Raw genomic sequence first — 115343 nt, 5'->3', positions numbered from 1 at the left:
TCCTATTCCCAATTGAATACTAACATATCTAGTTTTCTCTTGTAAGTATTGGTATAAGACTTTTGTTTTTTCTATATCATTATCTAAACCTGAAGTTAGCTCATGAATTTTAGATACCATTTGATCAGATAATGCATCTTTGTCTTTATTCAAATCATTAATCCAATATCCAAAGGATTTCCAGCTAGTTAAATCTCCCTTATATCCATCATAATCAAATTGAGCCGGAGCGACATATAAGATGGGAAGATAATTGACTGGGGAAGGCATTAAAGGTTCAGTTTCAAGAATTTCCAAATTTGATAATTCTAAAGCAAACACTTTTGAGTCACCTATGACCTCTTGACTCTTATATACTGGAATACTTGACGAGGCTGAAAAGAATCTAAGATCAATATCTTTTGGGTATTGATAACTTACTGAGGCATGTTGTACTGGTATGTTCGGGAAATTTTGTGGTACCCAAGAATTAATGTAATAGAGATTAGGATATATTACTTCATATTCAAATTCAACAGTATATGGTAATTTGAATTGTTTCAGGTCTAACACCTTCTGTCTATTGTCTTCATAGATTGAAAATGAACTGAAATTACTGAAATCTTGAATATCTGATTTTTTTGATTTCTTTATCTCCTTTCCAAATGGGTCAAAAATTTTACCTGATAAACTTTTAAATAGGATTGATTTACTATAATTCACATCCATTACAGCAAGTTCATTTGCTTCCTGTTTTAAAATCGTATATGCAATCTTAACTTTGAAGGATATTTCCCCTTTTGAATTAACTGTACTAGAATGTTCTGACTTTCTCACTACAGCCGGAGCTTTACTTAACCAATCAGATTGAATTTTACTAATACTGTAATCCTGAGCTAATACAGTGTTTACATTTATTAAAAATGTTAATGAAATAAAGAATAAAACAAACCTCATTATTCAGCAATCCTTTTAAATACAATCATTTGCTTCTGTTTCTCTACTATTAAATCATAGAAATTTTTTAACTCTTTATATTTTTCTGGATTATAAAAAGTTTGATTTACTTGATAGGTAACAATAATTTGAATTTTACCTTCTTGCGGCGTAGAAGACATATAAGAATACTGAATATCCTTATTTTCAAAATAAGCAATAGAAGATTCGGGATATTCTTCAATTTCATATCCCTCTGGAATATCTATCATACATAGAAGGGAAAATTTTGAGCCATAAATAAAATCAATGGGAAATTGTCTTGATTCCAACTTGAATGGGTTCTCGGATAAAAAATTACCCTCGAAAGGATTGAAATAAATATGTGTATTTGTATTTTCCATTCCAACTTCGCCGAGAAGAGTATACTTTTCCGTATATGGCAAATTGCGATTATCTATATTCTCAAAAGTTGGATTATTAATAGACCAATCTTTAAGTTGGCTTGTAAGATCTTCCAAGAAAGTCTCTTCTCCATTTCTAATATAATTTCTTCTTGATTGCGCACCCTTATATCCTACAAGCCTTCTATTTACCTCTGATTTGACTTTGCCATTTTCAAAAGAAATATTCATCATTGCAGTTTCAGTATTATTAACTGAATTTGTAAAATCAATCCAGTGAGAATTTTTATCACTTAAGACAAAGCCTTTAAAGTTTATCGCGTTTAAAGGTGACATTCCAATAGGCAAACCTCTGTCGGTAGCATCTAATATGATTTCCTTACCATCAATCTTAACAGCAGAAGTCACATAATTTAACTTATACATTACTGGATTAGATGGATTCATAAAACCATTATCTCTTGTACTACTAATAATTGGATGAGCATCAAAACCAGCTTCTCTCAAAAAAGCAACCAATAAAAGGTTGATGTCAGCAACATTTCCATTCCCATCTTCCCATATTTTATCTAAAGCCTTAGAAGGATAAATACTCCTTTTACCATTCCAGACTACTTTGGATGACAAATGATCCATTATTAAACTTACTTTCTCTTGATCTTTCTCTATGTTACCAATAAGACTTGGGACTACATTTTTTGCAATTTTTGTTCTATTCAAGTGTCTGCCAAAATCTTCATTTGCTAATAACTCTTCTCCTAGTTTTTCCCAACTTGATGCAATATTCTGCCTAGGAGAATTCGGGAACTGTACCCATTGCAGCTGAAACTCTACTCTAGAACCATAGCTTTTAGGGTTATCCACAAAAGGTTCAACTCTCAAAGCTGGAGCATTTTGAATAGCCCAGTGATAATTTTTATTTATAAAATCAACTGCTTCATTGGTGATATTACCTCTAGTAGCATTGCCTGCATCTACTTTATTATTTGAAACAAAATTAATTCTACCAGGCTTATCCGTTTGCTGATTGATTTTATAATTGAGACTTCCTTGATTGATTTGGGAGTAGGAAAAGTACTCTGGTGTTTCAAGTTTATATTCACTCCATAGAGTTGGAATCTCTTCTTGAAATTCCCACTCCCTCATGTAATTATACAAGTCAGAATTAATTTCATAAGAAACTTCTATTACAGACCCTACTCTAACATCTGGCATTGATATTTTCATCAAATTATATGTGCTGGAGACTTTCTCCTCAAAAATATTCTCTTTACCTAATTTGATTTTATTGATTTTCCCATTTTCACTATTGTAAGTGAATCCTTTAATATTAAAAACACGATCTGTCCTTCCTGAAATACTGTAAAATGGAATGATAATATCAGCATACTCCACTCCATCTTTCTCTAAAACTTTTACAATCTTATGATATTTATAATTGATTATAAATCCAGAATTTGAATTAAAAATAAATGCTGTTTCACCTGAATTGGAAATTACAAGAGCTTCAGCTTCTGGATCATCTTTATAATTAACCATCTCAACATAACTGTCTGGAACTTTACCAAATTTTATATTATCTTGAAAAGAGTAAGAAAAATCAATATTTATAATCTGCAATAAAAAGACGAATAGAATAGAAGTATAATATTTTTTCATAAAATTAATTTTTGATCTTTGAAAAATAAAAATGAAAAACTAAAAATCAAAAATTCAGTAAAAAATATTAACGAATACATTAAATCAAACACAAGAATTACTCGTACCTCAGCGACTCGATCGGATCTAGTTTACTTGCCTTAAAAGCAGGAATATAACCAGAGGCCAATCCAACAAAAATACAAATCATAAAAGAAACCATTATCCATACCCATGGGATCAAAAAGCCTCCTGGACCTATTGAATTAGCAACAATATTACCAATACCAATACCTAATATTACCCCAAATATCCCTCCGATAATACAAATTGTAATTGCTTCAATTAAGAATTGCTGTCTAATACGTAATGGGGTAGCACCTAATGCTTTTCTGATACCAATTTCTCTCGTCCGCTCAGTAACAGACACCAACATAATATTCATTAAGCCAATAGAAGCTCCAACCAAGGTTACAAAACCTATGGTAAAACCACCTATCCTCAAATAACCAGCTACTTCCTCTAAACTCTCTCCTACAGTTTGACTTTTAGTCACTTCAAAGGAGTCTTCCTCCCCTACTCTATCCTGTCTGATTTTTCGCATCATTCCTGTTGCTTGTCCCATATCATATTCCAAACTGACAGGACTCGAAGAACTGGCGGTGATAGTATATCTAAAAGAGCCTCTCCTATCCAATCTGCTGGCATTTTCTACAGGAATAAAAATAGCTCGGTCTGCACTAGGACCACCTCCAACACTGCCTTGCGTCTCCAATACCCCAATAATTGTATACCTATTTCCAAAAAAAGAAACTTGTTGATTCAAAGGATTTTCCTCATTATCAAAAAGAGACTTAACTACATCTACTCCTACCACACAAACATTATTACCATATTGAATTTCAGTAGCACTAAAGTTCCTCCCTTCTTCTATTTTTATACCTTTGATATTAAGATAAAGGTCGTCCACACCTGTCACTCTGACATTCGGATTAGTTTTTTTAGACCCTCTTTTGATTTCTACAGCACCTGAAACAGAAGTAAAAACCGTAGCATTTCCTGTTTTTAAATAATCAGTTTTAAACTCCAGAGCTTCTTTATATTTAATATTCGGATAAGATTTTTCAATCCTCCCTCCTTGAACGGATCTTCCACCAGAGAATCCTCTCGATCTAACATCAAAATTATTTGCCCCCAGTCCCGAAAAACTATCTTCAATTTGAGCTTTTATTGCATCAATCGCTGTCAACATACCCACCAATGAAGTAATTCCAATAGCTATGATGGTCCCTGTCAAAACAGTTCTTAATAAATTTGTTTTAACAGACCGTAAAGCCTCTTTTATATTTTCGATCAGATTCATGAATTGTACGATTTTGAAACAAAAAACTAAATTTTAAGATTCTCAGGGCATTAATATCTTACATTGATGGAAAAAGACAATAATTTTTTAGAATTTTTATGACAAAAAAATCAATGCATTCTATCTCCTCTGATTTCTAGACTATTGAGTACAGAAGCCTCGTAAGCAAGCCACTCCTTCCATCTTTCATTGACTAACTCTTTATCATAAATCTCCCTAGCAAGTTCAATAAAATTCACATAATGACCGGCTTCTGAAATCATCAATTCATAGTAGAACTTCTTCAATTCTCCGTCCTGAATATTATTAGAAAGTAATTTGAACCGCTCACAGCTCCTTGCTTCTATTAAAGCATTCATCAAGAGGTACTCGGAAAGTTGCTGAGCTCTACTTCCACCTTTTTTAACAAATTCCGACAGCTTGATTACGTACTCATCTTTCCTAGGCTTACCCAGTGGATAGCCCCGCTTTTTGAGGTGTTCTAACACGCGTTCAAAATGCCCCCATTCTTCCGCTACAACTGGAGTTAAAACCTCAGTAACCTCTTGGAAATCATAAAAATTCACAATCAAGGAAATACAAGAAGTGGCAGCCTTTTGTTCACAGTAAGCATGATCCACCAAGATATCCTCGATATTCATCTCAGCAATATTCACCCATCTCGGATCTGTGGGCAACTGCAAATGCAACATTTTTTGCTTTGTACTTTCTTCCCAACTCATTTTTATCAACTTAATCAAATAAAGGCCAAGAGATCCCTACGTCTAACAATCCTTTTAGCCCTGTGTAGTCTGGTGTTACAAAATACCCAGGTACTGAAAGTAAGTTGTCATTCACGTGATTGTATCTCAATAATATTCTTGTTCTGTTAATCCTTGCATTTAGGAAAAAATCAAAAACTGGATACCCAGCAACTCCAAATCTTTGCTGCTGCAAATCCTGCAAATAAAACTGTTGCATTGCAGGGCTGTAGGCATCTGCAAAATATTCACTACTATAACGAACATCTATTCCAATTTGGATAAATAGATTTTCATTAAACATTGGACTATCAAAGTAAATCCTGCTATTGGCAAAAATCTCTGGAATTCTAAAATTATCGGAGCCATCACCAGTGATTAAAGTGTAATATGCTTCGGTCTCCCAATACAGCTTACCACCAACATTGAAGCTTGTCTTTACACCTGGGATCAACATAAAAGCGTCACCTGTTGCTTGTGCTGCTTGTTGGTTTTCATCAAAAAAGACAAAATTACTAACCCTATTTATGGTAAGATTTGGCCTGATACTCCATCGTTTGAAATCAGCTTTGATTACACCTTGAACTTGATCTAAGCCAATATTTGAAAATCTATTGCTCCAACGATGATGATTCCCTCTATAAAGCATCTGCATAGCTGTAGGCTTATACAATGCCTTGGTGTATGAAGCTTCCAAGAATGGCGAAATAAATTTACCATTAATCCTAAAGGCACTAGGTATTAAATATTCCCCTTCAGCTTCAAACCTCCAGTTATCGTTGATTTCGCCTCTTAAAGCTCCGCCAATCGAAAGCTCGTCAAAACCAAAAGGATCAACTTGAAAATTACCTCTCATCCTTCCCGTTCTGAACTTTGCAAATGCATTATAATACACAGGTCCAAAATCACCTTTGAATCCCATCTCATTTCTCCATTCAGAAAAATGATTGTAATTGATCGTACTGTCTAGTCTATTGAACCTCTCTGGATTATATAAATCAAAGAAATTACTAGATGGACTGGAAAGTGCTGATTTGAAGGTTACGTCTTGCTTCCTTTTGTCAAAAACATGATAAACTTGCCAGCCTTTTAATAACTCATACTCGTGATAAAGATGATAGTCTTGCCTCAAATCTACCGCACTAGCATCTCTCAGCCAGACCTTTGCATCTTCATAAGTAAAATATAATGATGTACTATCCACAGAAGGAGGGATAATACCCCCTTGCTCTGCTACCACATGTCTAGTCCTCGAAAAATTCGCAAGTAATAAGTACTTATCATTATCTGACTTGTAACTAGTCTGAAAAACATAAGCATTTTTTACCGTCTGATTATCGTCTCTTCGGTTAGGATTGAGTACTTTCCTAGCTCTGATGGTATTAAGTGTAAAGCCTACATTCCATTTAGGAGTGACATTTCTGGCAAACTCCAAGTCCATCATGTTTCTGTTGCCGCCTCCAAAAAACAACTCCATATTTGTAAATGGAGATTTAGTATCGTAATACTTGACACTATCGGGAGATTGGTGGTATAAATCATATGCGTAAAAACCAGATGTAGTACCTATCATCAGAGGAGCTTGATAAAAAATCGATTGGGCGGCTGTCCCAATATTTCCTAAATCTTGGTATTTCCATCCTGACTTAGCCACTGGCTCGTAATAATGAAAATTATTTAATAAAGTATCCAGTTCATGCTTTTTGAGGCGATTCCTTTTGATATCTCTTTCGAAAAAATAAAGAGTGGTTTTCGGTCCAAAGACCATTTGCGTAGAATCATCAATAAGCTTTCTCCTTCCCCCTTGCTGATCTTCACCTTCTTGTCTTGTATTTCGCTCATTTCCAGTCTGCCTTTGATCAGGCTGGACTTCTCTACCAACTTGTGTAACTGGAGGGATACGAGTTGGTCTTTGAGCAAATATATCTCTTGCTGAAAACAGCATTAAGAGCATAAAAACTGAAGAAATTAACCTAAAACTCACTCGCTATATCCTTTTTCTTTGATGACTTGAAGAATCGACTCTTTGATAAAATCGGCATCTTTGATTTCCATATTTATCTCCACCGGCATGGCAAAAATCGGAATTTCTGCCAAATAATCACGAAAGATAGAAGCTTTAAGTTTAACTGCATCTTTTTCGGTAGTTAAAATACCCGACTCCTTTACTTCTTTACACTTACTAACAATCTCTTTTATATGATCAGACTTGTAATGATGGTGGTCTGAGAATGAAAAATGATATGATATTTGATGCTTTTTCTCCGCTTCTTTTCTAAAAAGCTGATCATTAGCTATTCCCGATACCAGCACAAAGTTTGAAGGAACTGATTGACGGTCACCCAATACATTTTGAAGTAGTCCATATTTTAGTCCAACAAAAAATATCTTTGCTTTTTTATTGTATCTTTTGATTTCATTGATGTAAGATTCCTTTGTTCCCGTATCAATTGGATTTGGGCATTTGGTGACGATAATAATTTCAGCTCTGGATGCACCCTTCCTCGCCTCTCTCAATGTGCCCAACGGCACTACATTATCTTCAAAAAAAGGCTTTTGGAATGTCGTCAACATAATATTTATATCCCCTTTTACGTAGCGATGTTGGAAGGCGTCATCTAGCAAAATCACTTCTGTATCAGGTCTTTCTGTAATTATTTGAGGAATTGCCATCACTCTATCCTCCCCAACTGCTACACTAATTTTATTTTTGAACTTCTCATATATCTGAAATGGTTCATCTCCTATTTGGTTTGCATCACTGCCTTCATCAGCGAGAACAAATCCACTGGTCTTACGCCCATAACCTCTACTTAATGTGGCCACTTTAAAATCATCCGCAAGCATTCTTATCAAAAACTCAGTAAATGGAGTTTTCCCAGTACCACCTAGACTCAAATTTCCAACTACTATGGTGGGGATATCAAAGTTGATTGAATTTTTATGACCTATATCGAATAGATGGTTTCTGAAGCGGGTAACCGTATCATAAATGAATGAAAAAGGGAAAAGCAAAGGTTCAAACCAACGCATTGAGTAATTTTGATTAATTTTGATCAACAAATTAATACAAAATCTATGGTTTATACGATTAGAGAAGTTGTTTCTTTTTTAGATAGCATCGCTCCTCCTGCCTATCAGGAATCTTATGACAATGCTCAACTCATCACAGGTGATCCCAGTGCAAGGGTAAATGGAATCCTTTGCTCACTTGATGCAACCGAAGCAGTAGTAGATGAAGCGATTTCTTTAGGATGTAACCTTATAGTCGCACACCACCCGATTGTGTTCAAAGGCCTCAAGAGTTTCACAGGTAAAAATTATGTCGAAAGAACTATCGTCAAAGCGATAAAGAATGACATCGCCATTTTTGCAATTCACACCAATCTAGATCATGTAGCGCATGGAGTCAATAAGAAAATAGCAGATAAAATTGGACTGACAAAAACAAAAATTTTATCACCAAAAAAGGGGATCTTAAATAAGCTGAGCACTTTCGTGCCTTCAGCAGCTATGGAACAAGTCATGACAGCATTGTTTGATGCAGGTGCAGGTAAAATCGGAGAATATAGTGGATGCAGCTTCATCAGCAAAGGATCGGGTACATTCATACCTTCGGAAAATGCGAACCCTACGATTGGAAGAAAAAACAATCCAGAGAAAGTACCAGAAATAAAAATTGAGGTTATGTTTCCCTCTCATTTGGAAAGACAAATCATAACGGCATTAAAAAAAGCCCACCCATATGAAGAAGTGGCTTATTATATCCATCAATTAGAAAACGAGAATCAAGAAGTAGGTGCAGGAATGGTCGGTGAATTATCAAACGCACTAGACGAAAAAGATTTTTTGGCACACCTTAAGTCTAGGATGAACTTACAAGTAATCAAACATACCTCGCTGATCAACAAGCCCATTAAAAAAGTTGCAATTTGCGGTGGATCCGGTATATTCCTATTAAATGCAGCCAAAAAATCAGGGGCTGAAATCTTTATCACATCTGATGTTAAATACCACGAATTCTTTGACGCTGATAATCAAATAGTTATTTGCGACATTGGGCATTATGAAAGCGAAATATTTACAAAAGAATTATTATTGGAGCTTTTGTCACAAAAATTCACTAATATTGCACTCTATTTTACAAAAATAGTTACTAATCCCATAACTTACCTATAGTACATGGAAAGTACCGTTGCACAGAAACTTGAAGCACTACATAACCTTCAAAAGATTGATTCCCGCCTTGATGCCATTGTTAAAGTTAGAGGAGCCCTACCTGAAGAAGTTCAAGATTTAGAAGATGAAATCGCTGGTTATGAAACCAGAATCGATAAATTCAATGCTGATATCCAGTCTCTTGAAGATGATATCAAAAAGCATAAAGAAAACATCAAAGAATCTGAAAAACTGATCAAAAAGTATCAGGAACAACAGATGAACGTCAGAAACAACAGAGAGTATGACGCCATTACTAAAGAATTAGAACTTCAGGATTTAGAAATCCAAGTTTCCAAAAAGAAAATTGGAGAAGCTCAAGCAAAAATCGAGACAAAAAAAGCTGATCTTGAAGAGTTAAAAGAAGTCGTTAAAGACAGAAATAAAGACCTTGACAATAAAAAAGGTGAGCTAGACAATATCGTAGCAGAAAGTGAAGCTGAAGAAGCTAAACTTGGAGCAGATAGAGAAAAAGCTCTTAAGAAAATCGAAGACAGGTTAGTTAAGTCTTACACAAAAATCAGAGCTAACGCTAAAAATGGCCTTGCCGTTGTCCTCGTTAAAAGAGGCGCTTGCGGTGGTTGTTTCAACGTAGTACCTCCACAAAGACAGGCAGACATCAGAGAGCAAAAGAAACTGATAGTATGTGAACACTGTGGTAGAATATTTTCTGGAGTTGAAGATGAAATAGAAGAGGAAGCTCCAAAGAAGAAAAGAGGAACTAAAGCATAAATAATAAAGGCCCGAATAATCGGGTCTTTTTTTTGCTATATTTTTTTTGGATGTTAATCAATACTAAAACCTTTATCTTGACTAATCGGTTTAATTTTCATACATTTCGATTATGAAAAATTTGTTTCTGACAATTTTATGTTTTTACATCTTTACTTCGGTTTTCGCCAAAAATCCGAATGAAAAGACGTTTTTAATCTTATTTGACAAATCAGAATTGAAAATAAATAAAACAAGCCCTGAATATATTGAGCTCAGTTTGATGAATATCTTCCAAACCAAATCCTATTCAGGAAATTCTGATGCAGCCATCCTTGTCAAAACCAGCCATCAACAAATTGACAAGTGTATGATTGGTGATTTCATTATCAGAATCAACCAAGAAAAAATCGCTACTTTGGATGAAGTAGCTTTCCAAATCATAGATCTTGATGAATCTAAAGGGATTTATCAAAAGCTGCTTGCTAATCTTGAAGACAAGAACCAAAAGTCTAAAAAATCGAATAAACTTTTTAAGTCAAATCCATAAGGTGTTCACCTGAATTGTATTTGATAATCTTAAAAACTCCCGCATCATCTAAGTTCAATTCATAGAGACCAAGATTTTGGTGTTTAAATTGATCCATATACCGCAAGTCATAATTCATCAGCAGGCTTAATAATATCCTCATTGCCCTTCCGTGCATACATATCAATATGGTTTTATGATCTTGGTTCAAAATCCGCTCAATTCCATGCTTCAATCTCTTTGCCACAGCATTGGGACTTTCTCCACCAGCAATCGCATAATCCAGATCACCCTTGCTCCATCTCTCCAGCATGTGTAGGTAGTATTTATTCTCTTCATGGGTCATAGGCTGACCTTCATATTTACCCCAACTGATTTCATTCAACTCAGAGATAGATTCATATGGAATCCCAAGGTCTAAAAACTCTTGGACTGACTGTCTTGTACGCTGCAACCCAGTGAAAAATACCTTCTCAAATTTTATATGCTTATATGCTTCAAAAAATGCTTTTGCCTGTTTGATTCCATTGCTATTCAAAGGTGCATCAATACCGCTACCTTGGACCACGCCTTTTAGATTGTAATCTGTTTGTCCATGACGGACTAGATATATTTTTTTACTTAACAAGATTCTCTATTTTTGTTCTGGACTTCAAATAAAAAGCTTTTAATCCAGAATCCATGATCTTTCCTCCAAACCTTAGTCTTGAAACCCTCAATAATTGGGGAATCGATACCATGACAGACTTTTTAGATATTCAATTCACAAAGATTGGAGAAGATTTCCTTGAAGCTACTATGCCAGTAAATTCTAGAACCAAACAGCCCCTAGGTCTGTTACATGGAGGAGCGAATGTAGTCTTAGCAGAGACATTGGGGAGTGTGGCTGCCACCTTGATCGTAGATAAAGAAAAACAATACTGTGTGGGTTTAGAAATCAATGCCAATCACATTAAATCTGTTAGAGACGGTTTGGTCAGAGGGATTACCAAGCCTATTCACTTGGGTAAAAAAACTCAAATTTGGGAGATAAAAATTTTCACAGAATCAGGTGATTTGAGTTGTATAAGTAGAATCACCATGGCTGTCATCGATAAAAAATAAACATGCAGGTTGCATTAGATCAAGATACTATAAGTCTGGAACGCTATCTAGAACAGCTTTTCGCAGAGCTAATTGAAGATGGACATCAGTTTGCCGTTTGGAGAAAACCAAAATCACCATTTTTGCAAATACTCGTTGATAAATCCGGTCAAACCAAGCGCATATCACCACAATTGGAGGAATTGACCACTGGATTTATCATTCACCCTTTTGTAGATCAACATGACAAGAAAGCTTATTATCTTGAGGCTGATGAATACATCAAGCTAGATCTTTCTTTACCCATTGAAACACAACTATCTATATCTAAAACAATGGATCAAGATGGTAAAAAAGCAAAATCAATCCTTAACCAATTTTTCTTAAAAAAATCTTCAACAAAAGAAGCTCTCAATAAAAACTTCGAATGCAGTAAAATAGAGTTCATTAAGCTAGTGGATAAAGGAATTCAAGCTATCAAAGACGGCCATTTAAATAAGATCGTCCCTGCCAAAATGAAAAAGGTAGCTTTACAAGAAAGCTTTGACCTTGTTCAATCATTCAAAAGTCTTTTGAATTCTTATCCCAATGCTTTTATAAACTTTTTCCACCTACCAGAATTGGGAACCTGGATCGGTGCTTCTCCAGAAGTATTGATTCAAACCAAAGGGAACGAATTCTATACCATGTCCTTAGCGGGCACTCAAAAAGCACTTGGCGACAATCCATTGAAAAATGCCGCTTGGACACAAAAAGAAATCGAAGAGCAAGCTTTAGTCTCTAGGTATATTGTTGATTGTTTTAAAAAAATTAGATTAAGAGAATACGAAGAAATCGGCCCTAAAACAGTTTTAGCTGGAAATTTACTTCACCTGAGATCAGATTTCAAGGTAAATATGGCAACCACTAACTTCCCTCAGTTAGGGACGGTTATGCTAGAGCTACTTCATCCTACCTCCGCAGTTTGTGGCATGCCAAGACAAGCTGCTTTTGATTTTTTATCTCAACATGAAAATTTAGACCGATCTCTCTTTGCGGGATTCATTGGGCCTGTAAATGTAGAGGGAGAAACATCCATTTATGTCAATCTCAGAACAGCACAAATTAAAAATGGTGCCGCTTTACTTTATGCTGGAGCAGGCGTTACCGAAGACTCTGATCCTGAAAAAGAATGGGAAGAAACAGAAATGAAATGTGAAATAATCGGCAAACACCTCAACCTCAACAATTAAGCCTTGATCATCCAACCTATCATCGATCTTGTATCTCTTTGTGCTCAAAAAGGCATCAAAAACGCCATCCTGTCACCCGGATCGAGATGCGCACCTATTACCTTGGCTTTTGCCAGACATCCAGAAATCAAGTGTAGAACGGTATCAGATGAAAGAACTGCTGCTTTTATTGCGCTTGGAATGGCTCAACAGTTGGAGAAACCTGTAGCTTTAGTATGTACCTCTGGATCTGCTGCTTATAATTACGCTCCTGCCGTAGCAGAAGCCTACTTCCAGCAAATCCCCCTTCTTGTCATCACAGCTGATAGACCTGCTGAGTGGATTGACCAATGGGATGGTCAGACCATCCGCCAGTCTCAGATTTATGGCAATCATGTCAAAGGATCCTTTGACTTCCCAGATGAATTCAGCCATAAAGACAAGGTGTGGCATGCACAACGCATGGTCAACGAGGCCATTAATTTGGCTAATCAATATCCTGCTGGTCCAGTTCATCTCAATATTCCACTCAGAGAACCTTTTTACCCAGAAGTCGGTGAGCAATTTGAATTCAAGGCAGTTAAAAATATTGAAATTTTTTCTACTGAGTCCATGATTTCTTCAACTCAGGAAACTCAATTGGAGGAAAAACTCAAATCATTTCAAAAAATCCTAATCATTCCTGGCCAACAAAGGCCAAACGCTGAGATACAAGAATCAATTGATTTACTTGCTTCGAGCGGAAAGGCTGTTGTGGTAACGGATACCATTTCCAACTTACAATCAGCACATACTATTTCATTCCATGATCACTTTATTGGCCATACATCGATTCAGCAGCAGCTTCAACCTGACTTGATTATTTCTTTTGGGAAATCAATTATTTCCAAAAGTTTGAAGTTATTCTTAAGAAATACCCAAGCAGCACATTGGCACATTCAAAATGCAGGATATAGTCCAGACACCTATCAATCCTTGACCAATTTTATCCATACTGCTCCTAAGAATTTTCTTGAGTTTTTAAATCTAAAGCTATCAGAAAACCGAGCATATTTCAATCGTTGGAAATCCTTGGATGATATGGTTAAGGAAAATCTTAGCAATGCATTAGATAAAGCTAATTTTGGAGAATACAAAGCCATTTCAAAGGTGCTCAAGGCAACACCTGATCATGCTAAAATCCATTTGGCCAATAGCATGTCAGTGAGATATGTAAACTTTCTTGGACTTCGAAATCAAGAAATTATATGTAACCGAGGGACGAGTGGCATAGATGGAAGTAATAGCACAGCTGTAGGTTGCGCATTTACCACAAAGTCTCCTGTCACTTTGATTACAGGAGACATGGCATTCTTTTATGATAGAAATGCCTTTTGGCATAATTACGCCATGCCAAATCTCCGAATCGTCATTTTAAACAATCATGCGGGGGGAATTTTTAGATTAATTGATGGACCAGCCAAGCAACCTGAACTAGAAGAATTTTTTGAAACCAATCAAGCATTGACAGCAGCAAATCTGGCTAAGGATTTTGGATTTGAATACATCACTGCCCATGACGATGAAAGTCTAGAAATTGGATTGAATGAGTTTTATAACGAATCCATAAATCCAAAAATCCTTGAAATCACCACCGAAAGCCCAAAAAATGCTGAAATCTTGAAAAAGATAAAAGAAATGGTCGCTACATCTCTTTGAGGTATAGCGACCATTTCCATTTTTAGTTTTACTCAACACTCACTTCAATCTTCTCAATATTATGCGACCTTGAGAAAATCAATTTAGACAATTGTTGAGGTAGTACACGACCTTGAATTGACTGACTTTCATCTGAGTCATTATAAATCACATCAATTTTGGCTTTGGAACCCTTTTTATATATAATCGGGACCTGACAATATGTAAAAGCCAAAGATTCTCTACTTACCTCAATTGTATTTAGCTTACCTTGTAAATTGACATATTCAAAATCCTGCTTTTCTGTCAACCATTCATTAGAAGATAAGAAATTCGGATTGAAAGCGATACATCCATCAATCACTTGAGCTCCTAATTCAAACCATCTATTGAGAATATCCTCTTTGACTTGACCTGTCATACCAGGCTGTTGCGCACCTCTGTGAGCTGGGGTATGACTGTAAGGATCTGTAGGAATAGCACCATAAAATTTTGGGCTTTTATTCACCCCGATTCCTGCACGGATTTCATAATAATGATCAACCAATCTCCCTTTAACTTTTGCTTCCAAATCTTGATTTTCGCTTAGAATTTCCCCTACGGCATACAGCAGCTTGGAAACCATGTGCCAATAAATACTACCTAAACCTTCAAAAGCAAAGAATGTCCCTGATCTACCTGTGAATGATTTGTGATTGAAAACCTGCTCGTAGAGTGCTTCAATCTTCACCAAATCATCAGTATTTTTAAATTCCTCCAAGGATTTCCTTAGTGCTTTTACATTGTTAAACTCACTGTTGAAATACACTTGCCCTTGATGATCCTGATGAACGATACGTACGTCTCCTTTATTGATCATATCCTTGAGAAGAGGAATTTCATCTAAGGAGGATTGGGGAATTATACTTTTATGTAGAAATCCTTTCAAATCTCGATTTGGATATAACAAATAGCTGTATTGGTCAGGTCTATATAATTCGCTATTTTTCATCTGATCAAGCAAAGCTAAACTTTCCGCAGGATTCAAATAACCTGATGTCAAGATAGCCACCTGCCCTTCTAGCATTTCATACAAGTAATCAACTGAAATCTCGCCCTCTTTGATATCAATCAGGTTGTACGCATGATAAAGCCCATCACTTCTTTTATTGTTTTGAATGGATTTCTCAAGATACTGTTTGGTCAATTTCAATAGATCCAACAACTGAGATATTTCAATGGAAGTCTTTTCTTCACTGAATCCAGCATAAGCTTGATTTCTATAAGCTTCGGCAGTTAGCCCCAGTTTTTGGACAAATTCAAACCTAGCCTTACTTGAGAATCCTCGACTTAAAGTTTGCTCATATTTGAGCAAAACATCGAACATACCCTGCAACCAATCGGCGACTTCTTGATGCAGTACCACGGACTCGGTCAACTCTTCTTTCAACCATTTTTCTATAAAATCCGTGAATCTGTACATATAATACAGGGTTACCATCGAGGTCCCATTGCCTACTAGGGCATTGTTGGCATCATTCCACTCTGGTCTTTGTGTATTCATCCAGATACCCGCATCAGGAACAAAATTACCCAACTTGGTCAACCAAGGAATCATTAGTTTTTCTAGGAAGTTACTCTTTAAAATGTACTGATCATTGATAAAAAGAAGCTTCCCATCTGCCCCTAGTTTTTGAGCCCTAGATTGAATCTTTTTCTCAAGCTGCTCATCAAAATCAACAGTATCTTGAGCGTCCTTCATTATGGCCTCAAAAGATCTGATTCTATAAGGGACATTAGCATACACAAACCAATCTTGATTAGCTAGATTTTTCAGCGAAATAGCCTGGTGCTTTTTCCCCAACTCCAATAATTTGAGCAGATAAATCAATTGATGATCTCCCCAATAGCCAATATAAGACCATGGGTCTTCTGGTTCTGTCACTTCCCAGTCTACCCCATTCCGAGAGATTCTATAAGGATTATAGCCATCAATGGTAGAAGCATTGAGAAATTTGAACACCATCCCCTCCACAAATTCCGGATAGGATACAGCCAAGGCTTCCCAGTTTTGAAAAATATCTCTCCAATTACCAGCATAAGCTCTTCTCTTACTCCCATCAGGATTCTTTAGATCAATCGAAAACTTATTCCATGGTCTACTTGGGTCACCATGCCTCCGGCTAAAGCTTAAGGGTAAATATTCTTTACAAATTCGAATCAGGTCGCTAGCATTCTCTTTCAGCGCTTTTTGATTCAAGGATTGATAGGTTTCGTATCCTGAAATCTCTTTGAAAAAATATTGGAATTGATCATATACTTCAAGATTGATTGCTTTTACATATTCCAAGAAATCCCTTCCGTCAATCTGATAATCATCTTCAAAAATCCCCCCTCTCATGATGTTAAATAGCACATTGGAAAAATGCCTATTGATGACTGCTGGATCTGCTGTCATTTGAAGACCATCTGCTTTACCTACCAAGGTTTTTAAAATTTTCTTCCCTTGATCCAAGTCAGCTTTCAAGTCCGACAAAACAGTTTTCTTGTCTTTATTCAGTTGATTGATCAGGTTATTGATTTGGGCTGGAGTCTGATAGATATCCATGCAAATGCTCCATTCAATCTGCTGACCTTCATCTAGATTTTCATCAAAACTGATCAAATAGGATGCAGGAGTTCCTTTGATATCATGTTCAGTCCATATCTCTCTGCCTTTACAAAAATTTTCTAGCTGCAAAGAAGACAACAGAACATGTTTAGCTTCTACGCCACTATACCATGCTAAAGTCGCTTTCAAAGCTTCGCTCGGTTCAGCTCGATCTACAATTTGAGAGCTCAACGCAAAAATCCCCAAACCTGACTTAGCGTCAAGTTCGCTTCTTTTATAAGCATTGACCAAATTGCTGCGCTGCAATTGAAGTTGGGAAGAAACGCCGAAAGGCATCAATTCTAGCACACCATCCAAAACTTCGACCTTAGATGGCTTGGCTGTTATATTGTGAAGATGACTCCTTTTGACAAAGCCATATTTTGAAGAAAATTGCCAAGAATAACTAAAAGCTAATCCTAAATCATGGTTAATTTCTTCAAAAATCACTTCATTGCCCCATTGACTTTTATAGAGATTCCTTTCTATCGCATAGATTCCTTTGTAAGTATCAGAAAATGGTTTCCACAGCTTTTGACCATTTTCTATATGAATTCTAATTGTAGTGCTTGAACCAACTTTCCCCTCAGCGGAAAGGATTTTATCATCGGTATAATATGGAAAAAGTGCTTGCTCCTCATTCCTTTTACCTGCAGTCAATGCCCCATTAGACCCGATAAACATCCAGTGTTCATCATGACTCACGATAGACATGAAAAAAGGTGGCATCTGATCTACGTGATTAACCTTATAAAAAAGACCCTCACCCATTTTTACAAATGAACCTGAAACTTCTTCGTTTTGGAATTGTAGTGGTTGATCCGCAATTTTAAAATAACTCTGATTCATTTCTCTATCGCTTTTCGTAGACTCTTACATAGTCTAAAATAAATTCTTGACTTGTCATCTCTGGATCTAGACCTTGAGAACCACCCCAGCCTCCACCAATGGCAAGATTGAGGATGATATTCTGAGGAATGTGAAATGGCCACTCTTTCTCATTCGCATTTTTATCATAAGTATAATAGACCTCATCATTGACAAGCATTTTGATCTCTGTAGGAGTCCACTCTACGGCATAAGTGTGAAATTCGCTAGCCATGTTAGGAATAGCTTTCTGACTTGAAATCTGATTGTTGATTTTGAAATAATACGCAGGAGTATGCACCGTCGCATGGGCAATTCCATCACCAGTTTCATTGTCTACCTCATACCCTACACTTTCTAGAATATCAATTTCTCCACAATATGGCCAGTCTTTTTCATCGACATAGGTATTGCCCAAAGTCCAACCGGCAGCCCAGTTGCCTTTGAGACTAGGAACCTTGGCTTTGAATTCAATCTTTCCATAAAGAAATGCTACTTTACCCCTAGTCGTCAAACGTGCCGAGGTCCATGCTTTATCGAAATCATCCTTTCTCGCTTCGATGATTAGATGGCCATCTTCAATTCTCGCATTCTCACTTCGGCTTGCCGTGTAGTACTGTAGTTCGTTGTTACCCCAACCCCAATCACCAAAATCATATGTCCACTTACTCTCATCTATCGTATCTCCATCAAATTCATCTGACCATACTAAAGTCCATGTCTCACCTGAAGTCGCTTGCTCTAAAATTTTCTCTGAAGCGCTATGCGGCATCATCAAAGTAAAAATCACCTTTTCTATATGGACAGCACCTTCCGATACATGTAATTTCATATTGTGTTTACCTTTGTTAAATGGACTTCCATCTACTCCAGATACTTCAAAAGCATCCCTATTTGAAAAACTTATTTTACCTGTGACATCATAATTTCTGTCATCAGGGTTATCGTAATAGTCCTCTAGCCAAACTAAACTGCTTGATTCAGCAGCATTTTTAGCAACTACTTGAACTTGGTACCTTCCAGCTTCTTCAAAATTTGCCGTTATTGCAATCCAATTCTCCGCATCAATTAATACAGTTTCTTCAGTCTCTGCTTGACCTTTGATAGTGGATGTGGAAGCATCATGGAGATCTTTCGCAAGGACTTCTACTACGTAGTTCTCCTCACTTCCCAGTAATAGTGAAGTCTCCTCCGACTCTGTACTATTTGTACATGCCGAAAATAATAGCGCGATGGCTATCAGTGCACCACTCCATGTATTTCTAACGCTCCCGACTTTCGTATTCATGATCATAAGGTTTGAGTTTTAAATATTACTTTTTAATTAAAATCCCTTCTAGTTCTTCCAATGACTTATTTTTTGTCTCTGGCACCACCATAATTACAAACACTACTCCCACCGCAGCAAATAAGCCATAGATCAAGAAAGTTGTACTGCTTCCGAAAGTATCTAATTGCCATGGGAAAAATTGCTGAACCAAGTAGCTTACCAAAGAATTGATAAAACCAACAAAAGAGATGGCAGCTCCTTTGATATTGATTGGGAAAAGTTCCGAAAATAAGACCCACATCACTGGACCAATGGATATGGCAAAAGAAGCCACAAAGCCCAAAATCCCTATCAAAATAATCATAGGGTTCATTGAGATCGATGCCGTAATAGCTTGGGATTCGTAAACCAAGGCATCTGCCTCACCAAGAGAGGACCTAAGTGCTTGCTTGAACTTCACATCATTATCGAAAACCACTCCAATCATATTCTCTAGCCGAGAAGTATCCAATTGCTCAGGCAACGATATGATACTTTCATCGGTCAATTGATAAGTAGCAGAACCAAATCCATAAGCCAGCAAACTCATACATAAGGCTATCCCTACTAATCCACCTACCAGAAGAGGTTTTCTGCCCAATTTATCAATAAATAAAATTGCCAAAATAGTAAATACCAAATTTGTCAAACCAACCAGAATTGCTTGAATAAAAGATGCATCGGTACCAATACCTGACTGTTCGAAGATCATCGGCGCATAGAAGAATACGGAGTTAATTCCCGTGATTTGTTGAAGAATTGCAACCACTACACCTATCAATAAAACCCATCTATATGCGGGTTTGAAAAATTCAGTCAATTTAACTTTTTCCTTGTCTTTTTCTTCTTCAATACTGTGTGCAGCATCATGTATCTGCTTCTGTGCATCTTCTACATTTGTAAATTGCTTCATGATAAACAGCGCCTGATCTGTCTGACCCTTCATCACCAACCAACGTGGGCTTTTAGGGACAAAATATAATCCAACAAAGTAGAGTAAAGCAGGCAAAAATTCTATCCCTAACATCCATCTCCAATTCCATTTGTCCAAGCCTATAGTTAAAGCCTAATCAGCTCCAGAACCTGCAAATTTTAAGATCAAATAGTTTGAAAAGAACGCTGCAGAAATACCAATAACAATATTAAGTTGATTGAATGACACCAACCTTCCCCGCATATTGGCAGGGGCTATCTCAGCAATGTACATTGGAGCCAATATCAAAGAAGCCCCAACGCCAAATCCGCCAAGCATTCGCGCTATGACCAACAAAAGAAAAGTAGGTGCAAGTGCAGAACCTATCGCACTGACTGCAAATAAAATCGCAGACCACTGCAAAACCTTTCTCCTACCGAACTTATCACTTAAAGGTCCTGCCACCATCATCGCCAAAGTAGCAGTCAGCGTCAGTGAAGCTACAGACCAGCCAAGTTGAAGTTTGGTTAAATTGAATTCAGGCTCTATAAACTTGACGACTCCTGAAATCACTGAAGCATCAAAGCCCATCAAAAATCCGCCAAGTGCTACTATCAGTGCAATCTTGACGGTGTAAGTTTGTGTTTTGGTCATTGTATTATGGGTTAAATTCAATTGATGTTGCTAAACTCATTCCAAGATATTAGCATAACCAAAACAAATCATTACTTGTCGCTAAGGCTAAAAATTGACTACATCAAAAATACATCAATGGTCAAATTAAATTTCACATTGAATTCAACTAGACTTCTTTGAGTCTGAATGTCAAGCATAAAGCAATCATCAACAAGCCAACAAAGACATACAGCATTACCTGCACCCCGAAAAAGGAAGACAAACTCCCCAAGCCTGCAGCAAGTAAGGTGAAAATCCCGATCATAGTATTGGAAAGAGAGACATATAAGGGCCTTTCTTTTTCAGGAGCAAAATCCACAAGGTAGGTCTTTCTACTCAGCCGAGCACCTCCATGGGCCATCACCTGAATCAGGAAAAGGGCTGCAAAAACGTAAATGTTTTGCAAACTATCCGGCCAAAAAGGAAATAAGGCCATCAGCGAAATATTGACCATTCCAAGGACAGAAACCCATACCATCAGCTTGCGGCTGGACTGATCTGCAAATCTGCCCCAAAATGGACTGCTCACGATATTGGCAATACCTGCCGAGATTACCATGATTCCCAGATTATTTACTTCACTTCCCAATTCCTCTTTACCCAAGACCACGAAAAAGGGCTGTGCCAAAGGAATCGCCATCAGTAGCCCCCTGGTAAAAATAAACCGGCGAAGGTTGCTGTCTTTCTTCCAATATTTCCAGGCATTTTTGATCTCATTCACCGGTGACCTCCCTCCTTCTGTGCCCCCCTTTTCTTCTGCAATCAGTGAGAATAGCAAAGCTGAAAGTATCCAAAGTATTGCTCCTCCCATTACCAACCAAAACAAAAGGTTCTGATCCTGTTCCCCCTCCAAATCCTGTAGAATATATACGCCTCCTACCAAAGTCAAAATCCCCCCTATAGTCGATCTCATGGCCAAGAGTTGTCCTCTTTTCCCTTTGGGAATGGTCTTGCCTACCACATCTTTGAAACTGATACTGGCTACACCGCTGGCCAAGCTAAAAATCAACAAAAGGCTTAAAATTAAAACACCTGCAGCACTCCCCTCTGTTCCCAAAACCACAAAAGCCATAGCGACCAAAGCTAAAGCCTGTACCAATGCAGGAATCACCCAAAACCACTTTCGGATGGCATAAGCTCTGATTTTAGCAGATACAAACAACTGCGGCAGCAAGGACCCGGCATCTTTGATGGGTACCAATGCTCCTGTAAAAGCATTGGGCACACCCAAAGCAGACAAGATCCAAGGTAAAGTAGTCCCGGGACTGACCAACTGCTCTGCAAATTTGGAGAGGGCTCCACTGAAGACATTTTTGAAAAAATTCCCCGGAGTTTCCTTACATGCCCTTTCTGAAATAGCCTCACAGGCCCGTTCTTCTCCTTCGTCAGTAATAAGTTCGTATGCTTTGGAAGCTAAAGTTTGCTGCGACATGGTCAAAAATATAAAACCTAACCCTAAATCTAGAAATGAATAGAGATAGGTTTATTTGGATTTAAATTTATAAAATTTAAGTCAATACTCCTTCAATCCGTCTAGGTTCCTTTTGACTAGAATTTGAAAATAATAAATAGATCAACATTAGATCGAATAATGTTAGGAACAATAATCCGACAGTCGCAAAAATAAAAGAAACAAAACAAAAAGCTGTCAAAAGACCTACAATACCAGCTGTAAGGTAAAGAACTCCCATCTGCCTTTGCTGATGTATCAATCCTATTGAAAGCGGGATTAAAGAAATTCCCAAAAACAATACCTTAACGAATCCAAATAATTTATAATCAATAAGAGTTTGACCCAGCAAGATAATATCCAAAGTAATAAGACTTATGTTTACCGTGATTAAAAAAATAGATCCCCACCGAATCCATCCAGATTCAAGTGTTTCTCCAAGCTTAAACCAACCTAAGAAAAAGATGGAAAGAGTCACTCCTACCGCAATTTTCAAAGGAATATAATAGAAAGGAATCTCTGTTGTTGTTCCGAAAAATAAGTTGCTATCCCAATAAAATTCCAAAAATGAAATCAAAAAATAAATGGAACCTAAAATTGCCGATGTTAAAAATATTTTTTTCAATTGAGGAGTGAATAGACTATTTACACTACTTGGGACTTTAGAAAATGAATCTTCCATATCAATACCCAATACCTCCAAAATAGCCTTTACTGTGTAGGACCTCGGCATCACCTCACCTGCTTCTATACGCTGTATGGTTCGCACGTTGATATTACATTTTTCTACCAATTCCTCTTGGGTCATTCCTTTGGCCTTTCTCCACGCTTGGATTTTCTGGCCTAGTTGCGGTTGTTGCATGTTGTGAATATTTTGTTTGACCATGGCAAGTTGGTTGGATTCTTACAAATATAGCCCGAAAAATGGGAGGATTTCACCCGACATTTGGACGGCAATTGATTGAAAGACATTAGATGTGAGACAATAGACACAAGAAAGACCATCTAGAAATTGAAATATGCTTCGCGATATAAAATAGAAATAAGCCTCCGCCGATATACTGGGAGCATGTAAATAATTATTAGAATAAATACCTTGGAATATCTGGATAAGGAAAAAAGAAAGAGATGATTCAACTAATTACTCTCACTTCAACTTTGCGGTCGTTGCGTTAATCGTTGCGCCCATTGCGTGAAACCTAAACCTAATCTCATTAAGAAAACTATCCAATTTGGAACAAACGTTCATACCCCACTACCCTCCTAAGCTTTTTATCCAAAGTCCAAAGCTTCAATTCATTTTTTGCTACCGCATGAAAAATAACGGCATCAATCAAACCAACCCCTTGATTCACCAAGTTTTCTTTTTGTGACAGTAAACCTGACTCAATAATTTGGTAAGGCTCATCCAAACTTGGAATAAGATTGGCCAATTGTATAATGGTCTCCACCTCTCGATTGCCTTTGGCCCCTTGTAATAATTCAGCGAAAATCAACTCTAGCCCAAACACCCGATTATCTTCCAGCAGTTCCTGACATGTCAAAAAAACATCCGGATTACCTCTCAGGTATTCAATCCAGATAGAGGTATCAAAAACGACACCTCTCATCGGCGATTCAAATCTCTCAATTCCTGAGCAGAGTATTTAAACTCAAATGGCTCACTCACAATAGCGGCTCCTATTTGCTTGACCTTTTGAGAACGGATGTAAGAAACTAAGGCCACCTTCAATGTCTCTGTGATCGTATCAGCTTTAGAAAGCTCCATGGCTTCTTCAATCAATTCCTTGGAAATTATAGCTGTAACTTTCATAAAATTAAGTTTTTACAAAAATACGATAGTGTATCGTATAGAGGCAAGTTTTTGATGATATATATTTTGCTTTTTCATCTATTTTAGCTTCACAAGCAAAACTCTAAATCAAGCCCAACACTTTCGCCAAAGAAACCTTGACTTCAGCTAATTCAAGTTCTGTAAGTACTCCAATTTTCTTCACAAACCTTTTTTCAGACAAACTCTTTACTTGAAAACAATCTGCAAAAGAGGTATTCGGTAATCCATTGAATTGATTAGGCTTTAGGAGAACCATCCAACTTTTTGGTTCCTTAGTCCCATCGGTCAACGGAACAACAGTCTTCAAAGGCAAAACCCCAAGGGAATTATCATTTACAATGATTGCCGGCCTAGTGTTTTTTATTTCTTGACCAACTTGAAGTTCAAAGTTCACCAGCCACACTTCTCCATTTTTCATCATTCAATGATTTCAGTATCAATATCACCCCATCCCTCAACTCCTTGCTCATAATATGATCTAGTCTCAGGATCAGAAGCCTCTTTTTCCATTTCTGAATAAATGGACTTTTTGTTTATTCGAGCTTCCTCCATTTTCACCTGAAATATGGATTTAGAAGCTGGCCTGATCATAATGCCATCACCATGATCTTCAATTACCACCTCAGCAAGCTCATATTTGTCAATCAATGCTTTAGGCAAAATATTCCCACTGCTATTGCCTATCTTTCGAATTTTGGTTTCTATACCCAAATTTATGAGAAAAGTAACAACATGTTATAACAATGGTTTTAGATTTCTTCTAACACAAAAATCTCAAATCCCATCAAATCCTCCTGATTTTCTGGGTTATCAGGATTATTAGTGGAAATGTACAACCCTTTTTTCCCAACAAAAGCATTCAAAGGTAAGTACCTCCCCCCTTCAAAATACTTTTCACTTACAAGCTTGAGATTCTGATCAAAAACCATCACCACAAACGGCCCTGGGTTGTTTCGAAGCGCCCTGACTTCCTCTTCTGTATTGACATCAAGCTCAGGGTAAGCAAATCTGTAAAACACTTCCCGATATGGATCATAAAGCAAGTTGTCATACCTAGCAGAAGCATTGCTATATTTCTGGGATTCCAAGGTCGCTCCATCAATTGGGAATAGGGGTAATTGATCTTTCAAGTATTTACTTTTAGCTGAGACTTGCTGAAGTGGAGAATCAAAGTCTGCTGCCCAATAGAGCTGATGATCTCCAAAAAAAGAATAGACAATTTTCCCACTTCCTTGAGCAGAGCTAAATTCAAATCGTTTGAAGCCATTTGCTAAGTAATCTGAGGGATAATGATGCGGAACCAATTGAGGATTTAAATCATCCAAATTCATTCTGAAGGCAAGGTGTGAATCAGCCAACATTTTTGACGACATCTCACGGTAGTTATTTACGATCCCAGGTCTTGTTTTAAAATAAATCTCATTTCCTACGATAACTGGAGGGCTGACATAACTGATATTATGAACAAAGCCCAAAGTATGATTCTCTGGTAATGGATATTTGAAGCGGTTGATTAAGTTGCCACTTGAATCTATCAAACTGAACCCAGCTCCTCTAAATGGAAAAACAAAAATACTATCCATATTGTGAACATGAAATGCCATGATCTCTCCTACTCCTCCATCTCCTTCCTTTTCCATTGAAATAGTCTTGATCAATTCTCCTTTGCCCAAATCATATATTTGTAGCGAATTAGTAGTCCAATTGATGTTCCAAACTAATTCATCTGAAGAATCAACATACTGCAAACCCATACTAAAATCAGGGGTGGTTTCATCTATCGCTAGATTTATATCACCAGCTGAGGTCAACTCATAAGTCACTTCTTTATGTGAGTTGACATTACATGAAAAACAGGTAAGTAGAAGTGTTAAAAAACTGGCAAACTGATATCTCTTCATGTCTTTGGTTTATTTGAGCTTTAAACCTAATAATTTAATTTAACAACAGCAACCTTATATATCAAACAATCGAATTAATTAAAACCCAAATATCCATCAATATCACAAACCTGTCTACCGACAAGTAGAGCAAATATCTATCAATATCATTTTCACATTTATATCAACCCCAACACCTTACCCAAAGCCGCATTCCTATTCCCCTTTTTCCAAACAGCATACAACTCCGTTTTTTGTTTGATTTTGTCCAGTTCAATAAACTTCACCTTTAAATCATAACCTTGCTTCAAAGAAGTTGGCACTATGGCCACACCCAAGCCTGCCTCCACCAATTTGAAAATGGTCAGGGCATGGACAGACTTATGGGTGATGCGTGGGGAAAAACCCCTATCCTCGCAAATAGACATGATTTTATCGTAGTAAATGGAGGAATAATCCTGGGAAAACAGGATAAAATTTTCATCCTTCAATTGCCCAATATGCTTAAAATCATCCGAAGACAAAAGATGCTCTGTTGGCAAAACCACCGAAAAAGTATCCTGATGGACCATTTTCATTTCCAAAGATTCTGGAACCCTTGCCAATCGTACAAATCCCAAATCCAGCTTATCCTTCTCCAACATTTCGATCTGCATCGCATTGCTGAGTTCTTCCAAAGAAGTCTGGATTCCGGGATAAGTTTGGGAGATTTTGACGAGAAGTTCAGGGATTACCGTATGTGCCGCTGAGCCTAAGAATCCAACCCTTAACTCCCCAATATTCCCAGCAGCAATTTCCTTGATTTGGGTTTTGGTGAGTTTCAGGTGATTGAAGATATAGTCTACCTCTGCTTTGAGGAACTGACCAGCAGCTGTGAGTTCGACTTTCCTCTTGGTTCGTTCAAAGAGTTGTACTTCCAATATCTCCTCCATCTGCTTGATCTGACGGCTGAGACCCGGTTGGGAGATAAATAATCGCTCAGCAGCACGCCCAAAGTTCAGTTCTTCGGCGACGGCACGGAAGTATTCGAGGTGTCTTAATTCTATATTCAAGATCCAAAGTTTTTGATGCCACAAAGGCTCGAAGGCACCAAGTATATTATATTAGTTTTATTTTGCCACAAAGGCACTAAGGTTTTTTTCTTTGATACCACGAAGGCACTATGACACAAAGCTATTTTAAATAAGGGAATTTGAAGCCTAGGTATAACTACTATTACATCTCTACACTTGTTCTTTGCCTTTTCTGGATATACATTTTATGAATTTCCTTTGTGCCTTTGCGTCTTTGTGGCTATCCTCTTTTTGAATTTCTTTTGTGTCTTTGTGGCTATACCCTTTTTGAATTCCCTTTGTGTCTTTGAGTCTTAGTGGCAATATTTTTAAGTCTTTAATTCAATTACGGAATCGCCTAATACCATTCTTTATTAAAGGAACATTGAAGTTAATCAAATAGCCTAAACTCAAACCTGTCAATTTCAAATGACTGATAATCTGAGCTTCCCAAACAGGGTTTACTTGTTCTACTGATTTGATCTCAATGATAACTTTATCTTCCACCAATAAATCTAACCTCAGACCTTCATCAAATTGTATTCCATCATACTGAATTGGAATAGTAACTTGTCTTTTTACATCCAAACCTGCTTTTCTCAATTCATGCGTCAAACAAACTTCATAGATTTTTTCTAAAAGCCCGGGCCCAATACTTTTATGGATGATGTAAGATGCATTTACAATACACTTTCCTATCCTTTCTTCTTCAATACTGAGCGCATTAAACTCCATTTCGTAAAAGTTTAAATCATTGAAACCAAAATACAACTGCAAATTAATAGACCCAAGTATTACTGTGAATTTAAACGTTTATTTTTTAAATAACCAATAGTTATTATTAATGCATGAAATTGGTATTTATAATTATGTTTATAACTGACTATTTTTGAATTTCAATGCCACGAAGTCACGAAGGCTCAAAGAATTATTTCTAGGTATTGGTATTTTCTAGCCATATTTAATTCGTAGTGCCTTTGCGCCCCTGTCTGCATTCAGGCAGGTTTGCAGCAAACCAAAGTACATATCTTAGTGCCTTTGTGCCATTGTGGAAAACCAAAATAAAAATCTTAGTGCCTTTGTGCCTTTGTGGCAATAAACCAACATGAAACCTATGAAAACCTTCTTATACGCCCAACAACACCTCACCGCCTCCATCGCCCTCGGCATCGCTAATGGGAACATAAAAGGCATTCTCAGCTCTGAAACACGAGAAAAAGTAAAAGCCAGTGCTGCTGCGGTCGAAAAAATCGTAGCCAAGGGCCAACCTGTCTATGGCATCAATACTGGTTTTGGACCTTTGTGCACCACGCTGATCTCTCCCGATCAAACCCGTAAACTCCAAGAAAACCTGCTCAAAAGCCATGCAGTGGGTGTAGGCGAACCTATTCCTGTGGAGATTTCCAAACTGATGCTGATCCTGAAGTTACATGCGCTAGCAAAAGGTTTCTCGGGCATACAGGAACAAACCTTGGACAGGATACTTTGGCATATTGAAAATGATATCATTCCAGTGGTACCCAAACAGGGGTCGGTAGGCGCATCGGGCGACCTCGCTCCCCTCTCCCATTTGTTTTTACCGCTGATCGGATTGGGAAAGGTGCATGTAGGTGGAAAAATACGCTCGGCGGCAGAAGTCCTCCAAGAGCATCACCTATCCCCCATCCACCTTGGCCCCAAAGAAGGACTAGGATTGATCAACGGCACGCAGTTTATCGCTGCATTTGGCGTGAAAGTTTTAGAGCGGTTTTACAATATCCTTGCCCATGCAGATATCACCGGTGCCATGATGCTGGAAGGTTTGCTAGGTTCTATCAAACCATTTTCTGCCGAACTCCATCAACTGCGACCTTATGCAGGCAATCAACATGTAGCCCAGACCATCCTCAACCTCTTACATGAATCTGAGATTGTGCATTCCCATGCGACCTGTGCACGGGTACAGGACCCTTATTCCTTGCGCTGTATGCCTCAAGTACATGGAGCTTCCCGCAATGCTTGGCTGCATTTGAAGCACATGCTGGAAACAGAAATCAACTCAGTGACTGACAACCCAGTGGTCTTTGATGAAACCCATACCATCAGCGGAGGTAACTTCCATGGTCAGCCCATTGCCATGCCATTGGATTATGCTTGTTTGGCCGCATCGGAGATTGGAAATATATCTGACAGAAGAATATACCTTTCCTTGGAAGGTGACACGCCAGGAGTTCCCAAACTACTATTGAAAGAAACCGGCTTGAACTCCGGTTTTATGATCCCTCAATACACCACTTCGGCTTTGGCAAGTGAGAATAAGGGACTTTGTTTTCCTTCCTCGGCTGATAGTATCCCAACCTCCCTTGGCCAGGAAGACCATGTGAGTATGGGTTCTATCGGGGCAAGAAAAGCCCTACAGGTAATAGAGAATGTAGAAAAAATACTAGGCGTAGAACTCTTCTGTGCTGCCCAAGCGGTGGACTTTCATGCACCTCTGAAATCAGGAAAGATCATGACTGCCCTCTACGAACATGTCCGTACCAAAATCAAGCATGTCACCGAAGACCAAATCATGTATGAAGATATGGAAACTGCCATTGAGATCATCCGAAGTGGGGAATTACTTAACTTGGCAAGGGAGGTTGCTGAGAAAGAAAGATTGGAATTGGAAACGCAATGGTCTAGGGAGTTTGATAAATTTTAAAGAAAGCTACAAAGTCTCCAAGACACTAAGAAAATAGCGGGTATATATTACTTGGCAATATGAGATGCGAGAAATTAGAAAACAAAGAAGGAATGCAGTTTTCTCTATCTTACAAAAGCATTCGCCTCCTTTTCTACCGAAAGGCAGGTCTGTGAGCCAAAAACCAAAGCTTCGTGTCTTTGTGCCTTAGTGGCAAATGAGAAGTTTGAGATGAAATGCGAGATGAGAAAATAATAAACCCATTCTTGCGGCAGAATTTGCGGCTTTTCGAGCCAAAAACCAAAGCTTCGTGTCTTTGTGCCTTAGTGGCAAAAACCTAAAAAAATAAATATGCATACCATAAAATACACCTTCATTGGTCCAATTCGCCAGGCGGTTACCATGGCAAACCTTCCTGTAAAGGGAGCATTGAAAGACGAGCAGCTGCATGTAATCCAAGAAGCTGGGATTCTGATCAAAGATGATAAAATCTATGATATTGGACCGTACTGGGACTTATATCCTGAGGCTCAATCCATTGGTTCGGACATGGTCAACCTAAAAGGTGATTTTGTAGCCCTTCCAGGTTTCATTGATTGTCACACCCATATTTGCTTTGGGGGTAGCAGAGCCAAAGACTACGCCATGCGCAATGCTGGAATATCTTATCTTGAAATAGCAAAATCAGGAGGAGGAATCTGGGATACAGTCACGCAAACGCGGAAAGCTAGCCTTGACAAACTAGCTCAGCTGACTGTGCAAAGAGCCAATAGGCACCTCAAAGATGGGATTACTACGATTGAAGTAAAAAGTGGCTATGGCTTAGCTATTGAAGAAGAACTCAAAATGCTCAAAGCTATTAAATTGGCTAATGAAAATACATTTGCTGATTTGATTCCAACTTGCTTGGCAGCTCACATTCCGCCTATAGACTATCAAGGGACTCAGAAGGATTATTTGAAAGCTGTAAGCGAGGAACTCTTCCCTACCCTACGATCAGAAGGACTAGCCAATCGCATCGATGCGTTTATAGAGGAAACAGCTTTTACAGCCGAAGATATTCAACCCTACTTCCAAAAAGCAAAGGAAATGGGCTTTGATATTACGGTGCATGCGGATCAGTTTTATGCTGGCGGTTCTCAGGTAGCCGTGAATTTCGGCGCAATCTCCGCAGACCATCTAGAATCCAGTACAGATAAGGAAATTGAGTTATTGGCAAGTTCAGATACCATAGCGGTTGCCCTTCCAGGAGCATCTTTAGGCTTAGGCATGGCTTATACGCCAGCCAGAAAAATTCTCGATTCAGGAGCTTCTTTGGCTATCGCCTCTGACTGGAATCCAGGTTCGGCACCCATGGGTGATCTATTGATGCAGGCTGCTGCCTTGGGCACTTTCGAGAAACTCAGCAATGCAGAAGTGCTTGCTGGAATTACCTTTAGAGCCGCCGCTGCACTCAATCTTGCAGACCGGGGCACACTGGAAATAGGCAAAATTGCTGATCTTATATTTTTCCCAACTGATGACTATAGAGAGATTACTTATCAGCAAGGAAGATTGAAGCCTTCTAAAATATTTAAAAGGGGTGTTGAAATTTAAAAAATTGATATTGGTAGATATTGGATACTAATTGATATTGAGGCGAATCTAAAGACATATGATTGAATTTAAAAATTAGACAGGACCTATCAAAAAAACTATTGAGAATGTCAAAACTAATCTTCAACAGTATTAATCATGATTGCCAAGCTAGTATTTATTCAATATCTGAAAATATCGCGCAGCTAATATCAATAAGTATCCCCTCCTCAATTTTCAAAGAACCCGAAAACATGTAAAATATGACCTTCCAAGACCATATAACCCAAGGCATCCCCACCACCCTACCCCCTAAGAAGCAACCAAATCCTAATTTTTCACATGCGCCCAAGAGAAAGGATATCTTGAGCATGGAAGAGAAAAAGTTGGCTGTGAGAAATGCCTTACGGTATTTTCCAAAGGCCTGGCATGAAGAACTGGCAAAGGAGTTTTTTGAAGAGTTACAGGAATACGGAAGGATCTATATGTACCGATTTATGCCGGACTATGAAATGTTTGCCAGGCCGATTTCGGAATACCCCGCCAAAAGCCAACAGGCAGCAGCCATCATGCTGATGATCCAAAATAACCTGGATCCAGCAGTGGCCCAACATCCGCAAGAACTAATTACATACGGTGGAAATGGGGCTGTTTTCCAAAACTGGGCCCAGTACTTGCTCACCATGCAGTACTTGTCCGAAATGACGGACGAGCAAACCCTCCACATGTACTCTGGTCATCCAATGGGACTTTTCCCTTCTTCCAAAGATGCCCCAAGAGTCGTAGTCACCAATGGGATGATGATCCCCAACTATTCCAAACCTGATGATTGGGAGAAATACAATGCTCTCGGCGTCACCCAATATGGACAGATGACCGCAGGTTCGTATATGTACATAGGACCACAGGGGATTGTGCATGGAACGACCATTACGGTAATGAATGCTTTTAGGAAAAAATTAGGTGCAGCTATAAATCCAAAAGGCAAGATTTTTTTAACAGCAGGCCTCGGAGGCATGTCTGGTGCCCAACCCAAAGCCGGGAATATTGCAGGCTGCATCACCGTCTGTGCCGAAGTCAACCCAAAGGCCGCTTACAAAAGACACGAGCAAGGCTGGGTTGACGAGTTGGTGGAAGATTTGGATGAGTTGACCGTTCGGGTCAGAAAAGCTCAGGAAAAACAGGAAGTGGTTTCAATCGCCTTTCTGGGCAATGTGGTGGATGTATGGGAGAAGTTTGACGAGGAAAATATCACAGTTGAACTAGGTTCTGATCAGACTTCCCTGCACAACCCATGGGCAGGCGGGTATTATCCTGTAGATTTGAGTTTCGAGGAAGCCAATACCATGATGGCCAATGACCCAGATACTTTTAAATCAAAAGTTCAAGATTCACTCCGACGACACGCTGCAGCTGTAAATAAACATGTGGCCAAAGGAACCTACTTTTTTGATTATGGTAATGCTTTCCTCTTGGAAGCCTCCCGTGCCGGGGCTGAAGTGATGGCTGAAAATGGTATTGATTTCCGATATCCATCCTACGTACAGGATATTTTAGGCCCTATGTGTTTTGACTATGGCTTCGGACCTTTCAGATGGGTCTGTACTTCTGGTAAACCAGAAGACTTAGAGAAAACAGACCGCATTGCTATGGATATCATGAAGGAAATCAAAGCATCTGCTCCCGCAGAAATCCAACAGCAAATGCAGGACAATATCAAATGGATAGAAGAGGCTGGAAAAAATAAGTTGGTGGTGGGTTCACAGGCCCGTATCCTCTATGCCGATGCAGAAGGCCGGATCAATATTGCAGAAGCGTTCAACAAAGCCGTACAGTCAGGAGAACTCTCCGCACCTGTAGTGTTGGGCAGGGACCATCATGATGTCAGCGGCACGGATTCACCTTTCCGGGAAACGAGCAATATATACGACGGCAGCAAGTTTACGGCCGATATGGCCATTCACAATGTGATCGGTGACAGTTTCCGTGGAGCCACCTGGGTTTCCATCCATAATGGTGGCGGCGTAGGTTGGGGCGAGGTCATCAATGGAGGTTTCGGTATGCTCCTCGACGGTACAGAAGAAGCCAATCGCAGATTGCAATCCATGCTCTTCTATGATGTGAACAATGGCATTTCCCGCAGGGCTTGGGCCAGAAATGAGGAGGCTTTGTTTGCAATAAAGAGGGAAATGGAAAGGACGCCTGGACTGAAGGTCACGATTCCAGAGATGGTTGATGAGGATTTATTGAAATTTTAAATTATTTGTATAATCTATTTCAAAATTTCCTTTTTGACATTTGCTCAATTGACAAAAAATCAATTTTAGAAGGATTAGAACCAAACATCACTGATTTTGAAGATGCATTGCAAAGTTTATATGCTTCTTAAAAGGTCAAAATCATTTGCAAATAGATTTTATTTTTCAGAAATTTTAAGTGATTTAATTTACCTCAAAATGAAAGACCTCAAGTACTTATTGGCTTATTCGATTCCCTTATCGGCTTACATTGCTTTACTTTGGCAAGGCTGGTGGTCTTGGGCTACTGTCATATTGGCTTTTGGTATCTTCCCCATTCTAGATGCGCTATATCCAGCATCCGAAGAGAATTATACCGAGTCCGAGGAAAAGAGAAGACTGTCCAATAAGTTCTTTGATTACCTACTTTATATTTGCGCACCGATATGCCTGCTTCTTGTATTTCTTTATTTCCAAACAATCAGTCAAAGTGCTTTAGTTTGGAATGAAACGATAGGGCTAACTTTTAGTATTGGGATTGTATTAGGTTCCTTAGGGATAAATGTGGCTCACGAACTGGGACACAGAAGCAATAAATGGGAACAGTTCTTGGCTAAGGTTGGCTTATTGCCAGTTTTCTACCAGCACTTTTTTATCGAGCATAACCGTGGGCATCATAAGCATGTCTCTACAGATGATGACCCAGCAACAGCTAGAGAAAATGAATCCATCTACGCATTTTACCTGAGGTCTGTCATTGGTCAGTATCTCAATGCTTGGAAACTTGAAAAAGAGCGATTGACTAAAAAAGGACTTAAAAACTTTTCATGGGACAATGAAATGATCAGATTTTCTGTCTCTCAAATCGGATATCTGAGTATTATTAGCTGGTATTTTGGGACTTCAATTCTTCCCTATGCAATTGCGATTGGGGTGATTGGCTTTTTACTTTTAGAGACTATCAACTACATTGAGCATTATGGATTGAGGAGAAAACTTCTCAATAATGGGCGATACGAACGAGTGATGCCTAGGCATTCTTGGAATTCTGACCATGAAATGGGAAGAATTGTATTGTTTGAGTTGACAAGACATTCTGATCATCATTTTCTAGCATCAAGAAAATATCAAATCCTAAGACACATGGATGATAGCCCACAACTTCCAACAGGCTATCCAGCAAGCATGTTGATGGCATTGATTCCACCATTATGGTTCAAAGTGATGAACCCTCGTCTACAGGAATTCCAGAGCTAAATCACTCTTTTTTCAAAGCGTCTATCCAAAAGTTGAGTTGACTTTTCAGCTCGTCAAATTGAGTACGCTCTATTTTTTCACCGGCCACATTGGCCAAGAGTGCATCAGGAATACAGGAAGCCTTTTCTTTCATTGAAAGCCCTTTAGGGGCTAAACTGATCAATACTTTCCTTTCATCATCTTTAGCTTTTCTACGATGTATGAGCTCCATTTGCTCCATCCTCTTCAGCAAAGGAGTAATTGTATTGGTATTGAGAATCAATTTTTCACCAATTTGATTGACCGATTGGCCATCTTGCTCCCAAAGCACAAGCATCACCAGAAATTGCGGATAAGTAATCCCCAGCTCCTCCAAGTGAGGTTGATATGCTCTGATAATCAATCTAGACAAGGCATAAAATGGAAAGCAGATTTGATTCTCAAGCTTAAGCTGATCCATTATTTAGACTTTTCTAGTAGTTTTACAATATCCTTTTCTAATGCTTCAGGCTTCGTAAATGGCGAGAATCTTTTTACAGGCCTGCCATTAGCATCCAAAAGGAACTTAGTGAAGTTCCACTTCACTTTCGAGCCCAAAATCCCTCCTTTTAATTTACTTTTCAAGAATTTGAATATCGGATGAGCTTGATCACCATTCACATCAACTTTCGAAAACATTGGAAATGACACACCATAGTTGATCTGACAAAACTCTGATATCTGATCATCTGTACCCAACTCTTGATTACCAAATTGATCACAAGGAAATCCCAAAACAACTAAGCCCTTGTCCTTATATTTTTGATTTAATTTCTCTAACCCTTCAAATTGTGGGGTTAACCCACATTTACTTGCAGTATTTACCACCAAGACTGTTTTTCCTTTGAATTCAGTCATATCTATCAATTGCCCTTTAATATCCTCAGCAGAGAATTCATAAAATTTATTGTACATGTGTATTCAATTTAAATCGTGTGCGATACAAATCTACTAAATTACTCACTAATATCGTGCACGACATAAATAAAACATTTAAAATTTTGACTTCAGGTGATGAAATGTATACTTTAGATAAAAGCAGCAAATATGGATAGCCACAAACCCACTCCTCAATATTTTTGGAAAGGAAGAAATGCAGATTCAATTGAATATTGGCATCAAAAAGTACAATGTACGGAAAGTTTATTAGCTGATAAAAATTCTGAAAAGAAAATAGCTTTATTGGGTTATGCTGTAGATGAAGGTGTGAGAAGAAATCAAGGAAGAGTAGGGGCTCAGATTGGTCCTGACAGTATCAAGAGCGTCATGGGCTCTATGGCTTATCATTTACCAGAAAGCTTAGCTATCTTAGATTATGGCAATATTTGGCTTGAAGGATTAGATTTAGAATCAATTCATGCACTTACTCAAAGTACAATATCAGAATTGCTTCGTCATAGACACTTCCCAGTGATTCTTGGAGGTGGGCATGATTTAGCCTTCCCTCATGGGGCAGCCATTATAGATCATTTAGCAGAAAAAGGAGAAACCTTAGGTGTCTTAAATCTTGATGCACATTTTGATTTGAGACAAAAAGTCAATGGTCAAGGCCATTCGGGTTCCCCATTTTTACAGCTACACGAATATGCCAAAACAAAAGCAGTACCACTCCAATATGTCTGCTTAGGCATTCAAAAAGCAGCCAATCCTCCTTCCCTATTTGAAAAGGCTAAGCTTACGGGAACATGGTGGCTTGAAAGTGATTCTTGTAATCTCAGCGAATGGGATAAAACACAAGATGTCCTAAATTCACTCCTTGACAAAGTAAATAAGGTTTATTTGAGCATTGATTTAGATGCTTTTTCTTCAGCTTTTGCGCCTGGAGTAAGTGCTGCTTCACCTATGGGATTTGATCCTAACTATGCACTAAGGGTGATTGAGCACCTTGCCAAAAGCAAAAAATTGATCAGTATGGACGTTGTAGAACTCAACCCAAGTTTTGATCAGGATCTTTGTACGGCTAAGTTAGCAGCACGATGCATAGAGTTTACACTCAGGAAAATTTGGGAATGATCGGGAGACTCAGGATTTTCTTGTATTTTTGCGCCTTGAAGTTTTAAATCAAGCGCTAAAAATCCTTTATGTCATTAGCTACGAAATACAATCCTGAAGCAGCAGAGTCCAAATGGTACGCTTACTGGATGGAAAACGGTTTTTTCTCCTCCAAAGTAGATCCTAACAAAGAGCCCTATACCATCGTAATTCCTCCACCAAATGTCACTGGTGTTCTTCACATGGGCCACATGCTCAACAATACGATTCAGGATGTATTGATCCGAAAAGCCAGAATGGAAGGCAAAAATGCTTGCTGGGTACCCGGTACTGACCACGCCTCTATTGCTACAGAAGCCAAAGTAGTAGCTATGCTCAAAGAAATGGGCGTTGACAAAAAATCGCTATCTAGAGAGGACTTTCTCAAGCATGCGTGGGAATGGAAAGAGAAGTACGGAGGTATCATCCTCGAGCAACTTAAGAAGCTTGGCGCCTCATGTGATTGGGATAGAACCAAGTTTACCATGGATGCTGACTTGAGCAATGCGGTGATCTCGGTATTTGTAGACCTGCATAAGAAAGGCAAGATATATCGAGGAATCCGAATGGTCAATTGGGATCCACAAGGAAAAACCGCCCTCTCCGACGATGAAGTAATCATGAAAGAGATACAGTCTAAGCTGTATTATATCAAATATAAAATTGAAGGTTCTGAGGATTTCTTAACCATTGCTACGACAAGACCAGAGACTATCATGGCTGACGTAGCGATCTGTATCAACCCCAACGACCCAAGATTCACCCATCTCAAGGGGAAAAAAGCCATCATACCATTGGTCAACCGCCCTATTCCAATCATTGAAGATGATTACGTTGACATGGAGTTTGGTACGGGATGCTTGAAAGTCACACCTGCACACGATATCAATGACTACGAGTTGGGCATCAAGCATAAACTAGAAGTGATAGACATCCTCAACGATAATGGTACGCTCAATGAAAAAGCGCAAATTCTCGTCGGTGAAGACAGGTTTATCGCAAGAAAAAAAATAGCCAAACTTCTTGACGAAGCTGGCCAACTAGATAAAATCGAAGATTACAAATCCAACGTAGGCCATTCCGAAAGAACTGATGCTGTGGTAGAGCCCAAGCTTTCTCTACAGTGGTTTTTGAAAATGGAAGACATCACCAAGCCAGCATTGAGTTCGGTTATGGAAGATGTGATCCAGCTGCACCCTCCAAAGTTCAAGAACATGTATCGCTCTTGGATGGAAAATGTGAGAGACTGGTGCATCTCTCGCCAACTATGGTGGGGGCATCAGATACCTGCTTACTACTTACCAAATGGTGAGTATGTAGTAGCAAAGACCAAAGAGGAAGCCTTACTAATAGCCAATGAAAAATACAATACGTCCTATACCTTGGATGATCTCGTTCAAGATGAGGATGTTTTAGATACATGGTTCTCCTCTTGGTTGTGGCCGATTTCAGTATTCGATTCAGAAGTATTCAGCACTGGACAACCCAATGAAGAACTTAAATACTACTACCCAACCAATGACTTAGTAACCGCTCCAGAGATTCTGTTCTTCTGGGTGGCCAGGATGATCATCGCTGGGTACGAATACACAGGAGAAAAGCCATTTAAAAATGTTTACCTCACTGGCATTGTCAGGGATAAGCTGGGTAGAAAAATGTCCAAATCTCTGGGCAACTCACCTGATCCTTTGGAACTGATCAAAAACTACGGTGCAGATGGCGTCCGTACAGGGATGCTTTTCTCCTCACCTGCTGGAAATGACCTGCCTTTTGACGAAAAACTCGTAGAACAGGGTCGTAACTTCTCTAATAAAATCTGGAATGCCTTCCGTCTAGTGAGTGGTTGGGAAATTGATAGCCAATTGAGTGGTCAAAGCAATCAAGCTGCGATCAATTGGTTTGAAAATCGATTCAATGAAGCACTGACAGAGATCGAGGATCATTTCAGCAAATTCAGAATTTCTGATGCTTTGATGGCTACTTATAAATTGGTGTGGGATGATTTCTGTTCTTGGTATTTGGAAATGATCAAGCCAGCCTATCAAGCTCCTGTTGATGCTGAAACTCATGCCAAAACCATTGAGTTTTTTGAAAGCATCTTAAAAGTTTTGCATCCATTCATGCCGTTCCTTACCGAAGAGCTATGGCATCAAATCAAGGAAAGAGAGGCTTCTGAAGCATTGATCATCGCAAAGTGGCCAAAACCTAAATCATTTGACGACCAGATCATACAAGAGGCTGCGCAGATTTTTGATGTGGTGTCTCAGGTGAGAAACTTAAGAGCTTCCAAAGGAATATCTCCAAAAGAAGCTTTCGATTTGACCATCAAAACACAGCAATCAGAATTATACAGTAGATTCGATGCGGTGCTCAAAAAATTGGCAAATTTAAGTGAAATCAATTTCGGTGATTCATTAGAGAATGCGGTGAGTTTCGTAGTTAAAGCTGATGAATGCTTTATTCCTATGCAAGGTCAGGTGAATGTGGAAGAGGAAAAAGCAAACATCACCAAGGAACTTGATTATACAAAAGGGTTTCTAAACACAGTGATGAAGAAGCTGAGCAATGAGCGATTTGTAGCAGGAGCTCCAGAGGCAGTCATTGCTAACGAACGCAAAAAACAAGCTGACGCTGAGGCTAAAATCAAAGCCCTGGAAGAGGCTTTGGCTAAGTTAAGCTAGTACAATCTATAATCTCAAGACCTTGTCTATTTTGATAAGGTCTTGGGATAACCAAATATTTTATTTTTTATCGAATTCAAATGCTATTTTTATAAACAGAAGAGAAATTGGTAAATATTTTCTCAAGCGAAGCAAGTTTTTTAAACAATCTAATGAATTAACTATGCAAGAAAGCAATAGCAGATGGCAGCAACGATTCAGCAATTATAAAAAAGCCCTTGCCAAATTGGATCAAGCTGTAACCAAAATCAAAGAGGTCTATAAAATTGATGAAGAAGGCAGAGTCGACAAAGATGACTTTTTAGATGATATTTTAAAAGAGGGACTAATACAGCGATTTGAGTATACACATGAACTTGCGTGGAATGTGATGAAGGATTTTCTGAAAAATTCAGGGAATACAGAAATCTATGGTTCAAAAGATGCCACTAGAGAGGCTTTCTCTGCTGCTTTAATTTCAAATGGTGAAGTCTGGATGGATATGATCAAAAGTAGAAACAAAACTTCTCATACCTACAATGAAGAAACAGCTGATGATATTTTCATGAAAGTAATCTATGAATATTTTGAGGAATTTGTCGATTTCAGAGACAAAATGGAAGCATTAGATTCAGGGCAACAAGGCAAAATATGGTAGAATTTGGATTATCAAGCAATACTATTCAATCGATTTTAGAAACTTTTAAAGTTTATACTCAGATTGAAAAAGCCATCCTCTATGGTTCGAGAGCTATGGGAAATTACAGAGAAGGTTCAGATATAGACCTTACTTTAATCGGTGAAGGATTGAATCTCACTATTTTACAAGCAATAGAAAATGACCTAGATGAACTTCTACTTCCCTACAAAATTGATATTTCCTTATATAAACAAATCAGTAATCCAGATCTTCTCAAGCATATCGATACCGTAGGTGTTGTCTTTTATCAAAAATCCAAAACATAGGGTTAACAATTATTTATTCTATAAAAATATATTTTTATTGTTTTTCAATAAATTTTTATCGATGTTTGAAACATCATTTAAACATCTACATTATGAGCATCAAAAATCAATGGAAGGAAAAATGGGCGAATCAACCAGGTTTTATGGTAATCACCGTTGTCATCTGGTCTATTTTTATTGGACTTTGTATCAAGGCAGGAGGTCTCATATTCAATACAACTTATAGCTTTTTCAATCCTTTAGTTGCCAAAAATCTTTATGAAGGATTAGACCTTTATGGCCTTTTAAAAGAAAATTACTGGCATTATTTAGGTGCGGTATCTTTTATGATTACGATTCAAGTACTAAAGGCATTTATTTTTCTTTTTATGATCAAAATATTCCTCACAATTAACTTGAACCAGCCTTTTAGTCAGTCTATTGTCAGTTTAATAAAGCAAATAAGCTATGTATCATTGCAAGTTGGTATTATAACTATCTTTTCTTCCCAATATTTCAAGTGGTTAGCCAAAAGAGACTTCGATGTACCTCCTGTTTCTGCGTCATATGTTAGTGGGGCATTTGAATATCTTTTTATGGCAGCCTTAATTTATGCACTTGCTCAAGTATTTAAAAAAGGAATTGAGATACAATCTGAAAATGAACTAACTGTCTGAAAAATGCCGATAATTGTGAATTTGGACGTGATGATGGCTAAGCGAAAAATGTCACTCAATGAGCTGTCCCAAAAAGTAGACATCACCCTATCCAACTTATCCATACTAAAAACAGGAAAAGCAAAAGCTGTACGTTTCAACACTTTGGAAGCGATCTGTATGGCGTTGGATTGTCAGCCAGGAGATATCTTGGAATATGTAGAGGAATAATAGAAAAGCAGATGGAAGCCATCTGCTTTTATACTTTTTGATTCAAAAACCATTATTTTTCAAATGGAATTCCTTCAGGCAAGGCACCTAGCTGTTTTAGTAATTCGCTTACGCTCTCGACCATAGGTTGTGGTCCACATACATAAAACTCTTGGGAGAAATCATCTAGCTTGCTTTTGAGAAACTCCATATTTACTCTCCCATTTGCGTGTCCCTCTACTTTTTCTTGATCCAAAATCGAAATAAAATTCTCACCTAAAATCTCGTGAAAGTAAGATTCCATGATGACATCCTTACTTGTTTTGTTGGCAAAAATCAACTTATTACCATTTAATTCACCTTTGGATTTCAAGTCTCTTAAAATACTGATAAATGGTGTAATTCCTGCACCACCAGCAATGAAAACACCCTTACCTTTATATTGTATAGCTCCCCAAGAGTCATCAATGATCAATTCATCCCCCTCTACCAAATCTTCAATCTCCTTAGTCACACCATCGTGGTCGCGGTATGATTTGATGACAAACTCCAAATAATCATCCTGTGGTAGAGAAGTAAAAGTAAAAGGTCTCTTTTCGTCTGTCCAACCCTTTTTATTGATTGCTACTTCTGTAGCTTGTCCTGGTTTGAAATCATAGCCTTCTGGCTTTTCGGTCTTCAACATCTTGACATCATGGGTCAAGGAAAGTATGTCTGTAATTTTTACTGTGTAGCTCATAAAATTTAATTTTTGGTTCATTTATATAAGTATTACAAGCAATTATTGTTCAAAAGTCGAAACCAAGCGTATGAAATCTCAAAAAGCGTAAACAAGATGTTGACTTAAACGTTGTATCTTCGTTTTACATAAACCCATTTAATATATACATATGAAAAGAGTTAAATTACTTATCGCTTCCTTTACCCTTATGTTCTTTTTCGTGGGTATGGGACAGTCAATGGCGCAGTTACAGACTCCAGTCCCAAGTCCTGCCGCATTTGTATCACAAAATGTAGGCTTCACCAAAATCAGCATTGATTACTCCTCTCCTGCTGTCAAAGGCAGAAAAATCTTTGGTGAGATAGAAAAGTTCGGAACCACTTGGAGAGCTGGTGCCAATGCAACGACCATGATCGAATTCAGCACAGCTGTCAATGTGGGTGGTAGAAATCTTCGTCCAGGTAAATATGCCATCTTTATGACACCCACGGAATCTGGTGACTGGACAGTAAGAATCAATAGCAAAGGAAATTCAGTATTTGCGTATATGAAAGATGGCAAAATTGACGAAGAAGCTTTAGCTAAAGATGATTTGGTAGCTTTCAAAGCAAGTACTACTAAATTGACTAGCCCACAAGAAAGATTGATCTACACCATATCAGCTGAAGATAATAAAGTTGCAAAAATAACCATGACTTGGGAAAACTATACTGTTTCTTTTATGGTAGACACCCAAGTGGATCAGAAAATGGAAGGTTTCAAAGGAGCTTTTTAATTGAGAAGTCAAATTATTGAATAGAGCATCATAGCAAACTTGTTATGATGCTTTTTTTTGAACGATCTCGCCACCCCATAATTCCCCATATTGTGGAATAATTTACCCAAAAAACGTCCTGTAAACTCACTTCAGCTTAGCTGATATGATCAACTTGAGTTCAAAATCAGTTTTCCAAAGTCATAGACCTTCATTTTTAATATTTATCACGGGAAATCCTGAAAATCAAAAAAACAGGCATTAGAATTGGTATTTGGCAATTGAAATTAAAGCCAATATTAAAATGTCAAACATCTACAAAAGTGCTATTCACCCAGCTAAGTATAGATCTTCATTTGGCCCTTACTATTTCTTAAAAAATAAAGGAAATATTCAGGCAAAACCAAAATCTTCCGGTCTAAGAATAAACCAACCCCTTATTATTTTGCTCACTTTTACTCCTATTATATTAGCTATTTTATCACTTTTTTACTTTGAAGAATATTTTGATGCGCTGCATGTTGCAAGATTGGATACAGGCTGGGGATATTGGACTTATATCATTTCTTTATCCTTATTAACAATCAAGTTATCTTTCTTAGGCTGGCTTTTTCACCTACATAAGAAATATAAAGTCATAAAATCTGTCTCAGATAATAACTTACCAACTTGTACAGTGATTGTTCCTGCTTATAATGAAGGCGAAATGGTATACAAAACTCTTGTAAGTTTGGCCAAAAGCAATTATCCTAAGAAAAAATTACAAATTATTTCAATTGATGATGGTAGTAAAGATGATACTTGGAAATGGATGCTAAAAGCTATAAACGAACTTGGCGAAAGGCTAGTAATCTATCAACAACCAAAAAACTTGGGCAAAAGAGAAGCCCTACATAGAGCTTTTATGGTAGGTACAGGAGATGTTTTTGTGACGGTAGATAGTGATTCAATTGTCAAGAAAAACACATTGAGAAATATAGTAAGTCCTTTTGTTGTGAATAAATCTTGCGGTGCTGTAGCTGGCAATGTCATGGTTTTAAATAAAGAAGAGGGATTAATTCCAAAAATGCTAAATGTAAGTTTTGCATTTAGTTTCGAATTTATCCGTTCTGCTCAGAGTGTTTTAGGATCAGTACTTTGTACACCAGGAGCTCTAGCTGCATATAGAAAAACAGCAGTCCTCAACTGTCTGAATGATTGGGTTAATCAAGAATTTTTAGGTAATAAGGCTACTATTGGTGAAGATAGAGCAATGACCAATATGATTCTAAAACAAGGATATGAGGTGGTTTTTCAGAAAAATGCAAAGGTGTACACTAACCTTCCAACTGGATATAATAACCTTCGAAAAATGTTTACCCGCTGGGAAAGAAGCAACGTAAGAGAAAATATCATGTTGACAAAGTTTGCCTTTTCTGACTTTAGAAAAGGCAATAAAGTTGGAACTAGATTACTTCTATTCAATCAGTGGCTGAAAGTCATTCTAGCTTTTCCTGCATTAGCATTGCTAATTACTTTATTGATAATCCAACCTTTGTTAGTTTTGAGTTCACTTTTTGTAGGCCTCTTTATATTTTCCTTTATACCAGCTATTTTCTTTGTACTCAACAGAGAGAAGAAGGAGGCTATCTGGGCTTATAGCTATGCGATTTTCTATACTTTTACTTTATTTTGGATCACACCTTTTGCAATAGCAACAGCTGGAAGGACAGGCTGGTTGACAAGAAACCTGCCGATGTCATAAAAAAAGCGGAGCATTGAGTCTCCGCTTTTTTGTTTTTTAATGCTTCCAATCATACTGATCCATACCCTCTAAGCAAGCATTGAGCAATAATATACTATTGGCAATATCTTGCTTGTGCGCCATCTCAATCACTTGATGAAGATGCCTGGTAGGTATCGAAATTGCTCCAGCGATGGCACCTTGCTTACCCATTCTTTGTACCCCCGCGGTGTCAGTTCCACCAGCAGTAAGGATCTCAGGTTGCCATTTGATTTGATGCTGTTCTGCTGTCTTCTTCATAAAATCCACCATGCGATAATCGCAAATAGTCATCGCATCCATGATCTTGATGGCTGTACCCTTTCCAAGTTCTGTCACTTTTTCGTGCGCCTGGGCACCAGGAACATCAAATGCAATTGTAGTATCCAATGCAATACCAAAATCAGGATTGATTCCATGGGCAGCTACATTTGCTCCTCTCAATCCTACTTCCTCTTGGACAGTAAACACGGCATACAAGTCATAAGCAGGGTCTTGGACTGTACGCAAGGTCTCAATTAGGATATATACAGCCACTCTATTGTCAATAGATTTACAATTGACACAATCACCCATCTCTATCAATTCACGATCTCTGGTGATTGGGTCACCTATTGAAATATACTTTTCTACCTCCTCTTTAGACATCCCTAAATCAATAAAAAAATCTGTTGTATTGGGCAGCTTTGTTTTTTCTTCAGCTGTCATCACGTGGATTGGCTTGGAGCCCATCACACCTACTAAGTCTTTTTTGCCATGGATGATAACACGTTGCGCTGTCAATGTCTTCGGGTCAAATCCTCCAAGAGTATGAAATCTCACAAAGCCACTGTCATCAATATGAGTCACTATAAACCCAATCTCATCCATATGGGCTGCGACCATCACTTTTTTAGCATCTGGATTTTTTTTAGACTTTTTGATAGCAATGACATTCCCCATATTGTCCATTTTGACCTCATCTGCCAAGGGAGTCACCAAGTCCACAACAAGACTTCTGACACGCTTCTCAAAACCTGGCGCACCAGCTATTTCACAAACTTGCTTCAGCAAGGATACATTTACTTCCATATTTATCATTTACACTTAAATACCCAAAATGGGGAAATTTTCCCCGTTTATCGGATTTATTAATCACTAATTTCTGATCAAAATTACTAAAACTGGTATGAAATTTTCTTAATCACAGGTATAAAGTAGTATTCATCCATCATTCGGACGCAAAATTTCTCCGATTAAATTAATTAATTCTTTCATGCAGTTATTTCTGGTCTTGTTAGGGGCATTCGTAGTTTTTATCTTAAGTACGCTTACTGGTGGTGGTGCAAGCCTTCTTTTGATGCCCTTGGTAGCGGTAGTAGTTGGAGTCAAAGCAGTCGCTCCAGTCATGGCAATCAGTATTGGTATGAGCTCAACTTCAAAAGTTGCTTTATTCTGGAAACACATAGATTGGAACTTATTTCTATGGCTATTCCCATCTACAATAATTGGTTCTATTCTGGGGGCTAGACTTTTTGCAAGTCTTTCTAGCGATTACTTACAGATACTGATCGGCTTGCTTCTGGTTTCGACGGTGTTGCAATTCAAAAAACCTAGTAAACCCCGATTTAAAGTAAAAGCATGGCACTTTGCCCCAATGGGATTGATCGTAGCATTTCTATCAGGACTCATTGGAGGAGTAGGGCCATTGATGAATTCGGCCTATCTCAATTATGGGATCAGCAAGGAATCCTTATTGGGTACAAGGTCAGCTAATGCTATTCTTCTTCACATTACCAAGATTATCAGCTATGCCTACTTTGGCTATGTGACTGGAGAAGTCCTCAAATATGGTATCCTGATAGGTGTGACTTCTATGGTCGCTGTATACTTTGGTAAACTTATACTAGCTAAAATCTCAGAATTGTTCTTCAGGCAAATTGTAGTCGCTAGCATGGTATTGAGTGGGATCCTGATGCTTTGGAAAAATTGGGATACCATAGAGTCTATTATTTAAATTAAAAAAATAAGTATATGAAATTGTCTATTTCAAAAAATGTCCACCTCGTAGAACCAGGGGATTTCGAGCCCACGGATCATTGGTATCCGAGAGTCTTGAATTCAAATATTCATCCACTGGTCTCTTATTTTCTCAATTTGACACACGAGCAGTTGGCAGAAAGGTACCATAGATTGCATCCGCAAAGTGATTTAGCAAGTCTTTTGGAAATACTTCGTTATCAACCTCAGTATTTTCGCTGGGCAGGTACAGACTTGATGCACGTCACCAACCACGAAGGGAATAGAAAACTTACCGTGATCGAGACCAATAGCTGTCCTTCTGGTCAAAAATCTATGCCCCTTCTAGACCTCAACGTAGAGCAAGGTGGCTATAAGAGGCTGATTGAAAAGACATTCAAACCTATGGTCGATGCGCACACCATGGATGGGGCATTAGCGGTCATTTATGATAAAAATCCCATGGAAAACATTGGCTATGCAGCTACAATTGCCGATGTTTTTGAAGAAAATGTCTTTTTAGCCAAGTTTGATAAAGCGGACATCGATCCACCCGTGAAGTTTGATGGTGGCATTATGTATGTCAGAAATGAAAAAGAAGAATGGGTCAAAGTAAGAGCTGCCTTTAGGTATGTCACTCAAGAACCATGGACTAGGCTACCCAAGCAAACCAAGACACTTATTCTAAATCCAATCGAAGCCTGTCTTTCGGGTGGAAGAAACAAGGAAATCGCAAGTGCAGCCTATGATGTCTTCAATGAGCAGTTCAAAGATAAAGGGATCGGAATATTTACACCAAAGACATTCAGAAAGGTAAAATATGCTGAATTGCAAGGTCACTTTGATAGGCTTGGAGGAAGCATGGTGATCAAAGTTCCCGATTCAAATGCCGGACAGGGTGTCTACACTGTGGTTAGTCAAAAAGAACTGGATCACGCCATGGCTGAAATCAATCCAGATGATGAATATTTGATCCAAGAATTGATTCATAGTAATTTTAGCAAAAACCTTGATCCAACTAAAGCTTGGTATCATGTAGGTACGATTCCAGATTCCAAAGGAAGAAGCTTTGCATTTGACCTTAGGTTGATGATGCATGCGACAGATGAGGGAATACGGCCATTGGCAGTATATTCGAGAAGATCCAGGTTCCCCCTCAACCAAGAGCTTCCTGAGGATATGAATTCTTGGGAAGTGTATGGCACCAACCTTTCTATCAAAGGGGAAGATGGTTGGACGTATGCTGATGAAAGGCTGATGTTATTTGATATCAGGAATTTTGGGCAGCTTGGATTAGGTATAGACGAATTGATCAAAGGTTTTATCCAAAGTGCTATGGCAGTATATGCCATTGATCAAAATGCTATCAAAATCTATGGCAGTAGCCCAATTAAAGATTATTTTACCACCCAAAACCAAGAATCATGAATAAGAAGATATTAATCGTAGAAGATGATGTAGTTTTCTGCAGACTATTGACAAAATTTCTATCAAGAAATAATTATGAAGTCATGGATGCCCAAAATGGTAAAGATGCTTTTGAACTGATGGAAATGAACGAGTTCAAGTTGGCAATATTGGACTATAGGCTTCCTGACATGACTGGATTAGAGATTTTGGAAAAACTCAAATCAAAATCTCCTGGCTCTAAAATAATTCTGATTACACGCTATGGTGATCAAGATATTGCCAATCAGGCAATAGAAAAGGGAGCAGATGCCTTCATTTCTAAACCTATCAATCCCAATGAATTACTTGAAGTCATCAATAAGTTATAAAAAAAGCAGCCATCCGGCTGCTTTTTTAAATTAATATGCTCTAATCGTTTTGCCCTCCATGTAGTTGACAAAAGCACGATTCACAACACGCATTCCTCCTGGGGTTGGGAAATCTCCTGTAAAATACCAGTCTCCTAAGTGATTTGGACAAGCTTTGTGTAGGTTGTCCACGGTTTGATAAATTACTTTAACTTCAGCCTTGATATTTTCTGAGGTGATAATTTCAGCGATTTTATCTGATATTTCTTGATCTGTAAATGGCTCGTATAGCCCTTTGACATAATTGATATCAAGTACTTCACCAGAATTTGCCTGTTCATAAACATCATTCATCAAGGACTCCATTCCTTTTTCTTTGAGCAAAGCTATCGTCGCTCTGAAAGCAATGAACTCTTTCATTTTAGACATATCAATGCCATAGCAATCAGGGAATCTGATCTGTGGGGCTGAGGAGACGATCACGATACGCTTAGGTTCCAATTTATCCAGTGTAGTTAGGATACTCTTTTCTAAAGTAGTTCCACGCACAATGCTATCATCTATGACTACAAGCGTATCAATCCCTGACCTGACTACCTCATAGGTGGTATCATAGACATTAGCCACCATAGCGTCTCTATCAGAATCATTGGTGATAAAAGTTCTCAGCTTGACATCTTTGGAAACTAATTTTTCCACCCTAGGTCTGAAATTCAACAGCTCCTCTAAGTCTTCAAGATGTGGCTTACCTTCCAGCAAAACCTCTCTCCTCTTTGCACTAAGATAATCTTCCAAACCTTCTATCATTCCCAAGAATGCTGTCTCTGCGGTATTAGGAATGTAAGAAAACACAGTGTTTTTCAAATCAAAATCTATTGCTTGAAGAATCTGAGGGATCAAAGCCTTGCCTAACAGCTTTCGCTCTCTGTAGATATCTGGATCTGTACCTCTAGAAAAATAGATTCTCTCAAAAGAGCATGATTTCTTCTCTCTTGCAGGCATGATTTCATGCTCAGCAAAGTTCCCATCTTTGTTGATGACAAGTGCATTTCCTGGTTGGATCTCCTTGATTTGTTTGAAATCGATATCGAAAGCAGATTTGATAGCTGGTTTTTCAGAAGCGACAACAACTATCTCATCATCTGCATAATAATATGCTGGTCTTATCCCAGAAGGATCTCTTACAACAAAGCTCGATCCATTACCAATCAAACCTGCCATGGCATACCCTCCATCAAAATCTCTGCAAGATCTTCTCAGGATTCTTGCAACATCCAATTCATCCTCAATAACTGCTGTGATCTGCTCGTTGGAATACTGATGCTTGTATTTATCAAAAATTCGCTGATTTTCTTCATCCAAAAAGTGCCCGATCTTTTCCATGACCGTAACTGTATCTGTCTTTTCCTTTGGGTGCTGTCCGAGTTCTACCAGTTTCCCAAAAAGTTCCTCCACATTGGTCATGTTAAAGTTACCCGCCATGACCAGATTTCTACTTCTCCAGTTATTCTGCTTGAGAAAAGGGTGGCAAGTCTCGATACTATTTTCCCCATGTGTGCCATACCTCAAATGCCCTAGCCAAACTTCTCCCGTGAAAGCTATGTTTTCCTTGAGCCAATCAGCATCATGTAAAGCTTGGTCACCACCAAGTTTCTTGGCTTTTTTATATTTTTTTTGAATCTTATCAAAAATAAAATTCACAGCTTGAGGCTCAATCGATCTATATCTACTGATATACCTAGTACCTGGCTTGGTGTTGATTTTGATATTGGCTACTCCTGCTCCATCTTGACCTCTATTGATTTGCTTTTGCATCAAGACATATAGTCTATTTGAGACATAAGCTGGAGATCCATATTTGTCTATATAATACTGGAGGGGTTTGCGGAGTCTAATAAGAGCTATTCCACATTCGTGCTTAATCTGATCACTCATTGGGTTGGGCGAAAGTTATATTTGAGCATGTAAAGTTAGCTCTTTTTTAGAAGATAAGAGAAAGAAAAGTATTTAGAATTCTCCTACCCATTATTAAGCTTACGCTTGGATTTTTTGAAAGATAATCATCTGGTATACAAAATGGGGATATGATACTTCTCAAACTGTGGAAAAATTCCCCACCTATCATTTCAGAACCTCCACTTTAGAGCTTTTAAGTATCATTCTTACGATGGCATACCATTTTCATATAAGTTATCATGAATAAGTTCACAATGATACTGACGCTTTTGCTTGGCATGATGATGTTATTCACATCAAGCTATTTCTCTTTGCAAAAAAAGAAGTTCAAGCAAGGAGTGGAAGTTATGAATGAATTCTATTCAGCAGAGTTAGAAAAAAGCTTTTACATACCTTAATTCAATTTATAAACTAAACTAAAATACCATGAAAACTCAGATGATGATTGCCGCAATTTTATTCTTTGGTGCTGCAACAATACCACTGGAAAGTGTGTCAAAAGACCTAGTTGCAAATGTAGCGCTGATTGATCTACAAGAAAAAGAAAAAATAGAAGCCTCAGCCCTTCCTGATCCTGTCAAAAAAAGTATATCCGATGACCCTACCGTCTCAGAGCTCCCTATTCTAGAAGTATGGAAAATAAAGAGTGAGGATGGGAAGAAATATTTTAAAATTAAATTTGAAAATGGAGGTGAAGGATTGACTAAAAAATATGACACTGAAGGTGTTGAAATAAAAGAAACACATTCGTTTTGATCTTTTAAATCATAAATAGGTGTTTGAAACTTTCATTCACCTATTTTTACCTATATTTTTGTTTTACTATTATTTAACTGGATGAAACATATTTTACTCGTAGAAGACGATCTTAGCTATTCAAGAATCATAAAGACTTTTTTGGAAAAGAATGGCTTTCATGTATTTGCTACCGACCATATCAAGGAAGCGATTCAAATTGCTAAAAGAGAAGAGATAGATTTGATCATCACAGACTTTAGACTGCCTGATGGGACAGGACTAGAGCTGCTGACCCAATACAAATCACTCAAAAGTAATACTCCAACCATTCTCATCACCAACTATGCTGATATCAGGATTGCCGTAAAAGCTATGAAAATGGGGGCCTTTGAGTATATCACCAAGCCAATCAACCCTGATGAACTTTTGCTTACAGTAAAAGATGCATTGAAAACCCCTAAATCAACAGAAGAGTCTTCAAACCCGAATAGCATTCAAGGTTTAGACTATATAGTGGGTAAAAGTCCCGATGCCATCCAACTTGAAAATCACATTCAGCTAGTAGCACCCACAGACCTCAATGTACTTATCCTAGGCGAAACGGGAACAGGCAAAGAGTATATCTCCAGAAGAATCCATCATCACTCCTACCGATCTCAACAATCATTTGTTGCAGTGGACTGTGGCACACTCTCCAAAGATCTTGCGGGTAGTGAACTTTTCGGCCATATGAAGGGGGCATTTACAGGAGCCAGTGAAACTAAAGCTGGACATTTTGAAGCCGCTCAAGGTGGCACTATATTTTTGGATGAAATTGGAAACTTGGACTACGAGTCACAAATCAAACTATTGAGAGCCTTGGAGGAAAAGAAAATCAGGAAGATTGGAAGTACTCAAGAAATTGATATTGATGTAAGAATATTGGTAGCAACTAATGAAAACCTATTTCAACAAGTACAGGAAGGTAAGTTTAGAGAAGATTTATATTATCGATTGAATGAGTTCTCCATTACCGCACTTCCCTTGAAAGATAGAAAAGGAGACTTAATGCTTTTTGCAGAACAGTTTTTGGCAGAAAGTTCTCAAAAACTCAATAAAAAACTTGATGGGTTTTCGGAAGAAGTCATCGGCCAATTCATGCAATATAGCTGGCCTGGCAACCTCCGCGAGCTTCGAAATGTTGTCAGAAGAGCAAGCCTTTTAGAAACTAACACTTACATTTCATTAGCAGCAATCCCCACTGAGATTCTTCAGCACCAATCAAACGAATCTTCGCAGCTTACCATCAAGGAACAAAGAGATTTCGACGAAAAAAATAGCATCAAAGAAACCCTAATTGCTACGCGGTACAATAAAACCAAGACAGCAGAATTACTAGGCATAGATAGAAAGACCCTATACAATAAAATGAAGAAATACGGTTTATAGAATTCTATCCCGAGTATCTGTAGATCAATTTCTTTAACTCATGAGTGGTTTCTAAAAATCTCTTCCATAACAATCTGATCAGGTCAATTTTTAGCGAATTACAGACTGTAGTAGAAAAGCAACATCTCTTTAGGGATCTTTCCCTTACTATTTATTAAACCTCAATCCTCAAATTGATTTTTAATTCACTGAAAAGATTTTGCATCCCTGAAATCAATTCAGTAATCTGATCTTTCATTCCTTCGTTTTGCCCATTTTTCAATGCCACTTCTATCGCTTTTGCTTTTTCAGATAGTGGAGATTTGATCTGTCCTAATCTACTTGCCAATTGATGTGTTATCTCTCTAATCTTCCCAAAATCACTTTGCCCTAAGCACATTTTCAATCTATCCATATCATTGATGCCCTCTGAGATAAAATCCTGCATAATCTCAGCAAAAAGCTCTTGGTCTCCCATTGAAAACTTCTCCATATCTGACAGATCATAAGTTTTTTCCTTGGCTATTTTGACCTCTTTATCAGAGACTACTCCTTTGGAATGATTAGAATTGAGCAAGGCTAGGTCAAGATGACTACTCAGCAAATCATAAAGTTTCTCTTCATCAAATGGCTTCAACAGAATATCTACAAATCCCTTTTCTTTCAGTTTCTGTTGTTCATCTGCAAATACATTAGCTGTCATTGCAAATACTTTAGCTATGTCTTTACCAAAATCTTTCTGAAGCAAATTGAGTACCTCCACACCATCAACTTCAGGCATTTGAATATCAACCAATGCAAGATCGAAATCCTCTTGCTGATAGGATTCCTTGAACGCCTTTCCTCCCAAATAGCTCTTCACAATGGCACCTTTACTTTCCAATAATAACCTCAGCAATTTCAAACCCATTCGGTCATCATCTATTATTAGGAATGTGAGACCTTCCAATTTGAAATCATGTTTAGCAGTTAATTTATTTGCAACTTGCACTTGACTAAGCTCCATTGGAATGCTGATCTCAATCACAGTCCCCCTATCCTGTTCACTATCTACTTGAATTGTTCCTCCTTGTAAATCCACAAGTCTTTTGACAATTGACAATCCTAAACCTGTACCTCCAAATTTCCTTGTAATGGATCCATCTCCTTGATTGAACTCTTGAAATATTTGCTGCTTGACTTCCTTAGATATACCAATCCCAGAATCCTCCACCGTCATCTGAAGGCTGCCATCAATGTAAACAACTTGCACATTGACATATCCTTTTTCAGTAAATTTGATCGCATTGGAGAGTAGATTGTTCATAATCTGATTGATTCTCAACTGATCACCTACTAATGTATGGTTCTTAGGCAACTGTATATCCCAATCAAAAGCCAAACCTTTCTCTTCAGTCTTAAAAGAATAAAAACTCTTCATGGCTACAAACAATTGTAATCCGTCAAAAGGCTGTTTCTCAATAGAGATTTTTCCAGCTTCCAATTTTGAAAAATCTAAAATATCATTGACAATTTGCATCAAGGTAGCTGATGCAAATCCTATCATTTGGACGAATTCAGTTTGATGCTCATTCAAATGCGTCTTTTTCAAAAGATCTTGATATCCTTGGATTGCATGTAGTGGATTTCGAATCTCATGACTCATATTTGCCAAAAAATTTTGCTTGGCTTTTGCTAGGTCATCGGAATGCTGCTTGGCTCTTTCTAACCCAAGTCGATACTTCTCAGCTCTTCTAACTTCCTTTAGTATTGTATAAACAAAGCCAACGGACCCTATTACCCCTAAAAAAACAAGCCCTCCTAATATCAATGATACATTGTAGGTTAAGTTATATGCAGATTCATTTTTCTCTCTATACTGCGCTAGAAGACTTCTTTGCATATTGCTTATCAGGCTCTGTATTTCTGAAAAAACCTCAGTATTTTTCCCTTGCAAAGAAACTTCCAACTGTATAAAGTTTTCTCTTAACTCTTGTTCGTCTTTGTAAAGCCTAGTAACTAGATTCTTGAGGGCAACTAATACAGAATCAGATTCCTGTCGAGATAATCGAGTGCCAGACTGTACCAAATTGAGTGCTTCTAACTCTTCTACTATATCTGATATATTATCTCTATCTTCCTCAGTGAGGATTTCTTCCTCTTCTTCACTAAGTGTCGATTCACTATCACCAAAAAGATCTCTTCTTCTCAAGTTTCCTAAAAATTCCAATTCCGAGGTTTGCTTTTGTCTTTGGATTTTTATTTCTATTGTCTTCAAAGCTTCTTCGCTAAAACTTCTGTTGGTTAATCTATACCTGATTTCTTCCAACCCCGCATAGGAAACTAACAACTCCTGAATATTTAAGTTGATTTTATCAAAACTCTCTTTTTCTGATTTATTGTCTGCGTTTTGATTGAGCCACTTGATTCGATCTACTATTCTTTCATAAGCCTCATTGAAAATTGAGTCTTTGTCAGATGTTCTATCAGCCTTAGATAAATCCAAAAGATAAACATCCGCCATCAATCCATTGAGTTGTCGCAGCTTTTGATTTGGTTCTGATAAATTCTCTACTGTATCCAACAGATTTTGAATACTAATAAAAGTAACTATGCTAACACTAATCACTAAAAATACAGCTAAGAAAAATCCCAATGCAACTTTGTTTCCTACCTTAAAAATATTTTTTGCTGACTTCATATTACAAGATTTTCAGCGAATCATAAGGCAAAAATTATTCCAAAGATCAATAAGCTTTAACGGTCAAAAAAGGAAGCCACTCTTCCGCTTGTCGTTCTGCATACTCTGCTAGAAAATATGCAAGACTAGGTTTAAAAGGCTTTGAGCGAAGCATCATTCCGCTTTGTTCAGGGGTTTTATCTCCTTTGGTCACATTACACCTATTACATGCTGTAATTAGATTTGTCCAATTAGTTTTTCCGCCTTTTGATTTTGGAATCACATGATCTATGGTGAGATTTTTCTTAGATCCACAGTATTGACATTCGCCCTTATCTCTTCTAAATAGGTTGACACGATTAAGTAATACACCTCTGAATGGAATATTTTTATACTCGTTTAGCCTAACTACAGCTGGGTAGCTGTAGCTCATACTGACAGTGCGTATGGTAAGTGATTCATAATAAGTAAGGCAACTTGCCTTTTCCAAAAAAATCAACACAAATGCTTTCTGAACTGTCACTACAGCCACTGGAGAATGATCCATGTTCAGTACCAAAACACGCTTTTCCATATTCAGTTTTATTAATCCAAACTGACCGAAAAACATGCTGTTTAATCTGATTGTTTAATAGGTCAGCCTACTCATTTCCTTTTTCAGATCTTTTTCTTTGATATCATTCCTCTTGTCGTGGAGCTTTTTACCCCTTGCTAAGGCGATCTCAAGTTTCGCCAATCCCTTGTCATTGAGAAATACTCTTACAGGAATGATGGAAAGACCCTTTTCTGAAAATTTAGTTTCTAATTTATCAAGTTCTTTCTTGTTTAGCAAAAGTTTGCGCTCACGAACTGCATCATGATTATAGCTTGCTGCCATAGAATATGGAGCGATGTGCATCTGCTTGATATACAATTCCCCAGATCTAAAATAGCAATATGCTTCTGTCAAAGAAACCTTCCCTTCCCGAATAGACTTGATTTCGGTTCCTTTCAGTACCAATCCAGCGGTGAATTTTTCGATAAACTCAAACTCATAGCTCGCTTTCTTATTTTTTATATTGATGATTTTCTCAAATCTACTTTTCTTATTCATAAGCTTATATTTTCATCCTTGCTTCTGGACTCGCATCGAGTCCTAGGAATTCACTTTGCTGATACTTATAATGCGCGGCCATCGCAATCATGGCTGCATTATCGGTGCAATACTCAAATTTGGGGATGTAGGTTTTCCACTTCAACTTCTCAGCCAGTACTTCGAGTTCCCTTCTCAAACCTGAATTTGCAGAAACTCCTCCTGCAATAGCAATTTCTTTAATTTGATATTCTTTTGCTGCTTTTTTGAGCTTCTGCATCAAAGTCTGTATCAAAGTATATTGTACAGAAGCGCAGATATCATTGATGTGCTCTTCGATAAAATTAGGATTTTCTTTGATCTGATCTCTAAGAAAATAAAGAATCGCAGTCTTGATACCACTGAATGAAAATGTCAATCCTGGCATGTCCGATATTGGGAACTTATATGCTAACGGATTTCCAAGTTGGGCATGCTTATCAATCAAGGGACCACCTGGATATGGCAAGCCCAATAACTTCGCCGTCTTATCGAAAGCTTCTCCAACGGCGTCATCCATAGTCTCTCCTATCACTTCCATTTCCAAATGGCTTTTGACCAGCACTAGTTGGGTATGACCTCCGCTGACTGTAAGACAAATAAAAGGAAAGCTAGGCTTTGGCTCATCTATAAAATGTGCCATGATATGAGCCTCCATGTGATTGACTCCAATCAGTGGGATTCCAAGTGAATAAGCTAATGACTTAGCAAAAGATACCCCTACCATCAACGAGCCCATCAAACCCGGCCCTAAAGTAACCGCAATAGCGTTCAATTCACTTTTTGCCATTCCAGATGAAGAAATGGCCTCTTGAACCACTGGAATGAGGTGCTGCTGATGAGCACGTGATGCAAGTTCAGGAACTACACCACCATATTTTTCATGAACTGATTGCGTGGCGACAATATTATTAAGTATTTTGCCATTAGATATTATAGAAGCCGATGTTTCGTCACAGGATGACTCAATGGCTAGAATATTTACATTCATTTTGTACTACCCCTTTGGAAAAGAAGTCGAAAGTTACGGAAAAAATACTGAAAGCCTTTAAACTGCTATTCAGGTTAATCCTTTTCCTGATTTTGGGGGTGATCTTACTAGCAGGAGCACTTCAGATTCCTGCAGTTCAGACAAAATTCACTGGTTTTCTGACTAATTATATTACCAAACAAACTGGTTTTGACACTTCTATTTCTAGGGTCAATATCCGATGGTGGGATGCTGTGAGTTTAGATGATGTATTGATCTATGATACCCAAGATAGCTTGATGATCAACTTGCAAGAGGTCTTCATAGACTTTTCGATAAAAGGATTACTGGATCGAGAAAACCCAAGTTTAGACCAAATCAAATTGATCAACGGGAATGTCAGATTGCTATCCCACCCCAATGAAGAGGCCTTAAATATCTCCATCTTTTTTGATCGGATCAATAACTTACTACCCAGCTCAGACAAGCCTAGCATCAAACCAAAATTCAGTATCAGTAATATTTTCTTTGAAGAAACATCTCTAGATGTAATCAATTACAAAGGAATTCCAGTGACTTCTGGCTTTGATTACAACCAACTTAGATTTAGAGATTTGCTAGCAGATGCAGATGATTTCTATACCTACGCTGGAGAAGTCGGGTTCAAAACAAATTTTCTAAGAGGCATTGAGGTCACTTCAGGAATAGTCATTCAACAGCTGAAAACAAAATTCACCTACTCACCAAGCTTTATGGAGTTTGATGAATTGTTTTTGAGATCAAATAGAACTGAAATCAAAGATTACCTCAAATTCACCTACGAATCCACTTCTGCTTTATCTAATTTCAATGAAGAAGTACAAATCTTCGCAAGCTTGGATGAATCCACCTTGGACATTCAAGACCTCAAATATTTCACTGACCAAATTCCCGATTTTCAAGACCGCATTACACTCAGTGGGGACATCAAGGGGACCGTTGACCTATTGACTTCCGATCAGCTGCTGATTCGTTTTGGTCAGCGATCTGCACTATTTGGAAAGTTTAATATCAAAGGTCTCCCTGATGTTGCAAATACATTTTTTGAGATGTCGTTGATAAACTCAATTTTGAATAGCAATGATCTCTCGCCGTACATCAGCCAAGATGCTCAGCGAGAAATTAACAAATTCAGAGATATCAGATTTGACACAGATTTCTCTGGCTACCTGACCAATTTTACTGCAAATGGCAACTTCCGAACAGGCATTGGTCAGATGATTGGAAGACTAAACTATCGATATGCCAACAATCAACCCGCATACAATGGCCGGGTAGAATTGAGAAACCTTGATTTAGGTATATTGCTTGAAGACCAAGAGAATTTCCAAAAAGTAACCCTAACAGGGCAAATAAAAGGGACTGGACTGACAGTAGAAACAGCCTTAGTACAGGTAGATGCCGACATCAAAAAACTTGGAATCAACCAATACGATTATACCAATATTGTCAGTAATGCAACTTTTGGTAGGGATCTCTTTAGAGGTCAACTTGAAGTAAATGACCCAAACCTCAAAGCTAACTTTGATGGCGTATTGGATCTCAGGGATAATAAAGATTCCATCAGACTCAACGTACAAATAGATACAGCCTACTTGATGGATTTGAAAATCATGGATAGAGATCTGTTTGTCAGTGGCAAGGTTGACATGGATACCAAGGGTATTACTTTAGATGATATTGAGGGAATTGCAAGATTCAGTGATGTAAACCTCAGCTATGAAGGTAGAAACCTCACAGTTGACAATTTCTTTTTCCAATCCTTATTTACAGATGACTCCAGGTTGATTTCTCTCAATTCGGATCTTTTAGTGGCTGGAATTTCTGGAAAGTTTGAAGTTCAAAAGCTTGTTGACGATGTTTCTCTATTAAGTAGACAGTACTGGGCGATATTGACGAATTCTCCTCTCCCTACTTCGGTTCAAAAAAATATAGATTTTGAGCCTTATAACATCGATATCAATTTAAATCTGATCGATATCAACCCTATCATCAACATTGTAGAACCCAAGGCTTCGATATCAAAAAACACAATTGTAGAAGGAGCTTTCTATCAAACCCCCAGCAATACAATCTTTAATTTCTTCTCTAGCTTAGACTCAATTTACTACAATGGTGGGTTCCTTTTTGATACCAATCTAGACTTCAATACTTCCAAGCTATCCGATTCTGGAGACGTCCTAGCTTCTTTCTATGTTTTTTCAAAAACACAGGAATTAGCCAATGGACTTACTTTTAACAATATGGCCATGGAGGCCATATGGGATGAAAATAAAATTGAACTGACATACAAGCAAGACCAGCTAAGTTCAGAAAGTTACATCAACTTGAGTAGTGAAGTGCGGATTTTTCCAGATCACACTTCAATTGTCATGGATCCTTCAGAACTCAAAGTATTGGATAAAATCTGGCAATTTGATCCCAATAACCAAATATACATAGCTGATAAAATTATCCAGTTTGACAACATAAAGCTGACTAACGAAAGTCAATTCCTAGCACTAAATGGTCGCGTCTCTCCCGAGCCAGATCAGATATTGGGATTGGAAATACACGAAGTCAATCTAGATTTTTTTAATACCTTAAGTCTAAAATCCTATGAAGGTACAGCCAATGGTATATTTTCCTTTGGAAACTTTTATGATATCCTAGCAGTGAATGGAAACTTGACCATCAATGAATTTTACATCAATAATTTCCTGATCGGTGACATAGAAGCAGCTACTTACCTTGAAGATGATAAAATCAACCTAGAGCTCGGAAATATCAGAGAAGGCAAAAAAGTAATCAATATCAATGGATATCTAAGCAATACCGAGGATAATGAAATTGAGCTTAAAGCGCAGCTCAGAGATGCTAATATTTCAGTTTTAGAACCTTTTCTTGATGAATACCTCACACAGATGGGGGGAACTGTAAATGGGGATCTGGATATATCAGGAACCATTATCTCTCCTATCGTATTGGGATCAAGCAGGGTAAATGGTGGTACATTGAAAATTAATTATCTGAATACTTTTTACACCATTGATGGCAACTTGATATTTGACACCAACGAGATTTCCTTCAGAGAGCTTTCCCTCAAAGATATCAATGGAAACATTGCCAACTTGCGAGGTGGCGTAACACATGATGGCTTCAAAGACTTCATTTTGGATATTACTTCCAACATGGAGAATTTTCAAGTACTCAACACTTCATCTAGAGATAATGACCTTTTTTATGGCACAGCCTATGCCACTGGCAGATTGGATATCTTTGGCGCAGCAAATAACCTTGACATCAATGCACGAGCTACTTCACAGGCCAATACTAGGATTTTCATTCCATTTGGCTCAAGTAATATTCAAGCACAAGAAGACTTCATCAATATCATCAATGTCCGAGATACTACTAGAGTAATAGATTTTCAAAATGAAGTAGAAAGAATAGCCATCAACAATATCAGGATGAATTTCGCCCTAGATGTGACGCCAGATGCCTATGTAGAAATTCAAATTGACCCAAGAACTGGCGAAAACATACAAGGTAGAGGAAGAGGAGTCCTCAACCTCAACATTGACACACAGGGTAATTTTTCTATGGCTGGAAACTATGAAATCACCGAAGCAAAGTACAACTTCTCCCTCTATAACATCATCAGGCGGGAGTTTGTAGTACAACCTGGGGGACGTATCTCTTGGTTTGGGGATCCATATGAAGGAGTGATGGACCTGCGTGCCACCTATCAAGAGTCCGTATCACTGCAAAACTTACAGACAGGAACTACACAGGGTAGTGAACTGGAAGATCCACAAATGCGCAGAAGATGGCCACTCAAAGTGATCATGGATTTGAAAGGGAGTATTCTCAGTCCTGAAATTGACTTTGACTTTGACTTTTCTGAATATCCAGAAGGAAATATTCAGACTTATATTTCTGCATTCAGAAACAGAATTGCCAATGACGAGCAGGAAAAAAACCGACAGGTATTTTCAGTCATTATGATGCGCTCATTTTCTCCAGAAGGTCAATTCAGCGGCGTAAGCAACATTGCTAGCTCTAACCTCAGCCAGCTACTATCCTCGCAACTAAATAGCTTCATTGCCCAAGTAGATCAAAACCTGGAAGTGGATATAGATCTAGCTAGTCTAGATCAAAGTGCATTGGAAACATTTCAATTGCGAGTGGCCTATACCTTCCTAGATGGGAGATTGAGGGTTACTAGGGATGGAGGCTTTACAGATTTACAGGGAAATGCTGACATCAATAGCATTGCGGGAGATTGGCAAGCTGAATATCTAATTACGCAAGATGGTCGGTACAGGCTAAGAATCTACAATAGAAACAACTTCAATACCTTCACTTCACTCTCACTTTCTAGAAATGTAGCGACTTATGGAATATCAGTTTCTCAAAATCTGGCTTTCAATTCTTTCAAAGAACTAGTGGATAGATTGACAAGAAAAAATAAAGAAAAGCTGAGAATCAATGATACGGATGATTTTCTAAGGTACCAATTTGAAGATCAGGAAAATTGGAAACCTATTCCCTTGGATAATTTAGAAAGAAAGGTAAGTCCCTTAGATTATCAAATGAAGCTGGAGGATTAATTTGATTGGCTATCGATAAACAATTTTTTATTTCAAGTATTAATGAACTGTTAGCAATTACAATTATGGAAAAAATTAGCATATTCTGGTTCAGAAGAGATTTGAGGTTAGAGGATAATACTGGCTTGTACTATGCCTTTGAGCAGGAAAGTAATGTATTGCCACTGTTTATTTTCGATAGAAACATTTTAGATGATTTGGAAGACAAATCGGATGCTAGGGTAGAATTTATACACCAGCAAATCAGTAGAATTTCAAATGAACTCAGTGATTTTGAAAGCAGTATTTTGGTGAAATACGGAAAACCAGAAGAGGTCTGGAAAGAACTATTGAACACATACGACATTCAAAATGTCTATACGAATAGAGATTATGAACCTTACGCGAAGGAAAGAGATGAATCCATCAAAAAGCTCCTAAAAGAAAAAGGAATTCAATTTCTAGACTTCAAAGACCAAGTGATTTTTGAAAAAGAAGAGATCGTCAATGGTAGTGGTGACTTTTACAAAGTTTTCACACCATATAGTCGAGTCTGGTTGGATAAATTCAAAAAGTCAAATATCGAACTGCTTTCACTAGATGGCAGAAAGAGAAATTTCTACAAAACCAAGCCTTTACCAATCCCTAGCCTTGAAGAAATGGGATTCCAGCAAACTTCAATTGCGATTCCTCCACTCGAAATTGATAAGCCACTGATCAGTAAGTATGATAAAGTGAGGAATTTCCCTGCCATCAATGGGACATCGAGGCTCGGTATTCATTTAAGGTTTGGGACCATCAGCGTCAGAAAGCTAGCCCTAGAGGCAGCTCAGCTGAATGATACTTACTTGAATGAATTGATCTGGAGAGAGTTTTACATGATGATTCTGTTTCATAATCCACAAGTTGTAGATAAAGCCTTCAAACCTCAATACGATACCATTCCTTGGAGAAATGCCGAAGATGACTTCAATAAATGGTGCGAAGGTAAGACCGGCTATCCAATCGTAGATGCTGGGATGCGGGAGTTGAATGCGACTGGATATATGCACAATCGTGTCAGAATGATTGTAGCGAGCTTCTTGACCAAACACCTCTTGATAGACTGGAGATGGGGTGAAGCATATTTTGCTAAGAAGCTATTGGATTTTGAACTATCTTCGAACAATGGAGGCTGGCAGTGGGCCGCTGGTACTGGTACAGATGCACAGCCTTATTTTAGGGTTTTCAACCCAGAATCTCAAACAGAAAAGTTTGACAAAGAACTGAAATACATCAAGAAATGGGTTCCGGAGTATGGTACATCAGCCTATCCAAAACCCATGGTAGACCATAAATTTGCTCGAGAAAGGGCAATAGAAACATACAAAACAGCATTGAATTCATGAATATAGGAGATAGGGTCAGGTTGCTTCACGGCAATGAAGAAGGAGTAATTACGAAAATTTCAAATGGTGGCAGAATAGAAATCGAAATCGAGGATGGGTTTCGAATTCCAGCAATGAAAAACGAGGTAGTGATCATCTCTGCTGCCGAGAGACAATTCTTCGGTGATGGTATCAAAGTAGAAGAAAGCAAGTCCTTCGACCCTAAAAGCTCCAAAGAAAACAGTGCTGAAGGAGTCTATCTAGCCTACATCCCTATCAATGACAAAGACCACAGCATATACCTAGTCAATCAAAGCTCCAGAGCATACCTAACGATGGTATCCGAAGTATTTGGAGACAATAGCCGAACAATAGTTGCCGGAGAATTGGTAGCCAGAGGAAATAAGAAAATTGGAGAAAAATCAATTGCTGATTTTGAGGAATGGCCTACGCTCTTGTGCCAATTTTTCCCTATCCATACGAAAATTGAAAAAACACAACCTTCTTTTGAGCGAAGAATCAAATTCAAGGCCAGCGCTTTTTTTAAAAGTAAGCGAAAGGTTCCTATTCTAGATAAAAATGGATATCTATTTAAGCTGACAGAAAATATCAAGGAAATTGATATCACAGAGCTCAATGAGGAACTGAAGTCCATTTCTCAAACAGCAGTAGACACCAAATTTCCAAAACCTGAAAAAAACATAGATCTTCATATTGAGAAGCTGACAAAAGATTATCCTTTTATGAGTAATGCTGAAATGCTAAAACTCCAAATGGATACTTTCGAAAGAAACCTCAATTATGCCATCGCACACGGAATGGATCAGATTACCTTTATCCATGGCATAGGAAATGGTGTGCTAAGAAAAGAAATCCACAAGCACCTCAGTCAATTGAAAAATATTAAGTACTTTCAAGATGAACAAAAGAGCCCATTTGGTTATGGTGCCACATTGGTCAGAATATCTTAAAAAATGAAAGGAAAGGTTTCCCCCATCTTCAGCTTATTTTCCAGACAGTTTGACGAAGGAAAAGATGCTTTTCTAAACCTCGGTAGGCAATACAAGGGTAAAAAAGCCATTGAGCTGGAGCAAAAACTAATATTTATTGAAATTTTTATTGAACTACTTGGTAGAGTTCATTTTGAAACACCCAATTTGAAATTCGAGCTTTTTGGTCCTTTCAAAGAACTATTTAGAGGTCTAAAAAAGACAAAACACATCAAGTACATTCAAGCGCAATTGGACTTCGTAAAGGCTAAAAATGACTTAACATACAACAGTTACGAGAAAAACTTACTTGATGAAAAGAAAAAACTCTACAATGAAATCTATGAATTAGTAGTTGGAACATCTCTCGAAACATGGAGTCAGCTCTATGATCAGGTGAGAAAAAACTGTGTAGATCTCAAGCCTTTGATGATCAATACAGCTACTACCCAAATCATCAATGAAGAATTGGAATACTTTAATTTAGACAACAAGTCAAAATTAGATTTCAAAGCTTTGAAAGATATTTACGAGGGTTTGAGGGTAATCATTGCTATGGAAAACATTCGAATCGAATCTGGATTCAATCCAATTTTTATAGATGAAGTTCATCAAAAAATGGCTGAACTGCAGCAATCCCTCCTTTATTGGTACCAAAACCACCTCTTGATGCAGCATCTTATTTATTATTTTGGAGACAAAGAAGAGATATCTAAAAAATACCGTGATCTACACAGTTTTCTCAAGTCCAATAAAAAATCACTGACAAGCAAAGTAGAATCACAATGTAAGTTCCTTTTTGATAGAATTTTGGATTGAGGAATAGTCCATTTGAAAATTGAAAGATTGGATGCATTATGAGAAATTACGAGTAGCTGCAATTAGATAACTAACCAATTTAAATTAGGTCTTGGATCAACACGACACTAATAGATATTGACTCCGTCACAGCGGAGGAAATATTCATTGATTTCCTGTCCCGGTTTATCGAGATTGTCGTGAAATCATAGGTTAATTTCAATTTTTAGGTTCTACTGGCAAGAAAGTGGATAATCATGTTAGAAATTAACTTCCCATATATAGGAGTCTAAATCAAAGACTAATAAAAATAAAGAAGCCTTGCTCAAGAGCTGAACAAGGCCTGTATTCCAAAAAATCATTCTAGCTTACTTTGATGGACTTTTTGTGATTAGCGGCAGCGTCATTTTTGGGGATAATCACCTTCAAAATTCCATTTTCATACTTTGCGTCAATCTTACTTTCTTCAATATGATTAGGAAGACTGAAAGATCGTCTGACACTTGAATAAGAAAACTCTTTTTTATGGTAATTTTCCTTTTCTTCCTCAGATTTCTGTTCTCTTTCTGCACTTATGCTCAAAACTCCATCACTTACATCGATTTTGAAATCTTTCTTATCGAACCCCGGAGTAGCTAGCTCCAACTTAAATTCATTGTCATTCTCAATGACATTAGCAGAAGGAATCTCCAACTCCTTGCGCTGCATCCAGAAGTCTTTTTCCAAATCAAAAGGATCAGCACCAAAAAAGTCCTGAACCGATTTAGGCCAAAAACCTCCATTTCTTTTAACTAAACTGTTCATAATTTAGGGTTTTTGATGGCTGTATAATAGTTATTTCTATACTATAAATTTACAAACAACCAACCATAAAAAATATGATAATCATCAGATTACCAGATGATTTTACAAATAAAAAGCCCTACCTGGTAGAGCTTATTATTTGTAAAGTTCAAGGATGGACTCAGACCAACTCCAAAGCCCTTTTTAAATCTTCTTTTAAGTCCTCGGCGTCTTCAATTCCTACACTCAACCTGATCAATGAATCTACCAAGCCAACTTTTTCTCTTTCCTCCTTAGGAATACTTGCATGGGTCATAGTCGCTGGGTGGCCACAGAGTGACTCTACACCTCCAAGAGACTCTGCTAGAGCAAAGTAGTGAAGGTTTTTTAACACTTTGGTGGCATCTTCTATTTTGTTTCCTACAAGGGTAAAAGATATCATCCCACCATAATCCCTCATTTGCTTCTTGGCTATATCGTGATTAGGATGATCTTCAAAACCAGGCCAGTAGACTTTCTCTATTTTTGGATGATTTTTGAGAAATGCAGCGATTGTCTTCCCATTTTGACAATGTCTCTCCATTCTCAAGTGCAAAGTTTTGATCCCTCTCAAGACTAAGAAGCAATCTTGAGGTCCAGGAGTAGCACCACAAGCATTTTGAATGAAGGCTAATTTTTCGGCCAATTGATCATCATTGACTATAATCGCTCCCATCACCACGTCCGAATGGCCTCCAAGATATTTGGTTACAGAATGCATCACAAGATCCGCGCCCAGATCAAGAGGATTCTGAAGAAAGGGCGTTGCGAAAGTATTGTCTACGCCCAATAAGATGCTATGCTTTTTAGCTACTTCAGCGATAGCAGCAATATCGATGATGTTCATCATCGGATTGGTCGGCGTTTCTGCCCAGATCAATTTTGTTCTTTCATTGATATAGCTCTCAAGCGTGGCTGGGTTCTCCATGGATACAAAATGGAACTTGATACCATATCGCTCAAAAACCTTGGTAAAAATCCTGTATGATCCTCCATAAAGATCATTGGTGCTTATAACTTCATCACCGGGATTGAGCATTTTGATTATGGCATCTATGGCTCCAAGGCCAGAAGAAAAGCACAGACCGTGTTTCCCGTTTTCTAATGCGGCTAAGTTGTTTTGTAGGGCTGTTCGCGTTGGATTATGCGTTCGAGAATATTCATAGCCTTGATGATCTCCAGGCGATCGCTGCACATAAGTGGATGTTTGAAAAATCGGAGTCATGATGGCTCCTGTAGAAGGATCTGGCTCTACGCCAGCGTGGATTGCTTTAGTTCCAAATTTCATGGTGATTGGTTTAATGAAATAAATTTAGGTCTATAATCTGATCCCTATCCTAAAGAAAGGGCTACAATTACTAACAAGTCAGCATCAGAACAATTCCAAATTTTATGGAAAATTTCCATTTTGGGATGCTGAATCGACTTATTTGCTTTCTTTTGCAATGAATTTGGCCAAAGATGACAAAAAAGGCAGGTATTTTCAAGGGATTAAAAAATTTCGGAAAGAATAATACAAGGGTGGCATTAGCTGTACTTTGGGTAAGTATTGCACCTTCAGTATTTAGCTTAATTTTGATCCCAACCATCGTCAGCAAATCAGCTAACCCTTATGATCTAAATATTTCAACATTCCCTGAAAGCTTGATTTTTGTTATCGTAGGCACATTGATGATGGGATTAGCCTTGACGCCAACTACCCTTTTTGCTATTCTATCTGGCTTTATATTAGGATGGCAGACATTTCCATTACTTATCCTAAGCTATACCTTTGCTACACTTTTAGGTTATGGATGGGGCAAGAAATTGGGAGGTGACTCTCTTGAAGAGCTTTTGACACAATACCCAAAAGCCGCCGTTATGATTGAAAGCAAAAAAGACAGTGTAGGAGCATTGATCTTTTTTGTCAGGATCAGCCCTGTAATTCCTTTTGCGCTATCCAACTTATTATTTGCCTTGATGAAAACTGGTTGGAAAAAGTTGGTGATATGGGGCACCATAGGCATGCTACCTAGGACTACGCTAGCATTTTTCTCAGGTACTTTGGCTTTTGATATTTACAGCGCCATAGGACAAGAAAGTATCAGTGGCAAAGGGTGGATTTTCCTTGGCTTACTTTTATTAAGTATTTGGGGGATTTGGAGGTTTTTTAGAAAATAGATCAGCGTAGTAGATACATCTTTCCATAGCCTTGCTTGAAGGCTTTGTCACCTGCGGTGGCTCTCGGCTCTACAAATTGACCATCTTTTCTGACCAATACTCTGTAAATATACACGCCATTAGCTAGCTGATCACCAAATTCATCTCTACCATCCCATGCAAAATCAGAGATGTTGTTTCCAATGCGAATTGGGCCAAGTTCATCCTGAAGAATTTCTCTGACCACTCTACCTGTGACTGTCATGATCTGAATTTTGATCTGATCAGGTACTTCTGCCCCAGTCACAGTGAATACGAACCTGGTACTTGTACTGAATGGGTTGGGATAAGGGTAGAAATTGGTAATGGTGGATTCATTGACCACTTCGAAATTCACCTCATAAGGTTTGTCAACACCCAATTCTTCTGTAACCACTCTGAAAGTATACATGCCATCCTCCAAAGGTCCTGGAAGCATCTCTATCCTGAAGCTGCTATTTTCACTGGCTGGAGACCAGCCAACTTTTGGATTAGAGAAGTTCACCCGCTCAAATTGACATCCTTCACATTGACGCTTCAAAAAGAGTTCTATCCCTATTGTATCTCGTTTCAACAGCAGTGTCCTTTCATTCTTGAGCATGGTATTGATCAGTACATTTGGGGAGACAATGTCTCCATCCATGATGTAAGTCCCATCAAAACTCACGTCCAAAATCGCATTGGTATTGTCTGGAATGACATTGAAGTAATCCACCAAATCAATCAGGTTATTCCTGTAAGTTTGCTCCAAAATGATTCGTGGATTGACAAAAACCTCCAATCCTACATTACCGCCCCTACCAGCTGATTCAAAGTCTATACTGAATTCATGGCTATCCCCTGCTTTGACTGCTGGAATCTTAAAATCAAATCGCTCTACTTTTCTTTTGGTAGTATTATTAAAGGCATATTGTACTACGATCGAATCCAAGTAGTCATATTTCGAGACATTGATAAATTCAAAATTCAAGCTGGTGTTTTCACCTTCTTGGAGGGTCATTTTTGGATCCTTCCCTTTGTAAATCAACACGCCTTCAGGTACCCCAGTATAGTTAACCTGCCACTTGCTCAATTGTGCTGGAGCGGTTGAAAACTCGTCATTCATTGAATAGCGCAACCTCAGGTAAGGGAATTGCTCTGGACTGACAAAGCCCAAATCTATCTCACCATCGCGTACATTATGGAAGAGTACAGTTTCTTCTCCATTGTCTCTTATACCGATCACATCAAAGATGGTCAACTCCTCATCAATCCAGTCTCTGGTCTTTACTTCATTGAAGAAACGCTTCCATTCTGAAGATGGGCCAATTCTTGGCGTGATGATACTGCCTGAGGTAAAGTAACCTGTCACGTCCGATTCAAACTCGATGATCTGCTGACTTGGCTCCACTTCAATGTTCTTTTTACCAACGATTTCTATGGCCTCACCTGGTTTCATACCCTTTCTTCCATGAAGGATATAAGGCTCACCATTTTTCATATTACGCAGTAGGGCTTCATTCGCTCCTACTTCTTTGAGTTTTTCGAAGACAAATTCCTCCCACTGCTCAAAGTTTACATTGCCAACTGAGAAAATCGTCACATAATCGCCTTCCGCCAAACCATCAATATAGTCGATCAAAATCCGCTGGTTAGGATCTGCAAGCCATGCATTTCGAATACTTTGAATCACCTGCGGTACACGACCACAACTCCTTCCATCCAAAATATCAAAGCCAGGAATTGGAATCACCAAATATGGAGTCAGTGATCTCTGCTCGAATGCAACAAGGCCCAAAGATCCATTTGGACAAAGTCTGCTATTTGCGTTGAGCACATTATCTATGATCTGTGGCACGCCATCCAAGTAAAACTGCGTATTTCTAAATGTCAAACTATCGGCCTCTACACCAAAAGTAAATACACCGAAACTCAATTTGGTATCCGTGTATTTCCATTCTTTCTTGGTATTGTCAACCTCAAGATTGTTCAAGTTATTGCTTTCTAATTGTGGCATTGCTCGCTGCGTCCATCCTTCAGGTCCATCTTGTATATAAGAGAAGCTAGAACTCACCCATTCGTCACTTTCTCCCTGTCTCGGATTGAGAAACTTAGATCTCCAATAGAAAGTCATGGAATCCTTTGCTGCTATATTTTCAAATAAATCAACATTCCACCTAGAAATATTCGATGTGGTCACCCTACGCTCCCTTCTCCTTGCAGAAGTAAAATCTGCTGCGGTATCCATTTGAATGATCAAGGTACGGTCTTCCACAGATTTCCCAGGAATTTGCGTGATCAATTCAACATTGCGTTCATTGACGATGCCAAAATTGAAAGGGAGTAGATTAAGCGTACCACTCAATGGGATAAACTGCGAAGTTGTGATGGAATTATTGGCAAAGGTCAATTCTTCCACATCTCTACTCCTATTGACTTCTATGGTAAATAGATTATCACCAAAAGCTGGGATGCCTGTATTTGGAATAGTGAAATTAATCGTATCTCTTCTACTGATCGGAGCAAGCATCCTAGATGGATAAGTGATATTCGTACCATCAGGCAAGCGCCTACTTATCCTGAAATCTATGGAATCAAAATCTACCCTTCCCAAGTTTCTCACTACAACAGATAGTTGCAATGAATCAGCAAGTGCATTGAAAGGTTCATTGTCAAAACTACTCAAACTTACTTCTTCCACATTCAATGAGTAATCAGGTCTATTGGCTGGGAACATTCTAATAGCTGGATCTCCCAACATGACCAATTGTTCAGCGTGAGCTCTATTTACTTCTGAAGTACCATATCTGAGATAGAACAACTTTTCAGTTTCTCTTCTAATTGTCCCTATCGGCTGATAGATCATTGAAGAATCTGCAAATGCTTTTGCATAAAAGGACTCACTATATCTTCTCAAGTAAATATCTACGCCAATATTGGCGTGTGCCATAAAGTTGGTGGATCCTCTGTTTGGCGTCAACACCCAATCTTCTCCAAAGGTAAAAGCATTTCCAAAAGCATTTCCTGCGTCACAACCATTGAGTAATAGCATGGGATATTTCCCTTGATTGTTGTATCCCATGGTTGGGTCAGAGGCAAAGCCTATTTCGATATCAATAACGGTAGGAGCTCCATGTCCAAAGAAAGTAATCAAACTCACACCACGGTTCACATCTCCAGATATATCAATCAATTCTACAGTGGAATTGGATCGCTTCCTGTAAGTTGTCACATTACCACCCAAAAACGGACCTTCTGCTGTGTTTTTAAATCCATTGAGGAAGTTGAAATACCTATCTAGCTCAAAAGCAGTAACTCCTCCGCTGAGATGAATGATTTCTTTTTGCCAAGGTTCAGAAACTCCAAGTGCATCTTTCTCCTTGGCCTTTTCTAAATAATCAGCTACTTGGTTGGGTGTACGGGCAGGAATTCGACCTATTGGAATAGTTGAGACAAATGGATTGAGTGGATCCAGTCCTATCGAAAAATTATTGTCTGCATAAGGATACCCAGCTGGAGGTACCATATCTTGAAATTGAAAGGCCGAGGGTCTATTTCTGTAAAAATAATTGACGCCGTTTTCCCTAGCAGTACTGAAAATCCCTGTAGATCTACCGATAAGAAAAAGAAAATCTGGCCTGTGTACAGGATAGTATGCCCTCAGAAATTCATAAATCGCCAAAGGAGTCTTTTCCCCAAAGGTATACTGATCATAAAGCTCGTCAATATTTACAACGAGTGTATCATAGCTACCTCCAGCTGATGATGCTCGGTGCGCAGCATAGGCCGTCACTGGATCTCCATAAGTAGCAGAAGGCCTACGCAAGGCTCTATTGGTGATGATAATATAATCCGCTGCCTGTGCTAGAAAATTTCTAAACTTCACTGGCCGCATGACATTAACTTCTTTTACATTGAGCTGATTTTCAAAGAAAATCTTACTCGTTCTTCCAGCTTCTCCTGATTTTAGGCTTACATTATTACCAACCTTTGTTAAAGGAATCCTGACAGGATTATTGGGATCTTGGATATCGTGTGCGAGGTACTCAGAAACTAAGCCGCTCAACTCAAGTATACTCTCCTCTGCTGGGGTAATGATAATTTCACTACTTAAATCTCTATTCGCTATCAACTTAGGATAAGTAAGCTGCACATAAGCAAGCGAAGTATTATCAGGGTTGGCAGCACCATTTGAAATTACTTGAATCGCCAAACTACCATCTGTATTGAAATCTGAAGACTGCACTGTCACCTCCGCATGAATTGCCTGGAAGTTGTTGTACTCAAAAGACCCCACTTCTCTTAGGGTAGACGTATTAGGGCCAACTCGGATTACTGTCAAATGTGGGGTTTGAGACCTTCCAGTTAGTCCTATCTTTAAAGTAGCTGTTTGATTGGCTGGAATATTCCCTAAATTACTGAAGGTAAGGTTTCTTGGGGTACCTTTGACAATTGGTGCAGAAACCCAACCTTGGCCCTCTTCAAATTCGGATAATCTGGAACCAGGAAAATAGGTTGGACCTAGGTTATACTGATCTGAAAAGATTTCTACTTTTTGAGTACGATAACTATTGAGCTTAGGCAAATTTGAATCAGCTGCTTGTCGCGTTGCCATTCTTTTTCCTCTGATTCCAGGGGTTACAGTGAAAAAATAAGCTGTAGAATCATTGTGGGTATTGAACATGGTGTTGCCCACGTGCGAAGGGTCCTTATAAAATTTGGCATCTAGGGTACCATCATTTCTTTTTCCATAAAACTCCAAAAAGTCTCCTTGGTCAAATCGCCCGTCATTTTCACCTTGAATAAAAACTGCAACTTCCTCTCCTCTGTGAAAAAGTCTAATATCCCTTGGGTCTAGGTTGGATATATTGATACCAGAGGCAGAAAGTGTGGTAAATGAAATCCTGTGAATCCCATCTTCAACGGTCGGAATTCTATAGTAGGTATTATCATAATTGATCCAATTGTTCTGGGCAAACACAGAACAAAAAGCAAACATCAAAAATGCTATGAAGTATAATTTTTTCATCATCAATACCTCCATCCTTTATTCAATCTGAACTTTTCATCCAGAGGGTTTAGACTTACTTTGACACTGAATATATGCGAATAGGGAGTCTGCGACACCCCGCCTATATCAGAAAGCGCATAATCAATATGGAATCTTTCATTGAGAAAAACACCCAAACCAAAGCTAGGTCGCCATGCAAATGATTGTGTAGCATCAAAATTCTGAATCCTTTGAATATTACTACCCCCTGCTCTAAGAAAGAAGAGGTTCTTGTAGCCAGCCTCTAAACCCAATCTTGGGTCAACACTTACGATACTTGTACCTATAATGGTATTACGCTGACCATCAAAAGTAAAATCCAAATCAAAAACACCTTGAAAGCGAATATCATCATTCAATTCAAAATCTCTAGTCACGCTGAAAATCGCTCTGGGTAGCGTGAGTTCGATGGAATTAATAGGAACTTCATTTTCAGTCTGTGCATAGACTTCTCTGACCATGGCTGCATTGTGCGTCCAAGCATTGAAAGTAGAAGTCACATCCCTGAGCATTACCCCAACTCTCCATTCATCTAACAACACCATCCCCCCGAGGTCCAAACCAAATCCCCAGGCGTGAGCAAACTTCCCTACATTTCTATGAATGATTTTGGTATTCACGCCAAATTTGAAAATATCACTGACATCTCTTGCGAAGGATAAAAGCAAGGCATAATCTGCAGCATTAAAGAATTGAATATTGTTGTAATTCAAGGCTCCATTCGCATCGTAGAGAAATCGTGTATCGGGTATATCGTCTACACCAAAACGGATCAGAGAAATCGCAATCTGGTTATCCTCTTGGATATTGGTGGTAAATCCAGCGTAGTCGTATTTGGCTATACCTGCAAAGTACTCTGCATGCATCAGCGAAAACTCGTACTCGTGCTTGACACCAAGTAAACCAGCAGGATTCCAGTAGGCTGCGGTGACATCTTTGACCGAGGATACCTGAGCCCCCCCCATCGCAAGGGCTCTGGCACCAATCCCAATATTCATAAATTCATTAGAATACTTCGGCACTATAGATTGGGCATGACTGCTTCCAATCAGTCCAAGACCTACCAAAAAGACCACAAAATATTTAAAAACTCCCATGTAATAGCCCAATTCGCAACTGCAAAGTAATCATAAAAAAAGAAGTATTTGGCTTATTTTCAAAAAATTAAAGTAGTCTTTTTTTGATTTTTCTGTTCGGTTTCGGACAAGAAATTGTTCGCTTCAACCACAATATAATTTGCTAGGTGCTAACTTGTCTTTTGAGTGACAAAAAAATCTTTTCAGCCCAAAAAATTCAAAAATGGCCTTTAAATGAAATTTAGAAATATTTTTCATTCAAATACAAAAATTTTCTCCTGTGGTCATGCCTAGAAACTGGTATAACAAGGTAGCTTATTTAACTTTGGTATAGTTTTTCTCTAATTCTTGGCACAGGGCGATCACAACTTAGCTAAACATAGGCTGTCGACCACCCTCAATCTAGAACAGAAAAACAACGCATATATGAATGCTTCAAACACCCAAATACAAATGCGGAAAGGCCTCTTGGAGTTCTGCATCTTGCAAATCATCTCCCGAGGGGAGGTCTATGCTTCGGATATGATCGATGAACTTACCGCAGCCAAAATGATCGTAGTGGAGGGCACACTTTATCCCCTGCTCAATAGGCTCAAAAAGTCTGGCTTAGTATCCTACCAATGGAAAGAGTCAGAGACGGGACCACCAAGAAAATATTACACCATCACCGAAGAAGGAAAAGACTTCTTAGTGACTCTGGATCAAACTTGGGAAGACTTAATTCAATCCATCCAATTCATCACCTCAAAGCGCTAAATCATGAAAAAGACCATAAGTATCAATATCAGCGGCATCCTATTTCATATAGAAGAAGATGGATACGCTACTTTGAAAAAGTACTTGGAAGCTATCAACAAGCACTTTTCTCACTATGAAGACAATCAAGAGATCATCTCAGATATAGAAAACAGAATCGCTGAAATTTTCTTGAGCAAACTCAAGAATAACAAGCAAGTGATCACTGCAGAAGATGTCAGTCATCTGATAGAAAAAATGGGAACTATCGCTGACTTTAAGGCCATAGAGGAAGAGGAAACACAAACTGATACTATCGAAAACCAAGAAGCGTCCAATAAGGAGAATGATTTCTATAAATACATCACTCCTCCCCAAGATGCCAGTGCAGGGGGCTACAAAAAGCTCATGCGCATGGAAAAAGGGAAAATCCTCGGTGGCGTTTGTGCGGGATTTGCACATTATTTTTCTATCGACCCTCTGTGGACAAGACTGATCGCTATTCTTCTGCTATTTAGTGGCAACTTAAAGCTTGGAGGAGCCAAGTTTGAAACCTTCCCATGGAATTTTAACTTCTCTCTTTCCTTGGGATTCTTTGCCTTGATTGCATACATCGTATTGTGGGTGATGCTTCCAGTATCACATGAAGACCCTGAGAGCAAGCAAGTCAAAAAACTCTACAGGAATCCAGATGATAGGACTTTGGGTGGAGTTGCAAGTGGCTTAGCTGCATACTTTGGCATAGAAGTATTGTGGGCAAGGTTGATATTCATAGCATTGATCTTCGCTGGTGGATCTGGATTAGTGATTTATTTGATTCTCTGGATCATCACTCCAATGGCCAAATCCATCACTGAGCGAATCCAAATGAAAGGTGGCGCCATCACCCTAGACAATATCGAGTCGACCATTAGAGAAAATCTAAACCCTATCATGGAAAAAGAAGAGAGCACCTTCAAAAAGGTAATATTGGCTCCTTTTCGATTGTTGGGAATGATCATCAATAATCTTGGTAAAGCCCTAGGACCACTTGGCTTGGTACTGTTGACCATTATTAGAGTCGTCTTTGGGTTGATTATCTTCGCTATTGGATTGGCTATCACCATTGCTCCCATTGCCGTACTGGCTGTTTATTTCAACTTGGTTCCAACTCAAGAGTATTACCTCTTTGACGGTGCACAGCTCCCTACAGCTTGGATCAGTGAAATCGTATCAGAATGGCTGGCGATAGCAGCTTCTTTGGTCATCTTGATCCCTGGACTAATCTTGATTATTCTAGCCATTAGCGTCTGGGTCAAAAGAAGTGTTTTGGATGCAAAAAGTGGCTTTATTGCCTTTGGAATTTGGCTTTTGAGTTTGGGAATCTGTGCTTTCCAGATCCCATCGGTCATCAATCAGTTCAAATCAGAGGGAACACATACGCTAATGGAGGAGCTAGACCTTACTAAGCAAACATTGGTAATCTCGGCAGCAGAGAATACTGCCAAAATCAATATCAAACAAAACGTATCCTTAAAAATAGCTGGCAAGGATAGCGGCAAAACTACCCTAATCCAAGAATTCAAAGCCAGAGGAAAAAATTATGATGACGCCATAGCTAATGCTCAAGCTATTCCTTACTCTTACACACTGGTAGATAGCATGTTGGTATTGGATAGGTCCGTAGACCTGAGCAGCATGGGCAAATTCAGGGTACAGGAATTGGACTTGATTTTAGAGATTCCTTACGATCAGGTTTTTGTTTTGGACAAAAGTACCATTCCAATTATCAGATCTACTTTGGGTAAAAATGGCTATAAAATCAGAGATGTGAATTTACAAAATCACTGGGTTTTCAATGAAGATGGGCTGCTCTGTCTGAACTGTCGCTCAGAACACAAGCAAAGCAAATCAGACTCTTTGTCTAGAGTGAAGTTTAGTGGAGCCTACTTTATGAAATAAGTCTTGAAAGATAGAAATGGGTAGGAAATACAATTGAAAAAGTTATGAGGTTTGGTCTTCTTGAAAAGCAGATAATATGATGAAGAATTCCCCCAGTACTTTTAAATAAAGTGCTGGGGGAATTTGACTTTCTGCTCCCCTATTCACATTCAGATAAAATCTGCTCCAATTCCTTGTATTTTCTCAAATTAGAGTTATCGAGATCAAGAATTTCATTCGATTTGAATAACCTAGGATAACCTGCTACTTTTTCTTCAAAGAGCCCCAATGTATCAAGGAAAACATTTTTTGAAGCTACACTTTCATATCCAAATTTGATTTTCAGGTTTCGAAGATTAGAAATTTTCGTCAGTACAATAGTAATGCATTCTTTATCAAGTTGTTTTTGTGCAAAATCAAAACCTGCATCAATACATCCTGGGCAGCCACTATAGTGAAAATATAATTGAAATAATGTGTAAATAAGTTTCTTTTGGGCTTAAGATTTACTTCTAATAAAAGAGATCATTTGGGTTTAAAAAAATTATACACCAATCTACCTATTTTACCTTATCTTTAGGTAGTAAGCATCAAACAAATCATCATGAAGGTAAAAGTTAAGTTTTTGGGTGGAGCTGGTACAGTGACAGGATCAAGGTATTTACTCGAAATCAATCACCTCAAAGTACTTGTCGACTGTGGATTGTTTCAAGGGCTCAAGGATTATCGTAAGAGAAACTGGGAGGCTTTCCCCATTTCCCCATCTGAAATAGACATGGTCATCTTGACACATGCTCATATTGACCACAGTGGCTACTTACCCAAACTCGTCAAGGAGGGTTTCAAAGGCCCCATCTATGGAACGGAAGCCACATTGGAACTTATCAAAATCCTCTTACTCGATGCTGCGAAGCTCCAAGAAGAAGAAGCGGCTTATGCGCAGAAAAAAGGCTACTCTAAGCACGAGAAACCTCTGCCCCTCTACACCATCGAGGATGCAGAGAGAGTCTTTCCACTCCTCAAGGGGGCCGATTTCGAAAAAGAGCAGTCTGAGTATCCTGAATTCAACTTTGCTTTTTACAATGCAGGCCATATTCTAGGTGCTGCTATTGTCAAATTGAAAGTTAATGGAGCACAACAGGTCAAAAAAATCGTTTTCTCGGGAGATTTGGGAAGGTATCATGATCCTATTCTGAATCCTCCTGCAAGACTTCCATTTGCAGACATACTCTTTTTAGAATCAACTTATGGAGACCGAGTTTCCAAAATCAAAAACCCTGAAGAAGAATTGGGTAGGGCAATTCGAGAGGCCTATCGAAGAGGTGGGGTGGCATTGATACCAGCATTTGCTGTGGGTAGAACTCAGATGATGCTCTACTACTTGCACCGCTTGCAGCAGAAAGGAAAAATTCCAGATATTCCCATCTATGTAGACAGCCCCATGGCGATAGATGTCACTAAGCTTTATAAGGCTTTTGGGGAATGTCACAGATTACAACCATTATTCGAAGAAGATCATTGCAACCCATTCAAGCATAAAAATCTGCACTATTACCAAAGCCAAGAAGCCTCCATTTCGCTCAATGCTATAAGAGGTGATGCCATCATCATCTCAGCTAGTGGCATGGCTACAGGAGGCCGCATCATGCATCACTTATACAATAGGCTACCAAACGAACAAGATTCGGTCATATTCGTAGGCTATCAAGCAGAAGGCACTAGAGGAAGAAAACTGATTGATGGTGATACCAGTGTACGGATGTATGGCTTAGATATCCCAGTCAAAGCTCATATATCTTACATTGAAGGACTATCCGCACATGCTGATCAGGAAGAGTTGATCGACTGGGTAGAAGGATTTACAAGTAAGCCCAAAGTCACTTTCCTAGTCCATGGAGAAGACGAAGCTAGAATCGGCCTACAACGAAAACTAAAGGAAGAACTGGATTGGGATGCCACCATTCCTGAGTATCTGGAGAGTTTTGAGCTTTTTGATGGGATTTGAGGGAAAGATTGGAAGATTGAAAAATTGAGAAGATTGGAAGATTGGGGTTTTAAAGCTGGAAAGTTAGATTTGTGGGGATTAGTTATTGGTTGATTGAGGTTGGAAAGTTGGAATGTTGGACGGGCTTGTCCTGAGAATAGGGATTGAAAGTGGGATTCAAGTGCCTATTAGTCGGACTATCTTCAACTATCCGCTATCATCCGCCCAATCAGCGTCATCTGTGTTCCATCTACCAGCTAATATTTGATTGATTTCCAAAATTCCCGATACAGCAATTTCTTGTATCTTGCATCTCTCGTCTTGAATCTCCTTCTTGAAAAAGCATAGTTTTTAACTTAAATTTACTCCATGAATGATAATCCTAAAAAAGTAACTCAAATCAACAACCTTCTCCATGGTGTAAGATTAATTGACATGCTAGAATATCTGGTCAATCACTACGGATGGAATAGTCTTGGCGCAAAAATCAATATCAATAGCTTCAATAATAACCCATCTATCAACTCTAGCCTTAAATTTCTACGCAAAACCGATTGGGCAAGAAAGAAAGTGGAGGACTTATACATCAGAACCAAAGAAAGAGAGGGTTGAAAAAGGTGATATTTTTGAAATGATTTTCAATCTATACCTCTAATTTTAGCTATGGCTTTTTACTTAAGAAAAGGATTCAATTTTGGCCCAATCAGGATCAATTTATCAAAAAGTGGCCTTGGAGTCTCCGCAGGTGTCAAAGGTGCACGACTAGGTGTTAACTCAAGAGGTCAAAGTTATGTGCATGGTGGTAGACATGGCTTATACTACAGAAAAAATCTTGGCACTATCAATCCTCAAAATAAAAATTCAAATCCTACAAATAACAAAGCTAGCCTCACAGAAGACGAGGAAATTTTTACGGATACTGGATTGACCTATTTACCTAGAAGTATTGAAAAGCCCATCGTCACTATTCCCCCACTATTCGTAAAGGTCGGCAACACCAAGTTGGTATTGGGGATAGTATTGATTTTAATAGCTTTATTCATTTCTGATATCAGTATCAAAATTGGACTAGGTTTGCTTGGTGCGAGTTTGGTCTTCTGGAACCAACAAGTTAAAAACAAGTCCAAAAAATTCCATCAAACAGCTGCATTGCTGCTAAAGTTAGAACCCGACCAGCAGAATAGTCAAAATTGGCAAGCGCATGCTCACAGTCTCACTACAGCAGAACAAGAGAGATTAGCGATTCATTGTGCATCGGCTTGGCTTGAAAAACAAATTCAAGAAGGATCAATTTTGGAAATTGATCATATCAAATCATTCCTCCCTGTAGCATCCACTTTGCTGGATAAGATGATTATATCACTTTACAAAGATGCGGTGGAAACAGTCCTCGCCGATCATCAGCTGACTGAGGAGGAGGAAGCATTGATATCAGAAATGGAGAAAAAATGGAAAATCGCTCCTCCCATCGTGCAAGAAGAAAAAAAGTTGATCGAAAAATTTCGACAAATCAGAAATATGCAATTCACCCCACTTCTGGCAATTGGACAAAATGACTCTGGGGATCAAATATACTTTGAATCAGAAGGCAGACTACTCCACTTGCGTGTATTGGATAGCTGGCAACAAAACAGAGTGAGGTACAAAAACATGGGTTACAAGCTTGACATGGAAGGTAAGCTCAGTATCAGTGACAAAGCTTTTGGAATCACTGAAGGACGAAATACCAGATTCTACCCCAATAGTCAAATAGAAGACATCTTCCTATCCGCTGAGTATGGCGTGGTTGAAATTTTCCTCAAAAACAGAAAATCTCCAGTGATCATCAGTAGCCCTACATTATTTGAGTTTTCAGGAGTACTGAATAAAGTTATAGAATCGTAAGGAAGCCTATTGACTAGAAAGCCTCTCCAAAAGTCAAATAGATTCTCAAATCTTCATTGGGTGAGTGAGCTATATCAAGCCTCAAGTTTAACTTTTCTTTTTTGCTCAATTGGAATCTCCCCCCAATTCCATATGCAAATTTACTTTGATTGAATTGAAAAGAGTTTGCTTGAGAAAATACATTCCCTACTCCACTAAAAGCAACCGCGCCCCATCTTGGCAAAATCTTGAACCTGTACTCAGCCTGTATTAGCGCGAGGTTTTGATCTCTAAACTTCCCCTCAAATAAGCCTCGCAGAAGTCGATTCCCTCCTACTAAAGGCATTGCAAAAAATGGAGTTTCTCCAACGAGAAATTCCGAATAAGCATTCCAGACAAAAACGGATTTTTGATTGATGCTATGTACACTTCTGAAATCCACCAACCATCTTTTGTATTGATAATTACTTCCCAAAGACCTGTTGAACGTCTGAAAACTTGCTTCCGCAAACACCCCTCGGGTTGGGTACAACTGGCTATCTCTTGAATCAAAATAAACCATCGGTCCCAACCCACTGACACGCCCTCCCTCAGATCCTAGAAATGTCCCACTTGCCAACTTCCTATTTTCTTCAATCCTAGTAATTTCAAAATCATCGAAATGATACCTGATTCCTATGTAAAAATTGGATTTGAAACGCCTTAAATAATCAAAACGTAACCTTGGAAAAGTAGCCTCAAACTGCTCCCGATCACTATCCTGCACTTGGTTTCCTAACCCATAAAAGAAGTACACATAGCGGTACCAACCTATTTCTCCAGCGAACAAGTTTCTGTTCTCTTCAGAAAAGACCCTCCAACTACTGTAGATGAGAAATTGATCAAACAGCGTGTATGCCGTCCCCATCACCAACTGACTTTCATAAGTCTGTAATGCTGAATCTCCTAGTTTGAAATTCCCTACTGCTCCAAGACCGAAAGCCCAAGATGTCTCAGGGGTATAATATAATAATGGGAGTAACACAACTGTTAGATTGTTTTGTAAAGTATCTTGCTGTGCCAGCGCCCCTGTAAAAGTGTAAGCTTGAAGAATAAGAAGGACTATGGCCAATTTTTTCATATTACAATCTACGCAATCTACTTAGCGTTGCGATTGTTTTTTGGGTACAATTAAAAAGTGCTAAATCAACTTTTCGAAAAAAATCATATCCTCTTTGAGAAAAAGCAAGCTTTCCCTCTTTCGTAGCAAAGCTTAAGTATATATTTGCTTTCATCTAAAATTTAATTCGACACTTATGGGAAGCTTAACTGGAAAAGTCATCGTAATTACCGGAGGATATGGTGTATTGTGTGGCAGTATGGCCAAAACTCTGGTAAATGAAGGGGCTAGAGTTGCTATTTTGGGTAGAAGTCTTGAAAAAGCAGAAGCCTTTGTAAAATCATTAGGCAATGAAGGAGAAGCATTGGGCTTAGCAGCAGATGTTTTGGATAAAAATTCACTAGAAAAAGCATATACCAAAATCAAAAATCATTGGGGCCCATGCGATATCCTGATCAATGGCGCTGGAGGTAATCACCCAGAAGGCATCACAGACAGACCCTTTATGCAATCAGGAGATGAATCTGATCAAGAGATTAAAAGCTTTTTTGATCTAGATGCTACTGGATTCAAATATGTACTGGATCTCAACCTATTAGGCACTTTACTTCCTTCACAGGTCTTTGCAAAAGACATGGTAGGTCGTCAAAACTGCTCGATTATCAATATTGCTTCTGTAGCATCTTTCAAGCCACTGACCAAAGTTTCAGCCTACAGCAGTGCCAAAGCTGCCATAGTTAATTTCACCCAATGGCTAGCCGTACACTTTGCAAAAACAGGGATAAGGGTCAATGCAATAGCTCCAGGATTTTTCCTTGCAGATCAAAACCGCGCTTTGTTAACAAACGCTGATGGTTCACTGACCGAGAGAGGTCAACAGATCATCAATCAAACCCCAATAGGAAGATTTGGCGAACCAGAAGACTTGAGTTCTACACTTCTTTGGTTGCTGGATAGCAGATCCTCATTTGTCACAGGTGCCATCATCCCTGTAGATGGAGGCTTTACAGCCTATGCTGGAGTGTAGTGAGATCTTCCACCACCCTGAGGTTCAAAAAAAATCGACTGCATCACCCCTTAGGAAATGCAGTCGAATTTTAATATTTAAAAGTGATCTAAAATAAATGTATCAATCCATGAGGACTAATTCGATAATTCAATGGTCTGCTCTAAATAGACCTGTCCTTTTTCTCCTTTGATTTGAAAAATTGCCTTTTGATTTGCCCAATCAAAATATGCTAGCCCATAATGTAGTGAAGCGATCAAGCCACCTACCCTGTATGGGTTGTATTCTTCCCTGAAACTTCTCCATACGTGAGTCATTCCACTAGAAGTAATCTCATAGAGACCATTTTTGAATCTACTATCCTGAAGCTTGGAAATCTCAGCGATATGCCTGTCTCCACTGATCAAAACAGGGTTCTTGATTCCAGTCTGATGAATCAAATCAAAAAGTTTTTCCCTTTCCTGAGGAAAGTTTTCCCATTTTTCATAAGGGTGTTCGGTAGGAATAAACTGGATACCAGATGCAATGATATTCACTTTCGCAGTGCTACTTTTAAGCTCCTTTTCCAACCATAGCCATTGCTCTTCTCCCAAAATACTACCTTCATTATTTGGGAGGTAAACACCTTCCTCTCGGTAAAGGGTGTCCCTATTGTATCTAGCATCTAGCAGGAAAACTTTGACTGACTCTTCGCCAGATCCGTATTCATAAGCTGCGTATACCCCTCGCTGCTTTCTTCTAGGGCTATCTTTGGGTTCGTCCAAAAAATCCAACATCAATTGCATAGATGGCTCTTTTTGAGTGTAAAATTTACCACCATCATTGATCCCGTAATCATGATCGTCCCACACTCCAATAATCTTGGTTTTCGATTTTAATTCTTGATATTTAGTTATTGCATTCTGGGCTTTATATTTTGATTCAAGTAATTTCATATCATGGGTATCACCATATACATTATCTCCCAGCCAGACAAAAACATCAGGCTGATCAGCAAGTATGGGCTTCCACAAGGGTTGAGGGAGATCATGCTTATTGCAAGATCCAAAAGCGATACTTTTAATTTCCTGAGAGAAGCCGCTGCCTTGAAAACTCAAGGAAAACACCAATAAGAGGATGAAAGCACTATAATTTAATTTGATCATTATTTCTAAGTTTTTTTAAGTATGGTTTCGATGCTGAGAAGCTCAGCTTTTTGTTTGATGTATCATTCAATTCTTTTAACAATTTGGAGACTGTCTGTCTAGAGATCCCTGTCATTTGAGAAATATCAACAATATGTAGTAAATCTAAAATTTTGAAACATTTACCATTTGGATCTTTGACGCTACCCTCAAATTCATCAAACAAAGCTTTAATTCTATTTAATGGAGATAATGTACAGATTTTGAATAATCGAGTTTCCATCTTACACCACCTTTGTATAGTGGTCTTATTGAACCAATCAGACACTAAAGGGTCATGTACAATCATTTTTTTGTAAAACGAAAGATCATAACAAACTATATGACAATCTGTTAAAGCCTTTGAAAATTCGAAAAATTGGCCATTCAAATACCTGAGGTTTCCAAATACTTCCTTGTTATAAAGCAAGTCGTAGCAAACTTCCTCTCCGTGATCAGTATAAGAGCCAATTTTCACAACTCCAGAGATGATTTGAAACATTTCATTGGGTTTGATGGGAGGCAGGTAGATGTACTCCCCTTTTTTGTAATGCTTTTCCTTGATCAGGCAGTTTACTTGATCCTTGCTCAGCTGCTGTTGAAGGTAAGGAAAGAGTTCCATAAAGTTGAAGCGGTTCTAGATATTCCCATGTATTCAAGAAATAGATTTGGTAAGTTGATGAAGCATGAAGTCAACTAGTCTTTCTCCTCACAATATTCTTACTGTACCCAAACCAGATAAGATCTCTTGATTACCTCATAAAGTTCAGGAAGTGATGCCAAAGTAGCACCATACTCCCTGAATCTTAATGAAAACATAAAGAACTCTTAACCGAGATAATTCAAATTAGGAAATAGAATAATCCTAAAAAGAATATCTCAACCCTAACTGAACTCTCCAAGGTGTCCCATTGATCGGCAGTACGCCTACACCTTGCTCCACATTGTAGATATATTGTTGTGCATTTTGATTGAATCCACGAATACTTTGTAGATTTCTAGAGCTACTCAGGTTATTATTGACGCCCCAGTCTTTGTTCAAAACATTCATAAAATTGAATATATCTCCAGAAATCTCTAACCTTTGTGTTCCAGCTATCTTGATATTCTTGAGTAGTCTTAGGTCTAGATTGTAGAACATTGGGTTTTCACCGCCATTCCTTTCTGCTATTTTCCCAAAACTTTCTCTTAGGTATTTCTTGGCACTTTCGGAGGTATTGGGGTCATTGAGAATGGCATTATAACCATCTCTTATATTTTCTGGCGTATTTGGATCATTGGGATCAAAGACAAAAGCAAGTGCATTGTTGAGCGGGAAATCACCCTGAAGTGAGCCATTAGATACCAAGAATGAATATCTAGACCCTCCAATACCAATAAGCGTAGCACCCATTGTAAACCCTTTCCAAGTAGGGGTTGCACCATTTAATACAATTTTATGCTTGAATTGATTGTCAGAATAAGCCCAATTTAACCTCCTAGAATCATCTACTACTGGAAGAAATGTAGATGTATTGGCCACACAGCAATTGTATGAAGTATTATCAAATGCTTGATTATAGGTATAGGAAGCCGTAAAATACCCATCCTTGCCAATTCTAATACTACCGTCCAAAATCAAAGCATATTGATAGCCCGCTCCGATAGAATTGAGTTCTAATACCCTGCCTACGTTTTCAGATTTTCTTGAATTCAACCAATTAGTCTGACCATTTGACCCAATGGTATTCGCAGGTACAAATACCCCTCTATTGGCTTCATTTGATAATCTGAAAAAAGGATCATCTACTAAATTCCTTTCTAGGTATACATAATTATTGAAGGTATAAGAATAGATTACATTAGCACCTATTCTATAGCGATCACCAAAAAGCTTATTGTAATTCAAGTTTGCTTTGAAAGTGTTTGGTACTCTAAAATCCTCCGAAACACTATTGATCGTGGAGACGAAATCAGCGCCTTCTGGAATCCCCGGTGCCGGTAGACCATCTCTGTAACCAATAAAATTAGCCTCAGGAACCAAATCACCCTGTACATCAATTGCAGCCAACATTGCTCCAGAATTTTGGATATTATTGACTTGAGCATAGTAATGTGGTTGCGCTGCAAACAAGCCTGTGCCAAATTTCAAAACGTCGGTATTTTTCCCTTTGATATCCCAAGTCAATTGTACTCTTGGCTGAATATTTCTAAAATCTGCAGGCTTGTTATCCGTTCTAATTCCCAATTCATTGGAAACGGCTGGATTAAATGCTGCCTCATTCATAAACATGGTGGCATCGTACCTAATTCCTGCAATTAGATTGAGGTCTCTATGTGGATTGACTTCCATCTGACCAAATACTGAAAAGTCTACAACTGTTTGCTTGACAATAGGCAAGCCTTGTAGAGGAACTTCCCTAGCATATCTGAAAGGGTTGTTGTTCTCAAAATCCTGCAAACTATTATAGAAAAATCTACCATTTTGCTCATTGCTGAGTAAGGTTTCTAGATAAGTGACCATATTGTCTGTACCAAAAGTGAAGTTGTACTTCCCTCTCTGCATGTAGGTAGTATTTACAATATGAACTTGCTGCTCTAGGTTAGTTTCAGGTGAAAATCGCTGTCCACCAATCTGCACATTGGTGGTTTGTATAGCATTCGGATTATTTTCTGTTGGGAATGGAGACACTACCCTCACAATAGCTCTAGGCATATTGGTAGCAGGAAGCTGTCTATTGACTGAAAATGCTCTCTCTGCGTGTTGAAATTGGACTTTCAGTTCGTTTGTGGTATTGGCATTGGCAATCGATCTGAGTGAAACCAATAGACTATTCTCCTTAGAGGAAAAGTCCCCAAGTACTTCAGCAAGATTGATGGCTGTATTATCGTTAACTGAGAAAGGGTTTGACCAATCTGTGTAATTATTTCTGATCGTGAGCTTATTTCTTTTATTGATCTGCCAGTCCAACCGAGCAAAAAAGGTATTGGCGACAGTTTTTCTAGAGAACTCCCCTACTTGCTGACCATCTCCTACTCCATAGAGTCTTCGGGCCACGTCAATAAACTTGTCAAGTGTATCTTTTCTGATTCTCAACCTTCTCTCATCATCCTCATTTCTAATATCTGCAATGAATACAGGTTCCCCGGCATCTTGTCTATCAAAAACAGTGAAAAAGTGCACTTTATCTTTGATGATCGGACCGCCCAAACTGAATCCCCATTGTGTATTATTGAAAACCACTTCTCTCCTATTTCCTCTAATATCGTAAGGACTGGCAAGGTTGTCATTCCTGTGATACACAAAAGCTGATCCCTCCATAGTATTTGTTCCTGACTTGGTGACTGCATTGAGTGCGCCACCTGCTTGTCTACCCTGAGTCACATCATAAGAATTGGTAGCTACTTCAAACTCTCTGATGGCTTCAATAGAGACCGTGTACGGTCCTCTGCCTATTTCACCTGCGGTAAGTTGATTTCTTGCATTTACTCCGTCCAGTGTGACATTGGTTGAAGTCCTACGTTGTCCACCTAGGTTTAGTCCACCACCACCCTGAAGAGGAGATAAAGATGTGAGGTTGGTAAAGTTTCTACCTTCGGTTGGTAAGTTTTTGATTTGCTTCGAATCAATAGCTGTTACCGCTCCAAGCTTTTCCACTTGGTTTTTGAAACTATCGCCTGTTACTACAATTTCAGCGAGATCATTGTTACCATAATCCATCGTCAAATCTACATTGACACGATCGCCTTGGTTGAGTTGGTATCCAGTGAGCTTTTGAGTATTGAACCCAATGTAACTTACAGTTACTGAATACGGCTTTCCCAACGGTAGCTGCTGAAGTTGAAATCTCCCATCTACTCCTGTGACGGTTCCAGCTTCGAAGCCAGTAGATTCGTTTCTTACGACTACGTTTGCTCCAATCAGCGGTTCCTTATTATCATCCAAGATAAGTCCACTGATTGTTGCATTCGTAGCTTGTGCCATGGCTGATGACACTGTGCAAACTGATAGGGATATCCATACGAGTGTAAGGATTCCCAATGCTTTTTTGGTTTGTTTTGTAAAGTAATAATACATAAAGGTTGGTGTTTTTACTCTTACAAAACTGGTGGAGATTAAAGCAGAAAAATGTTAATTTTTAACATATTAAGCGATGTTAAAAGTAAGTTCATTATCTGTTAATATGGAGATTGGGGAATAAGTGACATGGGATTAGTTATTAGTTGAAAATTTTGAAAACAGGGCCCTTAAAACGCAAAAAACCTAAATCGGGTAGATGTAGATTTTATAACTTGTAAAATTGTAAAACTTGCTTTTAAAGCTCAAATAAAGCGTTTTAAGCTATTTTTTGATCCTAATGCGGTGTGCCAATCTTTTTACAACCCGCAACCTGTTGATTTTGAAATGTTTAAACACCATTTTCACAGAGAAGGAGAAGTCGGAATGTTGAAAAATGATTCAGTGGTCCCGATAGCTATCGGGATTAGCGACGAGCTAGGCTGCAGGGCGGCCCCGATGACTCGAAATGAAAAAAGCCAAGCTATCGCTTGGCTTTTTGAATGCAGAGGAGGAGGGATTCGAACCCCCGGTACCTCGCGGTACAACGGTTTTCAAGACCGCCGCAATCGACCACTCTGCCACTCCTCTATTGTTTCCGCAATACATCTTTATGTCTTACGGTTTGCAAAGGTAGCTCTAATCCTTAATTTTCCAAACAGACAATCCCTAAAAAATCACAACCTAAATTAATGTCCTGATTTTCTGACAGAAATTTTTTTTCCAAATGAAAAACCCAAGACCTGAATCTTGGGTTTTTGGGGATCAAGCTGTACTGCTTCGGGGCTATTAAGCAATCTCTCTATGCGCTTCCTTTTTCAAAGAGTTCCAGTATAGGTAAATGAAACCCATCTGAGGTACCAAAAAGAAAAGTGCTTTTACCATCAATGACGCAGAAGCACTCTTTACTTCTACTCCAAATGTGCTTCCTACCGTAAGAAATACTACTACAGCTAGAAGTGCAAATGCATTTGCCAAAATCAATTTCGTTGTGTTCTTCATATGATTATAATTTGTTAAGGTTTTACATTTTTTGAGCTTGAATTTCAACCTCTTTCAAGCGATTTTCAGCTAATTCATACCCTAAGATTGCACTTTATTTTTTATTTCCAAAACCCCTAAAACACTGTGGTACAGTTTAAAAACCACAAACAAACTATATTCATAGACACATAATTTTTACATAAAAAAGTAAATGATTATCACTTTGAATAATTTGTATTTCACCACAAATTCTTACTTGATCATTGCCCGAAAAAAAATTAAAAAAAATTTCAATTATTTTTCAACATAGCTCAAAAACCACTGTGTTTTTCAAAAAACATTGACGAGAAATCATTTTTTGACTCAATCAAAACGCTAATGATTTCAAGTCAAAAATTCTTTTTAGTTTTTTAGAAAAATTATTGCAGTAATCCATTTTAAATCTGAAAATTCTAATCATATTTGAAACAACTAACCTCTTATGATGAAAAGTACAGTTTATTCAATTTTTGCTGCTTCAATACTACTTCTCAGCAGCTGTGCATCAAGCAAGTTCAAGACCAATGGAACTGATCCAAGTACCATCACTGAGCTGAGTATTTTAGAACCTGTATCTTACATCCATGGAATCAATAAAGGCAATCAATCTGAATTGAGTGACAGCCTATCCTTTTATTCACAAGTGCTTTGGACAGATGTCATCAAACAGAACCAGTATCGCTTACCTAAGATTTCTAAACTCAATATCGATGATGTCCACGAGTCCTCGATTATAGCGCAGCAAACTGTAGAATTTTTAGATATGCTAGCTGTTAGCAAAAATATTCAGAACGTGCCTGTTCCACCAATGGTCATTGCAGCGCTAGATGCTGAGCAGAGCAGATATGGCTTGCTTAGCGTACACAGTGGCTTCACAAGAAGAAAAGGAAACTATACAGGGCAGATTCTAAAATCAATTGGCATAGGTGTATTGACCATGGGTATGTACTACCCTGTTCCATCCAAGTCAAACTCCACGCTGTTTATCGCTATTGTTGATAATCAGACTTCACAGCCTGTTTTCTTCAAAACTTCGACCCTAATGGATAAAGAACCTCTAGATCCTAAAGTCTTGAATAAACAACTTGACAAACTCTTTAAAGGATATTTCTGGTAAAATCAGCCAAGATTTGCTTTGAGGGCTTTTACATAATTGGCTCTACCGACATCAGAAGTAAATAGAAACAAGTAAGGTTCTATGAGTTCTAATTCCATCAAAAGGAACTCCTCTCCTCTCCAGATACCATCCACTCTTGCATAAAGTGTGCCCTTGGCGAAAGTTTCAACCAATCGATTCAGATAAGCTAGCTGCTTTTTTGATGGCTCTACATTGGTGATTTGCCCGCCAAAGAAATGTTGCACTCTGAAATCACCTGCTTTGGCTGTTTTGAGGATGGCGTGGGAGAAACCCCCATTAAAAAACACATAAGAATACTCTCCCACCATCACGATTTCTTCCACGAAAGGCTGAACCATAAAATCTTCATCCTTCAAAAGCAAGCCTACTTCTTCTTCCCATTGCTTCCATGATTCGATAGTAAGTTTCAAGGTATGCTTAGACCCTCCACTCACCACTGGTTTCATAATCAATTTATGAGTATCAAAAATCTCAAAGCTTGCCCACACCTCGTCTGGAAGTGATCCTTTGCTCAAAAACACAGTAGGTACAATAGAAAAACCCTTTGAAGCCACTTCCTGGAGATATCGCTTATCCGAATTCCAAATAACTGTTTCAATGCTATTCCAAACAGGTATACCTAAGCTTCTAATATGATCACACCAATGAAGAAATTCATCATAGCGATCAAAATAATCCCAAGGAGATTTAAAGAGAATCTTATCGTATTTTCCCCAGTTTACATTTGGGTTTGACCAAACTTGAAATTCAAAATCATAGCCCTCACTTGTTAATATTTCCTTCAATATTTCATCTTCATCAGCTACGGTACCAGCCGCATAGGAACCCCTTGCTTCATAAGTGATTATAGCAATCTTTGTCATTTTATACATTTAAAAACTAACTTGAAAATTTGAAATTAGATCATTTTATCAAAAATTCATTACTAAAACCGTGATTAACTTCTATTTTTGAGGCTTGCATTATGAAAAAAGAAAAACTCGTCATCATTCCTACTTATAATGAACTTGAAAATATTCAAGACATGATCCAGACAGTGATGGACTTGGAAGGTGATTTTGAGCTTTTGATCATTGATGACAATTCTCCAGATGGGACTGCCAAAGTGGTCAAAGAACTTACTTCAAAATTTCCAGGGAGGTTACATTTGATCCAGAGATCAGGGAAGTTGGGACTTGGCACAGCTTACATCGAGGGGTTCAAATATGCCCTCAATCAAGGCTATCAGTATATTTTTGAAATGGATGCAGACTTTTCGCACGACCCTAAAGACCTTGTTAGGCTTTATCAAGCATGTGCCGAAGAGGGGAATGACATGGCTATAGGATCTAGATACATCACAGGTGTAAATGTGGTGAATTGGCCTATGGGAAGGGTTTTGATGTCCTTCTTTGCCAGCAAATATGTACAGTTCATCACGGGCATGCCTATCAAAGATACCACAGCAGGGTTCAAGTGCTATACCGCTCGGGTTTTGCGAGCCATGAACTTAGACAAGATCAAGTTCATAGGCTATGCTTTCCAGATAGAAATGAAATTCACTGCATGGAAGCTTGGCTTCAAAATCGTAGAAGTCCCAATCATTTTTACAGACCGAACCAGAGGGACATCTAAGATGAGTTCAGGTATTTTCAAAGAAGCTATTTTTGGGGTGATCTACATGAAAGTCAAAAGTCTCTTCAAATCCTACAAACCTGTCAATCAAACTTAATTGCTTTGATAGGTTTGATATTGCTGATAAGCATCGCAGGGATAAAAAGCACCAAAGTAGTGACGACCAATACAACTACATTGAGCATCAAGAATACAGGCCAATTCCAATCTATGGGAACAAAGCTCATGTAGTAGTTTTCTGGATCCAAGGGAATCAACCTAAACTGATCCTGCAACCAACCAAACACCAATCCTATTCCATTACCTATCAACATCCCTCTCCCGATGATTCTTACTCCATTCCAGACAAACACCCTCCTGATTTGTCTATTCTGAGCTCCTACTGCTTTTAGAATTCCAATCATCTGTGTACGCTCCATGATCAAAATAAATAAAATGGAAACCATGTTGAAAGCCGCTACGAATAGGATCAAACCTAGAAACACATAGACATTATTATTCAAAAGCTGTAGCCAATCAAATATTTCTAGGTACTTATCCGTGACTTTGACCAAGCGCAAATCAAAGTCCATAAAATCATACAGCCCCTCTGCATAGGTATCTATTTTCTTGGGATTATCTACGAATATCTCGAATCCCCCCACTTGGTCATCTGACCAGCCACTTAGATTCCGAATGGTCTGAATATCCCCTATCAGGATTTTATCATCAAAATTCTCCAGAAATGTTTCGTAAATCCCCACAATTTCTAACCTTCTAAATCTCGGAGGCTCCTGCACATAGTACATGGTCACTCGTTCCCCTACATCTAGGAGCAATTTATTGGCTATCTTTTTGCTGATGACCACTTCATTACTGGCAGCAGAATCAGAAAACTGAATGAATCGTCCTTTGATGATAGATGACTTAAAAGACAGCGAGTCAAAATCTGGCCCTACACCCTTCATCAAAACGCCTTCTACTTCTTCGTCGCCTTTGAGCAATCCTGGCTTATGAGCAAAAACTTGTACATGACGGATAAAATCCAGTGACTTATAATTTTGAAAAAAATCTGAGTTCATCGACACCGGGACTTCTTCAAAGGCATTTCCTGAAACGAACTTCAGACCTTGATAATGACCTGTAAATGAAAAAACCTTATTCGAAATTTCATTCTGAAACCCACCTAGAATCATAAATGAAATCGTGGTGATCGCTAGACCAATCGCCACACTCGCTACTGCAATGCGATGTATCGTTCCAGTAAATCCACCTGTACGCTTAAAACTGATTCTTTTGGCAATGAAATAAGAAAGGTTCAATGAAGTTTCTTTAATTTGTTAGAAATCTAGCGCAAAATAACATGAAGCAAATGAAAATCTTATTCCTTCTTAGTTTTTTACTTCATAGTATGGCTTTTTGTAAAAATCCTGAAGCCAATACCGAGCTTCAAGATAGTCTCTCCCCATATGAAATCCTACCCGCAGCAGATAGACCAGAAGCATACCTTCCCTCACTCGAAGGCAAAAGGGTCGGATTGGTCGTCAACCAAACGAGTATCTTGACCACCAAGCAAAACATCCATTTGGTAGACTTTCTGATGATGGAAGGAATTGATGTCAAAAGGGTATTTGTTCCCGAGCATGGATTTAGAGGAGATGCAGATGCAGGAGAAGCCGTGGGCAATGAAATCGATAAGCGCACAGGTTTGCCCCTTGTCTCCCTTTATGGAAATAATAAAAAACCATCTCCAACATCGCTCAAAGACTTAGACATCATCGTGTATGACCTTCAAGATGTGGGTTTGAGATTCTATACCTACATCAGCACCATGCATTATGTCATGGAAAGTGCGGCGGAAAATAATATCCCCATGCTGATCCTTGACCGACCAAATCCAAATGGAGACTACATAGACGGTCCTGTTTTGAAAAAGGGCTTCGAAAGTTTCGTAGGCATGCACCCCATTCCCGTGGTCCATGGACTTACTGTGGCTGAGCTTGCCCAGATGATCAATGGAGAGGGCTGGTTAAAAAACAAAGTCAAAACAGCGCTAGAAGTCGTTAAAATCGAAAACTGGTCAAGAGACATGGCTTACAGCCTTCCCGTAAAGCCATCTCCTAACCTACCCAATGACTTATCCATCAAATTATATCCATCACTTTGTTTCTTTGAAGGCACGGATATTTCCGTAGGCAGGGGCACTTACTTCCCATTTCAAGTATATGGCTATCCAGATCAGAAATATGGGGAATTCACCTTCAAACCTGTCAGCATAGCTGGCATGTCCAAAAATCCACCTCACCAAGACAAAACTTGCTATGGCAGAGACCTGAGAAATGAACCCTTGACACATCAATTCACCCTAGCATATTTACTAGAAGCCTACCAGATCAGCGGCAAGAAGGATAAGTTTTTCAACAGTTTCTTTGACAAACTCGCCGGTACTGACCAACTCCGAAAAGACATCTTAGCAGGAAAATCAGAGGCTGACATCAGAGCATCTTGGCAAGCAGATCTTGAAAAGTTTAGAGAAGAGAGTCAGGTTTATCTGATATATTGATTGGCTGAGTTGAGGAATTGGCTTGAAATCATAGGTTTATACCACTCTTAAAGTTCCACTACTTAGGAAGCGAATAATCATATATTGAATAAATGAAAACATTTAAGAAACCCTTTCTAATAATATTTTTTCTAAGTCTAGCTTTTAATTGTCTAGGACAGGAGAAATCACTACTGCTATTCGAGCAAACTGCTAAGATAATCGGAATCAAAAACTCAGATATTCATCTTCAATTTGCAGTTTCACAAGATTTTGAAGATCATCTGTTGATAGTTATTCCTGAAATCGCCGAAGAGGGAGATGGATACATGATTTTTAACAGCAACATCATTCTGAAAGACAAAAAAACTGGTGAGATAGAAGCGGTATTCAAAGGTGAAAAAGAATGGTATAGCGATGCAGTTAGAATTGATCAAATCGAAATCGAGCCTACAATTTATCAATTAAACAAAACAAATGTGTCTTTTGGACTTAAGGTTCATTACGCTAACCAAAGCCGACCAAACCCAACTTCAAGTATTGAATTATCCTTATTTGCATTTGATGGGGAAAAATTGAATGCGGTTTTAAGAAACTTCCCAATTTCACAACATCATGGCGAAACAGACACAACCTGTAAAGGAACATTTGAGATCCACACAAAAGAACTAAAAATTTCAACCTTCTATACCAATCAATACGCTGACCTTGAGTTTGTCAATTCGATAGTGCTTTATGAACAGGATGATGATTGCGAAAAAACCTATAGCCAATCCATCGAAAAAGTCGAAACCCTAAAGTATAAGGGGAATCAATATGTTAGTAATCAATAGCAAATCCTCACATATAACCCTAGACACCTAACTCACAGCAATTACGCATTCTTTCTCCTCCTCTTCTCCCTCCATACCTTATCCATAGGCAATAGCAGGATTGGTAATAATAGCAAGTCTGCAATAAGCGCGAAAAACAAAGCCAAACTGATCAACAAGCCTGCATAAAAGGTCACACCAAATTCACTCAAAGTCAAAATGGCAAACCCTGACACCAAAATGATGGTCGTCAAAATAATCGCTTTTCCTGTTTCCATGTAAGTTCTTTTCAGGGCATAAAGCAATCGCTTTCCTTTACCCAATTCATTGTAAAGCTTGGTCATGAAGTGTATGCTGTCATCTACCGCTATCCCAAATGCCACTGTAAAAATCACCGCTGTGGTCAGCTTCAATTCAATATCCAAAAGCCACATCACACCACACATCCAAAGCAATGGCAGTACATTAGGATTCAAAACCATCAGGGAAATCCGCCAAGACCGAAACAAAAATCCAGCTATGATACCTACCAAAATAATTGCCACGCCTAGTCCTCTAGCCATCTGAGTAGAAATGGTTTCATGACTTTTATCAATCAAATTGGATGTTCCAGTAAGTTGGATCTTCAAGATCTCAGGGTCAACCTCTTGTTTGACAAAAGTCTCTAAGTCCCTTTTGATCTCAAAACTCCGATGACTTCCCATATCTGCTGTTCGCGTCGAAAGCCTCCCAATTCGTTTTGTCGAATCTGATAATTTAAAATTTGATTGTAGGAGTGCTTGATCAAGGTAAGGTTGAATCCGCTGATACTGCCCCCTAGATGGTAAATCATAAGCTTTAGGGTTACCACCATTTTGAGCTTGATTCAGCGCTTTGACCAATGACAATGGAGAAATGATTACGCCAGACTCATAGTGCTCAGTCACAAAATGTTCTACTTTATCTAGAGCTCTTAGAAATTCCAAATCGAAGACATCTTCGACTTCCTCACCCGCTTCCAAGAAGATCTCTAGCGGCTTAGATCCGCCAAACTCCCGATCAAAGAACTCAAACTCTTGCACTAACTCGTGGTCTCTAGGTAGATTATCCAGCAGATAACCATTGATCTTCAGATCACTTAATGCAAAGATTGAAAATATGGTAAGGATGGAAAACACACTCAGAACCAACTTCCTATTTCCCCAAGTCCATCGCAACGCATCTCCCAAATAAACCCTCCAAAACTCCTTGAATCGATCATTTTCAGCAGCTTTTAACGGACTAAACAAATGTAACAAGCCAGGGGTAATCAAAAGGACAGCTAAAAACATGACCATCACTCCCAAAGCAGTATACAGACCAAATTGCTTCAGACTCACTGCACTCGTAAAATACATAGTCGAAAACCCTAAAGCAGTAGTAAAGCAAGTCAGAAAGACTGCAAGAAATAATTCCTTAAAGGTCAAAGCGATTGCTTTAGACTTTTCTACCCCATTTCCCAAATATTTTAGATAGTAGCTCAGCAAGTGAACCAAAGCGCTTAAGCCTATCACCAGTAGAATGGTAGGTTGCATGACAGACATCACATCCAAAGCCTTTCCCGTCAAAAGAATCAGTGCAATCGTCCAGCCAATTCCCACACTCAGTACGATGACAGGCAGCAAGACTCCCCACCAAGTGCGAAAAATGAGGAAAAGAAGCAACAAAATCAGCACAAATGAAATCGCCAAGAAAAACCCAAACTCTGCTTGTAGCAAGTCGACAAATTCTCCCTGCGCCTTGATCTTGCCTGCTGTATAAAAAAGGGGGATTTCCGAGTCTGATAGGATTTCCTTAATTGCTAAATTAAGCACATCGCCTTCTTCTTTACTAATCCGCTGCTTATTACTGACCATCAGTAGCAGGTAATCCCCATCTTGACTGATAAGATTTCCAGCATACTGTGGATGACTGAGCAACCTTTTCTTGGATTGCTCCAATTTCTGATCAGAAGACCAATCCAAGGCATTTCTATAGCTCACACCCAATGCTCCAATGATAGGCTCCTCTAATTCCAAAAGAGAAAAAACTGCTTCCACCAAATCTAAAGCTTGGATTTTGTCTTGAATAGCAAGGGCTTCATCTAAAAATTCTTGGTCAAAAACACCCCTTTCTTGCCCCAGCGCGATCAGCAAGTAATCATTGTCATTCCCAAATGTTGTTCGGAACTCTTGATAAAAACGTAACTCTTCATCATCCTGTGGGAAAAACTGCTCAAAATCATAGTCAAATTTGACCTGAGGTTGGAGAATTACAAAAAGTACGGAGATCAAAGCTGCCAGACCTAAACCTAGCATTGATTTTTTTCTATCAAACATATTTTCAACTGAATACAAGTTTCAAAGATATAAACCATCAAAACGTCTTTCTGATTATTTATAATCTTTTTATCTTGGCAAATTGTATGAGGTAAATTGAAATTTATGAAGCAGTATCACGATTTGATGAGACATATCTTGGACAATGGTGTCCAAAAAGGAGACAGAACTGGCACAGGAACATTGAGTGTATTTGGCTATCAGATGCGATTCAATTTGCAGGAAGGATTTCCACTGGTCACCACCAAAAAATGTCACCTCAGGTCTATCATCATCGAGCTGCTTTGGTTTCTCAAAGGTGACTCCAATATCAAATACCTTAATGACAATAAGGTAAGCATCTGGGATGAATGGGCAGATGAAAATGGTGATCTAGGCCCAGTATATGGCTACCAATGGAGACATTGGCCTGATGGCAAAGGAGGAGAAATCGATCAGATCAAGAATCTTATTCACCAAATCAAAACCAAACCAGATAGTAGAAGGCATATTGTCAGCGCTTGGAATGTTGCGGATGTGGACAACATGGCCTTACCTCCTTGTCATACTATTTTCCAATTTTATGTAGCGGATGGCAAACTCTCTTGCCAGCTTTATCAGAGAAGTGCTGATGTGTTTTTGGGTGTACCCTTTAATATTGCTTCTTACGCCTTGTTTACGATGATGATTGCCCAAGTTTGTGATTTAGAGTTGGGCGATTTCATTCACACTTTTGGTGATGCACATCTTTACAGCAATCATTTGGAGCAAGCAAACTTGCAACTATCAAGAGATTGTAGACCACTTCCTACGATGAAGATCAATCCTGAAATAAAGGATATCTTTGATTTTAAGTTTGAGGATTTCGAATTGGTAGGTTACGACCCACACCCACATATCAAAGCAGCAGTTGCAGTCTAATCAAGTTATAAAAATTTTGTAAGTGCTTTATTGAGCGGTAAGGAAATGGGTTTATCATTAGAAATTAGTTCTGCTTATGCTAATATCTATTAATATCTAGTATCAATCAATATCGAATTAGGTTATATCGTCTATTTAAAAAGTCAGTTTCAAAGTTCCTATTTACATATTTTACTAGGTAAGGATCAACAACCCTTCAATTCAAACAGTTGCTCTATCATTCTCAATCGCTCCTGACCTAGCTTTTTTCCTTCTATCATGCGCAAATAGCTAACTCCTGTGACATTGCTGGTAAAAACTGTATTGGCTTGATACAAATCCTCTAGTCTGTAAAAACCTTCATGTAGGGTTATACCCTGTTTCAATAGGTATGCTTTGATCACACTTCTTCCCACTCCAGCAATACATCCTGTGGCAAGTGAGGGGGTGAAAAACTCTCCTGCTTTGACCCAAAAAAGGTTGGATGATCCTCCTTCTGACAAATAACTTCCTTGGCTCAACAGCAGCACTTCATCCATTCCCAATTGAGCACGGTCTCTATTGGCTAGTACGTATGGAAGTGCATTGATCGTTTTACAATGGCTCCAAGGGCTGTGGGGAAGGTATATTTCTGGATGAACGAAGGCTGAATTTTTGAACGAGGGTGCTGGGGTAAATGGCTGTATTTGCAAGACTTCATGAATTTCATCTGTCAAAGGCGTATACTTCCCTTCCCCTTTTCTAAAGATTGTCAACCTTATCCGTTTAGGATTTTCATCTCCAAAATTCAATCTGAGCAACCTCTCAAGTTCTTCTATGGTACTCAAGCCTGTGACCTCCAAACCTAGTATCTTACAGCCATCTAGTAATCTTGCTTTGTGAAATTCTGAAAATCTTATTTTACCTTGATCAAAGATCATGGTTTCAAATAAGCCATCTCCAAAAAGAAGCCCTCTATTGAAGGATTCCGGTTCAGCCGCTACCCAATTAGAAAAATTGATTTTCTTCCGAAAAACTGTCTCATCAGCGATCATCTTTTTGTTCGTTATCGTACAAATTCAAATAATGTTTTCTTCTCTATCCGTTAAAATTAATTAAATAATCAAAAATTAATGCCATCTATCAGGAATAAAGGACAATTTCACAAATGCCATAAATAATAGTCTTATTTTAGCACAAAAATTGAAAAACTAAGGAAACATGAGTGGCAAAAGCAGTGTATTTGACATGATCGGGCCAGTGATGATCGGGCCTTCCTCTTCCCATACAGCGGGGGTAGTGAGGATCGCTAGGGCAGCGATAAGAGTTCTTGGGGCTAAACCAGACAAGGCCGAACTCACCTTTTACAATTCCTTTGCAAGAACTTATGAAGGACATGGAAGTGATAAGGCGATTATTGGAGGGTTAATGGACTTCAAAACGGATGATCCAAAGATCAAGCAAGCCTTCGAAATAGCCAAAGAACAGGGCTTAGAATATAAGTTCAAGTCAGTTGGCAATGCTTCAGTCTATCATCCAAACACCATCAAGCTGAACATTAGCAAGGGGGAGCAAAAAGTAGAAGTCATAGGAGAAAGTCTCGGTGGTGGATTAATTAATATCGCCTTTGTAGATGGTTTCAATGCAGATTTCACTGCTCAATCCCATACACTGATCATCAAAGCTCAGGATATTTCTGGTGCTATTGCCTTTATTTCAAGTGTTATCGCTCAAGAAAAAGCCAATATCGCCACCATGTCAGTATCTAGAAAGGGCAAAAACGATGAAGCATGTCACGTGATCGAAATGGATTCTGGCATTCAAGCCATCACCATCGAGTACCTCCGAAGCATTCCATGGATCAAACAAATTATTTACATACCAGATATTGACCTTTAAAAAATGATAAACTATTACAAAATTTTAAGCTTCCTAGTAGGAGTATTTCTTTTATCTGAGACTGCATTCGCACAAAATGCAGATATCACCAGACTGGATTTAGCCACTTGTATAGAAGTCGCATTAGAAAATAACCTAACGCTCAAAAGAAGTGAAACTAACCTAGCTTTGAGTGAAGCAGCGCTCTTGCAAAGTCAAGGCCAACGAATTCCTTCTATTTCAGCTGGGGGTAGCACCGGCTATAGATGGGGTCGTTCTATCAACCCTGTGACCAACCTCTTTGAAACCAATAGAATTGGAAATATCAACGTATCTGCTAACTCTAATGTAACCCTATTTGCAGGGAGACAGATTACCAATTCTATCAATCAAGCCAAAACTGATATTCAAGTCAATCAGCTCAATGTCAAAGCCACTGAGAACAATATCAGTTTGAACGTGATCAATCTTTTTATCAATGTGATTTTCTCAAAAGAGCAGTTGAACATTGCGAAAACACAGCTTAGAACGACTAAGGAGCAATTGGAAGTGACGAGTAAGAGAGTGGAAGCAGGTGCATTACCATATGCTAGTAAATTGGATTTGGAAGCGCAGAATGCTACCAATGAACTGGAAGTCATCAATGCAGAAAATAACCTAAGAATTGCAAAGCTCAATCTATTGCAGGCGATGCAACTTCCTTTTGTAGATGAAATGGATGTGATTGCTCCAGATTTAGATCCCAATCAGATCGCTATGACCAATGAAAATGTAGATGAAATTTTCCAAATCTCCGCAGAAATACTTCCTCAAATCAAAGCTGCTGAACTTTCTGTTATCAGCGCAGAATATGGAGTAAGGGCCGCAAAAGGGGCATTTCTTCCCACTTTAGGTGCTAGTGCTAACTTATTTTCAAACTATATCGACAGAACACTGCCTGGAGTAGATAGACCTACATTTATCACTCAGATAGAAAATAACTTATCTCAGGCCGCTAACTTACAATTAAGCATCCCTATCTTTTCTAATTTCAGAAATAAATCAGGATTACAAAGAGCCAAGTTACAAATGAGGCTGAGCGAGATCAATGAGTTTGAAACGCGCAACCAATTGAGACAAGACATTGAATCTGCATACACCACAGCCAATGCTGCAAGACTTTCATACAGAGCATCTTTGACTAGAGTCGCATCCTTAGAGGAAGCATTCAGAATTGCGCAGCAAAGGTTTGATGCTGGTGCGATCAACTCAGTGGACTATCAAGTAGCACAGAATAACCTCTTCAATGCGCAAGCTGATTTAATCAATTCCAAATACAATTACATTTTCAGAGTTAAGGTCTTGGATTTTTATCTAGGAAATCCACTTAGTTTATAATCAAAATCATGGCAAAAAAACAATCAAACAAGGTATTATTTATCCTATTAGGAATAGTAGGTGCATTGATCATTTTCGCTATCATCGGCAGATCAGCTGGCTGGATAGGTGGAGAAAAAGAAATAGAGGTAGAAACCACTTTAGCTAAAAAAAATACAATCATCGAAAAGGTGTCTGCCTCCGGTGTGATTGAGCCTGAAATCGAAGTCAAGCTTAGTCCTGATGTAGCTGGAGAGATCATCGAACTCAATGTCATGGAAGGTGATTCTGTGAAGTTGGGAGATCTTTTGGTCAAAATCAGACCTGACAACTTCATCTCAGCCTTGGATAGAGCCAAAGCAAATTTAAATCAACAAATGGCCAACCTGGCACAATCCCAAGCAAATCTAAAAAGAGCAGAAGCTCAATTTACAAGAGCTGAGCTAGATTATAAAAGAAACGAGAAGCTCTATAAAGACAAAGTGATTTCTGATTCTGATTGGGAATTGGCTCAGGCTAACTTTCTAACTGCCAAAAATGACTTGGAGTCTGCTAAGCAGTCCGTGTCAGGAGCAGAATACATCATCAAAAGCTCTCAAGCAACGGTCAATGAAGCAGCTGAAAACTTGCGATTGACGAATGTCTATGCACCGGTAAACGGAACCGTATCCAAACTTCTTGTCGAAAAAGGAGAAAGAGTGGTAGGTACCCAACAAATGGCAGGTACCGAGATGCTCCGTATCGCTGACCTTAGCAGAATGGAAGTTCGTGTGAATGTCAATGAAAATGACATCATCCGAATCAGTCTGGGTGATACGACTTTGATCGATGTAGATTCATATGCTTCAGTTGCTAAAAGATTCAAAGGAGTAGTCACTTCAATAGCCAACTCAGCCAATACCAAAGCTAGTATGGATGCGGTGACTGAATTTGAAGTAAAAATCAGAATCATCAACGAATCTTACGCTGAATTGGTAACTGAGAAAAATAGGTTTCCTTTTAGACCTGGGATGACAGCTAGTGTAGACATCATCACTCAGAAAAAAGAAAATATCCTCTCAGTACCATTAGCTGCTGTCACCACTAGAGAAGATCAAATGACAACTACAGCTGACGGAAGCAAAAAACCAAAAGAGTTGATTTTTGTAGTAGAAAATGGCAGGGCCGTACAAAAGGAGATCAAAACTGGTATATCTGACTTTGACAATATCGAGGTACTAGAAGGTATTGCTGAAGGAGAGCAAGTGATTTCAGGACCATATTTCACAGTCAGTAAGCAACTCAAGAATGATGATTTGCTCAAAATAACGAAGAAGACCGAGTAGTTAGTAAACCTATTAATATTATAAAAAATGGGAGTGTCAAGACAATTGATACTCCCATTTTATTTGTTTTTATGTGCGAGATTTATAAGTTTACAACCTAAACAATAAATTATGAAGAGAATATTTTTTATTACAGTTTTGCTATTTAGTCATCTATTAACCTTCGGTCAAGATCTGAAATTTTACAATGATTCCTTCTTTCCTGTTGAGTATAAAAGAAAATTAAATCCTTTTTATTTTTCGGAATCTAAAGAATCCGAAACAAAAATTGAGGAATGTTTTTACACATTAACAGATACTACACTAATCAGGAAAAGAGTATTTGAAAAAGGAAAGGATGGAAACATTATTAGTGAATCAATTTTCAAGTTTAACTCAGGTGGTGATATCTCTTTTGAAGTCATTAGAAATTTACAAACTGGATTCACTGTATCTAAAGAATTAAATTCGGAGGGAAAAACTATCTATCAAAAAGTGTTCACTGGGAACCTAATTCATGATGAAGTATATTTTGATGAAAATGGGAATGAAATAGAAAAGTTAAATGAACAATTACCCGAACCTCACCTGGGGCAATTAGGTTGGAACACTTATATTTCTCAAAACATTAGAGTTCCAAAAGAAGTCCGCTATTTGAAAAAAGTAACAAGGGTAAATATGTCTTTTTTTATAAATGAATCTGGAGAAATTGAAGATGTAGAAGTATTGAACCCAGAAGAAATTCATCCTGCTTTGGCTAGTGAGGCTACTAATTTAATAAGAAATTACCCTCATAAATGGACACCATACACTTTGAATGGGGAAATCAAAAAAAAGGAAATCATAGTACCTATAGTTTTTAATATATTGGGGATAGTAAATAGGAATTGATGCGACGTTATAAAATACACTTCAACTCTTCATATACCAAATGAACTGGCAATCCCATCACCGTGTAAAATGAGCCTTCTATCCTATCCACTGCGATAAAGCCTATCCACTCCTGAATCCCGTAAGCTCCCGCTTTGTCAAATGGCTGAAAGTTTTTGATATAGTAGACTATTTCATCTTTACTTAGCTCCTTAAAGTGTACTTTGACTACATCCTGTTTGGTAACTAAATGGGAGCTTTTTCCTATGGTAATTCCTGTCACCACATGATGTGCTTTCCCTGACAAAGCAGCAATCATTTCATAAGCTTCTTTCTCGTCCGCAGGTTTATTGAGGATTTGACCTTCGAGGATCACCACGGTATCAGCCGTCAAGATGATTTCTTGATCAGCCAACTCAGGTACAAAAGCATCTGCTTTCTTTTTGGAAAGATATCCGGCTACTTCAAATGGATCCATATCCATAGGAAAACTTTCATCAGTATCCTTAGACCTCACTGTAAAATCCACCCCTAGGCCTCTTAAAAGCTCATTCCTCCGAGGAGACTTGGAGGCTAAAACCAGTTTATTTTCTTTTAAATCAATCATCATTGAAACATTTCGTAGGGAAACTTAAACTCCTCCTCATCCACTGACGCAAATAGCAAACCGGACAAAGTTTTAGGGTAAAAATAGGTTGATTTCTGAGGCATAGTGTAGCCTGACTTGCATACTTCCAAAACCTGCTGCATGGCAATATCTCTGGTAATCACTGCAAAAGAGGCATTCCCCGCAGAAACTTTATTCAAACACCTCCTGAGATTACGTTCATATTCAATCTGATCTGAAAATCGCTGCGCTTCAAGTGGAATACCTAATACCTTATCAATCAGGAAATAATGCAATACCATCAAGTCCAAATCTCTGATTACCTCTGGCAACCCCTTTGGCATCATGTCAATCAGCTCAGGAATCAATCTGATCTTATAGGCCTGATCTCCTATCATCAACCCAAATGCCCACTGCTTATGCAGGATCAATTCTTCAATCTCCTCTACATCATTGAGTTTCTTGATTGTAAAATATGCACCCAGCTTTTCTAACAAATCTGATTCCTTGATATCAAAATTCAACAATAAACGATGTGTGGGAAGAATTCTAAGATTTCTATCAAGGGCATTGGTGAAATACATCATGTGAAAATTGTATGCCTCGTCACCTTTGTAGGAAACGCTTTGCGACATCATATCCTTCCTGTACGCAATAGCCCCCTCGTAGCGGTGATGTCCATCTGCAAGGATAATTTGCTTCTCTTTTAAAAGTCTCACAAATCTCTTGATAATAGCCGCATCTTGAATCACTGCCAGAACTTCTCTCACGCCCTGATAATCCTCTAAGTCATATATTGGATCTTCTATCGCCTTATCCATGTAAGACTCCAATAGATGACTTTCATCCTCATAGAGTCCGTGTGTCGCACTTGACTGAAATCTAGTCTCTTTTAAAAGTGCTACCCGATCATTCACTGACTTGGCTATGGTATTTTCATGTCTCAAGACAACATTTTCATCCCAATCATAAGCCTTGATTTGGGCTATAAAACCCTTCCTGCATATCTCCTTTTCTTCTCCCGGGAGTCTGAAATATTGGTAATAAACATAGATACCTGGAAGCTGATCTTGGGTGATAATGCTCTTAGTTTTCCAATCGGCTAATGTGATTTTTGCTGCACCAGCAGGATCATCGCCCAATGGCACGGAAAGGTGAATACTATTGAGTGGGTTGGCATACAGTGCTTCTCTTTGACTAGCTGATACTACATCAAAAAGCGGAGCCGTCAAATCTTCCATTTGACGGCTGAATTTTTCATGGTAACGCCATGCTTTAATCGGTAATATTTCTGCCATCAGAGCAATCTATTTTTCCATTTTGTCCTTGGCATCGTTCCATCTTGCATTGATTTCACTTTGCGAAGGTCATTTTTTTGTTTTTCAAAGAGTTCAACAGCTGCAGCGCCTAGAAGTTTAAGCTCTAAGTCAGTCCATTGTATATCCAACTTATCAGGTGTAAAGTATTTCTCTACAAACTTGGTATCAAATTCTCCACTTCTAAATGCTTCGTGCTCCATCACGAATTTGCAAAAGCCTAAAGTTGTCTCTATCCCAGTGATTTGGTATTCTTCAATGGCACGAATCATTCGATCCATTGCTTTTTCTCTATTATCAGCATGTGTGATCAACTTCGCAATCATAGGATCATAATAAATAGGAATATCCATACCTTGCTCAAATCCATCATCAACCCTAATTCCAGAGCCTTGAGGCCTGATATATGTCTGCAAATTACCAATATCAGGCAAGAAGTTATTTCTAGGATCTTCAGCATATACCCTCACCTCTACTGCATGGCCATGAATTTTCAAATCTTCCTGTGTAAAACCCAATGGCTGACCTTCTGCGATCAAAATCTGCTCTTTGACCAAGTCCTTGCCAGTAATCATTTCTGTTACAGGATGCTCTACTTGTAGCCGGGTATTCATTTCTAAAAAGTAGAAATTCAACTTCTCGTCCACGATAAACTCCACAGTACCTGCTCCATAATAATCACAAGCTTTGGCTACCTTGATGGCAGCCTCCCCCATAGCTTGGCGCATAGTATCAGAGACTACTGCTGAAGGTGCTTCCTCTACTACCTTTTGGTGCCTTCTCTGTACAGAACATTCCCTTTCGAACAAATGCACCACATTACCGTGTTGATCACCGAGTATTTGGATCTCGATATGCCTTGGGGAAGTGATAAACTTCTCTATAAATACAGCTCCATCTCCAAAGGCTGACTGCGCCTCAGATATGGCACGTTGCATCTGCTCTTCAAACTCAGCTTCATTTTCGACTACACGCATGCCTTTTCCTCCTCCTCCAGCACTCGCTTTGATCAAAATAGGATAACCTATTTCTTGAGCTTTTACTTTGGCGGCGGGGATATCTGAAATGGCATCTTCAGTTCCTGGCACCATTGGGATATCATATTTTGAAACAGCATGCTTGGCTGCAAGTTTGGAGCCCATAACTTCGATGGCTTCAGGAGAAGGTCCTACGAAGAAAATCCCTGCATTGGTAACTTTCCTTGCAAAGGAGGCATTCTCTGATAAAAATCCATATCCAGGGTGAATGGCATCCACATTCAATTCTTTACAAGCTTGTATGATCTTATCCATCAAAAGATAAGACTGATTGGATGGAGGTGGTCCAAGACAAACTGCTTCATCGGCGTATTTGACATGAGGAGCATCCCTATCAGCTTCGCTGTAGACAGCTACCGTTTTGATACCCATCTCTTTAGCTGTACGCATGATACGGAGACTGATTTCCCCTCTATTAGCCACTAGAAGCTTTTGTATTTTTTTCATATTTGGGTCTTTTTCTAAGTGTCAAAAAGCTTAACCCACGAAGTAAATAAAATAAAACGAGGATAGGAAAGAATATTTGAATTGACCTTTCAAATTTTGCAGGGGTGGGCAAAATGTATTACTTTTGGCGAGTTTAGCGGTAAGCACCGTGACCGAAAAAATTGTAAAACCAAACGTTTGAAAGCATTGGATTTATTTGATAAATTAAATACGAACCTAGGCCCATTGGGCAAGCATTCTGAACTATCAGAAGGATACTTCACATTCCCTAAACTAGAGGGTGAGATTGCCCCTAGGATGAAATTCAAAGGCAAGGAAGTTTTGACTTGGAGCTTGAATAACTATCTGGGACTGGCCAACCATCCTGACATCCGAAAGGCTGATACTGAGGCCGCTGCAAAATGGGGAGCCGCATACCCTATGGGTGCAAGAATGATGTCTGGACAAACAGACCTTCACGAGCAACTAGAAAGAGAATTAGCAGAATTCGTAGGTAAAGAGAGTGCTTATCTACTGAACTATGGCTATCAGGGAATCATGTCCGTGATCGATTCTCTTTTGGATCGTAAAGATGTAGTCGTATATGATAGTGAGTGTCATGCCTGTATCATTGATGCCTTGAGAATGCATCTTGGTAAGCGATATGTGTTTCCACACAATGACATCGAAAACTGCGAGAAACAACTCGAAAGAGCTACAAAACTCGCTCAAGAACAAGGTGGTGGTATACTCGTGATTACCGAAGGGGTGTTTGGTATGACTGGTGACCAAGGCAAGTTGGCAGAAATCGTCAAGTTGAAAGAAAAATTTGATTTCAGACTTTTGGTAGATGATGCACATGGCTTTGGAACCATGGGTAAGACTGGTGCTGGAACAGCCGAAGAACAAGGTGTACAGGAGGAAGTAGACCTATACTTCTCTACTTTTGCAAAATCCATGGCCTCTATCGGAGCATTTATAGCTGGTGACGCAAAAGTGATTCACTATTTGAAATATAACATGCGTTCTCAAATCTTCGCTAAATCCTTACCAATGCTGCTTGTAGAGGGAGCATTAAAAAGGCTAGATATGCTGAGAACACAACCTGAATTGAAGGATAACCTTTGGAAAATCGTCAATGCGCTGAAAAATGGCTTGATCGAAAAGGGCTTTAGTATCGGAAAATCAAATTCTCCGGTTACGCCTGTTGTTTTGAATGGTACAGTAGGTGAAGCCGCAACTATGAGCAAGGATTTGAGAGAGAATTACAACATCTTCTGCTCAGTGGTGATCTACCCTGTAGTACCTAAAGGCATGATTATCTTGAGGTTAATTCCTACAGCAGTACATACTTTAGAAGATGTGGCTGAGACAATAGCTGCCTTTGAAGCGGTAAAAGAAAAGCTTACAAGCGGATATTATAAGACTACAGAGCTTGCTATTTCATTTGGAGAATAAAAATTTTCTCTAAAAAAGTGCCTCCTGTTGTTGTTTTATAAACATTTTGCATATATTGAACCAATAATTAAACATATCATCAACCTTAAAATTAACTTTTACTATGAGCAAATTTAGCGAAATTAGAGATCTTGTAATGGGTCTAGAAGCGGACTTCGAAAAATTCTATGACAAAGGCAACCAAGCTGCTGGTACTAGAGTAAGAAAAGGCATGCAAGATCTTAAGAATATGGCGCAGGACATCCGTAAGGAAGTTCAAGACATGAAAAATGCTGGTTAATTGGCCATAATTTCAAGAGCTAAAAAGGAGTCTATAAAGGCTCCTTTTTTATTTAGAATTTTTTCTATTTCACCTTCGAGATCTTTCTTTTCACTTTTTTGTATTGAACATACATATCAATCCTACACCTTGCTGAAGACAGATAAAAATATGAGATAATCAAAATTTCTATTCTCTTAAGAAAAAATCTGTAGTTAAATCTTGCACTTTTTATAAAATATCATTTTATTCATAATGATTTAAATTTTATTTCTTAAAAAATTAACTAACATGACAAAAAAAGTTTTAGCATTATGCTCAGTCATTCTTTTGTTATATGCTTGCCAAACAGAAGAACCTACTCTTTTACCAGAAGGGGTAATAGAGTCAGATAAGCCTTATTACGTAATCAACGATATTGTGCAACTTAGATTGGAATCATCTAGTGCACTAGCTAGTGTACAGTGGGATTTTGGAAATGGTAAATCTAGTAAAACAGAAATTGGGCAAGTTCAATATCTAGAACCTGGAATTTATGAAGTCAATCTAACATTGACAGATTTAGATGGAATAAGCAATGTAATTTCCAAAGAAATTATAGTGGGTCAATATCATGGTTATGAAGCTGTATTACATGAAGTATCCGCAGGATATTCTGGTGAATCTGGTAATGTCCAGCTTCGATTATCAAATTCTGATTTTCTTTTTGAAGAAGCCTTTTGGGTAAGCCCGATTATTGAAGATTTTCAATTTGTTGATCTTCCTTTGGCTATTGAAATTGATGTTCCACTAGGCGATGCGAGATATCATAAACATGAAAGACCGTTTTTCAAGTTTATGGAAACAGAAACTGAAACTATATTAGGTGGAGAAGGATCTTCAACCTCTTATACTTGGCTTGAAAATGAATTTGAAATTTCAGGCTTGGGAAGATATTCAATAAAATATAAGTTAGTTTTACCTGAGTAATAAAACCGTCCTTACGTGGATGTTTTTAAGTTATACATAAAAAGGTTCCCTGAATTACCTCAGGGAACCTTTTTTGCATTGATTTTTATTAAAAAGCTTTCCAATAAATTAGTTTTCGCTAATTTTTAAACATACTCAGCAGTCTATCTTAGACCATCGTCTGTTGACAAATTACTGCACGAGATTGTTTAAGCGGTCATATTAAACTATGGTAAAAATGCGAAAACACATCTTACTTTTTCTGCATTTCAGTAGACACTTCTACCCTATTGTTTTCTCTATTGACATCAGCCATTCTTAGGCTAGGATCGATTTCTATGCTTTTGATATCAGCAATAGGTCTGCCTACCATCACTTCAGTAGTATAATTGGTCCAAGGCCATTTCTGCGTCTTCACTCGCTTAGGCATGCCAGCCTCTTCAGGCTTACTGCCTCTTTGAATCACCAATGGTAAATAAATCATCTCCTGAGAACCATCTTGATAAGTTACCACCACATCCACTGGCATTGGCATCATACCAACTCTCTCCAAGGTAAGTTTGGTATCATTCCCCGCAGCTTCAACTGACTTGATTCCATAATCGATGGTCTTGGTCGAAGCGATGAAATAATCATAATACCAATCCAATTCTAATCCGCTGACATTTTCAAAAACACGGATTACATCGTTCCCATTTGGATGCTTAAACTTCCAATCATCCCATAGCCTCAACAATGCCTTATTGAAGTTTTCTCTTCCTACTACGTAAGACATCTGTTCTACAAAAACAGCTCCTTTATTGTAAGTACCAGGGCCATAAGCTGAATTCAAGTTATAATGATCGCCATGAGTTGTCAAAGGCTCTTCATATCCAGCTTCTGCTAATCTGAAGTAAGATCTGTAGCTGCCATTGTGAGTAAAGTTTGGATCCTTTTCAAACACCGCATCCATTACCACCGAAGTACCCCAAGTAGTAAATCCTTCATCTAACCATGGTTCAGAAGATTCATTGAAGCCTAACACCCCATAATACCAACTGTGAATCAGCTCGTGAACGGTAACCCCCACCAAGCTCTTTAGATTTCTATGTCCCGTAATCAAAGTAGCCATGGGATACTCCATTCCACCATCACCGCCTTGGATCACAGAATATTGCTCGTATGGGTAAGTCCCGAAGTTTTCGCTACAATATTTGATAGCATCTATGGTGTATTGCATCAAAGCCGCCCAATTCTCTTCTGTTTTTTCATTCTTGACATAAAGCAAATGAACCATTGGTCCATTCTCCATCTGCACCTTGTCATGTGTATAATTTGGATCAGCAGCCCACATAAAGTCGTGGACATTTGGCGCAGTAAAGTGCCAAGTCAAATTCTTACCTCTTGGTGTAGGTACTTTCACGCCTGCGTCTTCATAGCCCTTCCCTATTTCATTTGCATTTTGTAAATAGCCAGTTCCACCAAGTAGGTATTCTTTGTCAATAGTGATTTTCACATCAAAATCTCCAAAATTGCCATAAAACTCTCTTCCAATGTAAGGGTTTGCATGCCATCCTCTCACATCGTAAGCGGCCATTTTAGGATACCACTGTGACATAGAGTATCTGATTCCTTCTGCATTGTCTCTTCCAGCTCTTCTTACTTGAAGTGGCACTTGTCCAAAAAACTCCATATCGAAAATGACAGTTTGGCCTGGCAAAATAGGCTCAGCCAAATCTACCTCCAGGATAGTTTCTTCATGCTCAAATTTTACTGGTTTGCCATTCATGGTCAATTTCTTGACTTCTAAAATGCCATACTCTTCTGGTTTGAGATTTTGAATTCTATCTCTCACCCTTCTATCTGGATCAGCGATAGTTCTTGACCTTACATCCATCATGCTATTCGGCTGGAAAGCATTGTAGTACAGATGATAGAAAGCTCTAGTCAATGTATCGGATGAATTGTTGGTATAATGGAGTTTTTGCGTACCTGTATATTGGTTCTTCACCACATCCATGGCCACATCCATTTCATATTTGACCTTTTGTTGAAATCGGTCCTTTTGTGCAAATGTAAGTGTGGATACGCCCATCAAGGAGGCAACACACACAGCAAACCATAATCTTTTGAACATATTTATCTGAGTTTTTTTGCTAAAATAACCCAAAAAAAGAGCCCACTGCAAGCCATTGATCAAATAATATGAATAAAGACACAGCATAAGATCAACTACCGAAAGCTACAGATATATATTGTTTCACAAGGGTCAAATCCAAATGTTTTTGAATAGAAATCCAATTTCACAAGACCACCTACCTTTCATCCACCTTAATTTCCCTCCACAAGATTTCAGTATTATCATTGGTTTTTATAACCTTAATTGAAAGAAAATATTTTGAAAAATTGATACCCAATGAAAACACAAAGAAGAATGCTTAATCAATTCAAGCTTTGGGGACTAGCTCTTTTGATTTTACTGAGCTTACCGGAGTTTGTGACGGCACAGCAAGTGGACATGGATCTGTTCAAGACCATGAAAACCAGAAGTATAGGACCTGCAGGCATGAGTGGTAGAATCACTGCCATCGCTGCCATAGACGATGATCCCAATACCATCTATGCTGGAGCTGCATCTGGAGGCGTGTGGAAATCTACCTCTGGAGGTATTACCTGGAAACCGATATTTGAGGAAGAAAAAGTCCACTCTATCGGAGCCATCGCTGTTTATCAAAAAAACCCAAATATAGTATGGGTAGGGACTGGCGAAGGGAATCCTAGAAACTCACTCAACCTTGGTTATGGTATCTATAGATCCTTGGATGCTGGTGAAACTTGGGAATTGATGGGCTTGGAAAAAACAAGAGCTATTCATAGAATCATCATCCACCCAGATGATCCAAACACCATTTTTGTAGGAGCAATCGGTTCTCCATGGGGCGAACAAGAAGATAGAGGTGTATACAAAACTACTGATGGCGGAAAGACCTGGAAAAAAATCCTCTACATCGATACCAAAACTGGTGTTGGTGAAATGATCATGGATCCCAACAATCCAAATAAGCTGTTTGTCAACATGTGGGAACACAGAAGATATCCATGGTTTTTCAACTCAGGTGGTCCTTCTTCAGGATTATTTGTAACGATTGACGGCGGGGAGAATTGGAAAAAGTTAGACGAGAAAAATGGCTTACCGAAAGGCCCATATGGAAGAATGGGGCTTGCAATATCCAAGTCAAATAGCCAAAAGGTATATGCGTTGGTAGAGTCTACCAAAAATGGCCTTTATGTATCCGAGGATGGAGGCAATAGATTTAGATTGGTCAATGATAAAGGTGAAATTGGTGATAGACCTTTCTATTACTATGAAATCTATGCAGATCCTAAAAACGCAGATCGCATCTACACACTCTATTCGAGAGTTGGCATGAGTGAAGATGGAGGGAAATCATTCACCCAGTTGTTGCAATACGAAGGTGTTCACCCTGATCATCACGCTTGGTATATCAATCCCAATGATCCTAGATTAATGATCGATGGTAATGATGGTGGTTTGAACATTACAAGAGATGGTGGTAAGACTTGGTACTTTGCAGAAAACATCCCTGTAGGACAATGGTATCATATCAATGTAGACAACGAGATCCCTTACAATATTTACGGGGGTCTTCAAGACAATGGCAGCTGGGTAGGTCCTGCGTATGTGTGGAGAAGAGATGGTATCAGAAATACTTACTGGCAAGAATTGCAGTTTGGTGATGGCTTTGATGCTTCTTCGGATCCTGAGGATTCAAGATATGGTTATTCTATGTCTCAAGGTGGTAATGTGACTAGATTTGATAAGGAAACAGGACATAAAAGAAACATCAGACCCACTCATCCTGACAAAGATGTATTCTTGAGGTTCAACTGGAACGCTGCACTTGCTCAGTGTCCACATGACGCTGGTACTATTTATTATGGTAGCCAGTTCCTTCATAAGAGCACAGACAGAGGAGAAACATGGGAAATCATCTCACCAGACTTGACGACTGATGATCCTGAAAAACAAAAACAACAGGAAACTGGTGGATTAACCTTTGATATCACTGGTGCCGAAAATCATACGACTATCATCGCTATCGCTCCAAGCCCAGTAGATAAAAATGTAATCTGGGTAGGGACAGATGATGGTAATGTACAAGTAACCAGAGATGGAGGAAAGACTTGGACTAATACAGCTGCCAAACTCACTGGCTTACCGAAAGCGAGTTGGATTCCGCAGATTCAAGCCTCAAGATATGATGCAGGAGAAGCATGGATTGTAGCAAACAACTACAGAAACAATAATTTCTCAGCCTATGCATACAGAACAAAAAATTTTGGCAATAGCTACGAAAGAATAGCTGATGATAGCAAAGTTTGGGGCTATGCCCTATCCATCATCCAAGATCCTGTAGAACCTAATTTGGTTTTCCTTGGAACTGAATTTGGCTTATATGTATCTTTTGACAACGCCAAAACTTGGAATCAGTGGAGACATGGCTATCCTAATGCCAACTCTACTTATGACATGGTGATACAGGAGAGAGAAGCTGATTTGGTGATTGGAACATTTGGTAGGTCCCTTTATGTATTGGATGATATCAGACCATTGAGGGTCTATGCTCAAAATCAAGGAAAAGCTCCAGCGGCAAAAATCACAGCAGTACAACCTTCTGATGCATTCCAAGCTGAAATTCACCAGCCTCATGGTGAAAGGTTCCCAGCAGATGGCAAATATGCTGGAGAAAACAGAGTCTTTGGAGGAAGATTACACTTTATCATCAATGATGATAAAGAGAAAAAAGATACCGTTACCGTATCCATCTTCAATTCAGATGGAGAACAAATCAGAACTTTGAAAACAGTTCCTCAACAAGGAGTCAATAGAATGATCTGGAATTTGGATAGAAAATCTTCTGTTGATGCAAGTTCATTTGGCAGAGGTGGTAGATTTGGAGGAGGAGGAAGAGGATTCTTCGAACCAGGAGGCGGACCAGCTATCCCAGGAGCCTACAAACTTGTATTCTCATATGGAGGAGAAACTTCCGAAACCATGATCAATGTGTACGGTGACCCAAGAATCGAAGCTAATCTAGCTGACTTGAAAGCTAGAGAAGCCTTTATCAAACAAACTGAAGCCCTTGGTGCTGAAGTAGGTAAAGCCACTAGACAATTGGATGATGCTCGATCTACACTTGACAAGCTGACTGCTTATGCGAGAGATGTAGATAGTCCTGAAGTAAAAGCCTTGATGAAGGAAGTAGCAGATATCAGAAAGAAATTGGATAAGACTAGAGAGGCATTTTATGGACCAAGCAGAGAAGGTCAAGGAATCGTCAGAAACTTGTATCCAACTACCATGAGCAGGTTAGGTACTCCTAGAAGCTACGCAGCATCATCTTATGGTGCTCCAGGTCCTACTGAGCAACGCTTATTTGATCAAGCCAAAGAAAGTGCTGCTGAAGCATTGGAAGTTTGGAAAGTCTTCTTCGATAATGACTGGAAAGCTTTTGAAGAAAAGGCTAGAAATACTAAAATCGATATCTTCAAGGAAATTGAAATGGTAGACATCAATTGATGCATTGATTATTAAACAAAAAAGGCCATCTGGAAGGGTGGCTTTTTTTTCCTGACTTCGACACTGGGACACCCAAAATCAAAAATCGAACATTTTTGCCAGTTTTTGCTGACCCTCGTTCAAAAACAGGGTTTTTCTCAGCTT

General features: G+C 38.6%; 93 protein-coding genes, 1 tRNA gene and 1 pseudogene (1 of these 95 running past the window's edge). 48 read left to right on the top strand and 47 right to left on the bottom strand.

The window, feature by feature from the left end:
- From BW935_RS13990 to lpxK, 6 genes are all read right to left on the bottom strand, one after another.
- Positions 1-936 carry the start of a DUF3857 domain-containing protein gene (locus BW935_RS13990; RefSeq protein ID WP_076502400.1) on the bottom strand. It extends 984 nt beyond the left edge of the window, so the window shows 936 of its 1920 coding nt (coding positions 1-936); the start codon lies at positions 934-936; the stop codon falls past the left edge of the window.
- The gene (locus BW935_RS13985; protein WP_076502399.1) at positions 936-2978 is read right to left on the bottom strand and encodes a DUF3857 domain-containing protein; all 2043 of its coding nucleotides are present in this window, start codon (positions 2976-2978) and stop codon (positions 936-938) included. Before BW935_RS13985 ends, BW935_RS13990 begins: the two co-directional genes overlap by 1 nt.
- Positions 2979-3075: 97 nt before the next feature.
- A complete protein-coding gene (locus BW935_RS13980; protein WP_076502398.1) occupies positions 3076-4320 on the bottom strand; it encodes an ABC transporter permease in 1245 nt (414 codons plus the stop codon).
- 110 nt (positions 4321-4430) lie between these two features.
- Positions 4431-5042, bottom strand: coding sequence for a MiaE family protein (miaE, locus tag BW935_RS13975; protein ID WP_175606675.1), 612 nt, complete (start codon positions 5040-5042; stop codon positions 4431-4433).
- Positions 5043-5052: 10 nt separating this feature from the next.
- Positions 5053-7005 carry a putative porin gene (locus BW935_RS13970; protein WP_084565957.1) on the bottom strand — a complete coding sequence of 651 codons (1953 nt, stop codon included), beginning with the start codon at positions 7003-7005 and terminating at the stop codon, positions 5053-5055.
- Between the two features lie 35 nt (positions 7006-7040).
- Positions 7041-8093 (bottom strand): tetraacyldisaccharide 4'-kinase, encoded by a 1053-nt coding sequence (gene lpxK, locus BW935_RS13965; protein ID WP_076502412.1) that lies wholly within the window; start codon positions 8091-8093, stop codon positions 7041-7043.
- 45 nt (positions 8094-8138) lie between these two features.
- On the opposite strand from lpxK, the gene BW935_RS13960 reads away from it, so the two are divergent.
- From BW935_RS13960 to BW935_RS13950, 3 genes are all read left to right on the top strand, one after another.
- Positions 8139-9239 carry a Nif3-like dinuclear metal center hexameric protein gene (locus BW935_RS13960; protein ID WP_076502396.1) on the top strand — a complete coding sequence of 367 codons (1101 nt, stop codon included), beginning with the start codon at positions 8139-8141 and terminating at the stop codon, positions 9237-9239.
- Positions 9240-9242: 3 nt separating this feature from the next.
- Entirely contained in the window at positions 9243-10010 is a 768-nt protein-coding gene (locus BW935_RS13955) for a zinc ribbon domain-containing protein (RefSeq protein WP_076502395.1), read from the top strand.
- A gap of 112 nt (positions 10011-10122) precedes the next feature.
- The gene (locus BW935_RS13950) at positions 10123-10539 is read left to right on the top strand and encodes a hypothetical protein (RefSeq protein ID WP_076502394.1); all 417 of its coding nucleotides are present in this window, start codon (positions 10123-10125) and stop codon (positions 10537-10539) included.
- Here the strand turns inward: BW935_RS13950 and BW935_RS13945 are convergent.
- Complete coding sequence (locus BW935_RS13945; RefSeq protein WP_076502393.1) at positions 10523-11146, bottom strand: histidine phosphatase family protein; 624 nt, start codon at positions 11144-11146, stop codon at positions 10523-10525. The two genes, BW935_RS13950 and BW935_RS13945, sit on opposite strands and share 17 nt — an antisense overlap.
- Before the next feature lie 53 nt (positions 11147-11199).
- Between BW935_RS13945 and BW935_RS13940 the strand changes: the two genes are divergently transcribed.
- From BW935_RS13940 to menD, 3 genes are read left to right on the top strand one after another with little or no spacing between them, the layout of a single operon-like run.
- Positions 11200-11622 (top strand): hotdog fold thioesterase, encoded by a 423-nt coding sequence (locus tag BW935_RS13940; protein ID WP_076502392.1) that lies wholly within the window; start codon positions 11200-11202, stop codon positions 11620-11622.
- A gap of 2 nt (positions 11623-11624) precedes the next feature.
- Complete coding sequence (locus BW935_RS13935) at positions 11625-12833, top strand: chorismate-binding protein (RefSeq protein ID WP_076502391.1); 1209 nt, start codon at positions 11625-11627, stop codon at positions 12831-12833.
- Between the two features lie 3 nt (positions 12834-12836).
- Entirely contained in the window at positions 12837-14510 is a 1674-nt protein-coding gene (gene menD, locus BW935_RS13930; protein ID WP_076502390.1) for a 2-succinyl-5-enolpyruvyl-6-hydroxy-3-cyclohexene-1-carboxylic-acid synthase, read from the top strand.
- Between the two features lie 28 nt (positions 14511-14538).
- On the opposite strand, the gene BW935_RS13925 is transcribed toward menD, so the two are convergent.
- From BW935_RS13925 to BW935_RS13870, 13 genes and pseudogenes are all read right to left on the bottom strand, one after another.
- Complete coding sequence (locus BW935_RS13925; protein ID WP_217695373.1) at positions 14539-17967, bottom strand: hypothetical protein; 3429 nt, start codon at positions 17965-17967, stop codon at positions 14539-14541.
- Positions 17968-17971: 4 nt separating this feature from the next.
- Positions 17972-19273: a glycoside hydrolase family 16 protein gene (locus BW935_RS18120; RefSeq protein WP_175606674.1), complete on the bottom strand. Its 1302-nt coding sequence runs from the start codon at positions 19271-19273 to the stop codon at positions 17972-17974.
- 25 nt (positions 19274-19298) lie between these two features.
- A complete protein-coding gene (locus BW935_RS18710; RefSeq protein WP_245802707.1) occupies positions 19299-19619 on the bottom strand; it encodes an MFS transporter in 321 nt (106 codons plus the stop codon).
- A 207-nt stretch (positions 19620-19826) separates the two neighbouring features.
- Positions 19827-20861 (bottom strand): annotated as a pseudogene (locus tag BW935_RS18705) (sugar porter family MFS transporter); the annotation flags it as partial.
- Positions 20862-21009: 148 nt separating this feature from the next.
- Entirely contained in the window at positions 21010-22314 is a 1305-nt protein-coding gene (locus BW935_RS13910; protein ID WP_076502389.1) for an MFS transporter, read from the bottom strand.
- Positions 22315-22390: 76 nt separating this feature from the next.
- Positions 22391-23218 carry a helix-turn-helix domain-containing protein gene (locus tag BW935_RS13905; RefSeq protein ID WP_076502388.1) on the bottom strand — a complete coding sequence of 276 codons (828 nt, stop codon included), beginning with the start codon at positions 23216-23218 and terminating at the stop codon, positions 22391-22393.
- A gap of 337 nt (positions 23219-23555) precedes the next feature.
- Positions 23556-23942 carry a PIN domain-containing protein gene (locus tag BW935_RS13900; RefSeq protein ID WP_076502387.1) on the bottom strand — a complete coding sequence of 129 codons (387 nt, stop codon included), beginning with the start codon at positions 23940-23942 and terminating at the stop codon, positions 23556-23558.
- Positions 23939-24145: a type II toxin-antitoxin system VapB family antitoxin gene (locus BW935_RS13895; RefSeq protein ID WP_076502386.1), complete on the bottom strand. Its 207-nt coding sequence runs from the start codon at positions 24143-24145 to the stop codon at positions 23939-23941. The genes BW935_RS13900 and BW935_RS13895 overlap by 4 nt, the downstream gene beginning before the upstream one ends.
- Positions 24146-24248: 103 nt before the next feature.
- Positions 24249-24587 carry a type II toxin-antitoxin system PemK/MazF family toxin gene (locus BW935_RS13890; RefSeq protein ID WP_217695370.1) on the bottom strand — a complete coding sequence of 113 codons (339 nt, stop codon included), beginning with the start codon at positions 24585-24587 and terminating at the stop codon, positions 24249-24251.
- A complete protein-coding gene (locus BW935_RS13885) occupies positions 24584-24877 on the bottom strand; it encodes an AbrB/MazE/SpoVT family DNA-binding domain-containing protein (protein ID WP_076502384.1) in 294 nt (97 codons plus the stop codon). Before BW935_RS13885 ends, BW935_RS13890 begins: the two co-directional genes overlap by 4 nt.
- Positions 24878-24915: 38 nt before the next feature.
- Complete coding sequence (locus tag BW935_RS13880) at positions 24916-26067, bottom strand: DUF4221 family protein (RefSeq protein ID WP_076502383.1); 1152 nt, start codon at positions 26065-26067, stop codon at positions 24916-24918.
- 158 nt (positions 26068-26225) lie between these two features.
- Positions 26226-27098, bottom strand: coding sequence for a LysR family transcriptional regulator (locus BW935_RS13875; protein ID WP_076502382.1), 873 nt, complete (start codon positions 27096-27098; stop codon positions 26226-26228).
- 342 nt (positions 27099-27440) lie between these two features.
- Complete coding sequence (locus tag BW935_RS13870) at positions 27441-27833, bottom strand: GxxExxY protein (protein WP_076502381.1); 393 nt, start codon at positions 27831-27833, stop codon at positions 27441-27443.
- 379 nt (positions 27834-28212) lie between these two features.
- Between BW935_RS13870 and hutH the strand changes: the two genes are divergently transcribed.
- The 4 genes from hutH to BW935_RS13850 all read left to right on the top strand — a co-directional run bounded on the left by hutH (position 28213) and on the right by BW935_RS13850 (position 34829).
- Positions 28213-29781 (top strand): histidine ammonia-lyase, encoded by a 1569-nt coding sequence (gene hutH, locus BW935_RS13865; RefSeq protein ID WP_084565959.1) that lies wholly within the window; start codon positions 28213-28215, stop codon positions 29779-29781.
- Positions 29782-30111: 330 nt separating this feature from the next.
- A complete protein-coding gene (hutI, locus tag BW935_RS13860) occupies positions 30112-31356 on the top strand; it encodes an imidazolonepropionase (protein ID WP_076502379.1) in 1245 nt (414 codons plus the stop codon).
- A gap of 242 nt (positions 31357-31598) precedes the next feature.
- On the top strand, positions 31599-33593 hold the full coding sequence (locus tag BW935_RS13855) for a urocanate hydratase (RefSeq protein WP_076502378.1): 1995 nt from the start codon (positions 31599-31601) through the stop codon (positions 33591-33593).
- 198 nt (positions 33594-33791) lie between these two features.
- The gene (locus tag BW935_RS13850; protein ID WP_076502409.1) at positions 33792-34829 is read left to right on the top strand and encodes an alkane 1-monooxygenase; all 1038 of its coding nucleotides are present in this window, start codon (positions 33792-33794) and stop codon (positions 34827-34829) included.
- Between the two features lies 1 nt (position 34830).
- Here the strand turns inward: BW935_RS13850 and BW935_RS13845 are convergent, their stop codons facing one another.
- Both BW935_RS13845 and BW935_RS13840 read right to left on the bottom strand, forming a co-directional pair.
- Entirely contained in the window at positions 34831-35268 is a 438-nt protein-coding gene (locus tag BW935_RS13845) for a MarR family winged helix-turn-helix transcriptional regulator (protein WP_076502377.1), read from the bottom strand.
- The gene (locus BW935_RS13840; RefSeq protein ID WP_076502376.1) at positions 35268-35762 is read right to left on the bottom strand and encodes a glutathione peroxidase; all 495 of its coding nucleotides are present in this window, start codon (positions 35760-35762) and stop codon (positions 35268-35270) included. Before BW935_RS13840 ends, BW935_RS13845 begins: the two co-directional genes overlap by 1 nt.
- Positions 35763-35894: 132 nt before the next feature.
- On the opposite strand from BW935_RS13840, the gene hutG reads away from it, so the two are divergent.
- The 6 genes from hutG to BW935_RS13810 all read left to right on the top strand — a co-directional run bounded on the left by hutG (position 35895) and on the right by BW935_RS13810 (position 41370).
- Positions 35895-36860: a formimidoylglutamase gene (gene hutG / locus BW935_RS13835; RefSeq protein ID WP_076502375.1), complete on the top strand. Its 966-nt coding sequence runs from the start codon at positions 35895-35897 to the stop codon at positions 36858-36860.
- A 68-nt stretch (positions 36861-36928) separates the two neighbouring features.
- Positions 36929-39559, top strand: coding sequence for a valine--tRNA ligase (locus tag BW935_RS13830; RefSeq protein ID WP_076502374.1), 2631 nt, complete (start codon positions 36929-36931; stop codon positions 39557-39559).
- Between the two features lie 163 nt (positions 39560-39722).
- The gene (locus tag BW935_RS13825) at positions 39723-40196 is read left to right on the top strand and encodes a nucleotidyltransferase substrate binding protein (RefSeq protein WP_076502373.1); all 474 of its coding nucleotides are present in this window, start codon (positions 39723-39725) and stop codon (positions 40194-40196) included.
- The gene (locus BW935_RS13820; RefSeq protein ID WP_076502372.1) at positions 40190-40504 is read left to right on the top strand and encodes a nucleotidyltransferase domain-containing protein; all 315 of its coding nucleotides are present in this window, start codon (positions 40190-40192) and stop codon (positions 40502-40504) included. Before BW935_RS13825 ends, BW935_RS13820 begins: the two co-directional genes overlap by 7 nt.
- Before the next feature lie 92 nt (positions 40505-40596).
- Positions 40597-41160 carry a DUF2975 domain-containing protein gene (locus tag BW935_RS13815; protein WP_076502371.1) on the top strand — a complete coding sequence of 188 codons (564 nt, stop codon included), beginning with the start codon at positions 40597-40599 and terminating at the stop codon, positions 41158-41160.
- Positions 41161-41163: 3 nt separating this feature from the next.
- The gene (locus BW935_RS13810; RefSeq protein ID WP_076502370.1) at positions 41164-41370 is read left to right on the top strand and encodes a helix-turn-helix domain-containing protein; all 207 of its coding nucleotides are present in this window, start codon (positions 41164-41166) and stop codon (positions 41368-41370) included.
- 52 nt (positions 41371-41422) lie between these two features.
- On the opposite strand, the gene BW935_RS13805 is transcribed toward BW935_RS13810, so the two are convergent.
- Positions 41423-42088, bottom strand: a complete 666-nt coding sequence (locus BW935_RS13805) for a ferredoxin reductase domain-containing protein (RefSeq protein ID WP_076502408.1) — start codon at positions 42086-42088, stop codon at positions 41423-41425.
- 151 nt (positions 42089-42239) lie between these two features.
- On the opposite strand from BW935_RS13805, the gene BW935_RS13800 reads away from it, so the two are divergent.
- A complete protein-coding gene (locus BW935_RS13800; RefSeq protein WP_076502369.1) occupies positions 42240-42845 on the top strand; it encodes a DUF2911 domain-containing protein in 606 nt (201 codons plus the stop codon).
- Positions 42846-43128: 283 nt separating this feature from the next.
- Positions 43129-44568, top strand: a complete 1440-nt coding sequence (locus BW935_RS13795; protein WP_084565955.1) for a glycosyltransferase family 2 protein — start codon at positions 43129-43131, stop codon at positions 44566-44568.
- 36 nt (positions 44569-44604) lie between these two features.
- On the opposite strand, the gene BW935_RS13790 is transcribed toward BW935_RS13795, so the two are convergent.
- Complete coding sequence (locus tag BW935_RS13790) at positions 44605-45657, bottom strand: M42 family metallopeptidase (RefSeq protein ID WP_076502368.1); 1053 nt, start codon at positions 45655-45657, stop codon at positions 44605-44607.
- A gap of 184 nt (positions 45658-45841) precedes the next feature.
- Between BW935_RS13790 and BW935_RS13785 the strand changes: the two genes are divergently transcribed.
- The 3 genes from BW935_RS13785 to BW935_RS13775 are packed head-to-tail and all read left to right on the top strand — an operon-like array spanning position 45842 to position 48362.
- On the top strand, positions 45842-46582 hold the full coding sequence (locus BW935_RS13785; RefSeq protein ID WP_076502367.1) for a sulfite exporter TauE/SafE family protein: 741 nt from the start codon (positions 45842-45844) through the stop codon (positions 46580-46582).
- Between the two features lie 17 nt (positions 46583-46599).
- The gene (locus BW935_RS13780) at positions 46600-48012 is read left to right on the top strand and encodes an ATP-grasp domain-containing protein (protein ID WP_076502366.1); all 1413 of its coding nucleotides are present in this window, start codon (positions 46600-46602) and stop codon (positions 48010-48012) included.
- The gene (locus tag BW935_RS13775; protein WP_076502365.1) at positions 48009-48362 is read left to right on the top strand and encodes a response regulator; all 354 of its coding nucleotides are present in this window, start codon (positions 48009-48011) and stop codon (positions 48360-48362) included. The genes BW935_RS13780 and BW935_RS13775 overlap by 4 nt, the downstream gene beginning before the upstream one ends.
- 30 nt (positions 48363-48392) lie before the next feature.
- Here the strand turns inward: BW935_RS13775 and BW935_RS13770 are convergent, their stop codons facing one another.
- Positions 48393-50276, bottom strand: coding sequence for an amidophosphoribosyltransferase (locus tag BW935_RS13770; RefSeq protein WP_076502364.1), 1884 nt, complete (start codon positions 50274-50276; stop codon positions 48393-48395).
- Between the two features lie 260 nt (positions 50277-50536).
- On the opposite strand from BW935_RS13770, the gene BW935_RS18465 reads away from it, so the two are divergent.
- The 3 genes from BW935_RS18465 to BW935_RS13760 all read left to right on the top strand — a co-directional run bounded on the left by BW935_RS18465 (position 50537) and on the right by BW935_RS13760 (position 52463).
- Positions 50537-50695: a hypothetical protein gene (locus BW935_RS18465; RefSeq protein ID WP_175606673.1), complete on the top strand. Its 159-nt coding sequence runs from the start codon at positions 50537-50539 to the stop codon at positions 50693-50695.
- Between the two features lie 28 nt (positions 50696-50723).
- Positions 50724-51053, top strand: coding sequence for a hypothetical protein (locus tag BW935_RS13765; RefSeq protein ID WP_076502363.1), 330 nt, complete (start codon positions 50724-50726; stop codon positions 51051-51053).
- Positions 51054-51134: 81 nt separating this feature from the next.
- The gene (locus BW935_RS13760; protein ID WP_076502362.1) at positions 51135-52463 is read left to right on the top strand and encodes a sigma-54-dependent transcriptional regulator; all 1329 of its coding nucleotides are present in this window, start codon (positions 51135-51137) and stop codon (positions 52461-52463) included.
- A gap of 154 nt (positions 52464-52617) precedes the next feature.
- On the opposite strand, the gene BW935_RS13755 is transcribed toward BW935_RS13760, so the two are convergent.
- Genes BW935_RS13755 through tsaD form a run of 4 tightly spaced genes read right to left on the bottom strand, consistent with a single transcriptional unit; the run spans position 52618 to position 57203 of the window.
- Positions 52618-55122, bottom strand: coding sequence for a hybrid sensor histidine kinase/response regulator (locus BW935_RS13755; RefSeq protein ID WP_076502361.1), 2505 nt, complete (start codon positions 55120-55122; stop codon positions 52618-52620).
- 46 nt (positions 55123-55168) lie between these two features.
- Complete coding sequence (locus BW935_RS13750; protein ID WP_076502360.1) at positions 55169-55675, bottom strand: HNH endonuclease; 507 nt, start codon at positions 55673-55675, stop codon at positions 55169-55171.
- A gap of 54 nt (positions 55676-55729) precedes the next feature.
- The gene (gene smpB, locus BW935_RS13745) at positions 55730-56194 is read right to left on the bottom strand and encodes an SsrA-binding protein (protein WP_076502359.1); all 465 of its coding nucleotides are present in this window, start codon (positions 56192-56194) and stop codon (positions 55730-55732) included.
- Positions 56195-56198: 4 nt separating this feature from the next.
- A complete protein-coding gene (gene tsaD / locus BW935_RS13740) occupies positions 56199-57203 on the bottom strand; it encodes a tRNA (adenosine(37)-N6)-threonylcarbamoyltransferase complex transferase subunit TsaD (RefSeq protein WP_076502358.1) in 1005 nt (334 codons plus the stop codon).
- A 14-nt stretch (positions 57204-57217) separates the two neighbouring features.
- Between tsaD and BW935_RS13735 the strand changes: the two genes are divergently transcribed.
- From BW935_RS13735 to BW935_RS13720, 4 genes are all read left to right on the top strand, one after another.
- Positions 57218-61813: a translocation/assembly module TamB domain-containing protein gene (locus tag BW935_RS13735; RefSeq protein ID WP_076502357.1), complete on the top strand. Its 4596-nt coding sequence runs from the start codon at positions 57218-57220 to the stop codon at positions 61811-61813.
- Positions 61814-61878: 65 nt separating this feature from the next.
- Positions 61879-63180, top strand: a complete 1302-nt coding sequence (locus tag BW935_RS13730; protein WP_076502356.1) for a cryptochrome/photolyase family protein — start codon at positions 61879-61881, stop codon at positions 63178-63180.
- The gene (locus BW935_RS13725) at positions 63177-64130 is read left to right on the top strand and encodes a Smr/MutS family protein (RefSeq protein ID WP_076502355.1); all 954 of its coding nucleotides are present in this window, start codon (positions 63177-63179) and stop codon (positions 64128-64130) included. The genes BW935_RS13730 and BW935_RS13725 overlap by 4 nt, the downstream gene beginning before the upstream one ends.
- A gap of 3 nt (positions 64131-64133) precedes the next feature.
- A complete protein-coding gene (locus BW935_RS13720; RefSeq protein WP_076502354.1) occupies positions 64134-64967 on the top strand; it encodes a hypothetical protein in 834 nt (277 codons plus the stop codon).
- Positions 64968-65309: 342 nt separating this feature from the next.
- Here the strand turns inward: BW935_RS13720 and BW935_RS13715 are convergent, their stop codons facing one another.
- Positions 65310-65750, bottom strand: a complete 441-nt coding sequence (locus BW935_RS13715; RefSeq protein WP_076502353.1) for an Hsp20/alpha crystallin family protein — start codon at positions 65748-65750, stop codon at positions 65310-65312.
- Positions 65751-65910: 160 nt separating this feature from the next.
- Positions 65911-67056 carry a cystathionine gamma-synthase gene (locus BW935_RS13710; protein ID WP_076502352.1) on the bottom strand — a complete coding sequence of 382 codons (1146 nt, stop codon included), beginning with the start codon at positions 67054-67056 and terminating at the stop codon, positions 65911-65913.
- A 173-nt stretch (positions 67057-67229) separates the two neighbouring features.
- Here BW935_RS13710 and BW935_RS13705 point away from each other — a divergent pair, with 173 nt between their 5' ends.
- Positions 67230-67928: a TVP38/TMEM64 family protein gene (locus BW935_RS13705; protein ID WP_076502351.1), complete on the top strand. Its 699-nt coding sequence runs from the start codon at positions 67230-67232 to the stop codon at positions 67926-67928.
- Between the two features lies 1 nt (position 67929).
- Here BW935_RS13705 and porU2 read toward each other — a convergent pair whose 3' ends face one another.
- Both porU2 and BW935_RS13695 read right to left on the bottom strand, forming a co-directional pair.
- Positions 67930-72957 (bottom strand): putative type IX secretion system sortase PorU2, encoded by a 5028-nt coding sequence (porU2, locus tag BW935_RS13700; RefSeq protein WP_317044807.1) that lies wholly within the window; start codon positions 72955-72957, stop codon positions 67930-67932.
- A complete protein-coding gene (locus tag BW935_RS13695; protein ID WP_076502350.1) occupies positions 72957-74072 on the bottom strand; it encodes a putative type IX sorting system protein PorV2 in 1116 nt (371 codons plus the stop codon). The genes porU2 and BW935_RS13695 overlap by 1 nt, the downstream gene beginning before the upstream one ends.
- A gap of 405 nt (positions 74073-74477) precedes the next feature.
- Between BW935_RS13695 and BW935_RS13690 the strand changes: the two genes are divergently transcribed.
- From BW935_RS13690 to BW935_RS13670, 5 genes are all read left to right on the top strand, one after another.
- Entirely contained in the window at positions 74478-74807 is a 330-nt protein-coding gene (locus tag BW935_RS13690) for a PadR family transcriptional regulator (RefSeq protein WP_076502405.1), read from the top strand.
- A 3-nt stretch (positions 74808-74810) separates the two neighbouring features.
- Positions 74811-76727 carry a PspC domain-containing protein gene (locus BW935_RS13685; protein ID WP_076502349.1) on the top strand — a complete coding sequence of 639 codons (1917 nt, stop codon included), beginning with the start codon at positions 74811-74813 and terminating at the stop codon, positions 76725-76727.
- A 583-nt stretch (positions 76728-77310) separates the two neighbouring features.
- Positions 77311-78711, top strand: coding sequence for an MBL fold metallo-hydrolase RNA specificity domain-containing protein (locus BW935_RS13680; RefSeq protein ID WP_076502348.1), 1401 nt, complete (start codon positions 77311-77313; stop codon positions 78709-78711).
- Positions 78712-79059: 348 nt separating this feature from the next.
- Positions 79060-79302, top strand: a complete 243-nt coding sequence (locus BW935_RS13675; RefSeq protein ID WP_076502347.1) for a VF530 family protein — start codon at positions 79060-79062, stop codon at positions 79300-79302.
- Positions 79303-79353: 51 nt separating this feature from the next.
- Positions 79354-80574, top strand: coding sequence for a DUF4236 domain-containing protein (locus tag BW935_RS13670; RefSeq protein ID WP_076502346.1), 1221 nt, complete (start codon positions 79354-79356; stop codon positions 80572-80574).
- Between the two features lie 13 nt (positions 80575-80587).
- Here BW935_RS13670 and BW935_RS13665 read toward each other — a convergent pair whose 3' ends face one another.
- The gene (locus tag BW935_RS13665; RefSeq protein ID WP_076502345.1) at positions 80588-81673 is read right to left on the bottom strand and encodes a BamA/TamA family outer membrane protein; all 1086 of its coding nucleotides are present in this window, start codon (positions 81671-81673) and stop codon (positions 80588-80590) included.
- Positions 81674-81848: 175 nt separating this feature from the next.
- Here BW935_RS13665 and BW935_RS13660 point away from each other — a divergent pair, with 175 nt between their 5' ends.
- Complete coding sequence (locus BW935_RS13660) at positions 81849-82679, top strand: SDR family oxidoreductase (protein ID WP_076502344.1); 831 nt, start codon at positions 81849-81851, stop codon at positions 82677-82679.
- 116 nt (positions 82680-82795) lie between these two features.
- Here BW935_RS13660 and BW935_RS13655 read toward each other — a convergent pair whose 3' ends face one another.
- From BW935_RS13655 to BW935_RS13635, 5 genes are all read right to left on the bottom strand, one after another.
- Positions 82796-83803 (bottom strand): alkaline phosphatase D family protein, encoded by a 1008-nt coding sequence (locus tag BW935_RS13655; RefSeq protein WP_076502343.1) that lies wholly within the window; start codon positions 83801-83803, stop codon positions 82796-82798.
- A complete protein-coding gene (locus BW935_RS13650; RefSeq protein ID WP_076502342.1) occupies positions 83784-84443 on the bottom strand; it encodes a Crp/Fnr family transcriptional regulator in 660 nt (219 codons plus the stop codon). The genes BW935_RS13655 and BW935_RS13650 overlap by 20 nt, the downstream gene beginning before the upstream one ends.
- A gap of 243 nt (positions 84444-84686) precedes the next feature.
- Positions 84687-87878: a TonB-dependent receptor gene (locus BW935_RS13645; protein ID WP_076502341.1), complete on the bottom strand. Its 3192-nt coding sequence runs from the start codon at positions 87876-87878 to the stop codon at positions 84687-84689.
- Positions 87879-88363: 485 nt separating this feature from the next.
- Positions 88364-88448 (bottom strand) — tRNA-Ser (locus BW935_RS13640).
- 198 nt (positions 88449-88646) lie between these two features.
- Entirely contained in the window at positions 88647-88859 is a 213-nt protein-coding gene (locus BW935_RS13635) for a hypothetical protein (protein ID WP_076502404.1), read from the bottom strand.
- Between the two features lie 463 nt (positions 88860-89322).
- On the opposite strand from BW935_RS13635, the gene BW935_RS13630 reads away from it, so the two are divergent.
- Positions 89323-89997, top strand: coding sequence for a hypothetical protein (locus BW935_RS13630; RefSeq protein ID WP_076502340.1), 675 nt, complete (start codon positions 89323-89325; stop codon positions 89995-89997).
- 2 nt (positions 89998-89999) lie between these two features.
- On the opposite strand, the gene BW935_RS13625 is transcribed toward BW935_RS13630, so the two are convergent.
- On the bottom strand, positions 90000-90881 hold the full coding sequence (locus BW935_RS13625; protein ID WP_076502339.1) for an ATP-grasp domain-containing protein: 882 nt from the start codon (positions 90879-90881) through the stop codon (positions 90000-90002).
- Between the two features lie 101 nt (positions 90882-90982).
- On the opposite strand from BW935_RS13625, the gene BW935_RS13620 reads away from it, so the two are divergent.
- Complete coding sequence (locus tag BW935_RS13620) at positions 90983-91729, top strand: polyprenol monophosphomannose synthase (RefSeq protein WP_076502338.1); 747 nt, start codon at positions 90983-90985, stop codon at positions 91727-91729.
- Here BW935_RS13620 and BW935_RS13615 read toward each other — a convergent pair.
- Positions 91716-92933, bottom strand: a complete 1218-nt coding sequence (locus BW935_RS13615) for an ABC transporter permease (RefSeq protein WP_076502337.1) — start codon at positions 92931-92933, stop codon at positions 91716-91718. The genes BW935_RS13620 and BW935_RS13615 overlap by 14 nt on opposite strands.
- 41 nt (positions 92934-92974) lie before the next feature.
- Between BW935_RS13615 and BW935_RS13610 the strand changes: the two genes are divergently transcribed.
- Both BW935_RS13610 and BW935_RS13605 read left to right on the top strand, forming a co-directional pair.
- Positions 92975-94174, top strand: coding sequence for an exo-beta-N-acetylmuramidase NamZ family protein (locus BW935_RS13610; RefSeq protein WP_076502336.1), 1200 nt, complete (start codon positions 92975-92977; stop codon positions 94172-94174).
- A gap of 92 nt (positions 94175-94266) precedes the next feature.
- Positions 94267-94986 (top strand): PA3715 family protein, encoded by a 720-nt coding sequence (locus BW935_RS13605; protein WP_076502335.1) that lies wholly within the window; start codon positions 94267-94269, stop codon positions 94984-94986.
- Positions 94987-95027: 41 nt separating this feature from the next.
- On the opposite strand, the gene BW935_RS13600 is transcribed toward BW935_RS13605, so the two are convergent.
- On the bottom strand, positions 95028-97301 hold the full coding sequence (locus BW935_RS13600) for an efflux RND transporter permease subunit (RefSeq protein ID WP_076502334.1): 2274 nt from the start codon (positions 97299-97301) through the stop codon (positions 95028-95030).
- Positions 97302-97406: 105 nt separating this feature from the next.
- Here BW935_RS13600 and BW935_RS13595 point away from each other — a divergent pair, with 105 nt between their 5' ends.
- Positions 97407-98201: a thymidylate synthase gene (locus tag BW935_RS13595; protein WP_076502333.1), complete on the top strand. Its 795-nt coding sequence runs from the start codon at positions 97407-97409 to the stop codon at positions 98199-98201.
- 185 nt (positions 98202-98386) lie between these two features.
- Here the strand turns inward: BW935_RS13595 and BW935_RS13590 are convergent, their stop codons facing one another.
- Positions 98387-99214, bottom strand: coding sequence for an aminotransferase class IV (locus tag BW935_RS13590; protein ID WP_076502332.1), 828 nt, complete (start codon positions 99212-99214; stop codon positions 98387-98389).
- A gap of 166 nt (positions 99215-99380) precedes the next feature.
- Here BW935_RS13590 and sdaAB point away from each other — a divergent pair, with 166 nt between their 5' ends.
- The 4 genes from sdaAB to BW935_RS13570 all read left to right on the top strand — a co-directional run bounded on the left by sdaAB (position 99381) and on the right by BW935_RS13570 (position 103588).
- Positions 99381-100058 (top strand): L-serine ammonia-lyase, iron-sulfur-dependent subunit beta, encoded by a 678-nt coding sequence (gene sdaAB / locus BW935_RS13585; protein WP_076502331.1) that lies wholly within the window; start codon positions 99381-99383, stop codon positions 100056-100058.
- 3 nt (positions 100059-100061) lie between these two features.
- Positions 100062-101414, top strand: coding sequence for a TolC family protein (locus BW935_RS13580; protein ID WP_175606672.1), 1353 nt, complete (start codon positions 100062-100064; stop codon positions 101412-101414).
- Between the two features lie 8 nt (positions 101415-101422).
- Positions 101423-102718 carry an efflux RND transporter periplasmic adaptor subunit gene (locus BW935_RS13575; protein ID WP_076502330.1) on the top strand — a complete coding sequence of 432 codons (1296 nt, stop codon included), beginning with the start codon at positions 101423-101425 and terminating at the stop codon, positions 102716-102718.
- A 111-nt stretch (positions 102719-102829) separates the two neighbouring features.
- Positions 102830-103588, top strand: a complete 759-nt coding sequence (locus BW935_RS13570) for an energy transducer TonB (protein ID WP_076502329.1) — start codon at positions 102830-102832, stop codon at positions 103586-103588.
- Between the two features lie 7 nt (positions 103589-103595).
- Here BW935_RS13570 and BW935_RS13565 read toward each other — a convergent pair whose 3' ends face one another.
- From BW935_RS13565 to accC, 3 genes are read right to left on the bottom strand one after another with little or no spacing between them, the layout of a single operon-like run.
- A complete protein-coding gene (locus BW935_RS13565; RefSeq protein ID WP_317044806.1) occupies positions 103596-104177 on the bottom strand; it encodes a Maf family nucleotide pyrophosphatase in 582 nt (193 codons plus the stop codon).
- Positions 104174-105472 carry a DUF1015 domain-containing protein gene (locus BW935_RS13560; RefSeq protein WP_076502327.1) on the bottom strand — a complete coding sequence of 433 codons (1299 nt, stop codon included), beginning with the start codon at positions 105470-105472 and terminating at the stop codon, positions 104174-104176. The genes BW935_RS13565 and BW935_RS13560 overlap by 4 nt, the downstream gene beginning before the upstream one ends.
- A complete protein-coding gene (accC, locus tag BW935_RS13555; protein WP_076502326.1) occupies positions 105472-106974 on the bottom strand; it encodes an acetyl-CoA carboxylase biotin carboxylase subunit in 1503 nt (500 codons plus the stop codon). Before accC ends, BW935_RS13560 begins: the two co-directional genes overlap by 1 nt.
- A gap of 186 nt (positions 106975-107160) precedes the next feature.
- On the opposite strand from accC, the gene BW935_RS13550 reads away from it, so the two are divergent.
- From BW935_RS13550 to BW935_RS13540, 3 genes are all read left to right on the top strand, one after another.
- Entirely contained in the window at positions 107161-108411 is a 1251-nt protein-coding gene (locus tag BW935_RS13550) for an aminotransferase class I/II-fold pyridoxal phosphate-dependent enzyme (RefSeq protein ID WP_076502402.1), read from the top strand.
- A gap of 103 nt (positions 108412-108514) precedes the next feature.
- Positions 108515-108691, top strand: coding sequence for a histone H1 (locus BW935_RS13545; protein WP_076502325.1), 177 nt, complete (start codon positions 108515-108517; stop codon positions 108689-108691).
- A 270-nt stretch (positions 108692-108961) separates the two neighbouring features.
- Positions 108962-109639 carry a PKD domain-containing protein gene (locus tag BW935_RS13540; protein ID WP_076502318.1) on the top strand — a complete coding sequence of 226 codons (678 nt, stop codon included), beginning with the start codon at positions 108962-108964 and terminating at the stop codon, positions 109637-109639.
- A gap of 232 nt (positions 109640-109871) precedes the next feature.
- On the opposite strand, the gene BW935_RS13535 is transcribed toward BW935_RS13540, so the two are convergent.
- Complete coding sequence (locus BW935_RS13535) at positions 109872-111734, bottom strand: M1 family metallopeptidase (RefSeq protein WP_084565958.1); 1863 nt, start codon at positions 111732-111734, stop codon at positions 109872-109874.
- 279 nt (positions 111735-112013) lie between these two features.
- On the opposite strand from BW935_RS13535, the gene BW935_RS13530 reads away from it, so the two are divergent.
- Positions 112014-115199 (top strand): VPS10 domain-containing protein, encoded by a 3186-nt coding sequence (locus BW935_RS13530; protein ID WP_076502317.1) that lies wholly within the window; start codon positions 112014-112016, stop codon positions 115197-115199.
- The last annotated feature ends 144 nt before the right edge of the window (positions 115200-115343 follow it).

The sequence above is a fragment of the Belliella pelovolcani genome (assembly GCF_900156785.1).
GTDB lineage: Bacteria > Bacteroidota > Bacteroidia > Cytophagales > Cyclobacteriaceae > Belliella > Belliella pelovolcani.
The sequence above is the reverse complement of the archived record's forward strand: the minus strand, read 5'-3'. Positions and strand labels throughout refer to the sequence as shown.

Coding starts and splice junctions, on each gene's coding strand:
- BW935_RS13580 (WP_175606672.1), top strand. CDS start 100,062: ATGATAAACTATTACAAAATTTTAAGCTTCCTAGTAGGAGTATTTCTT.
- BW935_RS18465 (WP_175606673.1), top strand. CDS start 50,537: ATGAATAAGTTCACAATGATACTGACGCTTTTGCTTGGCATGATGATG.
- BW935_RS13840 (WP_076502376.1), bottom strand. CDS start 35,762: ATGTACAATAAATTTTATGAATTCTCTGCTGAGGATATTAAAGGGCAA.
- BW935_RS13925 (WP_217695373.1), bottom strand. CDS start 17,967: ATGAATCAGAGTTATTTTAAAATTGCGGATCAACCACTACAATTCCAA.
- BW935_RS13870 (WP_076502381.1), bottom strand. CDS start 27,833: ATGGAGTTTAATGCGCTCAGTATTGAAGAAGAAAGGATAGGAAAGTGT.
- BW935_RS13665 (WP_076502345.1), bottom strand. CDS start 81,673: ATGAAAAAATTGGCCATAGTCCTTCTTATTCTTCAAGCTTACACTTTT.
- BW935_RS13685 (WP_076502349.1), top strand. CDS start 74,811: ATGAAAAAGACCATAAGTATCAATATCAGCGGCATCCTATTTCATATA.
- BW935_RS13935 (WP_076502391.1), top strand. CDS start 11,625: ATGCAGGTTGCATTAGATCAAGATACTATAAGTCTGGAACGCTATCTA.
- BW935_RS13910 (WP_076502389.1), bottom strand. CDS start 22,314: ATGTCGCAGCAAACTTTAGCTTCCAAAGCATACGAACTTATTACTGAC.
- BW935_RS13625 (WP_076502339.1), bottom strand. CDS start 90,881: ATGACAAAGATTGCTATAATCACTTATGAAGCAAGGGGTTCCTATGCG.
- BW935_RS13605 (WP_076502335.1), top strand. CDS start 94,267: ATGAAAACATTTAAGAAACCCTTTCTAATAATATTTTTTCTAAGTCTA.
- BW935_RS13715 (WP_076502353.1), bottom strand. CDS start 65,750: ATGAACAGTTTAGTTAAAAGAAATGGAGGTTTTTGGCCTAAATCGGTT.
- BW935_RS13905 (WP_076502388.1), bottom strand. CDS start 23,218: ATGGTCAAACAAAATATTCACAACATGCAACAACCGCAACTAGGCCAG.
- BW935_RS13810 (WP_076502370.1), top strand. CDS start 41,164: ATGCCGATAATTGTGAATTTGGACGTGATGATGGCTAAGCGAAAAATG.
- BW935_RS13855 (WP_076502378.1), top strand. CDS start 31,599: ATGACCTTCCAAGACCATATAACCCAAGGCATCCCCACCACCCTACCC.
- hutG (WP_076502375.1), top strand. CDS start 35,895: ATGGATAGCCACAAACCCACTCCTCAATATTTTTGGAAAGGAAGAAAT.
- BW935_RS13595 (WP_076502333.1), top strand. CDS start 97,407: ATGAAGCAGTATCACGATTTGATGAGACATATCTTGGACAATGGTGTC.
- BW935_RS13545 (WP_076502325.1), top strand. CDS start 108,515: ATGAGCAAATTTAGCGAAATTAGAGATCTTGTAATGGGTCTAGAAGCG.
- BW935_RS13960 (WP_076502396.1), top strand. CDS start 8,139: ATGGTTTATACGATTAGAGAAGTTGTTTCTTTTTTAGATAGCATCGCT.
- BW935_RS13750 (WP_076502360.1), bottom strand. CDS start 55,675: ATGGAAAAGCGTGTTTTGGTACTGAACATGGATCATTCTCCAGTGGCT.
- BW935_RS13725 (WP_076502355.1), top strand. CDS start 63,177: ATGAATATAGGAGATAGGGTCAGGTTGCTTCACGGCAATGAAGAAGGA.
- BW935_RS13575 (WP_076502330.1), top strand. CDS start 101,423: ATGGCAAAAAAACAATCAAACAAGGTATTATTTATCCTATTAGGAATA.
- BW935_RS13530 (WP_076502317.1), top strand. CDS start 112,014: ATGAAAACACAAAGAAGAATGCTTAATCAATTCAAGCTTTGGGGACTA.
- BW935_RS13680 (WP_076502348.1), top strand. CDS start 77,311: ATGAAGGTAAAAGTTAAGTTTTTGGGTGGAGCTGGTACAGTGACAGGA.
- BW935_RS13895 (WP_076502386.1), bottom strand. CDS start 24,145: ATGAAAGTTACAGCTATAATTTCCAAGGAATTGATTGAAGAAGCCATG.
- BW935_RS13755 (WP_076502361.1), bottom strand. CDS start 55,122: ATGAAGTCAGCAAAAAATATTTTTAAGGTAGGAAACAAAGTTGCATTG.
- BW935_RS13645 (WP_076502341.1), bottom strand. CDS start 87,878: ATGTATTATTACTTTACAAAACAAACCAAAAAAGCATTGGGAATCCTT.
- BW935_RS13815 (WP_076502371.1), top strand. CDS start 40,597: ATGAGCATCAAAAATCAATGGAAGGAAAAATGGGCGAATCAACCAGGT.
- BW935_RS13955 (WP_076502395.1), top strand. CDS start 9,243: ATGGAAAGTACCGTTGCACAGAAACTTGAAGCACTACATAACCTTCAA.
- BW935_RS13600 (WP_076502334.1), bottom strand. CDS start 97,301: ATGTTTGATAGAAAAAAATCAATGCTAGGTTTAGGTCTGGCAGCTTTG.
- BW935_RS13775 (WP_076502365.1), top strand. CDS start 48,009: ATGAATAAGAAGATATTAATCGTAGAAGATGATGTAGTTTTCTGCAGA.
- BW935_RS13660 (WP_076502344.1), top strand. CDS start 81,849: ATGGGAAGCTTAACTGGAAAAGTCATCGTAATTACCGGAGGATATGGT.
- BW935_RS18120 (WP_175606674.1), bottom strand. CDS start 19,273: ATGAATACGAAAGTCGGGAGCGTTAGAAATACATGGAGTGGTGCACTG.
- BW935_RS13845 (WP_076502377.1), bottom strand. CDS start 35,268: ATGGATCAGCTTAAGCTTGAGAATCAAATCTGCTTTCCATTTTATGCC.
- BW935_RS13565 (WP_317044806.1), bottom strand. CDS start 104,177: ATGATGATTGATTTAAAAGAAAATAAACTGGTTTTAGCCTCCAAGTCT.
- BW935_RS13560 (WP_076502327.1), bottom strand. CDS start 105,472: ATGGCAGAAATATTACCGATTAAAGCATGGCGTTACCATGAAAAATTC.
- BW935_RS13590 (WP_076502332.1), bottom strand. CDS start 99,214: ATGATCGCTGATGAGACAGTTTTTCGGAAGAAAATCAATTTTTCTAAT.
- tsaD (WP_076502358.1), bottom strand. CDS start 57,203: ATGAATGTAAATATTCTAGCCATTGAGTCATCCTGTGACGAAACATCG.
- BW935_RS13710 (WP_076502352.1), bottom strand. CDS start 67,056: ATGAAATTTGGAACTAAAGCAATCCACGCTGGCGTAGAGCCAGATCCT.
- BW935_RS13780 (WP_076502366.1), top strand. CDS start 46,600: ATGAAATTGTCTATTTCAAAAAATGTCCACCTCGTAGAACCAGGGGAT.
- BW935_RS13805 (WP_076502408.1), bottom strand. CDS start 42,088: ATGAGCTACACAGTAAAAATTACAGACATACTTTCCTTGACCCATGAT.
- BW935_RS13635 (WP_076502404.1), bottom strand. CDS start 88,859: ATGAAGAACACAACGAAATTGATTTTGGCAAATGCATTTGCACTTCTA.
- BW935_RS13570 (WP_076502329.1), top strand. CDS start 102,830: ATGAAGAGAATATTTTTTATTACAGTTTTGCTATTTAGTCATCTATTA.
- BW935_RS13985 (WP_076502399.1), bottom strand. CDS start 2,978: ATGAAAAAATATTATACTTCTATTCTATTCGTCTTTTTATTGCAGATT.
- BW935_RS13940 (WP_076502392.1), top strand. CDS start 11,200: ATGATCTTTCCTCCAAACCTTAGTCTTGAAACCCTCAATAATTGGGGA.
- BW935_RS13770 (WP_076502364.1), bottom strand. CDS start 50,276: ATGAGTGATCAGATTAAGCACGAATGTGGAATAGCTCTTATTAGACTC.
- BW935_RS13800 (WP_076502369.1), top strand. CDS start 42,240: ATGAAAAGAGTTAAATTACTTATCGCTTCCTTTACCCTTATGTTCTTT.
- BW935_RS13620 (WP_076502338.1), top strand. CDS start 90,983: ATGAAAAAAGAAAAACTCGTCATCATTCCTACTTATAATGAACTTGAA.
- BW935_RS13830 (WP_076502374.1), top strand. CDS start 36,929: ATGTCATTAGCTACGAAATACAATCCTGAAGCAGCAGAGTCCAAATGG.
- hutI (WP_076502379.1), top strand. CDS start 30,112: ATGCATACCATAAAATACACCTTCATTGGTCCAATTCGCCAGGCGGTT.
- hutH (WP_084565959.1), top strand. CDS start 28,213: ATGAAAACCTTCTTATACGCCCAACAACACCTCACCGCCTCCATCGCC.
- smpB (WP_076502359.1), bottom strand. CDS start 56,194: ATGAATAAGAAAAGTAGATTTGAGAAAATCATCAATATAAAAAATAAG.
- BW935_RS13705 (WP_076502351.1), top strand. CDS start 67,230: ATGACAAAAAAGGCAGGTATTTTCAAGGGATTAAAAAATTTCGGAAAG.
- BW935_RS13675 (WP_076502347.1), top strand. CDS start 79,060: ATGAATGATAATCCTAAAAAAGTAACTCAAATCAACAACCTTCTCCAT.
- sdaAB (WP_076502331.1), top strand. CDS start 99,381: ATGAGTGGCAAAAGCAGTGTATTTGACATGATCGGGCCAGTGATGATC.
- BW935_RS13690 (WP_076502405.1), top strand. CDS start 74,478: ATGAATGCTTCAAACACCCAAATACAAATGCGGAAAGGCCTCTTGGAG.
- BW935_RS13850 (WP_076502409.1), top strand. CDS start 33,792: ATGAAAGACCTCAAGTACTTATTGGCTTATTCGATTCCCTTATCGGCT.
- BW935_RS13610 (WP_076502336.1), top strand. CDS start 92,975: ATGAAGCAAATGAAAATCTTATTCCTTCTTAGTTTTTTACTTCATAGT.
- porU2 (WP_317044807.1), bottom strand. CDS start 72,957: ATGATGAAAAAATTATACTTCATAGCATTTTTGATGTTTGCTTTTTGT.
- BW935_RS13795 (WP_084565955.1), top strand. CDS start 43,129: ATGTCAAACATCTACAAAAGTGCTATTCACCCAGCTAAGTATAGATCT.
- BW935_RS13970 (WP_084565957.1), bottom strand. CDS start 7,005: ATGCTGTTTTCAGCAAGAGATATATTTGCTCAAAGACCAACTCGTATC.
- BW935_RS13670 (WP_076502346.1), top strand. CDS start 79,354: ATGGCTTTTTACTTAAGAAAAGGATTCAATTTTGGCCCAATCAGGATC.
- BW935_RS13695 (WP_076502350.1), bottom strand. CDS start 74,072: ATGGGAGTTTTTAAATATTTTGTGGTCTTTTTGGTAGGTCTTGGACTG.
- BW935_RS13820 (WP_076502372.1), top strand. CDS start 40,190: ATGGTAGAATTTGGATTATCAAGCAATACTATTCAATCGATTTTAGAA.
- BW935_RS18710 (WP_245802707.1), bottom strand. CDS start 19,619: ATGATTATTTTGATAGGGATTTTGGGCTTTGTGGCTTCTTTTGCCATA.
- BW935_RS13655 (WP_076502343.1), bottom strand. CDS start 83,803: ATGATCAAATTAAATTATAGTGCTTTCATCCTCTTATTGGTGTTTTCC.
- BW935_RS13730 (WP_076502356.1), top strand. CDS start 61,879: ATGGAAAAAATTAGCATATTCTGGTTCAGAAGAGATTTGAGGTTAGAG.
- BW935_RS13890 (WP_217695370.1), bottom strand. CDS start 24,587: ATGATGAAAAATGGAGAAGTGTGGCTGGTGAACTTTGAACTTCAAGTT.
- BW935_RS13765 (WP_076502363.1), top strand. CDS start 50,724: ATGAAAACTCAGATGATGATTGCCGCAATTTTATTCTTTGGTGCTGCA.
- BW935_RS13790 (WP_076502368.1), bottom strand. CDS start 45,657: ATGGAAGTAAATGTATCCTTGCTGAAGCAAGTTTGTGAAATAGCTGGT.
- BW935_RS13535 (WP_084565958.1), bottom strand. CDS start 111,734: ATGTTCAAAAGATTATGGTTTGCTGTGTGTGTTGCCTCCTTGATGGGC.
- BW935_RS13785 (WP_076502367.1), top strand. CDS start 45,842: ATGCAGTTATTTCTGGTCTTGTTAGGGGCATTCGTAGTTTTTATCTTA.
- lpxK (WP_076502412.1), bottom strand. CDS start 8,093: ATGCGTTGGTTTGAACCTTTGCTTTTCCCTTTTTCATTCATTTATGAT.
- BW935_RS13760 (WP_076502362.1), top strand. CDS start 51,135: ATGAAACATATTTTACTCGTAGAAGACGATCTTAGCTATTCAAGAATC.
- accC (WP_076502326.1), bottom strand. CDS start 106,974: ATGAAAAAAATACAAAAGCTTCTAGTGGCTAATAGAGGGGAAATCAGT.
- BW935_RS13880 (WP_076502383.1), bottom strand. CDS start 26,067: ATGAAGAGATATCAGTTTGCCAGTTTTTTAACACTTCTACTTACCTGT.
- BW935_RS13980 (WP_076502398.1), bottom strand. CDS start 4,320: ATGAATCTGATCGAAAATATAAAAGAGGCTTTACGGTCTGTTAAAACA.
- BW935_RS13650 (WP_076502342.1), bottom strand. CDS start 84,443: ATGGAACTCTTTCCTTACCTTCAACAGCAGCTGAGCAAGGATCAAGTA.
- BW935_RS13900 (WP_076502387.1), bottom strand. CDS start 23,942: ATGAGAGGTGTCGTTTTTGATACCTCTATCTGGATTGAATACCTGAGA.
- BW935_RS13630 (WP_076502340.1), top strand. CDS start 89,323: ATGATGAAAAGTACAGTTTATTCAATTTTTGCTGCTTCAATACTACTT.
- BW935_RS13720 (WP_076502354.1), top strand. CDS start 64,134: ATGAAAGGAAAGGTTTCCCCCATCTTCAGCTTATTTTCCAGACAGTTT.
- miaE (WP_175606675.1), bottom strand. CDS start 5,042: ATGAGTTGGGAAGAAAGTACAAAGCAAAAAATGTTGCATTTGCAGTTG.
- BW935_RS13540 (WP_076502318.1), top strand. CDS start 108,962: ATGACAAAAAAAGTTTTAGCATTATGCTCAGTCATTCTTTTGTTATAT.
- BW935_RS13950 (WP_076502394.1), top strand. CDS start 10,123: ATGAAAAATTTGTTTCTGACAATTTTATGTTTTTACATCTTTACTTCG.
- BW935_RS13825 (WP_076502373.1), top strand. CDS start 39,723: ATGCAAGAAAGCAATAGCAGATGGCAGCAACGATTCAGCAATTATAAA.